This is a genomic window from Mycoplasma sp. 1232 (assembly GCF_034863345.1).
Classification (GTDB): domain Bacteria; phylum Bacillota_I; class Bacilli_A; order Mycoplasmatales; family Metamycoplasmataceae; genus Mycoplasmopsis.
In genome coordinates this window covers 1-83726 of sequence record NZ_JAYFFB010000005.1, presented here as the reverse complement: position 1 = coordinate 83726, position 83726 = coordinate 1, and the positions used below count along the sequence as shown (strand labels likewise).

General features: G+C 30.0%; 85 protein-coding genes, 4 tRNA genes, 1 other RNA gene and 1 pseudogene. 21 read left to right on the top strand and 70 right to left on the bottom strand.

Annotation, left to right across the window (positions count from 1 at the left end):
* Window positions 1-117 precede the first annotated feature (117 nt).
* Together VBM88_RS01960 and VBM88_RS01955 are read left to right on the top strand one after the other, a co-directional pair.
* Window positions 118-696, top strand: a complete 579-nt coding sequence (locus tag VBM88_RS01960) for a hypothetical protein (protein WP_323680318.1) — start codon at window positions 118-120, stop codon at window positions 694-696.
* 36 nt (window positions 697-732) lie between these two features.
* Window positions 733-1533, top strand: coding sequence for a tyrosine-type recombinase/integrase (locus VBM88_RS01955; RefSeq protein WP_323680317.1), 801 nt, complete (start codon window positions 733-735; stop codon window positions 1531-1533).
* Here the strand turns inward: VBM88_RS01955 and VBM88_RS01950 are convergent.
* Complete coding sequence (locus VBM88_RS01950; RefSeq protein ID WP_323680316.1) at window positions 1523-2059, bottom strand: hypothetical protein; 537 nt, start codon at window positions 2057-2059, stop codon at window positions 1523-1525. The genes VBM88_RS01955 and VBM88_RS01950 overlap by 11 nt on opposite strands.
* Before the next feature lie 156 nt (window positions 2060-2215).
* Between VBM88_RS01950 and VBM88_RS01945 the strand changes: the two genes are divergently transcribed.
* Window positions 2216-5323 (top strand): type I restriction endonuclease subunit R, encoded by a 3108-nt coding sequence (locus VBM88_RS01945; protein WP_323680315.1) that lies wholly within the window; start codon window positions 2216-2218, stop codon window positions 5321-5323.
* A 165-nt stretch (window positions 5324-5488) separates the two neighbouring features.
* Here VBM88_RS01945 and nusG read toward each other — a convergent pair whose 3' ends face one another.
* The 7 genes from nusG to VBM88_RS01910 all read right to left on the bottom strand — a co-directional run bounded on the left by nusG (window position 5489) and on the right by VBM88_RS01910 (window position 12287).
* Window positions 5489-6091, bottom strand: a complete 603-nt coding sequence (gene nusG / locus VBM88_RS01940) for a transcription termination/antitermination protein NusG (protein WP_323680314.1) — start codon at window positions 6089-6091, stop codon at window positions 5489-5491.
* An 11-nt stretch (window positions 6092-6102) separates the two neighbouring features.
* Window positions 6103-6360 (bottom strand): preprotein translocase subunit SecE, encoded by a 258-nt coding sequence (secE, locus tag VBM88_RS01935; RefSeq protein WP_257089435.1) that lies wholly within the window; start codon window positions 6358-6360, stop codon window positions 6103-6105.
* 2 nt (window positions 6361-6362) lie between these two features.
* Window positions 6363-6512 (bottom strand): 50S ribosomal protein L33, encoded by a 150-nt coding sequence (gene rpmG, locus VBM88_RS01930; protein WP_257089433.1) that lies wholly within the window; start codon window positions 6510-6512, stop codon window positions 6363-6365.
* 102 nt (window positions 6513-6614) lie between these two features.
* Window positions 6615-8615: a hypothetical protein gene (locus VBM88_RS01925; protein ID WP_323680313.1), complete on the bottom strand. Its 2001-nt coding sequence runs from the start codon at window positions 8613-8615 to the stop codon at window positions 6615-6617.
* A gap of 1056 nt (window positions 8616-9671) precedes the next feature.
* Window positions 9672-10244 carry a hypothetical protein gene (locus tag VBM88_RS01920; protein WP_323680312.1) on the bottom strand — a complete coding sequence of 191 codons (573 nt, stop codon included), beginning with the start codon at window positions 10242-10244 and terminating at the stop codon, window positions 9672-9674.
* A 38-nt stretch (window positions 10245-10282) separates the two neighbouring features.
* A complete protein-coding gene (gene rlmB, locus VBM88_RS01915; protein ID WP_323680311.1) occupies window positions 10283-11047 on the bottom strand; it encodes a 23S rRNA (guanosine(2251)-2'-O)-methyltransferase RlmB in 765 nt (254 codons plus the stop codon).
* A 7-nt stretch (window positions 11048-11054) separates the two neighbouring features.
* Window positions 11055-12287, bottom strand: coding sequence for a cysteine--tRNA ligase (locus VBM88_RS01910; protein ID WP_323680310.1), 1233 nt, complete (start codon window positions 12285-12287; stop codon window positions 11055-11057).
* 164 nt (window positions 12288-12451) lie between these two features.
* Between VBM88_RS01910 and argS the strand changes: the two genes are divergently transcribed.
* The 5 genes from argS (at window position 12452) to VBM88_RS01885 (ending at window position 18653) form a co-directional block, all read left to right on the top strand.
* Window positions 12452-14107 (top strand): arginine--tRNA ligase, encoded by a 1656-nt coding sequence (argS, locus tag VBM88_RS01905; RefSeq protein WP_323680309.1) that lies wholly within the window; start codon window positions 12452-12454, stop codon window positions 14105-14107.
* 17 nt (window positions 14108-14124) lie between these two features.
* On the top strand, window positions 14125-14376 hold the full coding sequence (gene rpoE / locus VBM88_RS01900; protein ID WP_323680308.1) for a DNA-directed RNA polymerase subunit delta: 252 nt from the start codon (window positions 14125-14127) through the stop codon (window positions 14374-14376).
* Window positions 14377-14389: 13 nt separating this feature from the next.
* Entirely contained in the window at window positions 14390-15256 is an 867-nt protein-coding gene (gene fba, locus VBM88_RS01895; protein ID WP_323680307.1) for a class II fructose-1,6-bisphosphate aldolase, read from the top strand.
* An 82-nt stretch (window positions 15257-15338) separates the two neighbouring features.
* Entirely contained in the window at window positions 15339-16460 is a 1122-nt protein-coding gene (locus VBM88_RS01890) for a thermonuclease family protein (RefSeq protein ID WP_323680306.1), read from the top strand.
* A 240-nt stretch (window positions 16461-16700) separates the two neighbouring features.
* Window positions 16701-18653, top strand: a complete 1953-nt coding sequence (locus VBM88_RS01885; RefSeq protein ID WP_323188650.1) for a DNA topoisomerase subunit B — start codon at window positions 16701-16703, stop codon at window positions 18651-18653.
* An 839-nt stretch (window positions 18654-19492) separates the two neighbouring features.
* On the opposite strand, the gene VBM88_RS01880 is transcribed toward VBM88_RS01885, so the two are convergent.
* Both VBM88_RS01880 and ftsY read right to left on the bottom strand, forming a co-directional pair.
* On the bottom strand, window positions 19493-19723 hold the full coding sequence (locus VBM88_RS01880) for a sigma factor-like helix-turn-helix DNA-binding protein (RefSeq protein ID WP_257089415.1): 231 nt from the start codon (window positions 19721-19723) through the stop codon (window positions 19493-19495).
* Entirely contained in the window at window positions 19713-20762 is a 1050-nt protein-coding gene (ftsY, locus tag VBM88_RS01875) for a signal recognition particle-docking protein FtsY (protein WP_323176648.1), read from the bottom strand. Before ftsY ends, VBM88_RS01880 begins: the two co-directional genes overlap by 11 nt.
* Before the next feature lie 136 nt (window positions 20763-20898).
* On the opposite strand from ftsY, the gene VBM88_RS01870 reads away from it, so the two are divergent.
* The 4 genes from VBM88_RS01870 (at window position 20899) to der (ending at window position 24161) form a co-directional block, all read left to right on the top strand.
* Window positions 20899-21678, top strand: a complete 780-nt coding sequence (locus VBM88_RS01870) for a hypothetical protein (RefSeq protein ID WP_323176649.1) — start codon at window positions 20899-20901, stop codon at window positions 21676-21678.
* Window positions 21679-21765: 87 nt separating this feature from the next.
* Window positions 21766-22161: a hypothetical protein gene (locus tag VBM88_RS01865; protein WP_323680305.1), complete on the top strand. Its 396-nt coding sequence runs from the start codon at window positions 21766-21768 to the stop codon at window positions 22159-22161.
* A gap of 10 nt (window positions 22162-22171) precedes the next feature.
* Complete coding sequence (gene cmk / locus VBM88_RS01860; RefSeq protein WP_323680304.1) at window positions 22172-22858, top strand: (d)CMP kinase; 687 nt, start codon at window positions 22172-22174, stop codon at window positions 22856-22858.
* On the top strand, window positions 22851-24161 hold the full coding sequence (gene der / locus VBM88_RS01855) for a ribosome biogenesis GTPase Der (RefSeq protein ID WP_323680303.1): 1311 nt from the start codon (window positions 22851-22853) through the stop codon (window positions 24159-24161). Before cmk ends, der begins: the two co-directional genes overlap by 8 nt.
* A gap of 722 nt (window positions 24162-24883) precedes the next feature.
* Here the strand turns inward: der and rsmG are convergent.
* A complete protein-coding gene (gene rsmG, locus VBM88_RS01850) occupies window positions 24884-25570 on the bottom strand; it encodes a 16S rRNA (guanine(527)-N(7))-methyltransferase RsmG (RefSeq protein WP_323680302.1) in 687 nt (228 codons plus the stop codon).
* On the bottom strand, window positions 25560-26546 hold the full coding sequence (locus tag VBM88_RS01845; protein WP_323680301.1) for a ribose-phosphate pyrophosphokinase: 987 nt from the start codon (window positions 26544-26546) through the stop codon (window positions 25560-25562). The genes rsmG and VBM88_RS01845 overlap by 11 nt, the downstream gene beginning before the upstream one ends.
* 111 nt (window positions 26547-26657) lie before the next feature.
* On the opposite strand from VBM88_RS01845, the gene VBM88_RS01840 reads away from it, so the two are divergent.
* Window positions 26658-26743, top strand: a tRNA-Leu gene (locus VBM88_RS01840).
* 8 nt (window positions 26744-26751) lie between these two features.
* A tRNA-Lys gene (locus VBM88_RS01835) sits at window positions 26752-26827 on the top strand.
* Window positions 26828-26999: 172 nt separating this feature from the next.
* On the opposite strand, the gene VBM88_RS01830 is transcribed toward VBM88_RS01835, so the two are convergent.
* The 13 genes from VBM88_RS01830 to alaS all read right to left on the bottom strand — a co-directional run bounded on the left by VBM88_RS01830 (window position 27000) and on the right by alaS (window position 40203).
* Window positions 27000-27076, bottom strand: a tRNA-Ile gene (locus tag VBM88_RS01830).
* A 64-nt stretch (window positions 27077-27140) separates the two neighbouring features.
* Window positions 27141-27539: a 30S ribosomal protein S9 gene (rpsI, locus tag VBM88_RS01825; RefSeq protein WP_257089391.1), complete on the bottom strand. Its 399-nt coding sequence runs from the start codon at window positions 27537-27539 to the stop codon at window positions 27141-27143.
* 2 nt (window positions 27540-27541) lie between these two features.
* Complete coding sequence (gene rplM / locus VBM88_RS01820; protein WP_257089389.1) at window positions 27542-27976, bottom strand: 50S ribosomal protein L13; 435 nt, start codon at window positions 27974-27976, stop codon at window positions 27542-27544.
* A gap of 172 nt (window positions 27977-28148) precedes the next feature.
* On the bottom strand, window positions 28149-28829 hold the full coding sequence (locus VBM88_RS01815; protein ID WP_323680300.1) for a 16S rRNA (uracil(1498)-N(3))-methyltransferase: 681 nt from the start codon (window positions 28827-28829) through the stop codon (window positions 28149-28151).
* Window positions 28830-28831: 2 nt separating this feature from the next.
* Complete coding sequence (locus VBM88_RS01810) at window positions 28832-30451, bottom strand: ABC-F family ATP-binding cassette domain-containing protein (RefSeq protein WP_323680299.1); 1620 nt, start codon at window positions 30449-30451, stop codon at window positions 28832-28834.
* 185 nt (window positions 30452-30636) lie between these two features.
* On the bottom strand, window positions 30637-31248 hold the full coding sequence (locus tag VBM88_RS01805) for a hypothetical protein (protein WP_323680298.1): 612 nt from the start codon (window positions 31246-31248) through the stop codon (window positions 30637-30639).
* Between the two features lie 61 nt (window positions 31249-31309).
* Entirely contained in the window at window positions 31310-34123 is a 2814-nt protein-coding gene (gene secA / locus VBM88_RS01800) for a preprotein translocase subunit SecA (protein WP_323680297.1), read from the bottom strand.
* 197 nt (window positions 34124-34320) lie between these two features.
* Window positions 34321-35112: a hypothetical protein gene (locus VBM88_RS01795; RefSeq protein ID WP_323680296.1), complete on the bottom strand. Its 792-nt coding sequence runs from the start codon at window positions 35110-35112 to the stop codon at window positions 34321-34323.
* Window positions 35113-35226: 114 nt separating this feature from the next.
* Window positions 35227-35913: a hypothetical protein gene (locus VBM88_RS01790; RefSeq protein ID WP_257089365.1), complete on the bottom strand. Its 687-nt coding sequence runs from the start codon at window positions 35911-35913 to the stop codon at window positions 35227-35229.
* Between the two features lie 23 nt (window positions 35914-35936).
* On the bottom strand, window positions 35937-36431 hold the full coding sequence (gene greA / locus VBM88_RS01785) for a transcription elongation factor GreA (RefSeq protein WP_257089363.1): 495 nt from the start codon (window positions 36429-36431) through the stop codon (window positions 35937-35939).
* Window positions 36432-36494: 63 nt separating this feature from the next.
* Window positions 36495-37151 carry a BC85_0335 family putative methyltransferase gene (locus tag VBM88_RS01780; RefSeq protein WP_257089361.1) on the bottom strand — a complete coding sequence of 219 codons (657 nt, stop codon included), beginning with the start codon at window positions 37149-37151 and terminating at the stop codon, window positions 36495-36497.
* On the bottom strand, window positions 37151-37591 hold the full coding sequence (ruvX, locus tag VBM88_RS01775) for a Holliday junction resolvase RuvX (RefSeq protein WP_257089359.1): 441 nt from the start codon (window positions 37589-37591) through the stop codon (window positions 37151-37153). Before ruvX ends, VBM88_RS01780 begins: the two co-directional genes overlap by 1 nt.
* On the bottom strand, window positions 37579-40203 hold the full coding sequence (gene alaS / locus VBM88_RS01770; protein ID WP_323680295.1) for an alanine--tRNA ligase: 2625 nt from the start codon (window positions 40201-40203) through the stop codon (window positions 37579-37581). The genes ruvX and alaS overlap by 13 nt, the downstream gene beginning before the upstream one ends.
* A 276-nt stretch (window positions 40204-40479) precedes the next feature.
* On the opposite strand from alaS, the gene VBM88_RS01765 reads away from it, so the two are divergent.
* On the top strand, window positions 40480-42912 hold the full coding sequence (locus VBM88_RS01765; protein WP_323680294.1) for a leucine-rich repeat protein: 2433 nt from the start codon (window positions 40480-40482) through the stop codon (window positions 42910-42912).
* A 44-nt stretch (window positions 42913-42956) separates the two neighbouring features.
* Here the strand turns inward: VBM88_RS01765 and mnmA are convergent, their stop codons facing one another.
* Window positions 42957-44072: a tRNA 2-thiouridine(34) synthase MnmA gene (mnmA, locus tag VBM88_RS01760; RefSeq protein ID WP_323680293.1), complete on the bottom strand. Its 1116-nt coding sequence runs from the start codon at window positions 44070-44072 to the stop codon at window positions 42957-42959.
* Between the two features lie 100 nt (window positions 44073-44172).
* A complete protein-coding gene (locus tag VBM88_RS01755) occupies window positions 44173-45486 on the bottom strand; it encodes a C1 family peptidase (protein ID WP_323680292.1) in 1314 nt (437 codons plus the stop codon).
* A 75-nt stretch (window positions 45487-45561) separates the two neighbouring features.
* On the opposite strand from VBM88_RS01755, the gene VBM88_RS01750 reads away from it, so the two are divergent.
* Window positions 45562-46347 carry an MAG0110 family membrane protein gene (locus VBM88_RS01750; protein WP_323680291.1) on the top strand — a complete coding sequence of 262 codons (786 nt, stop codon included), beginning with the start codon at window positions 45562-45564 and terminating at the stop codon, window positions 46345-46347.
* A gap of 111 nt (window positions 46348-46458) precedes the next feature.
* Here the strand turns inward: VBM88_RS01750 and tuf are convergent, their stop codons facing one another.
* Window positions 46459-47646 (bottom strand): elongation factor Tu, encoded by a 1188-nt coding sequence (gene tuf, locus VBM88_RS01745; protein WP_257089347.1) that lies wholly within the window; start codon window positions 47644-47646, stop codon window positions 46459-46461.
* 488 nt (window positions 47647-48134) lie between these two features.
* Between tuf and VBM88_RS01740 the strand changes: the two genes are divergently transcribed.
* On the top strand, window positions 48135-50516 hold the full coding sequence (locus tag VBM88_RS01740; protein WP_323176669.1) for a phosphoketolase family protein: 2382 nt from the start codon (window positions 48135-48137) through the stop codon (window positions 50514-50516).
* 82 nt (window positions 50517-50598) lie between these two features.
* Here VBM88_RS01740 and VBM88_RS01735 read toward each other — a convergent pair whose 3' ends face one another.
* From VBM88_RS01735 to VBM88_RS01715, 5 genes are all read right to left on the bottom strand, one after another.
* Entirely contained in the window at window positions 50599-52533 is a 1935-nt protein-coding gene (locus VBM88_RS01735; protein WP_323680290.1) for an endonuclease, read from the bottom strand.
* 93 nt (window positions 52534-52626) lie between these two features.
* Window positions 52627-54096: an endonuclease gene (locus VBM88_RS01730; RefSeq protein WP_323680289.1), complete on the bottom strand. Its 1470-nt coding sequence runs from the start codon at window positions 54094-54096 to the stop codon at window positions 52627-52629.
* A 142-nt stretch (window positions 54097-54238) separates the two neighbouring features.
* Window positions 54239-55084: an HAD-IIB family hydrolase gene (locus VBM88_RS01725; RefSeq protein ID WP_323176672.1), complete on the bottom strand. Its 846-nt coding sequence runs from the start codon at window positions 55082-55084 to the stop codon at window positions 54239-54241.
* Window positions 55085-55091: 7 nt separating this feature from the next.
* A complete protein-coding gene (locus VBM88_RS01720) occupies window positions 55092-55922 on the bottom strand; it encodes a bifunctional 5,10-methylenetetrahydrofolate dehydrogenase/5,10-methenyltetrahydrofolate cyclohydrolase (protein ID WP_257089337.1) in 831 nt (276 codons plus the stop codon).
* Complete coding sequence (locus VBM88_RS01715) at window positions 55910-58399, bottom strand: valine--tRNA ligase (RefSeq protein ID WP_323680288.1); 2490 nt, start codon at window positions 58397-58399, stop codon at window positions 55910-55912. Before VBM88_RS01715 ends, VBM88_RS01720 begins: the two co-directional genes overlap by 13 nt.
* A gap of 167 nt (window positions 58400-58566) precedes the next feature.
* Between VBM88_RS01715 and smpB the strand changes: the two genes are divergently transcribed.
* The 4 genes from smpB (at window position 58567) to VBM88_RS02930 (ending at window position 59723) form a co-directional block, all read left to right on the top strand.
* Window positions 58567-59007: an SsrA-binding protein gene (gene smpB / locus VBM88_RS01710; protein ID WP_323680287.1), complete on the top strand. Its 441-nt coding sequence runs from the start codon at window positions 58567-58569 to the stop codon at window positions 59005-59007.
* 7 nt (window positions 59008-59014) lie between these two features.
* Window positions 59015-59397, top strand: a transfer-messenger RNA (tmRNA) gene (gene ssrA / locus VBM88_RS01705).
* A 3-nt stretch (window positions 59398-59400) separates the two neighbouring features.
* A tRNA-Thr gene (locus VBM88_RS01700) sits at window positions 59401-59475 on the top strand.
* A gap of 158 nt (window positions 59476-59633) precedes the next feature.
* On the top strand, window positions 59634-59723 hold the full coding sequence (locus VBM88_RS02930; protein WP_416234936.1) for a variable surface lipoprotein: 90 nt from the start codon (window positions 59634-59636) through the stop codon (window positions 59721-59723).
* A 266-nt stretch (window positions 59724-59989) separates the two neighbouring features.
* On the opposite strand, the gene rplO is transcribed toward VBM88_RS02930, so the two are convergent.
* From rplO to secY, 37 genes and pseudogenes are all read right to left on the bottom strand, one after another.
* The gene (gene rplO / locus VBM88_RS01695; protein ID WP_257089325.1) at window positions 59990-60430 is read right to left on the bottom strand and encodes a 50S ribosomal protein L15; all 441 of its coding nucleotides are present in this window, start codon (window positions 60428-60430) and stop codon (window positions 59990-59992) included.
* 1 nt (window position 60431) lies between these two features.
* On the bottom strand, window positions 60432-61061 hold the full coding sequence (rpsE, locus tag VBM88_RS01690) for a 30S ribosomal protein S5 (protein WP_257089323.1): 630 nt from the start codon (window positions 61059-61061) through the stop codon (window positions 60432-60434).
* Entirely contained in the window at window positions 61061-61411 is a 351-nt protein-coding gene (gene rplR / locus VBM88_RS01685; RefSeq protein ID WP_257089321.1) for a 50S ribosomal protein L18, read from the bottom strand. The genes rpsE and rplR overlap by 1 nt, the downstream gene beginning before the upstream one ends.
* Window positions 61412-61435: 24 nt before the next feature.
* Window positions 61436-61975, bottom strand: a complete 540-nt coding sequence (gene rplF / locus VBM88_RS01680; protein ID WP_257089319.1) for a 50S ribosomal protein L6 — start codon at window positions 61973-61975, stop codon at window positions 61436-61438.
* Between the two features lie 5 nt (window positions 61976-61980).
* A complete protein-coding gene (gene rpsH, locus VBM88_RS01675) occupies window positions 61981-62376 on the bottom strand; it encodes a 30S ribosomal protein S8 (protein ID WP_323176675.1) in 396 nt (131 codons plus the stop codon).
* A 2-nt stretch (window positions 62377-62378) separates the two neighbouring features.
* On the bottom strand, window positions 62379-62564 hold the full coding sequence (locus VBM88_RS01670; RefSeq protein ID WP_257089315.1) for a type Z 30S ribosomal protein S14: 186 nt from the start codon (window positions 62562-62564) through the stop codon (window positions 62379-62381).
* Window positions 62565-62567: 3 nt separating this feature from the next.
* Complete coding sequence (rplE, locus tag VBM88_RS01665; protein ID WP_257089313.1) at window positions 62568-63113, bottom strand: 50S ribosomal protein L5; 546 nt, start codon at window positions 63111-63113, stop codon at window positions 62568-62570.
* 1 nt (window position 63114) lies between these two features.
* Complete coding sequence (gene rplX, locus VBM88_RS01660) at window positions 63115-63438, bottom strand: 50S ribosomal protein L24 (RefSeq protein ID WP_416099228.1); 324 nt, start codon at window positions 63436-63438, stop codon at window positions 63115-63117.
* A 31-nt stretch (window positions 63439-63469) separates the two neighbouring features.
* The gene (gene rplN / locus VBM88_RS01655) at window positions 63470-63835 is read right to left on the bottom strand and encodes a 50S ribosomal protein L14 (protein WP_257089308.1); all 366 of its coding nucleotides are present in this window, start codon (window positions 63833-63835) and stop codon (window positions 63470-63472) included.
* Entirely contained in the window at window positions 63835-64104 is a 270-nt protein-coding gene (gene rpsQ / locus VBM88_RS01650) for a 30S ribosomal protein S17 (protein WP_306428736.1), read from the bottom strand. Before rpsQ ends, rplN begins: the two co-directional genes overlap by 1 nt.
* Window positions 64105-64106: 2 nt before the next feature.
* Window positions 64107-64301, bottom strand: coding sequence for a 50S ribosomal protein L29 (rpmC, locus tag VBM88_RS01645; protein WP_323176676.1), 195 nt, complete (start codon window positions 64299-64301; stop codon window positions 64107-64109).
* Window positions 64301-64723 carry a 50S ribosomal protein L16 gene (gene rplP, locus VBM88_RS01640; protein ID WP_257089304.1) on the bottom strand — a complete coding sequence of 141 codons (423 nt, stop codon included), beginning with the start codon at window positions 64721-64723 and terminating at the stop codon, window positions 64301-64303. Before rplP ends, rpmC begins: the two co-directional genes overlap by 1 nt.
* Window positions 64723-65373 (bottom strand): 30S ribosomal protein S3, encoded by a 651-nt coding sequence (gene rpsC / locus VBM88_RS01635; protein WP_323176677.1) that lies wholly within the window; start codon window positions 65371-65373, stop codon window positions 64723-64725. Before rpsC ends, rplP begins: the two co-directional genes overlap by 1 nt.
* A gap of 1 nt (window position 65374) precedes the next feature.
* Window positions 65375-65719: a 50S ribosomal protein L22 gene (gene rplV, locus VBM88_RS01630; protein WP_257089299.1), complete on the bottom strand. Its 345-nt coding sequence runs from the start codon at window positions 65717-65719 to the stop codon at window positions 65375-65377.
* Window positions 65719-65997, bottom strand: a complete 279-nt coding sequence (gene rpsS / locus VBM88_RS01625) for a 30S ribosomal protein S19 (RefSeq protein WP_257089297.1) — start codon at window positions 65995-65997, stop codon at window positions 65719-65721. The genes rplV and rpsS overlap by 1 nt, the downstream gene beginning before the upstream one ends.
* Window positions 65997-66842: a 50S ribosomal protein L2 gene (gene rplB / locus VBM88_RS01620; RefSeq protein ID WP_323176678.1), complete on the bottom strand. Its 846-nt coding sequence runs from the start codon at window positions 66840-66842 to the stop codon at window positions 65997-65999. The genes rpsS and rplB overlap by 1 nt, the downstream gene beginning before the upstream one ends.
* Window positions 66843-66956: 114 nt before the next feature.
* Window positions 66957-67424: a 50S ribosomal protein L23 gene (gene rplW / locus VBM88_RS01615; RefSeq protein ID WP_257089292.1), complete on the bottom strand. Its 468-nt coding sequence runs from the start codon at window positions 67422-67424 to the stop codon at window positions 66957-66959.
* Complete coding sequence (gene rplD, locus VBM88_RS01610) at window positions 67424-68152, bottom strand: 50S ribosomal protein L4 (protein WP_323680286.1); 729 nt, start codon at window positions 68150-68152, stop codon at window positions 67424-67426. Before rplD ends, rplW begins: the two co-directional genes overlap by 1 nt.
* A 171-nt stretch (window positions 68153-68323) precedes the next feature.
* Window positions 68324-68947, bottom strand: a pseudogene (rplC, locus tag VBM88_RS01605) (50S ribosomal protein L3); the annotation flags it as partial.
* A 33-nt stretch (window positions 68948-68980) separates the two neighbouring features.
* The gene (gene rpsJ, locus VBM88_RS01600; protein ID WP_257089286.1) at window positions 68981-69286 is read right to left on the bottom strand and encodes a 30S ribosomal protein S10; all 306 of its coding nucleotides are present in this window, start codon (window positions 69284-69286) and stop codon (window positions 68981-68983) included.
* A gap of 201 nt (window positions 69287-69487) precedes the next feature.
* Window positions 69488-69829 carry a thioredoxin family protein gene (locus VBM88_RS01595; protein WP_257089285.1) on the bottom strand — a complete coding sequence of 114 codons (342 nt, stop codon included), beginning with the start codon at window positions 69827-69829 and terminating at the stop codon, window positions 69488-69490.
* A gap of 8 nt (window positions 69830-69837) precedes the next feature.
* Complete coding sequence (locus VBM88_RS01590; protein WP_323176681.1) at window positions 69838-71490, bottom strand: ribonuclease J; 1653 nt, start codon at window positions 71488-71490, stop codon at window positions 69838-69840.
* A gap of 154 nt (window positions 71491-71644) precedes the next feature.
* Window positions 71645-73078, bottom strand: coding sequence for a pyruvate kinase (gene pyk / locus VBM88_RS01585; RefSeq protein ID WP_323176682.1), 1434 nt, complete (start codon window positions 73076-73078; stop codon window positions 71645-71647).
* Between the two features lie 169 nt (window positions 73079-73247).
* Window positions 73248-74861 carry an MAG1430 family protein gene (locus tag VBM88_RS01580; RefSeq protein ID WP_323176683.1) on the bottom strand — a complete coding sequence of 538 codons (1614 nt, stop codon included), beginning with the start codon at window positions 74859-74861 and terminating at the stop codon, window positions 73248-73250.
* On the bottom strand, window positions 74848-75441 hold the full coding sequence (gene yihA / locus VBM88_RS01575) for a ribosome biogenesis GTP-binding protein YihA/YsxC (protein WP_323176684.1): 594 nt from the start codon (window positions 75439-75441) through the stop codon (window positions 74848-74850). The genes VBM88_RS01580 and yihA overlap by 14 nt, the downstream gene beginning before the upstream one ends.
* Before the next feature lie 4 nt (window positions 75442-75445).
* Complete coding sequence (coaD, locus tag VBM88_RS01570; protein ID WP_323176685.1) at window positions 75446-75907, bottom strand: pantetheine-phosphate adenylyltransferase; 462 nt, start codon at window positions 75905-75907, stop codon at window positions 75446-75448.
* Window positions 75894-77090, bottom strand: coding sequence for an acetate/propionate family kinase (locus VBM88_RS01565; RefSeq protein WP_323176686.1), 1197 nt, complete (start codon window positions 77088-77090; stop codon window positions 75894-75896). Before VBM88_RS01565 ends, coaD begins: the two co-directional genes overlap by 14 nt.
* Before the next feature lie 2 nt (window positions 77091-77092).
* A complete protein-coding gene (locus tag VBM88_RS01560; protein ID WP_323176687.1) occupies window positions 77093-77929 on the bottom strand; it encodes a phosphate acyltransferase in 837 nt (278 codons plus the stop codon).
* A 261-nt stretch (window positions 77930-78190) separates the two neighbouring features.
* Window positions 78191-78562, bottom strand: a complete 372-nt coding sequence (gene rplQ / locus VBM88_RS01555; protein WP_323176688.1) for a 50S ribosomal protein L17 — start codon at window positions 78560-78562, stop codon at window positions 78191-78193.
* The gene (locus VBM88_RS01550; protein WP_257089269.1) at window positions 78555-79571 is read right to left on the bottom strand and encodes a DNA-directed RNA polymerase subunit alpha; all 1017 of its coding nucleotides are present in this window, start codon (window positions 79569-79571) and stop codon (window positions 78555-78557) included. The genes rplQ and VBM88_RS01550 overlap by 8 nt, the downstream gene beginning before the upstream one ends.
* A 17-nt stretch (window positions 79572-79588) precedes the next feature.
* On the bottom strand, window positions 79589-79978 hold the full coding sequence (gene rpsK, locus VBM88_RS01545) for a 30S ribosomal protein S11 (RefSeq protein WP_257089267.1): 390 nt from the start codon (window positions 79976-79978) through the stop codon (window positions 79589-79591).
* A gap of 2 nt (window positions 79979-79980) precedes the next feature.
* Window positions 79981-80349, bottom strand: coding sequence for a 30S ribosomal protein S13 (rpsM, locus tag VBM88_RS01540; protein ID WP_257089265.1), 369 nt, complete (start codon window positions 80347-80349; stop codon window positions 79981-79983).
* Between the two features lie 19 nt (window positions 80350-80368).
* The gene (gene rpmJ / locus VBM88_RS01535) at window positions 80369-80482 is read right to left on the bottom strand and encodes a 50S ribosomal protein L36 (RefSeq protein ID WP_257089263.1); all 114 of its coding nucleotides are present in this window, start codon (window positions 80480-80482) and stop codon (window positions 80369-80371) included.
* Between the two features lie 12 nt (window positions 80483-80494).
* Window positions 80495-80710: a translation initiation factor IF-1 gene (gene infA / locus VBM88_RS01530; RefSeq protein WP_257089261.1), complete on the bottom strand. Its 216-nt coding sequence runs from the start codon at window positions 80708-80710 to the stop codon at window positions 80495-80497.
* The gene (gene map / locus VBM88_RS01525; protein ID WP_323176689.1) at window positions 80711-81457 is read right to left on the bottom strand and encodes a type I methionyl aminopeptidase; all 747 of its coding nucleotides are present in this window, start codon (window positions 81455-81457) and stop codon (window positions 80711-80713) included. It abuts the gene before it with no gap.
* A gap of 57 nt (window positions 81458-81514) precedes the next feature.
* The gene (locus VBM88_RS01520; RefSeq protein ID WP_323176690.1) at window positions 81515-82189 is read right to left on the bottom strand and encodes a nucleoside monophosphate kinase; all 675 of its coding nucleotides are present in this window, start codon (window positions 82187-82189) and stop codon (window positions 81515-81517) included.
* Window positions 82183-83577, bottom strand: coding sequence for a preprotein translocase subunit SecY (secY, locus tag VBM88_RS01515; RefSeq protein ID WP_323176691.1), 1395 nt, complete (start codon window positions 83575-83577; stop codon window positions 82183-82185). The genes VBM88_RS01520 and secY overlap by 7 nt, the downstream gene beginning before the upstream one ends.
* Between the last annotated feature and the right edge of the window lie 149 nt (window positions 83578-83726).

The window sequence follows — 83726 nt, the reverse complement described above, 5'->3', positions numbered from 1 at the left end:
AAAATTAAAGATATTTTACTCACCAAATATTTCTAAATAGTTAACACTATAGGAAGTATCGATGATCTTATTGAAAATTATGAAAATCAGATATCAAAAATATTAAACATAATTAGTATGTCGTTATCTGATAAAAATCTCATTCCTTTTGAATATTACTCGCCACAAATTATCAAATCTGGTATAAAAAAATATAATAATACCAAGAATTATTTGGACACATCGTCCGTAGAAGGTATTAACAATATTTTACAATTTGATTCATTCAACTTTGAGGACAGACCGTCTAGAGCAAACATGCAACCAGTGGTTGATTCAATATGATTCGCCAAGATGAAAGACTCAAAAAAGGTAATTATAGTGACAGAAAAAGATGATGATTTACTTAATAATTATATCTTTTCAACAGGATATTTAGGAGTCGAAGCTACAAACAAATTACCACTATCATTTCTAACAGGTATTACTTTATCACCAAACTTTTTTGTTCAAAGAGACCTTAACTCTGCAGGGACAACCATGGCTGGGATTAATAATGAAACATTTAATAAAATTCTTGTCCCTAAACTGTCTAATGAAGAGATAAACAGTTTCAACAAGGAGTTTAGTCCTTTAGTTATTCATTTAGCTTCTTATAGAAGAAAAATAAAGAAGCTTAAAGAATTGAAGAATCTACTATTGAATAAATATTTCTAGATTTTAGTACCTTCCATAAATAGGAGGTATTACAATTTGAAAGAATTTATTTCATTTTTACAACATCAAAATTTAACAAAAAATACTATTGATGCTTATGTTATTGCAGTTAAACAGTTTAGTGCAGAATTTAGTGAAATAACAAAGCAAAATTTATTAGCTTTTAAATCAATATTAGTTGATAAGTATAAGGGTAAAACTATTAATTTGAGAATTCAAGGAATCAATAAATATTTGGAATTTTTAAAGAAAGAAAAATTAAAACTAAAATACATAAAAATTCAACAAAAAAGTTTTTTAGAAAATGTTATCAGCGATGCAGATTACGAGTTCTTTAAAAACAAATTACTCAAAGACAAAAATTATGAGTGGTATTTTATTGTTAGATTTTTAGGAGCAACTGGTGCTAGGATTTCTGAGCTTATTCAATTCAAATATGAGCATTTAATAAGGGGTTATATAGACCTTTACACAAAAAGTGGCAAAATAAGAAGAATATTCATACCCGTTAGATTAAGAAAAAAAGCGATAGAATATTACGATTCTATCACTAGAACACAGGGTTATCTATTTCTTAATAAAGATGGCCATCAAATTTCAACCAGAGGCGTAGCTCATCAATTAAAATCACTAGCAAGAAAATACAATATGAATTTAAATGTGGTTTACCCTCACTCTTTTAGACATCGATTCGCAAAAAACTTTTTAGAAAAATGCAAAGATATTGCATTACTAGCAGATTTAATGGGACACGAATCTATAGAAACCACTAGAATTTATTTGAGAAAAACAAGCGAGGAGCAACAGGAAATAGTTGACAAAATAATTAATTGGTAAAATATTTATTAAGCAGTATAGATTTAATATCTAGACATTTAGATTTTAACATTTTCACTTTAACCAATAATTCATAAATATAATTGAAAAAATTAATTTCATCATTGATAGGTTCACAAGCTAATAGCATTGGTATTGCTTTGGAAGCATGCAAAATTGTTGTGCCTTGCGAATTATCTTTGATAATAGACTGATTTAAATCGCTTAATAGTCCAAAGAAAGCAAAACCTTTATTTTCAGATATTACTTTATATATTCCTGATGAGTAAGCACCTGTTAAACCGACATTTACCCTTCCAGGAGCGCCATCAAATGCTATTAAAGTATCATCTGAGTTACATGTTTTTAGGTTTTGCGCTTTTTTTATGTAACAATTTTTTAATGAATCTAAATCACCGACTCTTAAGTACGGAATAAGACCATCTCTATTTTGAGATTTTTCTATATAGTTGCTAGAACCAACCTCTATTCCTTTGTCAAATATCCCATATTTCGAGAAGGGAACGTGATTTCTAATAAAATTCAAGGAGTTTATTTTTCTTAATCCAATAGATTTAATTTTAGTCTCGATTAACTCATAATTTTCGATAAGATCATCGACGCTTCCTATAGTGTTAACTATCTGTATTAAATTTGAGAAAAATAACTGCTTTTTTATATAATAATTTCGAGGTAAAATCTTATGTTTAATGAAGCTACTATTGAGAATAGCGTTATAGAACTTTTAGAAAAAAATGGTTTTGAATTTTTAAATTTTGATGATTCATGACTAAGTGAAAGAAAGCTTGATGAATTCATTAATAATGAAGTTCTTTTAAATTCGTTAATTAAAATAAATAAATTTGATGATTTAGAAATACTTAACGAAGCAATGAATATGCTTATGAGAGTTGATAATCCTTCTTTATTCGTAAGGAATTTTTTAGTTCACAAAATCTTAGTAGAAGGTGTGACAATTGAGTCAAATAAATATCAAGTTAACCCTCTTATTAAATTCATTGATTTTGATAATGTAGATAATAACACATTTCAAGTAGTTCATCAAATTAAGTTCAACGAAGGAAGATCGACCAGAATACCAGACATAGTTGTGTACATAAATGGACTTCCTTTAATTGTAATGGAACTTAAGAGTTTAGTTGAAGATGCTACTGGAGCAACATTGGAAGACGCTTACAATCAATTAGGCGGAAGCAGCGAGTCTAATGGATACCGTTATGATATTCCAACTTTATTTAATTACTCTGCTTTTTTAGTAATTTCTGATGGAGTAAGCACTAGAATCGGAACATTGACTTCTAAATTCGATAGATACAATGAGTGAAAAAGCGTTGATGGTAAAAAAGGTTATGATGCTAATTATGCATTTAAACTAAATACCTTCATAGATGGAGTGTTTGAAAAAAGCAGATTACTAGATATTATTAAACATAATATTTTCTTTATTCAAGACAAAAATGACAAACCAGTTAAGATAATCTCGCAGTATCACCAGTATTTTGGGGTGAAAAAATCAGTTCAATCAATTTTAAATAGCATTAAGTCAAACGGAAATGGTAAAGCTGGTATTGTTTGACATACTCAAGGTAGTGGTAAATCATTTTCGATGCTAATGCTTGCACATAGATTATTGATTAACAAAGACTTAAATGTTCCAACTATAGTGGTTTTAACAGATAGAATCGACTTAGATGATCAACTTTATAAAACTTTCTTTAGTGCGCGTAATTACCTAAAATGCGAACCTCAAATAGCTACATCTAGAGAAGATTTAGTTAAGAAGCTTAAACACATTAAACAAGGTGGAATAATTTTTACTACAGTTGGTAAATTCGATAAGCATAATTTACCAAAAAATGAACGTTCAAACATTATCGTAATGACTGATGAAGCTCATAGAGGACACTATGGAATTTATGAGACTGTTCATTACGAAAGAAATAAAGAAACTGATGAATTAGAAGCAGTTTTCAAATATGGAGTAGAAAAGTATATTAGAGAAGCATTACCTAATGCTACTTTTATTGGATTTACTGGAACTCCGGTATCAGCAAAGGAAAAACAAACAACAGACATTTTCGGTGATATTATCGATGTCTACGATATGACTCAATCAGTTATCGATGGTTCAACAGTAAAACTTTTTTATGAATCTAGACTTGCAAAAGTTTGGACAGATCAATCGATATTGAATCAAATTGATAATTACTATAATGATTTAGTGAAAAATGAACAAGCAGATAATCAAGCAATAGAAAAATCAAAACGTGAAATGAGCAAAATTAAAGTCATTTTAGAAGATGATGACATGATTGATTTATTTGCTAGAGATATTATGGCTCATTATTCTGAGAGAAAGGGTACTTTAAACGGAAAAGCCATGATTGTTTGTCAAACTCGTCATGCAGCTTTAAAACTATATAAGAAAATAGTTGATGAGATTGCACCTGAAATGAAAGAACAAGTAATTTTAGTTGTTACTGAATCTAATAAAGACACAGAAGAAATGCGTAATCTATTTAAAGATTCTGCATATAGAAAAGAGTTAGGTGAAGAATTTAAAAAAGATACATCAAAATATAAAATCGCAATTGTAGTTGATATGTGATTAACCGGTTTTGATGTACCCGACTTAGACGTAATATATTTTATTAAGAGACTCAAATCTTATAATTTAATGCAAGCTATTGCTCGTGTTAATCGTGTTTATCCAGGTAAGTATTATGGTTTAATTGTCGATTACATAGGTCTAAATGAAGCATTGAATGAAGCATTGACAGAATATACAGATAGAGACAGACAAGAAAATGTTCAAGATGTAAAGAAAGAAATTTATGTCATCTTGAAAGAAAAATTAAGTGTACTTAATGAATGATTTTACAAAATTGATAAAAGCAAATTCTATAGCTCTAATGATCACGAAAGATTTGAAGCTGTACAAATCGGAACAGAATTTGTGTTGCAAGATGCTAAAAGAGAAGATGCATTTATGAGTGATCTTTCCTTTTCTGTAAAGCAAGCCTTTGTCGTTTGTGCTGGTATTTTAACTGAAGAAGAGAAAAATGATGTTTATTATTACTTAGCTATTAGAAGTTTTATTCTAAAGCTTAGAGCAAAAACTCCAACTGTTTCTATAAAAGAAATGAACGAATATGTTTCTAATCTTCTAGCTGATGCTATTAAAGGTGATGAAGTAAAAGTATTAACTCAAACAAAAGAAGATTCAAGTAAAGTTATTGAATTGTTGAGTGAGAAAAACATAGAAGAGTTAAGAGTAAAAAATCCTCCTCATGTGTTTGTTCAAATTGTCAAGAAGTTACTTGAAAGAGCAATAGCTGAATCTAGAAAAAATAATTATTTTAAATCTCAAGAATACAGTAAAAGATTAAGAAAAATCTTAGAAAAATATAATGATAGAGATGCTATTTTTTCACCAGAACAAACCATTGTTGATTTAGTTGGATTCGCTAGTGAAATGGTAAGGGACGAACAAACAGCTAGAGACCTTGGTGTATTCGGAAGAGAAAAAGCGTTCTATGATGCTTTAATTAGAGATAAATCAGCTAAAGAATTACTAAACGATGAAACGCTTAAACTTATTGCTAGGGAATTAAAATCAGTAGTTGAAGAATACGCATCAACAGACTGAACCCATAAAGAATCCACAAGAGCAAGAATGAGAACAAAAATAAAAGAATGTTTGAAGAAGTATAATTATCCTCCAGAATATCAAAAACAAACTGTAGATGATGTTATTAAACAAGCTGAATATATAATGAGTGAAGATTAATCTTCAACTTATTTAGGATATCAAATTCGACTTAAAAGAAATATTACAATTAGACTTTATTACTTATTAAACGATTGTTTTAGTAGGTAATAAAGTCATTTTTTATTCTTTTGATAAATTTTCAATAAAAAAAGAACAGCTAACGCTGTTCAATTTATCTAATAATTAGTATTCTGTTGAATGCTCTAATGAATCGATGCTTAATTCAACAGAAGTTCTTTTTCCAAATGATTCAATTTGAATTGTAGCGATATTTGAGTCTAAGTTTAATGATTTAATTGGGCCAATTTCACCTTTAAATGGACCATCTAAAACTACAACTAAATCATTAAGTTTAAGTCCTTGTAAGTTTTTACCTAAGTTAAATAAGTGTGTAGCTTCTTCAGCGGCTTTTTCCATTTTTCTAATTTCTCTAGAAGAAACAGGTGTAGGCTTTGCTCCTTTACCAGATGATCCGATGATACCTGTAACATTTTGTGTGTTACGTACAACGTATCAAGCTTCATCAGTCATATCCATATTTGCAAAAATGTATCCAGGGTAAAGATTTGTATATTTAACCTTGTATTCTTGACCTAAACGTCTTTTTTCTAATTCTTTAGCTGTTAAGATAGGTTTTTTAAAGATTTTAAAAGCGCCATCTTGTGTCGCATATTGATTAAATGATTCTGCAACATTTTCAGCAATAATACGGTTATTTAAAGCTTCGATAACTTGTTCTTCTTTTCCTCTAACAGTAGAGATCATGTATCATTTAAAATTATTCATAATTCACCTTTCTAAACTGAACCAATTACTTCTCATAATTTTGTAAATCCAATTGTTACTGCATAAACAAATAAAGCAAATATAGCTGTAAAAACAAGAATTTTAACAAGGTTTATTCAATTTTCTCTTGGAGTTGCTCAACGAACACGTTTAATTTCTTTAACAGTCTTTCTAAAGAAATAAATTTTATTTCTGCTTTCAAATCTGTCTTTTAAAGACATTTTTGCTGTTTCGACTTTTTCAGTTTTTGCTTTCTTATTTTTTCTCATAATTAAACTTCTTCTTTGTGAATTGAGTGTTGTTTGCAATGAGGACAATATTTTTTAATCGCTAAACGTTCTGCATTTCCAGCACTTTTAATTGTCACGTAATTTTTCTTTCTGCATAATTCGCATGCAATCGATACCTTGTTACTTTTCATAGTGTTTTAATTTTACCACAACATTACAATATACATTAAGTAAATGAATGCTATGTAATAGGTTTAATTGAAATTATTTACATGTGCAAAAAACATAACACATTACTTTCTTCATCTAAATATTGATCTCACTTTTGCAAATGCTAAACGCACTCCTAAATTAACTGTTGGGACTAAATTACCTCTAACTAAGCTTAAAAATAATCTATTTCTAAATTGATTCTTAATAATAAGGCCAATAAGCATAATGTTGTTAGAACTAATAAGCTTCATTTTAGGTGTTTTTAGTATAAAGTTGATTGTTTCATTAATGATTTTATTTTGCATTTTAGTCATATTTAAGTTGTTCAATAACTTATCTACATATTTATCAAGAACTTCAAAATCTCTTCTTGAGAGATATTTATAATCAATCTTGCAATAGGCTAAAATGAATTGAATTAATTTATCCTTATCAGTGAACAATTGTTCTAAAACAATGTTTAGAAACTTCGATGATATTTGTTTAATTAGCTCTTTGTTTTGGATAACAAAACTATTAAAGTAAGTTTCGAAGCTAACAAAATGTGAACTTGATAAAAAGTAATCTTTAAAAATAATCATAAATTCGTCTAAATCATTTTTTACTAATGAAAAATCTAAATTAAACTCATAATCAATCTTTCTAATATCGATTGGAATCTTAATAAATTTTCTTTTATTTAACTCTCCAAGGATAAAATGAATTAAATCAATTATCTCTTCTTTGAAATTAGGGTACTTTTCAAAGAATTTTTTTGTTATATCAAACAATGTTTTTTCATTTGAAACTAAAAAGAATTGTCAAAACTTATTAAGCGAAATGTTTTTGTTTCTAGTAAAGAATTTTTCAACATTATCAATCAATGTAACAAACTCTTGATTATTAGCTAAAAAGTCAATTAATGTGTCTGTGAATTTTAGTGAACTGAATTTATTTTCAATATATTCAAGTACGTTTTCGTCATGGAAAATCTTACCAATGAGTGACATAACATTCTCATTTAGAAGTGCGCTGAAATTAAGAGTGATATCTAAACCTTTAGTTAATTTCTCAGTAATCAATGAATTGCTAATTGTGCTTATATAAATTCTAATTAGCGAACCTTCTAGAACACCTAATTCTTTGTATCAAGTTTGAACAAGATCAATAATTTTGTTATCCGGGTATATTGGAATACTTCTAAATTTAGTTCAAGTAAATTTATTTAAATGATGCTCTTTAGCAAAATTTAGATAAAGCTTCTTTCCAATGTATTTATAACATTTCTTACTGCAATGAATATCTAAAAACAGCTGATATCATTTGCGTTCATTTCTTAAGCATTGTTCAAAGTCAAATATTTCAACATATTTAGTATTTGTTGCTGTAGAAACTTCTACAAAAATATTCTGAAATACCTTGTATATAGATTTAAAAATAGAATAACTTTTGTTTAAAAGATTATTTTTGTTTTTAAGAATCAACTTGTTAAGCACAGGTAATGAAGCGATAGGATAATCGACTAAATAGATTTTGCAATTTGTATTAACTTCTTTAATTTTGTTAACTAAAACAATATATTCATTAATGATTTGCTGTGTTGTACGTTTAATATTTTTCAATAAATCATCAATTTGTTTATTTTGAAGGTAGTAATCTTTTTGAGACATTACTTCAACTAAGTCTACATAGGAAATACTGAATAAAAATTCAATTCCACTAGAGTTTATAAATAAGTAATCTGCTTCCTTAATTTCTTTTAAATATGAATCAAAATCATAATTAAAACAAGTGTGATTAAATTTTTGAGCTAGAACTTTATTTATGTGCATTAGCTCTCTTGTTTCATCCGTGAACTCTTCTCCAGAAACGATATTAATTCAAGTGCTAATCTTGCTTGCTGATAGGCCTAAATTGCTATATTTAATGTCTAAATTTCTACCAACATTCTCCTGAATTAACTCAATGAAATAGTCTGAATAAGCATAACCTAACTCATCTAAATTTCCATATGTTCCAGTTCCTTGAGATAAATCAAAACCTTGCGCTATTGAGTCGCCAATAAATACAAATTTTTTATTTCTAAAATTGCGATTATTCATATTACTAAAATATTAGCACATAATATAAAAAGAGAAAATTTACAGACAGAGGATATAAAAACCACTTAACTTAAGAAAGTTAAGTGGAAATCTAATAGACATTGTAAAAAATTAAATAATAAAATTAAAGAAAGGTGTTTGACATTTAACAGAAAATGTCTAACTGATGAGAGAAGAAAAAATAATGAATTTCGGTTCATTTAGAACCAATTTTGTATTTGCATATAATAATAAGGTCTTATATTGAATAAAAGTCAATAAATGGAGAAATATAAGAAATTAAAATACTTTTCAAATGTTTAGAAAGGAATAATCCAACAAATGAACTAAAACCATATTAAATTTTGTTTTAGAAACCATAAAAATAAACTATAAAAATTTAATAAAAAACCAAAGTGAGTAATGAAGAACATAAACTGGAAAGTGAAAAAGAGTTTAGTCCCCACAACATACAAGAAGATAACCGTAATTTTGAGAAGTACCTCAAAAATTTACACTAATAAAATAAAAAGCAACAAGAGAAAACATATTAATTAAACTTACGAATTTTCCTTAACCCTTAAAACTTAAATTCAAGTTTAATTAATTTTGACCATCCCACACACTCCCCCAAGCAACTGAGATGATACGTTTTCATAACCTAACACTTACCCAATGTTATTAATATGCAAGAATGAATAATTATTGGAAATAAAATCCAAGTAAGTTGACCTAAATACGGAAAAAACATAGATAGAATCAAAAAAGGTCTATACATGCATATTTTGTAAGTGAAAAAATAAAAGAAATATAGAGGGGACAAAATCGTCAGAGAATAAAAACGATTTGTCTCAAAAAATATAAATATAAAAAATAATGGAGCAACAAGCAAAATATAGCTTGTTTACAAAAAATGTTACAAATTAAAGAGATTTTTAAAATCAACACAAAATAATTTGAAAAATCTACTGCGTTTTATACCATAAAAAAATTATCTAAACTTATGTAAATATACGATAAATATATATGAGAAAGAAGAATTAAAAATTTGGACATATAAGTTAACATAAGCTCTATTTAACTTGATATCAATGTAGTAATAAGGTTGTTCGAACAAATAATGTCAATATCAATTGATGAACCAACATTTAAATCTGTCGCTTTCATAACTGAGTGTTTCTTTTTATAACTACTATTTAAAAAATTATTTCTTGAGTGTATTTTTTGAGTTTTAATTTGATAATCAAGTTGTTTTGGACTATGTGAGTTATCAACTACACTATTTCCCATGTCTATTAGAATTTTTTGTAAATTTATCCTTTTGTTAGCAATACCATCATCAAAAATATATTGAGAGTTAATTTCTGAGTGGAAGAAATTCAGAGTCTTTAACTTTAATTTATTTCAAATGAATGATTCAAAATGAGAATAGGATTTAAAATCCATACAAAAAACTTCTGAAGAAACTTCTAGAAAAATTTCTAAAAATTCATGAGGTATAACATTTTTAATTTCTGCTAGCTCAATAGATACCTTGCCAAAGACTCAACTAACTTTTCTAGACAAAACATCTATTGACTTACTGTGCTGTATACTGAAAGCAGAAATGATTTTTGAAACTGAATAATACTTGTCATTTTCGAGTTTCAAAAATTCAGAGAGAAACTTATCGTTCAAATGATATTTTCTTATCATTTAGTTAATGCATCGAACACAATAATACCTGTTGCTACTGATACATTTAAAGATTGCACATTCCCCCTTTGTGGAATATAGATTGTTTGATCTGTGACTGAAAGCACACTTTTTGATACTCCATCACCTTCGTTACCTACAACTAAAATTGTAGGTCTGTCATATTCCACCGTTGTGTATGGGAGAGCTTTTTCATCTAATACAGTTGAATAAACTCAATAACCTCTTTTTTTGAGTTGAGTTAAGGCTGCATTAAGACTATTAACTCTGTAAAAATTCATATTTACAAATCCACCTGATGAAACCTTTAATACAGTTGAATTAATTACAGCTGCATTATCTTTAGGGAAAATAATATGCTTAATTCCCCCAGCATTTGCTGTTCTTATAATTGCTCCAAAGTTATGTGGATCTTGAATTTTATCCAACACAAGAATTGGCGAATTATCCTTATGCAATCTTTCTAAATCGTCAAGTCCCTTGTAATTAACAGATTTTAAGATTGCTTTAAAACCTTGATGGTTTTCTTTTGTTTCTTCATCTAAAGTTCTCTTATTAGTGATAACAATTTTTATACCCCTTAAAGTGTTATCGTCTTTAAAGTACTTTAAACTTCCTTCATCAGTTATGTGTATTTCAGAAATATCTAATTTATTATTGACACAGTCAATAACAGAATTTTTCCCATACACAATTAATTCTCCCACTTTTTTAGTGGTCATATCATATTTTTTTTGTTTTTCGTGTAATTTTTTCATATTTACCCTATATTAAATTATTTTCAATCAATTCGTTTCTTAATTTGTCGGCATTTTGATAATCTTTTTGAGCTAAAAACTCTTGTCATTTTTGATAAATTGGAACATATTTTTTGTAATCGAATTTATTAAATTCAAAACCTAACTTATCAAAAATATATACTAATGTAGCTATGTCCAAGGTGTTTTTGTCTTTATTAATATTTTTAATTAGATCATTAATAAGTTTATTAAAGTCAGAAAATCTCTGCTCAAAAATATATGTGAATGCTTCTTTAGCTAATTCATTGTTAATTTGTGAATCGTTTTGTTTGTTTAATAGTGCATTTAAGAAGTAAATTTTGCTAATTTTCTTGAAAATCACTTCAACATTATTAATTAAATTCTCTTCAATATTAATCAAACCTGTAAATGAGTTTAATAATAAAATCATTTTAAAATAGTCAGCTGAATAATTTTTAAGAAAGTCAGAAGCTAAAATTACGTTTTGTAATGACTTAGACATCTTAATTCCATTTAAATTAATTTGACCTGTTCTTAATCATTTATTTGAAAGCTGTTTTTGATTTAAAGCATAGAATTGAATATTTTCATTTTCATGGTGTGGGAATGTTAAGTCCATCCCTCCTCCGTGAATATCTAAACCAGAATCTCCAAAATGTTTTTCAATTAAGGCAACACATTCTGTGTGTCATCCTGGTCTACCTTCACCAAAAGAAACATTGTATTTAACACCCTCAGTTGTGTTTTTTCATAAAGCAAAATCAGCAGGTGATTTTTTATTTGAAGAAAGTTCACTATCTTCAAATTTCATGTTTTCAATTTTTTGATTTGAAACAATACCATAGTCATTTTGGTTTTTTATGACATCAAATCAAACATTACCTTCATTATCTAAATATGCATTATTCGATTTGATTAATCTTTGAATAAAGTTATCAATTAAATCAATGTTTTTGGTTATGTATTCAATGTCAGTTATAGTGTCAACACTGAATTGTTTAAGTAAATATAAATATAAATTACCATACTTTTCCGATACTTGAGTTTCTAAAACACCTTGCTCTTGGGCTTTTTTGATAATCTTGTCATCAATATCAGTAATATTATGAACAAATTTATATTCAATTCCTAGTTGCTTCGCAGCTTTTAAAATTAAGTCCATAGTTACAATCGGTCTCATATTTCCTATATGAACATCATTGTAAACTGTGGGTCCACATACATATATTTTTAACATATTGTTATTATAATAAAAAATAATATTTAATTACCATTTTATATAAGCAAAATTAACTTTTATAACTATGTATAAGGTACATAAAACTAGTTGTTTCCTAGCTATATAAAAAATATTTTTTAATATAATAGATATATAAAATATATCTATAAATAAGGAGGATTATGACACTAAAAGAACAGTTAAAACAAAACATCATTGACGCAGTTATAGAGTTGCAAAATGAAGATTTTGTTAATAAGGATCTTATTGTTAAAGATTTAGTTTTTAATATCACTCAACCTAATGTTCCTGACAATATTAACATCGACCAAGTTGTTTATGACTTTAGTACAAATATTGCATTTATTTTAAAAAATCATTGTGCTGTTAAAAATCCAATTGAAGTAGCAAATAAATTGGTTGCTAAAATGTCAAATTCAAATATCTACCAAAAAATAGACATTGCTGTACCTGGATTTATCAATATTGTTTTAAGCAATCAATTATTTTTATCAACAATACAAAACATTAACTTAAATCCTGCAAAATATGGAGCTGACTTTATTAATAAAGAACATGTTAATGTTGAATTTGTTTCAGCTAACCCAACGGGATTTTTACATGTTGGTCATGCTAGAGGTGCTGCTTATGGAGATTCTTTAATTAGAATTTTAAGACATGCTGGTTACGATGTTGAAGCCGAATATTATGTAAATGATGCAGGTAATCAAATTAATGTACTTACAAATTCAGTTTATGTAAGATATCAAAACTTATTTGGTATTGATGCACAATTACCTGAAGATTGCTATAGAGGTCAAGATATAGTTTGATGTGCTACAAAAATTAAAGAAAAATATGGTGATTATTTCTTAAATGCTGATGAAGCTAAATTAAGTGAATTATCAACTGTAGCCAAAGATATTATGCTTGATAAAATCAGAGAAGATCTTGGTAGATTAAATGTTTCATTTGATACATTTGCTTCTGAAAAAGAAATTAAAGAAGATGGTTTAATTGAACCAGTTCTTAAAAAATTAAGCAAATACACATACACAGAAGATGGTGCATTATTCTTAAAAACCAAAGAATTTGGCGATGATAAGGACCGTGTGCTTATCAAAGCTGATGGAAATTACACTTATTTCTTACCTGATATTGCTTATCACGAACTTAAGTTCCAAAAGTCACCTAAACTTATTAATATCTGAGGAGCAGACCATTCAGGATACATTCAAAGAATGAAAATTGCAATGCAATGTTTAGGTTACAATCCAGACAATTTAGATATATTAACTATTCAATTAGTAAGATTAATCAAAGATGGAGAAGAATTTAAAATGTCTAAAAGAGCTGGTACAGCAGTTACTTTACAAGATCTTTTAGATTACTCTTCAGCTGATGCAGTTAGATTTATGATGCTCACTAGGGAAATCAATAATAAATTTGATTTTGATATTGATGCAGCTAACTCAACTGATGTTAATAACCCTGTATTTATAGTTCAATACGCTCACTCAAGAGCTGTATCGTTATTAAATAGATTAAAACAAGAAGAAGTTAATAATCAAATTAACTTTACAAACAAAGCTAAAAAACTTATTATTGAATTAGACTCATTCCCTGAATTAATTAAAACAATTGTGTCAACTTCAAAAGTAAACTTATTAACACAATACTTAATTAATTTAGCTAAATCATTTAACAGTTTTTATGCTGAAACTAAATTATTAGGTCACGAAGATGAAGCAACATATGCTCACCTTATCAAATCAGTTCAAGCAATTTTAGCTCTTGGACTTAACTTAATTGGTGTTTCTGCACCTTTATCAATGTAATTAAAGGAGAATTTATTATGTACAAAACAATGTTAGAAATCGCATACGAATTAGTATCATCACGTCCAACAGACGAATTTGCATTCATGGAAATCTTTGACAATGTTGAAGACGAGTTAAGATATGACTGAGAAGACAGATTCGTTACAATGAACACACCATATGAAAAAGTTAGAGAAAGAAAAATTGGTGAGTTATACCGTTTATTAACAGTTGATAAAAGATTCAATAGACTTGCAAACGGAAACTGAGAATTAAGAAATATCTAATAAGTAGGTTTTTATGTCATTAGTTAATGCAAAAGATATGCTCAAGAGAGCTAAAAAAGGTAAGTACGCAGTTCCTCATTTTAATATTAATAACTTAGAATGAACAAAAGCAATTCTTATAACATGTCAAGAAATGAATTCACCTGTTATTTTAGGAGTTTCTGAAGGAGCACTTAAATATATAGGTGGATATGAAACTGTAACAAGTTTAGTTTCAGGTCTTATTAAGGACTTAAAAATTTCAATTCCTGTAGCTCTTCATTTAGATCACGGTTCATTTGATGCTTGTGTTAAAGCTATTGAGTCGGATGGTTTCACTTCAATTATGTTCGATGGTTCACACCTCCCATTTGCTGAAAATAAAGAATTAACTCAAAAACTTGTTTACTTTGCTCAAAGCAAAAATATGACTGTTGAAGCTGAGGTTGGTTCAATCGGTGGTGAAGAAGATGGTGTTATTGGAAACGGTGAAATTGCAGATATTGAAGAAGCTAAACAATTAGCTGCTGAAAAAATCACAGTTCTAGCAGCAGGAATCGGAAACATCCACGGTAAATATCCAAAAAACTGACAAGGTCTTAATTTTGAAGTTCTTGAAAAATTATCAAGTGAAACTGGTTTAGGAATTGTTCTTCACGGTGGTAGCGAAATTCCACTTGACCAAATCCAAAAAGCAATAAGTTTAGGTGTTACAAAAATTAACATCAACACTGATTTACAATTAGCAAACCACGCTGCAATTAGAGAATTTATTATTAGCAACAAAGATCTTGAAGATAAAAATTATGATCCTAGAAAACTTTACAAACCTGGTTATGAAGCTATGTGTAAGGTAATTAAACAAAAAATATTAGAGTTCGGATCAAATGATAAAGCTTAGCATCATCTTGATGCTTTTTTTATACACATTATTTCTAAATAGGAATAAAATTATATTTATATACAAATAGAAAAGAGACAAGATGAAATTTAAAAAATTATCTTTATTCAGTTCACTTGCAATTTTACCAGTTGCTACTACATTATCTATTTCATGTGGTAATAAAAACGATGTTCCAAAAGAACCATCAAATCCTATTAATAATGCAAATAGTGAACTTATCCAAAAACTAGAAACAGTTAAAACTAATTATTCAACTGACAATAATTTGGTCGAATTAGTTGACGGCTACAAAAATAAAATAAACTCAAACAGTACTAATCAAGATTTATTAACTCAAGCAGGAAATGTTGTAAAAGTTTTTGATAGTGCTAATGAAATGACTGCTGAAATTAGACACCAATGATTTTTAGGTTCAAAAACATATAACAATTTAACTGAAACATCAAGATTTTTAAGACAAACTTATGCAAATGAGCAAAACTTAATTGAATCACTTAATAAAATTGATGCGAATTTAGAAATTTATAAAAGTAAATTATTTTTAGCTTTTGCTAGTCAGCAAGAGATGGATTACTTATCATCATTAAATTTACAAACAAGTTTAGGTTTTAGCACAACAATTAAAAAATCATTACCACAAAACTATGCTGTTGTTGATATGACAGGAATTGTTGATGGTGACACATTATATGGTCCATATATGAATTTAGTTAGTGGTATTCAACCAGGAACTCAATCAACTAATCGTAATGGTAGAAGTCTAGGATTAAGATCTAGAGGAATCGATACTCCTGAAACAGATAAAGGTTCAAATTCAGATGAATTAGCTTCAAAAGAAAATTATTGGGCTCAAATTTCTAAAAAATACTACGTAGAACAAGTTCAATCACATGGTTTCTTCTTCTACTTTAATAAGTTCAAAGAAGATAAATATGGAAGATGAGTTGTATCATTATATCCAGATGAAAGAAAAAATCCTGATTTAGAGTTTGGGAACCAGCTTATTAGAGCAGGTTTAGCTAGAGTTGCTTACATTACATTAGACTCTTCAGATAAAGATTTCTACGCAAAAACTGAAGAAGAACAAACAATGTATCACACAATTAAGAATTCTCAAAATTATGCAAAAGAAAATAGATTAGGTTTCTGAATTGACCCAATCGAAGATGTATTTTATAAGAACCCTAGAAAGAACTGATAATTTGATCAAGCGAATGCTTGATTTTTTTATCTAGTTTGATTAGCTTAAATTATGCATATTAGATATGCATATATCAGTTAGTAAAAATAGACATTTTTTTACTTTTATCATATTGTACAAGCTTTAAAAGTAAAAATGAACTTGTACAAATATAACAATCTATTTTTCTGAAAAATCTATATAATATTTTAATAAATATGTAATATTTATTAAAATTTACATTCACACATGGAGGTATAGATGTCTGAAGTTAAAAAAGAGCATAACTATGACGCAAGTAATATTCAGTTTTTAGAAGGATTAGAACACGTTAGAAAAAGACCTGGTATGTACATTGGGTCAACATCTAAATCAGGTTTACACCACTTAATTTGAGAGATTGTAGATAACTCTGTCGATGAAGCTATGGCTGGTTTTGCCAATAGAATTGATATTATCATTACACAAGATAACTCAATTATTGTTGAAGATAATGGTCGTGGAATTCCTGTCGATACACACGCAAGATTTGGAATTAGTGCACTTGAAGTTGTTTTAACAAAACTTAATGCTGGTGGTAAATTCGAATCTAATGCATATAAAGTTTCTGGTGGACTTCACGGGGTTGGAGCTAGTGTTGTTAATGCTTTATCAGACTCATTTAAAGCTTGAGTTAAAAGAAACGGGAACTTATACTATGCAGAGTTTGCTAATGGTGGAAAAACTATTAAGTCAACAGAAGTTATTGAAAAACTTGCTAACCCAAATGAAACAGGAACAAAAATTCAATTCCATCCTGACTATTCAGTTATGGAAGAATTGCCATTTGATAAAGAAATTATTTTAGACCACGCGAAGCAAATTGCACACCTTAACAAAGGTTTATATGTTTCAGTATCTGACTACAGAGATAACACACACTATGAATTCTTATATGAAAATGGAATTATTGACTACGTACACGAATTAAGCGACGGTTACAAACCAGTTACACCTGTTATTTATGCAGATGGAGAATTTGCTGTTAAAAATAATAAAGATGAGGATGTTGTTATTGGTGTTGAAGTTGGTATGCAATACTTATCTGATTTATATCGTGGAAACATTATTTCATATACAAACAACATTTCAACACATGAAGGTGGTTCTCACGTTTCTGGTTTCTATGATGCTTTAATGCGTTTAATTAATAACTACGCAATCGAAAAAGGTGTTATTAAATCTGAAAGTGACAAATTTACTCGTGACGATTTAATTGAAGGTGTTACAGCAGTTATCTCAATCAAACACCCTGATCCAGAATTTGAAGGACAAACAAAAGGGAAATTAGGTTCAAAAGATGCTCGTCAAGCTGTTAACAGAGTGTTTAGTCCAATTTTAGAAAGATTCTTAAACGAAAACCCTGCTGATGCTAAGAAAATTATTGAAATTGCATCTATGGCTAAAAAAGGGCGTTTAGCTTCTAATGCAGCTAGAGAAAATGCAAGAAGAAAAAATGTTTTCGAATCAGGTGGATTACCAGGTAAATTAGCTGACTGTACATCTAAAAATCCTGAAATTTCTGAATTATATATTGTCGAAGGGAACTCAGCTGGTGGTTCAGCTAAAATGGGTAGAGATAGAAAAACTCAAGCTATCTTACCATTAAGAGGGAAAATTATTAACGTTGAAAAATCTCGTCAAGAAAAAGTTCTTTCTTCAGAAGAAATTTCATCATTAATGACAGCTATTGGTACAGGCTGAGGAGAAACATTCAACATCAACAAATTAAGATACCATAAGATCGTTATTATGACCGACGCCGACGTCGATGGTGCTCACATTAGAACTTTATTATTAACATTCTTCTACAGATACTTTAGACCTTTAATCGAGTATGGATTTATTTACATAGCTCAACCTCCTTTATACAAAATTCAACAAAATAAATTTGTTGAATACGCTTTCAACGATAATCAAAAAGATGAAATAATCGCAACATTAAACCCAAGTCAAAAAATTACAATTCAACGTTACAAAGGGCTTGGAGAAATGGATCCTGAACAACTATGAGAAACAACTATGGATCCTGAACGTAGAAAAATGCTTCAAGTGCAAATTGAAGACATTTACAAATCAGATTCAATTTTTGAAACCTTAATGGGTGAAAGAGTTGAACCGAGAAGAGAATTCATTCAAAAGAATGCAAAATACGTAAAAAATATTGATTTATAATGTAAAAAATGCACATCCAAAAATGAACTGGATGTGCTTTTTCTTCACTAAAATTTAGGCTTAGATTTAAAACTTTATTGCAACTAATTTTTAACAAAAATTACAAAATCCTAAAATTACATTAACGGAATATATAAAATTTTTTGAACCTCAAAAATAAGGAAAAACTTTTATCACTTACACACTATTCTAAAAGTCAAAAATTATTTTAAAAAAATATTTTTATGCTCATAATTTTATTTACTAAAAAGGAATATGATATAAGTGCGACAATATATTGTCGCAACAAAAGGAAAATTCTTTTATATATCAAAAAAATATTCTATTATTTTAAAATTTAATTTATTCAGTCACAAAATAGACAGACATTTATTAATATCATTTATTATTAATTATTAAAATTATTAGGTTTTTTATACAAGTTTATTATTATCAATAAAGATATTCACTATATTTTTGTTATATATTATATTTAGTTGTTTTAACTTTTTATTTTTATCATTATTTTATAGAGTAAATTTTGCATTTACACTTCTTTAAAATAAAGAAATTTTAATCATATTTATTCGAGTAATTTTGTAAATTTAAACACACAGTTTGTCATATATAAATTTTAAATTTTCAAAATATTAACTATCTTTATTAATTAGTAGATATTAATATTCTTTGGTAATTCCATAGATTGCTCCTTTATTAAAATTTATTTTTTCAATTAAATAATTTGGTTCAAGAGTCGTCGCTTGAACCAATTAGAAAATATACATATAATATCCTATTAGCACATCCAATTTAATGGTAGTTGGATGTGTTTTTTGTACAAAAAAAGATGCAAAAAGCATCTACATTTTGTTCATTTTTTCCTCAATTTTAAGCAAATTATGAATTGCTTTATTAACTGCATCAGTTGCAGCTTGTCTACTTGTAGCCATGACTTCAGCAACTTCTGCATATGATAAATCTTGTTCATAATATAACTTAAAAACTTGCTGTTGATTTTGAGTTAATAAATTACCATATTTATCAAATAACTCTGTGTATTTAATTACGTTTTCTAATGACTTATTGTTCATTATCGATTAATGCTTTTGTCATTTGATAAATAAATAATTCAAGATCAAATTCTTGTAAGTCATCTAGTTTTTCACCTAAACCAACATATTTAACATCAAGGTCATATTCATCTTTAATTGATAAAACAATTCCACCTTTTGATGTTCCATCCATTTTGGTAAGAATAATCCCAGTTAAGTTAGCAATTTCTTTGAAGTTTCTTGCTTGAGATAATCCATTTTGACCTGTAGTTGCATCAAGAACTAATAATGATTCATGTGGTGCTGAAGGTTCAAATTTTCTAATAACACCAATCATTTTTTCAAGCTCTTTCATAAGGTTAACTTTATTTTGCAATCTACCGGCAGTGTCGATGATTAATAAATCATAATTTTCTTCTTTAGCTTTAGAAACAGCTTGATAAACAACACTAGAAGGATCAGCCCCTTCGTGAGCAGGTTTAACAATTTCTGCACCAATTCTTTGTGCTCAAACACCTAATTGATCAACAGCACCGGCCCTGAAAGTATCAGCAGCAGCAATTAAAACTTTTTTGCCTTCTTTAACATATTTGTTTGCTATTTTAGCAATAGAAGTTGTTTTACCTGATCCATTAACACCAACAAAAACAAAAACATTTAATCTACCAACTTCATAGTTTAGATTTGTGTTAACAACTGAGTTGTTTGTGTAAATTGTAAACATTTGATCAGCAACAATTTCTCCAATCATTTTTGGATCGTCAATGTTGTTTAATCTAATTTCTTGTTTAATTCTTTCTACCATAACATCAACTAATGAAGCATTAATATCAGACATAATCAATAGCTCTTCAAACTCATCAAAAAAGTCTTCATCAAGTTTTACGTGTCTATTTTGTAGCTCTAAAAGTTTTTTTCCAAATGATGCAGAAGAATTTAAACCTTGTTCATATTTTTTAAATTTCTCACTTGTGATTATTTTCTTATGCTCTTTTTTGTCTAATTCTTCTTGAACTTGTTCAACATCTTTAGGTTTTCTATTGAAAACCTTATTTACTAAATTTTTAAAAAATCCCATATCTATATTTTACTTTATAAATCAAAATATCACATCAGCTAAATAAAACAAAAACCATAGTGTGCAAGTCGTAAAAATAAAAATATATTTGTGCTTTATATTGAGTATAGGTATTTAAATATAGTAAAATAATTTTATGAGTAGTTTAGTAATGGTAGCTATGCAAGTAATATTTACTTTAATCATTTATTACTGTGCATATAGATTAATCAATTACCTTAAATTAATTAAGGGTAGATTCGCATACAAAGATATGCAAATGAAATCAATTTATTCAGCATTAGCTGGATTTGGTTTCTTTGCAATTAGCTTAATTTTATTTGTTTTAAATGCTACAGAAGTAATTAAATTAATTGGTTCACAAGTTAATGAAAAAACAAAAACAACCGAAACAGTAACACTTTCATTCAGTGCAATTTCAGTTTCATCAATAGTATTCTATTTATCTTGTGTTATGCTCGCAGTTTTAATTTCATTTATGATTATTGTGATTGTATTTGTTCAAAAATCAAGAATTCAAATTTCTAAGAAAGAATTTGATGAATTTGATATCGAAAAATATGACATTAACATTCTTGGTTCATTCACAAGAGCAAACAAATATTCAAGAAACATACCTGTAACATTCAAGGATCAAGTTGGGAATATGTTGTTTTTTAAGAAATTTGGAACAAAAATGTTTTTAAGCAAAATTGTAGATCAATCAATTTTCTTTATTTCACAATCACCATATGTTAATAAAGTTTATGAACAAAATGAAGTGACTTTTACAGAAGATACATTGTTAGCCTCACATTTTAGCAACAACAAAGAATATATCCTTTTTGTGCTTAAATCAGCACAAAAAGAAGTGTCAGTTATTAACAAAATTGATGAAAAATTATTTGAGGAAATAGTACTTAAAAAGTTTGCATAAAGAGCTTAAATGCTCTTTTTTTGTAATAAATTAATATAATTAATTTATTATGCTAAAATAAAAAGGAATTTAAAGAGGTACGTAAAAATGAGTGTTGATAGAGAAACTAAATTATTTAAAAGAATGAAAATTCTTGCAATAAATGATGATGAAGAATTGAAAAAAGAATACGAATGGTTGTATAAAACATTTTCAAACACTTCTGTTTTCATCCCGAAATACATCAACACCATTTCAAACACTAAAACAATACCTAAATCAGATTTGTATAAACCTCATGAACAAATCTTAAAAATCAAAGAGCAATTAAATAAGCTTGAATTAAATCTTGAAATCAATTCAATTGACTTCATGGATGATTATGTAATTTTCGATAATAATCTACCTGAATTAAAATATGTCCTAAATTCTCTTTATCCAGAGAACAATAAACAGGCAGATACAAAAAGTACAAAAATCAATAAAAATAAAATAAAACTTTAAAGAGGTAAATATGAGAAAAGTTAATATAGCTATTGATGGTCCGAACGGTGTTGGTAAATCAACTGTTTCAAAAAATCTTGCTCAAAGATTACATTACACTTTTATTAACAGTGGTTCAGTTTATAGAGCGATCACATTAAATGCTCTTGAACACAATATTTTAACAACTGATACAGCAGGTGTAATTAAATCTCTTGAAACAATCAACATTGAGTTATTGCCTAACGATATAACTTTATTAGATGGAAATGATATCTCACTCAAAATTAGAGCTGACTATATTTCAAAAGTTACTCCTACTGTGGCTAAAATACCTGAAGTTAGAGCATTTGTTGTTAAATTTATTCAACATATGACTTTAAGACATAAGGGTTATATCATTGATGGAAGAGACACAACTTTCAGAATTCTACCTCATGCTGAAGTTAAAATTTTCTTATGAGCTACACCAGAAGTGAGAGCGCAAAGAAGATATGAACAAAACAAAATATTAGGTTACAACACAAACTACCAAGAGGTTTTAAAAGAAGTTGAATTGCGTGATCAACAAGATATCTATAGAGAAGTTGATCCATTACACAAAACAGAAGATGCTATTTATATTGATTGTACTGAACTAACAACTGAAGAAGTTGAAAACAAAATTATTGATATTGTTAACCAAAAATTAAAAGCAAAGAAGGAACAAAATGCGTAATACAGTTGCAATTGTAGGAAAACCAAATGTAGGGAAAAGTACTTTTTTCAATAAGCTTGTAGGAAGAAAAGTTTCTATTGTGCACGATGAACCTGGTGTCACACGTGACAGACTTTACGAACGTATTGTTTGAACTGGTCACGAAATTAAAATCATTGACACTGGTGGAATTGAAATTGAAAACAGACCATTCCAAGAACAAATTCAAATCCAAGCTAAAATCGCTATTGAAGAAGCTGATGCAATCATCTTCTTATTTGATGGAACTAGTGAAATTACAAATGATGACTTATTCATTATGAACATTTTACGTAGATCTAAAAAACCAATCATTGCTGTAGCTAACAAACTTGAAGACACTCAACAATTCGATTACTCTTGATATAGTTTAGGAGTTGATCACATTTATCCAATTTCAGCTCTTCACGGAGAAGGAATCGGGGATGTTTTAACTAAATGTATTGAAGTTTTAGATTATTCAGACCCTGAAGAAATCGATGCATTTAATTTAGCTATTATCGGAAAACCTAACGCAGGTAAATCTTCACTTTTAAACAATTTAGCTAAAGAGGAACGTTCAATTGTTTCAGATATTGCCGGTACAACTCGTGATTCAGTTACATCATTAATTGATATTGATGGAAAAACATACAATGTTATTGATACTGCTGGTATAACTAAGAAGTCAAAATTAGTTGAATCAGTTGATCACTATGCACTTATGCGTGCTATGAACTCACTTTCAGAAGCTGATTTATCACTTATCGTTATTGATGCTTCACAAGAAGAAGTTTCACACTTTGATTCAAGAATTATCGGTTATGCATTAGATAATGAAAAACCAGTTATCATTGTAATCAACAAGTGAGACTTAATCGAAAAAGAAACAAATACAATGACTGAATATGAAAAAAGACTTAGAAACAAATTCCACTTTGTTCCATGAGTTCCATTTGTATTTATTTCAGCTAAATACAATCAAAGATTAAACAAACTTTATGACACAATTAACTTAGTTAGAACAAACTTAGAACGTCAAATCAAACCATCATTATTATCAAACTTGATCTTAGAAACTCAAATTATTCAACCTGCTATTCCATTCAATGGTGGTAGATTAAATATCTACTTTGCAAGACAAGAAAAAGCAAAAATTCCTACATTCACTTTCTTTGTTAACAATAAAAAATACTTGCACTTCTCATACCAAAGATTCCTTGAAAATCAATTGCGTCAAACATTTGATTTTAGAGGTTGCCCTATTAAAATGAACTTCAAAAACAAGAAAGATGCTATTGAATAGTTAAATCTTGTTAAACTATGCATATGATTTCGATCATATGCATTTTTTACACATTTTGTGAAAAAATAGAATATTTTTAACTTTTTTCTTTGCTTTTTTTGAATAGCAATTAGAAGATTGAATGCTAATTTAGTTTTATTAGTCCTTAAATCTTCTCTTATAAGTTATTTCAGTAATTTTGTTTTGAAATCACTGACTTAAAAGTATTATTTTTACTTGCAACAAGTAAAAATAGATATTAAATTTTAATATCTTGAAAGGAAATTTAAGAAATGCGAAAGCATTATTTTTTATCAGTGCCTATATTGGTATTATGAATTTTAATTAGATTTTTAATTATTACTCTAATTTTATCACTACTCTTGTCAGCTAATGGAGGATATGCTGCTGGTGTGAGCCCTGTTGTGATTCTTGTTTTACTTTTAATTAGTGGAATTAGTATAGCTTATTTGTTATGCAAATCATTGGTACAATTAGAATTTGAAATACCAACATAACTGTCGTAATTTTATACATAGTAGGATTTTTCTTCTCGATTTGTACAATTGTTGTAGTATCAATAGCTATTCATAAAAAACTATTCTAGTAATTATTAGATAAGATGAATTTAATGGATGATCAAATGACAGTCATCCATTTTTTATCGACACATAAAACTCTCTTAACAACATGAAAAATAAACTTAAAATAAAAAAGATAGCTTAACGCTATCTTTGAATAAATTAATTAACCTTCTTAATATCTTTTCATAAATAAGGAAATCTTTTTGGTGTATTTTCTAATTTCTTAATTGAGACAATGTAATTTTCTCTATCAATATTCTCATCAATGAAAGGCCTTATTGAACATTGAACTTTAACATCTTTTAAAATGCTCTTTGCATCATTAAGTTCTTCATTAGCTTTTTTACCTTTTAATAAAGATAATGAACCATTAACTTTAACTAAGTGTAAAGCAGCCATACTTAAAGCTTTTACAGTCGCTACAGCTCTTGCTGTAACAACATCGAATTGATTAGTTTCCTTTACATCTTCAGCTCTATATTTGTAAACAGTTACATAATCTGATAAGTTTAACTTCTCAATAACTTCGTTTAAGAAGTTAACTCTTTTTAAAAGTGGTTCATATATAACCACTTTGTTTTTAGGCTTTGTTAACACATATGGAATTGATGGGAAACCTGCTCCAGCTCCAATGTCTAAAATAGTTCCACTTTGTAAGTCTTTAGTGATTTCAATCATAAATACTAAAGATTCGTAAATACCTTCATTTCAAAGTCTTTCATCTGAAAAACCAGTTAAATTCATAACTTTGTTTTTCTCTTCAATTAGATTAACATAAGCTTCAAATAAACTAAAATCTCAGTTATTTTCAATGCATAATTCTCTAACAAGTTCTTTACTTCTCATAATTGTAATTATTTATTTGTTCCTTTATTTCTGCATATACATTTGTAATGCTTCCACCATTTAGAGATGCATTAATCACTTTTCCTATAAATTCACCTAATGAAACAATTTGTAATTTTGAGTATTTTTCTAGTAATTCATTGTTATCAATACTGTCTGTAACAATAACTTTTTCAATGTTAGGGTCATTTTCGAAAATATCAAACCCTTTTGAAAACACACCGTGTGTTGCAACAACAATAATTTTATTAGCACCATTATCTTTTAATGTTTGTGCCGCTTTTTTAATTGTTCCACCTGTATCAATAATATCGTCCACAATAACTGCATTTTGACCTTTGATATCACCAATAATACCCATTACTTCAGTTTGATTATCAGCATTTCTTCTCTTGTCGATAATTGTAATTTTAATTGTGTTTGCTATTAATTCAGCAAGTTTTCTAGCTCTTACAGTTCCACCGTGGTCTGGAGATACAACTGTGAATGATGTATTAAGTTTTCTTAATGCTAATGCAAGTGGATATTGTGCTCTTAAATCATCGACAGGAATATCAAAGAACCCTTGAATTGAAGGGTTATGTAAGTCAACACAAATCATTCTAGTAGCACCTGCTACTTGAAGTAAATTAGCAACTAATTTAGCTCCAATCGGTTGTCTTCCTGATGCTTTTCTATCTTGACGAGCATAGCCATAGTAACTTAAGCATACATTAATTGAACCTGCGCTTGCCCTTTTAAGTGAGTCAATAAATAACAATAATTCCATTAAATTATCATTTACAGGTTTTGACGTTGAAGCAATGATGTAAACATCTTTGTTTCTAACAGTTTCTTCAGCTACTCACATGGATTCACCATCAGTATAAACTGTTCTTGTCGCTTTTGAAAGTGGTATATTAACAAGTTCAGAAATCTTTTTAGCTAATTTTTCTGAATTATGCATACCAAAAATAACTGTTTGATCTTTATTCATTTTTCCTCATTTATATTTTACCCTTTTTGTTGCTTTATTATTTAAATAAAAATATTAAAAAAATACTTTGTTTTATTTTTTCTGTGTTATAATATTCAAGCAAAAAGAAATGCCCAGGTGGTGGAATGGTAGACACAAGGGACTTAAAATCCCTCGGTAGCAATACCGTGCTGGTTCAAGTCCAGTCCTGGGCACCAAAAAATGTGCGTCCTTAGCTCAGCAGGTAGAGCAAATGGCTTTTAACCATTGGGTCAGAGGTTCGAATCCTCTAGGACGTACCATTTCAAGAAATTGACCGAGGAACCTTGAAAGGTTCTTTTTTTATTCCTTTTTTTACTTTTACAGTAGTGAGCTAGCCAGATAAGTAAAAAAAACAATTTCTTTAATTTATAAAAAAGAGCAAGAAAAAAACCAACTATTTCTAGTTGGTAAAATAAGGTCATCTTTATGAAATGGTGCGAACGAATGGACTTGAACCATCGACCTCACGATTATCAGTCGTGTGCTCTAACCAGCTGAGCTACGCTCGCATAAATGTACTTCTATTATAGCATAAAACTATAAAAACAGAAGTACAAAATATTATTAATTTTATTAACGTTTTGAGAATTGTCTTGCACGACGTGCTGCACGTAAACCTGGTTTTTTACGTTCTTTAGCACGAGCATCTCTTGTAAGCATTCCAGCTACTTTTAAAGCTGAACGATATTCAGGGTTAGCTTCTAATAAAGCACGTGCAATACCTAATCTAATAGCACCTGCTTGACCACTAAGACCACCACCACTTACGTTTACACTAACATCAAATGTTCCAAATGTATCTGTTAAAACAAAAGGTTGGTTAGCATCTTTTAAGTAAATGTCAGATGTTAAGTATTCTCTAGCTTCACGGTTGTTAATAACAAATTTACCTTTACCTGGTGTTAATCTAACACGAGCAACTGAAGATTTTCTTCTTCCTAATCCACGGTACATAACTGTTTCTTTAGCCATAATTATTTAACCTCTAATCTTTCTGGTTGTTGAGCTTCGTGTTTGTGGTTTGGTCCAGCATACACAAATAAACTACGACGTTGTTTGTTTCCTAATTTTGTGTGAGGAATCATTCCACTTACTGCTTTTTCAATTAAAGCTGTAGGTCTTTTAACTCTTAATTTTGCTGCTGTAATGCTTTTTAATCCACCTGGGTATCCTGAGTGTGAGTAGTAAATTTTGTTTTCTTCTTTTTTAGCTGTTAAAACTACTTTTTCTGCATTTACGATGATAACAAAGTCACCCATATCTGCGTTAGGTGTAAATGTAGGTTTGTTTTTCCCTCTTAAAATTGATGCAACTTGAGCAGCTAAACGCCCTAATACTTGTCCTTCAGCATCAATAACATATCATTTTTTGTTAGCTTGTTGAGTATTAACTATTGTTGTTTGTCTCACGCTATCCTCCTATATACGTTAATAATAAAAAATTTATCTCGGTTTATAAATTTATAAATTGCTTATTTATTATACCACATAAGTTTTTTTATACTCATTTTTTTACATATGGTTTATTATGTTTTTTAGACCTATAGTCTAGGTATTTTATATATTTTCTTAATTAATTTTATTAATCAATTTTCATTTGCGATAACATGAAAATTGCTGCTGTTTCTGCTCTTAAAATTCTTGAACCTAATGAAACAACTTTTACATTATTTTTTGCAGCTAAATTGATTTCTTCATCTGAAAAACCACCTTCAGGTCCAACTAAGAAAATAACATCACTATCAATTGGTTGTGGTAAATTTGATGAAATATCAATTTTTTCATGCGCTATATATTTATTTTGAATTGGCAGATTTAACACTTGTTTTAATGTCATTAATTCAGTTAAAACTGGAATTTTATTTCTGAATGATTGCTCAGCTGCATTTTGCAAAATAGTTTTAAATCTTTCATATTTTGAGCTAAATTTATTAAATTTAAGTAAGTCGTGATTTGTGTATTGAGTTTTTAGTGGAATTATTTTTGTAACTCCAAGTTCTGTAGCTTTTTGTAGCGCTCATTCAAAACGATCCAACTTAATTACAGCCATTGCAAGAACAACTTCGTATTTATGTTCGTGATTTTGTTCTATTTTTTTAATTATTTTCGCTGCATTATTATCTAATACACATTCATAAAATTCTTCATTATAAACACAAATAAAAGGTTTTGTGTCTATTCTGATAACTTGAAGATGTTTTAATGTTTCTTTTGATAAAACAAAAGAGTCATTGTTTTTCTCTGTTACAAAAAATCTATTCATAATTAGTTATCTTGCATAATTTCTTCATATTCTTCAAGAGAACCTCTGAATAAGAAGCTCTTTGTAGGTGATTGAAGTTCTAAAATAACATCGGCACACTGGTTAACAAATGCTCTGTTATATGTTGTGAAAATTGCTCCACCCTTGAAGTTTTTAACACCTTCAATAACTGAGTCAATACTTTCAGCATCTAAGTGATCTAATGGTTGGTCTAAGATGATAAAGTTAGATTCGAGAAGCATCATTCTTGAGAACATTAATCTAGCTTTTTCTCCCCCACTAGTTACTTTAACTTTTTTGAATACTGAATCATTGCTAAATAACATACGACCTAAGAACCCACGCATTCTAGCATCATCATTTTCTCTGTTTTCTTTTTCTTTATTTTCAAGTGGTCACTTAGAAATTCATTCAAGAATGTTTTCATCTGTATCAAAGTATTTACTATTTTCATTAGGGAAGTATGAAGGTGTAATTGTTTGCCCTCATTCAACTGATCCTGAAGTTGGTTTGTTAATGCCAAGTAAACATTCTAATAATTTTGTTTTAGCAATGTCATCTTCTCCAACAATAACCATTTTTTCACCTGGTTTCAGTGAGAATGATACGTTTTCAAATAAAGTTTCACCTTTATCATTTTTGTATGTTAAACCTTCAACATTTAAAATTTGTTTACCGTGATCACGGTTCATTTCTCAACGAACGAATGGATATTTTCTATTTGAAGGTTTAATTTCATCAAGTGAAATTTTTTCAAGAGCTTTTTTACGTGATGTAGCTTGTCTTGATTTAGATGCATTAGCACTGAAACGTGCGATGAATTCTTTAAGTTTTTCGATTTGTGCTTCTTTTTTAAGATTTGATTGCTTCATCATTTCTCTAGCTAACTCTGAACTTTGTTTTCAGAATGAATAGTTACCTGTGTAAATTTTTGCTTCATTGTAATCAATGTCAACAATATGTGTACAGATAGCATCTAAGAAGTCACTGTCGTGGCTAACTACAATAACGACGTTAGGGTAGTCGATCAAGAAGTTTTCAAGTCATCTAATACTTCTAAGGTCTAAGTGGTTAGTTGGTTCATCCATAATTAAAATATCAGGATTTCCAAATAATGCTTTAGCTAAAAGAACCTTTATTTTTTGATTAGCTGTAAGCTCTCTCATTGGAGCTTCTCATTTTTCTTTAGGTATATGTAAGTTACTTAAAAGTTCTTGCGCATCATTTTCTGCTGTTCATCCACCTAACATACCATATTTTTCTTCTAAATCAGCTGCTCTTTCATAATCTTTATCAGTTGCATCAGGGTTCATATAAATTGCATCTTTCTCTTCTTTGATTTTGTATAAATCAGTGTTCCCCATAATTACAACTTCAGTAACATTGTAATCATCATATGCATTATGATCCTGACTTAAGACAGAAATACGTTTGTTTTTCTCGATAACAATATTTCCACCTGATGGTTCAATGTCACCTGCAACTATTTTTAAAAATGTTGACTTACCAGCACCATTAGCACCGATAATTCCATAAGTGTTACCTTCTGTAAATTTTAAGTTTACGTTTTCAAATAATTTTTTATCACTAAAAATCTTGCTTAAATTTTGAACTTCAATCATATTTAGCTCCTTTTTTTTAATTAACAATATATAAATTAATGATTTATATATTTTATATTATTTTGAATAAAAAAACCTTCAAATTGAAGGCAGTACACATCTAAGTTTTCACTTCGATGTCGGCTCCTAAAAATAATACCATAAAAATAAAAATCACATAGCAAATTTGCTATGTGAAAGATAAATTATTTTTTGAATTCTGTAATAACTTCTTCGCTGTATTCTCTGAATTTGTTTGCAACTGGATGTAATGTGTAATAGTTTTGAACAATAACTTCTTCAACTACTTGTTCTGTAACTTCTCTAACTGCTACTTCTACTCTTTCTTCAACTTGTTCACAGTTACATTCACCTTCACAGCATGTTTGTTTTTCTTCTTCACATCCACATTCTTCTTTAGCTAATGCTGATGAGCTGTAAACAACTTCTGCTTCTCTTTTAACCATATTAGCGTTTCTGTTTGCTAAGCAGTGTCCACCACAACTGTGTCCACCAACAGGTTCGATAATATTTTCTTCACGTGTTAAGTCTGATTCAACATAAACGTATTCTTCTTTAGGTTCTTCTTTTACTTCTGAATATACAACTGTTTCTTTTTCTTCAACTGGTTGTTCATCTTCGACTACAGTTTCTTCTACTAATACATCATCATTTTTAACTTCTTCAACAATTGTCATTTGTTCAACGTGGTATTTTCCACCTAAACAAGGACATGATAAACAAACACATTGAATTCTTGGTGATTTACATACTTTACAATTTCCATCTAATTTAACTTCTAATTCTACTTGTGCCATAAGGATCTCCTTTTATTTTCAAACTATTTAGATTTAATAAATTTATGATTTTGAACAATTTTTATTTATGTTTTACATAAACATTGATATTTAGCCTTGGTCTTTGTGGTTGTCTTCTTTTTGGTGCAAGAGCTACTGAACGACTAATTTTATGTTCATTATCTTTAATATAAGCAATATTACTACAATTATAAAGTTTATTATCAAGATTTATAGCAATATTTTTATTAGTTTTATTACTTTGTTTTTTAACTTTTTTTGGTTTTTCATCTAATCTAACTACTTCTTGATTTTGTAGTTGATTTTCAACCGGAACTTCAATTGGTCCATTAGCTGCTTGAGCTAATTTTTCTTGCTCAGCTTTCTTTTGTTGCTCTAGGTCTTCCATTCTTTTCTTAATTAACTCGTAAGTTTCAACAACAACTCTTTCTTGCTCTTCAATTGATTTGTATGGATCAATTCTGAATGATGAAAGAATTTGTTGGAATATCGGGTCAGCTTTCATTTGTTTTGTGAATAATGTCTTCATTCCAATTCTGTCTGAGAAGACTTTTAAAAGCACTCCATAAGCAATATCATCAATCATTTTGTAGAAAGCTTTTGTCCCTTCCTCTGTATAAATTTGGTAAGGGTTCTTTTGTGAATATTGAGCTAAGTTAACGTTTGAACGTAATTTGTCCATTAAGTTGATATGACTTTGTCATTTTTCATCTAATGTACCTAAAATAAGTGCTCTTAAGTGTCTTATTAACTCTTCTTCTGAAGTGTTTTCTATTGCATTCTTTTCTCAATCTTGATAAATTGAAAGAATAATGTTAGCAATATATTCTGGTAAATCTGTTTCGTGAACTTTTGAAATGTCATTAATATCAAAGTGGAATTTAATGAATTTACCAATGTTTTCATTTAAAAATTCTACAAGAGCTTCATAATGATAAACGTTATTATGCAATCTATATTCACCACTTCTAACAATCGTTCTAGCAGCAGATGCTATCATTCTTTGAACGATAAACACTATGTCACTGCTGTATAAGATTAAATCACGTTGAGCATAAATTAAGTCACGTTGTTGTCTAATAACGTCGTCATAATTTAAAACTGATTTACGTGAGTCATAGTTGAAACCTTCAATTTTCTTTTGAGCGTGATTGAAAGCAAATCTAAGTTGTTTATTAGTAACTTCTTTGTCACCATCTTTTGAGTAAGCTTCTCTGAAACTTTCATAGTTCGCAAAACGCTGCATTAATTGATCATCAATAGAAATAAAGAATTTACTTGTACCAACATCTCCTTGACGTCCTGAACGCCCTCTTAGCTGGTTATCGATTCTTCTTGATTCAGCTTTATCTGTTCCTAAAACGTATAATCCACCAAGTTCTAAAGCTTCAGCTGTAGGCTTAATGTCAGTTCCACGACCGGCCATATTTGTGGCAATAGTAACTGATTTAACTTCACCAGCATGCGAAATAATTTCAGCTTCAGATGCATTTTGTTTAGCATTTAAAACTCTATGAGGAATTGCTCTATGTGTTAAAAGTCTATGAATAACTTCTGAATCTTCAATTTGAGCAGTACCAACTAAAACTGGCTGACCTTTTTTGTAAAGTTCTTCAATTTTGTCAGCAACTGCATTTCATTTTGCTTTAGCAGTTGCAAAAATTGAATCAGGTTCATCTACACGAACAATTGGTTTATTTGTAGGAACAACATTAACTCTCATATTGTAGATATCAATGAATTCTTGCTCTTCAGTTTTTCCTGTACCGGTCATTCCACAAAGCTTTTTGAACATTCTGAAAAAGTTTTGATAAGTAATGGTTGCTAAAGTTTTTGTTTCAGGTTCAACTTCAACCATTTCTTTGGCTTGGATAGCTTGTTGAAGCCCTTCTGAATAGCTACGTCCATCCATTATACGACCAGTGAATGCATCAACTAATTCGATTTTTCCTTCACGGACAATGTACTCAACATCAATACGCATAATTTTATGTGCTCTTAACGCGTTTTGGATTAAGTGAACATTTTCAGAGTTTTCAATTTTATAAAGTCCATCAGTTTTGTAAAACTCATTAGCTTTAGCTATCCCTGAGTGTGTTAGTGCTACAGCTTTTGACTCTTCATCAATTATGTAATCTTCAGGACCAAGAGTTCTAACGAATTGGTCAGCAGCAAAGTAAGCTGCTGTATCATCTTTTTCTCCACCTGAAATGATAAGAGGTGTTTTAGCTTCATCGATTAAGATTGAGTCAACCTCATCGATTAAACAGAACTGAAGTCCTCTTTGTACTTTGTTATTCTTATTTGAGACCATATTATCTCTTAAGTAATCGAACCCAAGTTCAGAGTGAACTGAATAAGTAATATCAGCTGCATAAGCTTTTCTTTTATCATCCTCATTCATTTGTGCTTTATTAATCCCTACAGTAAGTCCTAAGAAATTAAACACAGCACCCATTTCGGTTGCATCACGTTCAGTTAAGTATTCGTTAACTGTAGATACAATCGCACCTTTACCTAAAAGAGCATTCAAGTAAACCGGAGCAATAGATGTAATTGTTTTACCTTCACCAGTTTTCATTTCAGCTACTGAACCTAAATCTAAAAGTAATCCACCTAATATTTGAACGTCATAAGGTCTTTTACCTAAAACTCTCTTTGTTGCTTCTCTAGCTACTGCAAAAGCATCATTACGAATGTCTTCTAATGAATAACCTTTTTCTAATAGCTTTTTAAAGTATTCTGTTTTAGATTTAAGTTCTTCATCTGTAAACTTAGAAACTATGCTTTCAAGCTGATTAATTTTCTTTAAAGCTTTCTCAGCAATACGCATTTCTGATGTTTTGAAGTCTAATAATTGTTTTCAACTTTTCATAAGTTTAATTATACTTTTTTATTTATAAAATAAAAAAGACCTATTAACTTTTATGAGTTGAATGGGTCTTTTTGACTTTTAACACTATGTGTGTATTGAAAAAGTAATTTTCAGGTTAATAATTATTGTATGAATATTTAGTTAAAAATAAAGTTTTACACCATTTATTTTTAACGATTTTTAGATATAAAATTGAACTAAAAATCATAATCTTGTTTGTAGTTATTTGCTAATGTAAATTTTCGTTTTGGCAGTTTAATTTTCTCACCAAGCACAGATCTCCTATACTCATAATGGAACATCTCGGGTTTTAATTTAATATTACTAAGTTTTCACATACCATCACCACATAATAACATTGCTAAATAAACATCTATTTTCTTAGTTTTTGATTTCTTTAAAAATTTAATTTTAATATGCATTCAAGGAAATAACACTGAAGATATGTCTACTCTAACTGAAGGCCACACTGTTTTAAATTTTGTCTTTTCATTTATTAAAAAATGAACTTCGGAATGAGCATTTAGGATTAAATTATCATATAAATTTTCATTGGATAATTTTGCATTCTTACTTGAATATTCTGGTATTAAGTAATTTATATAATCATCCAAATATGATTTTAGATTATCTCATATTCAAAGACCCAAAAGCCAAGAACCCTCACATACTAAAATAATAGAAGCAGGTAATCCTGTGTAGAAACAGAAACTAGTGATAGTATTTATTTTAGCAAAATAAATGCATGCCAAAATTATCGAAATAATTGTGTGTATAGCCGATATTGTGATGATTACAAGAAAAACGATTAATAATATCTGTTCGAATTTGAATCTTTTAAGAAATTTTTCTTTTAAGTAATCAAAAATTTCAGGACGTATTTTCGTGCCTAAATCAATTAATTGTATAATGTCAAACAGTTTATGTCATATAAATCTCATTTTTCCATCTATCAGTCAGGATAGATAATAAATAATCATTAATATCATTCTTGATTCCTTTTCTTAATATTTAAATAATATCAACTATTACATAAAATAATTAAAAATAAATAGTTATTGAATGTTAAGTAAAAAGAGAGCTCGTCGAGCTCTCAAAGTTATCTAATATCCTAACGAAACTTTATTAATCACATTTTGTCTATAAACTCATTTTAAAAATGGATAAATTGCTATTGAAATTATTACTAAAACACATCATTCAACTAGCATATTTACTCAAATTAATGTTAATCATACTGATGGTGATGATACTTCTTTTATGCCTATGAATTGAATTCCGATAAAAATAAAAATTGAAACAAATAATGTATTGGCAGCAAAAATTAAGAAAGCAAAGATTGTACTTGTGAATATATTGAATTTACCTATTTTAAAGCATAAATAATATGCTCCTACTAAAAATAAAGATAAAGCGATTCTTGGTACAAATGAATATAAGATGTTATTGAAAATTGGATACCCTAAAACAATCGAACCTATTCAAGATCAAAATCCAAATGACAGCGTGCTTCATAAAGTTCCGATCATACCTAAATGAATTGAAGCAATTAAAATAACAATTGGAACAGTTGTTATTGATATAACACCAATCGTAATATATCCTGTGTAGGGTGTAAAAGTTAAAATTACAATAATTGCCATATACATAGCTAAGTAAGCTATGTTTTTTATTGTGAAAAGATTTTGTTTGTGTTTATGTCTAGTTTGTTGTTGTTTATTTGAATTTGCAATTCATATTAATTCTTTATTAGAGCAAGAATTATGATTTTGTGAATTATGTAGTTCCATAAATTAGAAAAGAAAAATTCAGCTTAATTACTGAATTTAACACTTAAAATTTCAATCATGTATTTTGTTTGTGCATCAACTTCAACAACATCACCAGCTACATGTCCCATCATTGCTACTGCAAGTGGACTTTTGTTTGAAATTTTATTTTCAAATGGGTTTGTATCGTGTGTACCCATAATCGTAACTTCTTTAACTTGATTTGTGTCTTTTTTAACAAATTGAACTGTTGTACCAATTCCAACTGTGTTTTGTGTTGACTCATCTTTAGCTTCAATAATTTTTGCATTATCTAAAATTTGTTCTAATTCGCTAATTCTACCTTCAACAGCACCTTGTCTATCTCTAGCTGCATCATACTCAGCGTTTTCTGATAAGTCCCCTTGTGCTCTAGCTTCTTTTAAGGCAGCTTGAACAGCAGGTCTTTCAACATTAACTAAATGTTCATATTCTTTTTTATATCTATCGTAAGTTTCTTGCGATAGGTAAACAACACCTTTTAATTCTTCATTGTTCATAATCATTCTCCTTATGTTATTTTGAGAAAAGTTAATTTAATTATATTTTATTTTAGTCTGATTTTATCTTTTTACTATAAAAAGAAATTTAGAACTTAAAAATGATACTTCATATGGGATTGAAGACATTCTAAGTAATGAAATTAATCTTTTAATTTCAGATCTTTTTGCATTATCAAAACTAATAATACACATACCTTTTTGCATCTTGTGAACATACTTATCATATAAGTCATTTATGTCTTGCTCAGTACGTAAAATCGCAACAAAATCTAATTCTTGATCTTTATATTCTATTATTCCTTTACCAGCTTCATCACCAAAATTCTCTTTAACTTTATCATATAAGTCTTTATTTAAACTTGAGTTTAAATAATAAATATTTGATTTTGTTTTTGAGTCAATTGCAACTATTGGGAACATATCTTTTTCATCGATAATTAAACAATTTTGATAATGATTTTGATAAATTGTATTAATAATACCTTCAATGTCTAAATCGTTTGCTTTTGATTTTAGGAAGTCTTTAATATCAAAAGGTAATACACCAAGTTCACTACGTAAAGATTCAATTTGAACAAGTGCTTCAGCTTGCGCTTTTGCTAAATATTTTTTACGAATCTTTCTTGAGTAAATATTTAACCAAATGTAAATACCAATACCTAAAACAAACACAACTATTGCAGATACCATTAAAATCGTTCTTGTTGTATCACTCATTATTTACCTCATTTATGTTTATAGTAATCTAAATAATCATTAAGTATGATTTGTGCTGCAAGCTTATCTTTATGATCTTTTCTTTTCTTTCTAGTTAAACCGGCTTCAATCATAGTCTCATGGGCTTTTTTAGTTGAATATTGTTCATTAACCAATAAAACAGGTAAGTTAAAATTTTCTTCAAGTTGCTTTTTGAAATCTTCAACCATTAAAGTTCTATCACTCTTATCTCCACTAATTTTAAGTGGGTAACCAAGCACTATTCCATCGATTTTGTTTTTATAAACTTCATTAATGTAGTAGCTAATTCTGTCAAGAGCTTGGGTAAATTTATATTCTTCGAATTTAAAGTTTTCTATTCCTGATGCAATGATTTCACTTTCATCAGTGATTGCAATTCCACAACTTTTAGTCCCTAAATCTAGACCTATTTTTCTCATGTAATCTCTTCTAATGCTGCAATTAAGTTATTAGCAGTTGCGACTTTACCCATAGATAAGATAGCGTTTCCTCCACCACGTCCATTAAGTTTTGCAAATAATTGTTGTGCAATAGCATTTGAATTGTATTCTTTTGAAGCTACAACAATCATTGGATTGGTTTCATCATTTGATGTAAGCACAACTAAAATGTCGTTGTATTTTTCTCTTAATGTAGAAGCTACTGTTTTAATGTTTGATTTATCAACTGTTTGATTTACGTAAACTTTGTTTCCATTTATTGTTAAAACTTCAATTGAGTCATAATCAAATTCAAATGAATTTTGTAAATCTTTTTGAATTTGCTTATTGTCTTCTTTAAGTTTTTCAATTGTTTCTTCTAAGTAGTCAATTGCTTCTTCTTTTGCAGTAGGAATATTTAAATCAAAGTTGTATGAAGCTTGTAGCTTAGTGTTTTTGTCAATTAATTTTTCTGCTTCAATAATTAATTTATCAATTTCTTGATCTAAAAACTCATCAACTAAAGCATTTGATGAAATAGCTCTAATTCTATATACACCAGCAGCTTTCTTATCAACGTTTGTAATTTTGAAGTTTTCCAATTTAGCTGTATTTGATAAGTGAGTACCTCCACATAAGTCAGCTGTAATATTGTCAAATTTAACAATTCTTACATTTAATGGGTTCATATATTCTTGTTCTTCAAGAGTCATAATTGCACCCATTTCTTTAGCTTGGTCTGTAGTCATATTCAAGTAATGTCTTACAGCGTCCATCTTAATGTACTCACGAACTAAGTTTTCGATTGCTCTAATTTCTTCTTTTGTAGGTCTTGTATCAGCTGGTAAATCAAATGTTAAACGTTCTTCATTGTTATTTGAACCTAATTGTTTAATTTGATTTCCTAAAACACTTCTAAGTGCACTGAACAATAAGTGTGTTCCAGAGTGGTTTCTTTCAAGACCTAGTCTAATTGTTTCGTCAACAAAGCACTCTACAGATAAGTTTTTAACAATTTTTCCTTCAACTTTGTGAATGTGGTTTCCAAATTTATCTTTGAAAACATCTAAGATTAAAATTGTATTTGTACCTTGTTTTATGTAACCACGGTCGTGTTTTTGACCACCACTAGTTGCATAAAAAGGAGTTCTATCAAGCACGACATATGAAATTCCGTTAGCTTGCTCAATTTCTTTTTCAGTATCTAGTAAGTATAAAATGTTTGAAACTGATTTTGTGTATTCATAACCAATAAATTCATCAACTTTTGATTTGATTAAAGTTAATGAGTTGATCACTTTATCCATTCCTGAAACTTTTATTCCTTTACTCATTTCAGCGTGTTTTTGTTTTGCTGCTTCAAAAGCTTCATAATCAATTTGGATATTTTGTTGAGCTAAAATTTCTGCAGTTAATTCAACAGGGAAACCATATGTTTCGAATAATTTAAATGCAATGTCTCCTGGGAAAACTTTTAAATCTTCAACAATAAAGTCAGATAGAATTTGTTTTCCATTTTCAATAGTTTTAGCAAAAGTTAATTCTTCATCTTCAATAACTTTTTTAATTGGATTTACATCATATTCAAAAGGTAATGTTTCTTTAATCACATCAACAAGTTTGTATAAGAAAGGTTCGTGAATATTTAATTGCATAGCTTTATAAACACTGCGTCTAATTAATCTTCTTAAAATGTAACCTCTACCAACATTAGATGGTTTAGCTCCATCAGCAATAGCATTAGTTACTGTTCTCATGTGATCGGCGATAACTTTAAAATATGAGTTCATTAAAGTTTGATCTTTATCATTTACAAAGTAATTGTTTGTATCATATCTATAATTTGTGAATTTCTCGATTTTGTGAATAATAGGTAAAAATAAGTCAGTATCAAAGTTTGTAGGTGCATCTTGCATAATTGAGACAATTCTTTCTAATCCAGCACCAGTATCAATATTTTTTTGCTTTAATTCTGTATATTCACCTTCACCATTTGAGTTATATGTTGAAAACACAATATTTCAGATTTCAATGTATCTGTCATTTTCAATGTCTTCTTTAAGTAACTCGATTCCTCTTGAATCATACTTCTCACCACGATCATAGAAAATTTCTGTGTTAGGACCACAAGGACCTGAACCAACTTCTCAGAAGTTAGTATCTTTGCCACCTGGTATCATGTGTGATTCGTCAAAACCGTGAGCCATTCAGTAATTTTTAGTTTCTAAATCTTCATAGTAGTATGTGAAATATAATCTGTCTTTATCAAGTTTTAGAACATCTAATAGAAACTCAACAGCAAAATCAATAGCTTCTTTTTTAAAGTAATCTCCAATTGAGAAGTTTCCTAACATTTCAAAGAATGTATGATGTCTAGCTGTAATACCAACATTTTCGATGTCATTTGTTCTAATTGCTTTTTGTGAGTTAGTTAATCTTTTTGCAGGAGCTTCTTTTTTACCTGAAAAGTAATCTTTCAAAGTTGCAACACCACTATTGATTCAAAGTAATGATGGGTCATTTTGAGGAACTAAACTTTTTGAAGGAACAACAAAGTGTCCTTTAGATTCGAAAAACTTTAATCATGATTCTCTAATTTGTTTTGAATTCATACTTACCTTCCTTATGTTCTTTTATTTCTTTGAAATAAAAGTAAAAATATTACTAAATTATATTAAAAAGATTTTTAAACAGTTTAAATTTTCAATTTGTTTTAATGAATATACTTATTTTCATTTTTATTACTAAAAAATCTTGTACACTAGGTTAAAAGTTTTAATTGCAGATTTGAATTCAAAATAATTAGCACAAAATTTTGTTAATTTAAGTTAATTAAAATAACCAAGTTAAATTCTATAAAGTGTAAAATTATATTAATTGGGAGAAATATGAAATTAAAAACAAAAACTATTTTTAAATTATTAACATTAACTGGTGCGATTTCATCAGTAACAGGAACTATTGCATGTTCTCAAGAAACACCAAAAGAACCTAAACCAGGCAATCCGATTGCAAACCCAGGTGACACATCTCAAACAATTGCTAAAAAAGAGGAATTATTTGATTTCTCAAAATCACTCACCGATACCACAATGGCGCTTACACCAAATCTTTTCAATAACTATGCCAATTTAGTCAAATCGCTAACAAATGCAGATATTAATGATAATTCTGAGAATTACGTGGAAGCTCTAAAAATTAAAGACCAAATAGCAAAAAACTTACAAGATATCAAATCATTAGAAGAAGGTAAAAAAGAGGTTGAAGGAATCATCTTTTCAAATATCCCTCTAACAAATGAAGTTATCTTATTAATTGAAAAGACAAAAAAATATGTGACTTCAAAATATCAATCTTCAATCGAAAAGCTAAATAGTGTCAACATAAAAGAATTAGACGATTTTGAACTAGATAAGCTGATTGCTTTAACTTCTTATGCGTTGAAATTGACTAGCTCATCATTTGATAACATGTACCCGATAGTTATGAAGGTTATTAGAGATAAATATATCTTACTTAATAGAATGGATATAAATTCTTTAAATGATCTATTTACAAATTTAAAGGATCAGGAGCAAGTTAAACAATTCTTTCTTGCTTCAATCACGGAATTATATGAATCTTTTGATGATACTGATAAAACTGTTAAAGCATCACAGAATAATTCTCTTCTTTTTCCGTTTTTGAATTATTCTAATCCGGAATCTGATATTCAAACTGAAAGAAACTTGCATATCGAAACCTATGGAATGGCAGAAACAATTGTTGATATTTCTGAATTAGTAAATTCTGTAATAAATAATCCTGAAATGCTTGATTCATTAGGAACTGAGAAAAAAGATGAAATCTTAACTTTCTTAAAAGAAATAAATAATAAACATAAGGGTAATACCAATCTGAACTTATATACAATCGGCCAAATGCTTAATAACGATGCTATAAAGATTGAAAAAAACATAATAGTTAACATTGTATGAGCTATGTTTCTTCAAAAAGATGAAACTACAACAATGTTGAAGTCAATCATTAATGAATTTACCGATTTCTTTTTAAAGAAACAAAACAATACTGTTTTAGGGCTTAAATACGAAATTCCAGAAAAACAAATACCTATTTTCTTGAATGAAAATTACACTGCAATTATGGAGGAAGCATTTAAAGATAAAAAAGTTTCATATGTTTATGCTCCATATGTTGAAAAAATTGGGAAAGATTCATTAAATACAGAAGATATTAGAAATGTATTTTTACCAAAAGTGACTTATTTAGGGCAAAATGCAATTAGACATCAATTGTTAGCAGAATTTGCAAATACAGTTCCAGAAAGCTTTAAAAAACAAATTAAACTTAATGAGAATACTTATGTATCTGTGGATAGTGAAGCTACTGATGTGCAAATAACTTCAGATAAGCCGCTTTATTTTGTAAATGGTTTATTCAAGAGCAATGAAAATATCAATACAGTTACAATTACTTCGACACAACCAGTTTATATTTCAGAAGAAATGTTTAAACACAGTACACTTAGATCAATAACAATTCAAGCACCTGAAGTTTATATTGCAAATGAAGCATTTGCAGATACTCCAGCACTTGAAACATTTGATGTTCAAAACGTTCAAAACATAGGTGAGTATGCGTTATTCGGTTCAAAATGATACTATGACCACATTTCAAACTCAAATGAAGAGCAAATTAAATTAGGTTCAGTTTTAATTGGTTACAAAAATATCAATAATAAAGCTGAAATCACTTTAGATCCATCAATTACTCAAATATACAACTCTGCATTTTCATTTGACAATAAAATTCCAGAAGCAGCAACTGCTAATGAGGTTATTACAAGTATAACAGCAGAAAATGTTAAATTAGTAAATCAAGGAACATTTGGGTCATTATCAAACTTAACAAGTTTAAACTTACCTAACTTAACTTATCTAGGTACTACAGCACTTCAAGGGACACCATATTACTATAACATCTTAAACGATCAAGAAAACACAAAAGCGATGTTAGGGAAAGTTTTAATTAAACTTAAATCCGATAACCCTTATGTTACATTGTCTGATGAAGTTGAATTTATTTACACAACTGCATTCAAGAACTCAAACCAAATAAACTCAATTCAAGGAAAAAATGTTAAGGGTATTGCTTCAAATACATTTGCAAATGGGTTTGGAACAATTTCTGCACTTAACTTCCCTAACTTGGAAAGTGTCGGTTCATCTTGAGCAACATCAATTTCTCCACAAAGTGAAACTCCAGTTCTAGTTGCACCTAAATTAAATGTAGTTAATAAGAAACAATTAATTGGGAATTAAGATAAGAAAAATCATATGGGTGTTAAATTAACCCATATGATTTTTTATATGTATCATTTTTTAGTTTCATCATCATAAACTTCATCAATTGTTGCTCCACCAATACATTTGTCTCCATCATATAAAACAACTTGTTGACCTGGTGTAACAGCTGATGAACCCTCAGGGTAGAAAACTCTGATTTTATCGTCGCCTAAAAATTCAACGGACACTTTAATATCTTTTTGTCTATATCTAAATTTAGCAGTTAAATTATCAGGATTAAAATCTTTGTTATTTAAGGTTAATCCTGAAGCGATTAAATTGTTTGAAATTAAATATTCAGGTTTTGAGTTAGGTGCAACATATAAAATGTTTTTTTGCACATCGTGACCACAAACATAATATGGTTCAGTCATACCACCTAAATTTAAACCTTTTCTTTGTCCAATTGTGTAATAGAAACATCCAACATGTCTTCCAACGACTTTATTTGTTGTAATATCTACAATATCTCCATCTTGTGCTGGTATATAGTTTTGTAAGAATTGCCCAAAGTTTCTTTCTCCAATGAAACAAATTCCTGTTGAATCTTTTTTAGTTGCAGTAATTAAACCTAACTCAGAAGCAATTTGTCTAATTTCAGGTTTAGTTAATGCAGCAAGTGGCATAATAACTTTTTTAAGTTGATCATGACTTAATTGAGCTAAAAAGTAAGTTTGATCTTTATCTTCATCTTTTGCTCTGTATAAGTGGCCATCAATTACATTTGCATAATGCCCCATAGCAATATAGTCTGCTTTAAGTTCATTAAATGCATAGTTAGCAAAAGCATTGAATTTTATGTACTTGTTACACAAAATGTCCGGATTAGGTGTTCTACCTTTTTTGAATTCTTCAATAAAGTTTTCAAAAACATTATCTCAATATTCTTTAACAAAGTCAACTCTTTCAAGTTTGATGCTTAATGAATTTGCAACTGATTGAGCATCCATATAATCTCTTTCCTGTGGACACATATCTTGTTTAAGATCATTGTTTCCAAGAAAATCATTATTAACAATACTGTCTCAGTTACGCATAAATAATCCCACTACTTCGTAACCTTGCTTTTGTAATAAATAAGTAGCAACTGATGAATCAACACCACCACTCATACCTATAACAACTCTTTTAGACATATTTCTCCTTTATATACTTAAATAAGTATATAAATTGTAATATAAAAACCAAAAAAGCGAAATTTTTTGGTTTTTAATGTAAAAATTTAACTTTTTGCTATTAAGCAAATGGTTCTCATAACTCAAGAACAACTGATTTATCAGCTTTAAGATATTCTTCTGGAACATATTTAGGATCTACAATAACTGAGAAGTTGTACTCATCAAATCATTCATCAGACATTGAGTAAACACCTTTTTTACCAGAATCATCACCTCAACTGTTTTCGACTTTTCAAGCAATCGGTTTACCGTTTTCTGTCTTAACACCTACAAAAGCCATCGCGTGGTTTAACATTGAGTTAAAGTAGATAATTCTATCTTCTTTATTAAAGTCACTAATTGGTTCAAAAACTGAATCAAAATCATAAAGTTTTGGGTCAAAAATTCCTGATTTATTATCTTTGAAAGGATCAACATCACAAGCAAATCAAACTGGTAAGTTATCTTTTAATGAAGCAATTACAGCGCTCTTAATTACATCTAATGGAACGTTAATCATTTCAACATCTTGATCTTCATAAACTGATTTTTGATATTTAAGAACATATTTAGTTCCATAGTGATAAAGATTTCTTGGGTCGTGCACTAAATTAACTTTTTTATCAAAATCTTTTCCTACATATTTTGCGAAAAACTCTACAGGAGTTATGTTTTCAATTTTGTGATACTTATTATCTTTATCTTTGTATTCATAAGTGAACTCAGTAACTGGTGTTCCTAAACATTTAGAAACGATGTCATAAACTCTGTAAAGTGCATCTTCTTTAACTACTTGAATTTGTGTCTTATCAGCGCCTTGCGCAACAAGTGCTCTAATTTTCTTCATTCCGTTTTTAAGATGCTTATCAATTTGTTCATTCATATCTGTTGTATTTCCTGAATGGAATGTTTCAGGCATAATTGATTTTGGAACTGCACCATATTTTTTAAGTAAGTTAGCAAAATATTCTCAGTATCCACCATCTGAAGCGACATTCTTATTAATTAAGTGATAAACTTCTCTATTTTCTAATGGTAAGTTCGCTGTTTGGATTGCATAATTTAAAAATGTATTTGCTTTTTCAATTTTGTCATAGAAAGCAAAGTAGTTTTGTGAAAACTCAAAGCTACTTACATTTAAATTTTTAGCAGCTTTAACTCTAGCCATATTTAACGAAGCGAAAATTCAACATCTTCCGCTATTTTTTTGTGATGTTATATCGCCTAATGTTGTTTCTATATCAAAAACGTGATCGTGTTTGATAAATGTTTGATGGTCAAAAACTGTATTTTTAATACCATTTTTAATGATTGAGTTTTGAATCATTTTATTGTTTGATTTTGATTCAAATTTTGACTTAAATTCATCTAATAAGTTTTTAGTTACATTCATTTTTACTCCTATATACCTTGTACATTAGTTATTAATATAGTTTATTTTAATTCATAATGTATTACAATTTAAATTATGAATAATCAAGAAACTATTAAAGCAGTTCCTGATGTTAAATCAGGTTCTGTAAAATTATTTTATGGAATTATACTATTAACAAGCACTGGTGGATTGCTTTTATTATCATTATTATCAATCTTCTTTGTGTGAATTGATTTATTAATACTAAATTCAATCTCAAAATCGTTTTATCAACTTTTATTTTTAATAATGATGATAATAGTCCCTTTTATTGGAATTATGATTCTGAGTTTTATAAAACCGAAAAATGAATCTCAAAATGTAATACTCTTGAGCATCAAGTTCTTCTTCTATGCATTATTCTATGGAATTGTAATCGGGACAGCTTTATTATTAATTAGTTTTGGAACATATACATATGATAACTCTGCATTAGAAATTATCAAGTATGCATCATTGCAACTATCATCAGTTATTTTAATACCAGTAGGAATATTATTCTTGACCGGAATATTAGGAATGTTAAAAATTATTAATGTAAGATCACTAATAGTAATGATTTCAGTTCTATCATTTGCAATATTAGTTACATTCTTAATTTCATTCTTTGCTTTTAGACAAAGAGATAACATTAACTGATGAATCGGAATTTTAATGGTTGCATTAATCTCATTATTTATGATTCTTCAATGATATTCAATTAGAAAAACTGCTGATTATGTCGAGTATATGAGTAGAAAATCATTAATCACTTTAGGAATTCAACATGGATTTCAGTTATTTATTTCATTAGCTCAACTACTTTATTTCGTTATTGTTATATTAGTTAAAAGAAGATAAAACAATTTACTCTCAACACTACGGTGTTGATTTTTTTGTTAAAAACGCAAAGAAAATACACAGACCTAAATCTGTGTATTTAAAATTATTTGTGAAAAACAATTAGTCAAATTATTTAACAATTTTTGTAACTGTTCCTGCACCAACTGTACGTCCACCTTCACGGATTGAGAATTTTGTTCCTTCTTCAACAGCGATAGGTGCGATTAATTTAACTTTTAAGTTAACGTTTTCCCCTGGCATAACCATTTCACGTCCTGGTTCGAATTCAATTCCCCCTGTAACGTCTGTTGTACGGAAGTAGAATTGAGGTTTGTAGTTTTTAAGGAATGGAGTGTGACGTCCTCCTTCTTCTTTTTTAAGAACGTAAATAGCAGCTTCGAATTCTGTATGAGGAACGATTGAACCTGGTTTAGCTAAAACTTGTCCACGTTCAACTTCATCACGGTTAACTCCACGAAGTAATAATCCAGCGTTATCTCCAGCTTGTGCTTCTTTAAGGTTTTTACGGAACATTTCGATTCCTGTAACAACTGTTTTCTTAGTAGGTTTTAATCCAACGATTTCAACTTCGTCGTTTAATTTAAGTGTTCCACGTTCTACACGTCCTGTAGCAACTGTTCCACGTCCTGTAATTGTGAAAACGTCTTCAACAGCCATTAAGAATGGTTTGTCAAATTCTTTAACAGGTGTTTGGATGTATGAATCAACTGAATCCATAAGTTCCATAATTTTTTCTTCGTATTTTGCATCACCTTCTAATGCTTTAAGAGCTGATCCACGAATGATTGGAGCATTGTCTCCATCAAATCCGTATTCTGAAAGAAGTCCACGGATTTCCATTTCAACAAGTTCGATCATTTCTTCTTCACCTTCAAGCATATCTACTTTGTTTAAGAATACAACGATACGAGGAACCCCAACTTGTTTAGATAAAAGAATGTGTTCACGTGTTTGAGGCATTGGTCCATCTGTTGCAGCAACAACTAAGATAGCTCCATCCATTTGAGCTGCCCCTGTAATCATGTTTTTAACATAGTCAGCGTGACCAGGACAGTCAACGTGTGCATAGTGACGTTTTTCTGTTTGGTATTCGATGTGTGATGTGTTAATTGTAATTCCACGTGCTCTTTCTTCTGGTGCGTTATCGATAGAAGCGTAATCACGAGCTTCTGATAATCCTTTTTTAGCTAAAACTGTAGCAATAGCAGCAGTTAAAGTTGTTTTACCATGGTCAACGTGTCCGATTGTTCCAACGTTAACGTGTTCTTTACTACGATCAAAATCTAATTTTGCCATGTAATTTCCTTTCTATTTTATATATATAAAATTGTTTAATAAATGTATTGTGTTTTAGCGCCAAAACCAACCTATGCCTAGCCTTTCATCTAGGTCCTGTCCATTTGTTAAATTAGCACATTAATTTTATCAAAAATAATTTTTGAAAACATTATTTCCAATAACATTTAAATTAGTTTTTATATTGTACCACAAAATGCAATTTCTATTATTTCTGTCTAATAACGAAACTAATTGGAGATGCAGTTTTATATAAAATCATCAAATAAATTTAACAAAAATATATGCGATAAATAATACTAAAAATTTCTAAAAATTAATTATATAAATGTACAAAATTCAAGCAGTTTGATGGTACAAAATATTGGTTATTTTCGGTTTTGTTTAAAAAATAAATAAAGTAAAATAATGATACATTAAGTTACAAAACGTTTTAACTTGATGTTTAAATTTATTTCGAAATAAAATCAAACAAAAAAGGAAACAAGATGAAAAAAACTTTATTTGATAGTAAAAATTATTTAGATAAAGTGCATGCTTGATGACGTGCTGCTAACTATCTTTCAGTTGGGCAAATGTTTTTAAGAAACAACCCTTTACTTAGAGAAGAGTTAAAAGCCGAAGATGTTAAGATGTACCCAATCGGTCACTGAGGAACAATCCCAGGACAAAACTTAATCTATGCTCACTTAAACCGTGTTATTAACAAATACGACTTAGAAATGTTCTACATTGAAGGTCCAGGACACGGTGGTCAAGTTATGATTTCTAACTCATACTTAGATGGAAGCTACACAGAATTATTCCCAGAAATCTCACAAGATGAAGAGGGATTAAAAAGAATGTTCAAGAGATTCTCATTCCCTGGTGGAACTGCATCTCACGCCGCTCCTGAAACACCTGGTTCAATTCACGAAGGTGGAGAGTTAGGATACGCATTATCACACGCAACAGGTGCTATTTTAGATAACCCACAAATCATTGCTGCTACAGTAATCGGTGATGGGGAAGCTGAAACAGGACCACTTACAGCAGGATGATTCTCATCATCATTCATTAACCCAGTTAATGATGGAGCTGTATTACCAATCATCCACATCAATGGTGGAAAAATTGCAAACCCAACAATCTTAGCTAGAAAATCAGATAAAGAAATCAGAGATATGTTAGCTGGATTTGGATGAGAAGCTATCTTTGTTGAAGCTGATGTTTTTGACCAAAGAGGAATTCACAAACCAATGGCAAAAGCATTTGACAAAGCTATTGAAAAAATCCAAAAGATTCAAGCAAAAGCAAGACAAAAATCAGCTGAAGAAGCTACAAGACCTATTTGACCAGCTCTTGTTGTTAGAACACCAAAAGGTTGAACAGGACCTCACACATACAATGGTTTAACATATGAAGGAAGCTTTAGATCACACCAAGTTCCACTTCCTGTTACATCAGAAAAACCAGCTACATTAGACTTATTAAAAGAATGATTAACTTCATATCATCCAGAAGAATTATTTGATGAGAATGCTAAATTCAAAGCTGAATATGCTGAAATTGCTCCTAAAGGTGCAAAAAGAATGGCAATGCACCCTATTACAAATGGTGGTGTAAACCCTAGAGCATTAAACTTACCAGACTGAACACAATTTGCATTAGACATCAAAAAACCTGGTTCAGTTCAAGACCAAGATATGGTTAACGCAGGAAAATGATTTGCTGAAGTAATCAAAATGAACCCAGATAACTTCCGTGTATTCGGACCAGATGAAACTAAATCTAACAGACTTTACGATGTTCTTAAAGTTACAAACAGACAATGATTAGAAAGAGTAAATCCTGAATTAGATGAAGCTATCGGACCAGTTGGAAGAGTTATCGATTCACAATTATCAGAACACCAAGCTGAAGGATTCTTAGAAGGATACGTATTAACAGGACGTCACGGAATGTTTGCTTCATACGAATCATTCTTAAGAGTTGTTGACTCAATGCTTACACAACACATGAAATGAGTTGCTAAAGCAAGAAAAGTTCACTGAAGAAAAGATTACCCATCTCTTAACGTTATTGCTACATCAACAGCATTCCAACAAGACCACAACGGTTACACACACCAAGATCCAGGTATTTTAGGTCACTTAGCTGACAAAAAACCTGAATTAATTCGTGAATACTTACCAGCTGACTCTAACACATTATTAGCTGTATTAGACAAAGCTTACAGAGAAAGAGATGTAATTAACCTTATCGTTGCTTCTAAACAACCAAGAGACCAATTCTACAATGTAGAAGAAGCTAAAGAATTAGTTGAAAAAGGTCTTAAAGTTATTGATTGAGCTTCTACAACAAAACCAGGTGAAGAACCAGACTTAGTTGTTGTTGCATCAGGTACAGAACCAAACTTAGAAGCATTAGCATCATTAGAATACATCAACAAAGCATTCCCTTCACTTAAAATTAGATTCGTTAACGTAGTTGATTTATTAAAATTACGTCACCCAAGCATTGACCCACGTGGATTATCAGACGCTGAATTCAACGCAATCTTTACAAAGAACAAACCAGTTGTATTCGCATTCCACGGATACGAAGGTCTTATTAGAGATATCTTCTTCTCACGTCAAAACCACAACTTATTTGTTCACGGTTACAGAGAAAACGGAGACATTACAACATCATTTGACATTAGACAAATGAGCCACATGGATAGATTCCACATCTCAATCACAGCTGCTAAAGCAGTTTACGGTGATAAAGCAGCTGACTTCGTAAAACAAATGGAAGAAAAAGTTGCATACCACAACAGATACATTAAAGAAGTTGGAATTGACATTGACGAAGTTAGATTCTGAAAATGATCAGGTCTTAAAAAATAAGACAAACACTTTATAAGTGTTAAAAGATAATCAAAAACACCTTAGTAATTCAAACTAGGGTGTTTTCATTTTGCTTTTTTAATTAACTATTTTCTAAACCTACTAAAATACCTCTATTAACAAATGGTTTTCTACCTTCAAGACTATCAATAAGGTCTGGATAATCGATAAATGGATTTCTTAATCCACCTTGGTATCTAGCTGTTTCGTTGTTTCTATCAATATCAAATTGTGAAATTGAATCTGTTGAAACTCAGTTTTTGTATGTTTGATAGTAGTGGTCTTTAATATATGGTTTAGTGCTTGAGAATATTGAATTTGATTTTTGATTTAAGTTTCTATTTCTATATGTAACTGTAAAGTATAGATATGCTCTAGCAATATCTCCCTTGAATGCATCTATTGGTTCAAATGTTGTTTCACCAATTGAGTTTCTTCCTAATTTCCCACCATTTCTTGATGTTTTAGTTGCATCACTTACATTGTCGTGAGGGAAATTACCTCTGTTTGCATTAACTTTAATATCTGTAGGTCAAACGTGGTGCGCGTCTGAAACCATTGGTGATTCTTTGTTGAATCAAGATTGTGGAATTAAGTGTTCCTTGTTTGTCCCTTCCCCTTCATCTCTTGCAGATGATCTTTTTCCTCATTGAAAATCAGGGAATGTATATGGATCTCTTCCGTTTGGATTTTCTGAATAAATATCTAACAATGTATTATCTTTTTCAAAATATTTATCTTTAAATGCATTATATTGATCATAGAATGTTCCTAAAGCACCATATGAGCGAACTCCTCCAAAGTGACTGCTTTGAATTGCTAATAATACATCATATAACTCATTACCCATTTTACCATCAGCTTGTGCATAGTAATTATTACTTGCATCATATCTTAAACCGTTAGTCGTAACCGGTTGAGTTGGTTCTGAAAGTTCTGGATTTGGATTTGATGGCGTTCCACCATTTCCTGATGAAGGTAGTGTTGATGGATTATCACTTCCATTATCTGATTCTTCTGTAGATGACTCCTCAACAATGTTAAGTTTTACAACAGATGTGTATAAATTGTCATTTGAGTAGTCAAATGTCTTATCTTCATTTCTAACTGTTAATTTATATTTAACTGTTAGCGTTTGTGTTTGTGCATTATATTCGTAATTTAAGAAACTATTTGGATATTTCTTATTTTTGTATGTAAATTCTTTTTCTACATCATTTACTAATTGGAACTCATCGTTTTCAAATTCTGATTTGAATTTAAGAAATGCTGGTCCTTTTTTCTTATCTAATCCGACCGTTCTGTCTGTGTACATATAAGCAATATTTTCATGAGCATTTAACTTAGCTAAAACTTGTGTTTTTAAGTCTCCTGAAAGTGGTAATGAAACTAAAATATTGTTATATAAAGTTGTTATATCCTTTTCAACTGGTTGAACCACGTTACCTGAAAAATCAAGTATAAATGTTGAAGTATACACATCGCTTCCAACTGCAATATAACCATCAGCTGGTTGTGTAACTTTATAACTAATTACAACTGTGTTTGTTTGTGCATCAAATGAATCAACATCTATTAATTTGTTGCTTGTAATTTCTTCATTAGTGATTTCGTTTCCTGCGAATGCTTTATTAATAAGTTGAAACTCTTGAAAAATACCGTCATCATTTAACAACGCAACAAATGTATTATTCGTATCATTCAAACGAAGTGTGTTATCAGCAGCATTGAAGACAAGTTTTGCATTTTGTGCACTTAATCCTGAAACAATTGCTTGTTTGTTTTCTTCTGTTAAAGACATTGGGTTAGTAACTATGTTTGAAGCATCAGGAATTTCATATTCATTTGTAGGTTGTCCTGGGTTTGGTTCAGGGTTTGGATTTGAAACAGGTGTAGTTATTGGATCTGTAACTGGTTTCTTAGGTTCTGCATTTTTTTGCGAACATTGAGTTGATAATACTGATGTAGATGTAACAAATAATGATAATACTAATAATGGTTTTAAAAACTTTTTCATACCCTTACTATTATCACTTTTTTAAAAAAGTGATAGAAAATAGCCTTAATTTTCACAAAATGTGAAAAAAATAAGCCATTTTGGCTTATTTGATTAATTCTTTGGTGTAGCTGAAACAAGTACCCCTAAGTTTGTGAATGGTTTAGGATTTGATCCAACTAAGTTTTCTAATAAGTTAGGGTAGTCGATGAATGGGTTTCTTAATCCACCTTCAAATGCAGCAATTTTATTATTTCTTGCAACGTCAAATGGAGAAACTGGATCAGTTGCTGTTCAGTTTGCAAAAGTATTAAAGTAGTGTTCTTTAATGTAAGGCACTGTTCTTGTGAAGATTGATTGGGATGTAGCTGCTAAGTTTCTGTCATTGTAAGTTACAGTGAAGTAAAGGTATGATCTAGCAATGTCACCTTTGAATTCATTGATTGGTTCAAATGATGTCATACCAATTGAGTTTGTCCCTAATTTTCCACCGTTCATTGATGTTCAACTAGCAGAAGCATTTGCAACTAAATCGTGAGGATAGTTACTTCTTACTCCGTTTACTTTAATATCTGTTGGATAAATGTGGTGAATGTCTGAAACCATTGGTGATAGTTTACTGAATCAAGATTGAGGAATAACGTGTTCTCTGTTCATTCCATCACTCTCACCAGAAGCTTTATTACTTGTTGGGTAAGATCTATATGTGTATGGATCTGTACCTGTTGGGTTTTCAGAATAAATATCTAACATTGTGTTATCTTTTTCGAAGTAAATATCTCTGAATGGCGAGTTGCTTGATTGGTAGAAACCTGGAATATCTCCATATCCTCTAACACCTGATAAATGTGCTTTTTGAATCTTTAATAATGCAGCATATAATTCTGCACCGCTTTTTCCGTTAGCTGATGCATAGTAATTATTACTTGAATCATAGTTGTATGAGTAGTTTGAATTTACTGGTGTAATAGTTATATTTGAACTTCCTGTGTTTCCACCTGTTGTTGGTGGAGTTGTTGTAGTTTGTGCTTCCTTAAAGAAAACAGTAAATTTTGATGTGAATGTTTTAGTTGAAAATTCATATCCACTATTATCAGCAGAACCTGTGTTAATTGCAGCTTTGTATGTTAAAGTTAATTCATTTGTACTTGCATTAAATTGGAAGTTAATATCACCATTTGGTCTATCTGTGTCTTTGTATGTAAAAATTGGTTCTTCAAAGTTTGCTGGATGGAATTTAGCATTAATAGCTTCTTCAAATAATGCTCCAACAGCTGGTCCTGTTTTTCTGTTTAAACCAATTTCATTTGTATTTCTCATGAAGTATAAGAATTTGTTATTTCCATCTTTTAAATAAGTTAAGATTTGATCTTTTAAAGTAGCTGGAATTTCGATAGGTTTAAATACATTGCTTGCATTTTCTAATGAAACTTCAGCTGGTGCAGCAGGAATAACTGGTTTTGGTGTAACAATTTCTTTTCTTCCATTATCACTTGTTTTATTACATGAAAGTGAAACCATCGGTAAAATAGCACTAGCTGCTAAACTTGATGTTAAAAATAATTTTTTAAAAATTTTCTTCATTTTTCCTCCTTAAAATAAGGTTAAAAATTTCTATTATTTTAGTTGTATTATGTATCAATATAATTAAAAATTATATTACTTATAATTTTATACAAATAAAAAATAAAAATATGGAAAATTTATTCCATATTTTGTGAAAAATTTACTTGTCTAAAAATTGAGATAAATACTTTGCAAGTCCAGATTGATTGCATGGGAATTCAGTAATTTCATCAGCAATTTTCTTTAGTTCAGGAACTGAATTTTGCATTGCAATTAATGTTCCAACTTTACCTTTTGTAGTTGAATCATTCATTGAATCACCAATGTGCATAGCATCTTCAGGATCAATTCCTTTAAGTTTGCAATATGCAACTTCAGCTTCACCTTTTGATGAACCAATCTTAGTAATTTCTAAGGTTTTATTTTTTTCTCCAACAAATGCTATTTCAAACATGTCTCCATATTTTTCTTTTCATCTTTTAGCAAATTTAGCAGCCTTTCTAGCTGATAAACTAGATAAAAGAGCCTTGTGTATAGGATAATCGTTTTTAAAGTCTTTGTATGGTTTTGCATTTGTAATTCATCTGAATTTCTTAGAAAAGTTTTTGTAAATTTTATTTACAAATTTAATAATGTAATATAAGTAGTTTTTTACATATACGTGTCTTGAATCAATCGTTACAAAAGCAAATTTTTTAGAGATTAAATCAAATAATAACTGTGCTTTTTCAGGTTCAATTATTTCCTCTGAAATAATTTTTCCATTCTCAACTGTAACAGCTCCATTTCAAGCTATATATGTAATTTCTCCTGTTAAACCTTTAACAATATCAGAAGTTTTTGCACTTAAACCACGACCAGTTGCAACTACAACTGGAATTTGTTTATTTAACTCTGTAAGTGTTTTTTTAGTAAATTCTGTTGCACTACGCATTCAGAATTTTTCTTCCGGTCCATCTAATGTGGTTCCATCTAGATCGATAAAGATAATTTTAGGTTTCTGCATTAATCTCCTATTTAACAATGTCAACTAAGTTTTTCATTAATGCAACTACAGTCATAGGTCCAACTCCACCAGGAACTGGTGTAATTGCAGCTACTTTATCTTTAACATCTTCAAAGTCAACATCACCTGATAATTCTGCTGAAAGTTTGTCATCCAAGTTAGTTCCAACATCGATAACAATAGCTCCTTCTTTAACATTGTGAGCTTTAATGTATTTTGCAACACCTATTGCAACGATTAAGATGTCTGCATTTTCAATACCCTTAATTCCTGTTTCTTCATTATATGTAGAAACGTTAGCATTTTTTCTTTTAATAATGTGTGCAAGAGGTTTTCCTACAACATGTGATCTTCCAACAACACATACTCTTTTGTTTTCTACATCAATTCCATAGTGTTCCATTAATTCTAAAACACCACGTGCTGTAGCTGGAATAAAGTGTTTGTCAGCTGTATCGTTATATAATCTGAATTCATTTTTTGTTGTAAGTCCATCAATGTCTTTATCGTATGGAACTGCATCTAAAATAACTTGAGTTGGTAAATGAGAAGGTAATGGCAACTGAACAATGATTCCATCGAATTTTTCATTGATTCTGTCCATTTTCTTAAGTAATCTGTCTTGAGAAATATCCTCATCAAACTTGAATAATTCAGCTTCAATCCCTAAATCTTCAGCTACTCTTAATTTGTGAGCTATGTATTTGTTTGAAGCAGCATTATCTCCTACTTGGATAATTGCCATTCTTAATTTTCTTTCTAAATCAAGATCAATTATCTCTTGTTTCAATTTAGCTAATTCTTGTTTAGCTAACTCTTTACCGCTTAATATTTGCATGATAATTCCTCCTCATATTTTTTAAGTTCATCTGTATATTTTTCTAATTTTGCTTTTTCAACAGCAACTTTATCAGCAGGAGCTTTTGAAACGAATCTTTCATTATTTAAAAGTTGCTCTGCTCTAGCTATTTCTGCTTTAACAAAATTAATTTTTTCTAAAAGGAGCTCTTTATTTCTTTGTTTTGTTTCATCTGATTGTTTTATGAATAAAACATTGTCATTTAGTGCTATTAAGCAATCGTTATTATCTTCGTATAAAGCAAATACCATTTTGTTAATTGTCTCAATAGCAACTTGTGGAACATCGTTTTTAAGTGAATAAATAAGAAGTTCTTTTTTAGAAATTTGATTATTTTCACGATATTTTCTAAGTTCAGTTACAACTTCAATAACTGTGTTTATATAATCGGTCGAATGATCATCTTCAAATGTAGGTCATAATTGTTCTAATAATTCTGCATTAAAGATTTCTGAATATAACCTGTCTGTTATGAATGGTAAGAATGGATGAAGCACAATTAAAGTTTTTCTTAATACTTCAAGAGCTGATTTTTTAGAATATGAACTCTTTAAGAATTCAACGTATCATCCACTAAGATCTGTGAAAATAAATTTGTAGATTTCTGAACCAATGATTGAAAACTCATAGTTATCAATAAGTGAATCGATCTTAACTGATAAGTTTTTAAGTTGATTTAATATTCACTTATCTGCATCAGTAGCTTCATTGTTATTATCTTCTAGTTCATTAATATATCTAGCAATGTTTCATAACTTGTTATTAACTCTTCAAGCAGCTTCAACTTTATCGTCTGAGAATTTAATATCTAAACCTGGTGTTGTGTTTGTGATTAAGAATCATCTTAAAGCATCTGAACCATATTTATCAACCATATCCATAGGGTCAACACCATTGTTTAATGATTTAGACATTTTTCTACCTTGTGCATCTCTAATAAGGCCGTGAAGTAGTAATCTATCAAATGGTTTTTGACCTGTAAATTCAAGTCCAAAGAAGTACATTCTAGCTACTCAGAAGAAAATAATGTCATAACCTGTAACTAAAAGAGATGTTGGATAATATCTTTTTAGTTTTTCATCGGTTTGAGGTCATCCTAAGAACACAAATGGAGCAAGTCCTGATGAGAATCAAGTATCTAGAACATCTGGATCTTGAACTCATCCTTCACCTGGTGAATCAACTTGAACTTTCATATTACCATCTTGGTCATATCAAGCAGGAATTCTGTGTCCTCATCAAAGCTGTCTAGAAATTGTTCAATCATAAACATTTTCCATTCATTGACGCATAGTTAATTCAAAACGTTTTGGATAGAACTTAACAGCTTCTGGAGAATCTAAATCTTTTAAGATTAAATCTCTGAAGTGTTCCATTTTAACAAATCATTGTGGTAGCACTAAAATTTCAACTGGTGTTTTAGATCTATCTGAAATACCAACATTTGAAATTGTTGTTTCAACTTTTTGAATATAACCATTATCTTGTAAGAATTGAGCAATCTTCTCTCTTGCAACAAATCTTTCTAAACCGTGGAATTCAGGTAATGCAGGATAGTTAATTAAACCATCTTTTGAAATTGTTTCATTAATTTCAAGATTGTGTTTTTTTATAATATCAATATCAACTTCAGCGTGTGCACTAAGTTTCATTAATCCTGAACCAAAGTCAATATCAACATATTCATCAGGTATGATTGGTAATTCTTTTTTAGTAATTGGGTGAATTACAACTTTTCCTTCTAAATCTTTGTATCTTGAGTCATTTGGATTAAATACAACAGCAACGTCGCTTAATAAAGTTTCAGTTCTAACAGTAGCAATTGTCAACACATTGCTTGAACCCTTAATTGGATAATTGATGTAGTACATTTTTTGCTCTGTAGGTTCATTATTAACTTCAATGTTTGATAAAGCAGTTTGTAACTTAACATCTCAGTTAATTGCTTTAACACCTTTGTAAATGAAACCTTTGTTGTATAAGTCGATGAAAACTTTTGAAACAGCTTCATTAGCTTCTGCATCAAGTGTGAATCTTTCAGCTGAATAATCAAGTGCTAGACCAATTTTTGATCATTGTTGTTTAAATAAGTTTGCATATTCATCTTTTCATTCTCAAATCTTATCAACGAAAGCTTCTCTGCCTAAATCGTGACGAGTTTGACCTGTTGATTGGAATAAAACATCCTCAACTTTTGATTGTGTAGCAATTCCAGCGTGATCCATACCTGGAACTCACATAACATCAAAACTATTAAGTTTCTTATATCTTATAATTGTGTCAGGTATATAAACATCAAGTGCATGACCTAAATGTAGCTTACCAGTTACGTTTGGTGGTGGTAACAAAATAGTGAAAGGTTTTTTATCTAAATCATGAGTTTGAAAATATTTCTTAGCTTGTCATTTTTTATCAATGTCTTTTTCAACTAGCGTGTGATTATATATTTTGTCCATTAATACCTCCGTTAAATAATTTCAAGGTATTTTTACTTAAAAAAATATCTATATAAATAATTATTAAAATTATAATAAATTTTGCTAAAATTCCTTGCCCCTTTTACTGTTAGCACATAAGTGAAAAAATAAAATGTTTATAAAACAATATAGTAAAATTTAATTGTATGAAGATAATTAGCACAAATAAAAAAGCTCATCACAACTATGAAATTATTGATAAATATGAAGCAGGAATTGAATTACTTGGTTGAGAAGTAAAATCAGCTAGAGCTAATTCAATTGACATTTCAAATGCATTTTGTTCAATTTACAAAGGTGAAATGTATCTTAAAGGAGCTTACTTCAAGCAATATATGCACGTAAAAGCTGATGAGTTTAGAGATAGAAAATTACTTCTTCATAAAAATGAGATTCGTAAGATTAAATTTGCTACAGAATCACAAAGTCTTACTATCATACCTTTAAAAATGTACTTTAATTCTTCATCAAGAATTAAAGTAGAAATAGCTTTAGCTAAAGGTCTTAAAAAGTATGATAAAAGACAACAAATCATTAAAGACGAAGTTAATAAAAAACTCAATAAGCTAATTAATTCATATAAATAATCATTATGGGGATATAATGGTTTCGACATACTTTGGGGTGTTGTTGTTGCAGTAGTGTGGTAGACTATAATTACTTCTAGACTTTCTTAAATGGAAACGCTAAAAAAGAAAACAAAGTTTCAAACTTTGCAATGTTCTCAATGAACAACTTAAACCCAGTTTTTGCTTAATTAAATGTAATCTGGTGACTTTAATGTAGCTCCTTTCTATATTAAAGTCGGTCTTAAGAGGATAGCATTAGCTTTGGCAAACTAATGTGAAATTCAGCCAAACTGTTTAATATTTTTCGAATACTTTATCATTAAAACAGTTGTCAAAAGTATTCTAAACTGTAGGCGCAGCAACATGCTCAATTTGTGGACAGGGGTTCGATTCCCCTTATCTCCACCATTAGCCGCTTTAGTTCTAGTGGTAAAACAGTTGACTCGTAACCAACCATCATGAGTTCGATTCTCATAAGCGGCACCATTAGATTAATCTATTTAAACATCATGACTATTGAAGTTGTGATTTTTTTAATGTCTTTTTTTAAAACAATCAATAAGTACCTACCTTTTTCGGAATTTACTTACATTTTTTAGAATAAGGATAGATAGCAAAGTTATTTACTGTAATTATTAAAAGGAATGTATGAAAATATAACTAAAATATTAATTACATTTGGTGCAATATCATCTATTGTTGCTGCAACAACAATTTCGATATCTTGTGGTTAAAGATACCAACAAGTTGGCTAATAGCTAAAACAAAGACAAGGTCGTAAAAGAGTTCAATGAGTGCGACCTTTTTAGCTATTTGCTTGATTTTGTTCATATTCCTTCTTTTGTGTAAATTACATTGTTTAAATAGTTTATATATTTTGCAAAAAGTTAAAATTTAGCAGTTATTTTAATCAAATTTTAATGTTTTGATAAAGAAGGCTAAAATATAAAACACCTTAGCAATAGCTAAAGTGCTTTATATGTTTAATTGAATTTAGAAATTATAATTCGTTAATTGTTCCACCTAATTTAGCAAAAGCTTCTTTAGCTGATGCTGATGCTTTGTGTACATCGATTGTTAATTTCTTTGTTAATGTACCATTTCCTAATAATTTAACAGGCATATTTCTTTTAATTAAGTTTACACTGAATAAAGCTTCGATTGTGATTACATCACCGTCGTTAAATCTTGTTTCTAAATCAGCAAGGTTGATTACTTGGTATTCAACGTGGTTAACATTGTTAAATCCACGTTTTCCGATTCTACGGAATCATGGTGTTTGACCCCCTTCGAATCCTAATCTGTGACCTTTACGTTTGTTTTGACCTGATTGTCCTTTACCAGCTTGTTTACCTTTTCCGGCAGCGTGTCCTCTACCTTTACGGTGTTTTTCTGGTCTTGAACCTTCTGTGAATTTTAAAGTATTTAATTTAATTGCCATATTATAAATCCTTAACTTCTTTGTCTCTGATTTCAGCGATTTCTTCAACAGTTCTCATGTTTAATAATGCTTTAACTGTAGCTTTAACAACGTTTGCTTTTGAACGAGATCCATATGTTTTTGTAACGATATCTGTGTATCCAGCTAATTCAACAACAGCACGAACTGTTCCTGAAGCAATAAGTCCTTTTCCTTTTGGAGCAGGTTTTAAAATTACTTTAGATGCTAAGAATTTAGCAGTAATTTCATGTGGAACTGTACCATTAACTACTGGTACTGAAACAAGGTTGTTTTGTGCATCTTTAACAGCTTTCTTGATAGCATCTGGAACTTCGTTTGCCTTACCGTGTCCAAATCCTACAAGACCTTTTTTGTTTCCAACTACAACAAAAGCTGAGAAGCTGAATCTTCTTCCACCTTTAACAACTTTTGTAACACGAGCAATGTCAACTACTTTTTCTGAGAATTCTGATTCGAATTTAGGAGCTGCTTGACGTGGTCTTCTGTTCATTGGTTTTCTGTTTGCACGTTCTTGTTTGTTTTCTGTAGCTTCTGATTTAACTGTTCTTGGTCTTCTTGCTGTAACTTCTTTTGTTCCAGCTTCTAATTTAACTTCTTTTTTGTTTTCCATTAGAATTTAACTCCTTGTTCTCTTACTGCTTCTGCGAATGCTTTAACACGTCCATGGTAGATGTATCCACCACGGTCAAAAACGATTTCTGTAATACCTAATTTGTTAATTTTTTCACCCATTAATTTACCTAATTCTGATGCTGCAGCAATGTTTCCTGAGTATTTTTCATTTTTAAGTGTTGAAACACTTGCTAATGTAACACCTTTTGTGTCGTCGATTAATTGAGCATAGAAGTTTTGGTGTGATTTGAATACATTTAAACGAGGTTTTGTAGCTGTACCGCTAATGTGTTGACGTAAACGAACATGTTTAACTTTTCTAGCTGCGTTTCTTGATTTTGCTTTCATTTTATTCACCTAGCAACTCCTAAATTATTTAGAAGCTGTTTTCCCTTCTTTACGTCTAATTTTTTCACCTTTGTAAGAAATACCTTTACCTGAGTACACGTTAGGTTTTCTGATTGCTCTAACTACTGAAGCAAATTGTCCAACTTGCTCTTTGCTAATTCCAAATACTGAAATTTCTGTAGGTTTAGCAACTGTAACTTTTAATTCTGATGGAACTTGTTTTGAAACTGGGTGTGAGTATCCAGCGTTAACTACAAGTTCATTTCCTCTAAGTTCAGCTTTGTACCCAACCCCTTTGATTTCTAAATCAATTTGGAACCCTTCTGAAACTCCCTTGATCATGTTTGCGATAAGAGCGTTTGTTGTTCCATGTAATTGTTTTGTTTGTTTGTTTTCATTTGCACGTACTGTTGTAACTTGGTTGTTTTCTACTTGTACTTTGATTAATGGACTAAATGTTCTTTCTAATTTTCCGTGTTTTCCTGAAACTGTAACTGTGTTACCGTTAACTGAAACTTCTGTTCCAGCAGGAATAACTAAAACTCTATTTCCAACACGAGACATACTAATTATCAAATGTAAGCGATGATTTCACCACCAACATTAGCCTCCTTAGCTTGTTTTCCTGTCATTAATCCTTTTGAAGTAGAGATGATTACTGTACCGTAACCTGATAAAACACTAGGAATTTCATCTGCTTTAACGTAAGTTCTAAGACCTGGCTTAGAAACTCTTTTAAAGTCAACGATAGCTTGTTTGTTTTTCTTGTATTTTAATGTAACTACTAATTCTTTGTTTACACCTTCACCTGAAACTATGTAAGATGCAATGTACCCTTCTTCTAAAATTAACTTAACAATAGCTTCTTTTTTAGTTGAATATGGAATTGAAACAGTTTTATGTTTTCTAATGTTAGCGTTTTTGATTCTAACAACTAAATCTGAAATTGGATCTGTAATAAACATAATTATCAACTCGCTTTCTTCATACCTGGAATTTTACCTTCGTGTGCAAGGTTTCTAAAGCAGATACGACATACTTTGTATTTTCTTAAAACTGAGTGTGGACGTCCACATAATTCACAACGTGTGTAAGCACGTGTTGAGAATTTAGGGTGACGTTTAGCTTTTGCGATTAATGCTTTTCTTGCCATAAACTATTTAGCTCCTTTTTTTTCGAATGGTACACCAAGTGCTTCTAATAATGTTTTAGCTTCTTGGTCAGATTTAGCTGAAGTTACAATAATAACGTCAAGCCCTTTGATTTTACGGATTTTGTCAAATTCGATTTCTGGGAAGATGATTTCTTCTTTAATTCCTAAGTTGTAGTTACCTCTTCCATCGAAAGCTTTTGGATTAGCTCCACGGAAGTCACGAATACGTGGCATTGCAACATTGATTAATTTATCTAAAAAGTCTCACATTCTTTCTCTACGAAGTGTAACTTTTCCACCCATAGGCATACCTTCACGAAGTTTTCATGAAGCGTTTGATTTTTTAGCTGTTGTTTGGTATGGTTTTTGAGAAGAGATTAATGTTAACTCATTTAAAACTTCTTCAATAGCTTTTGAGTTGTTGATTTCTTTTCCAGCTGTCATGTTTAATACAACTTTTTCGATTCTTGGAACTTCCATTGATGATTTGTATTGGTATTTTTCTTTTAAAGCAGGAACTGCTTTTTCTAAATAAACATTTTTTAACATACTAGATTTCCTTTTGTGTTCTTTTTGCGATTCTTACTTTTTTACCTTTGTCATCAATTTTGTATCCGATTTTTGAGATTTGTGCTGGTTTATCTTTTGTAGCTTTTTTAACTAAATATGCAACATTTGAAACGTGGATTGGAGCTTCTTTTTCTGAAATTGAACCATCTTGGTTTTGGTGTGAAGGTTTGTTGTGTTTTTTAACAATATTTACACCTTTAACGATAACTTTGTTTTCTGAACGTAAGATTTTTTCGATTTGACCTGTTTTTCCTTTATCTTTACCGGCAATAACCATAACTTCATCATTAACTTTGAATTTGATTTTGTTCATAACTTATCTCCTTATAAATAAATTAAAGTACTTCAGGTGCAAGTGAAACGATTTTTGGGTATTTTTCTCTAATTTCACGAGCAACAGGTCCGAACACACGTGTTCCACGTGGTGTTCCATCTTCTTTTAAAATTACAACTGCGTTATCATCAAAACGAATGTATGTACCATTGTCACGGTGAATTCCGTAAGCTGAACGTACAACTACTGCTTTAACAACTTGCCCTTCTTTAACCATACCGTTTGGAATAGCTTTTTTAACTGAACATACAATAACATCACCAATGTTTGCTGTTTTTTTCTTTGACCCACCTAAAACACGAATAACACCGATTTCTTTAGCACCTGAGTTATCAGCAACGTTTGCTCTAGATAATTCGTGAATCATTAGTTATTTCCTTCGATTGCAGTTTGTTTAACTTCTACTAATCTGAAGTGTTTTGTTTTTGATAATGGTCTTGTTTCCATAATAACAACGATGTCACCTAATTTAGCAACATGGTTTTCATCATGAACAGCAAATCTTTTTGTTGATTTGTAACGTTTTGAATATAATGGGTGTTTTTTGTATGTGTCAACTGCTACGATGATTGTTTTTGCTGTCTTACCAGCAGAAACAACTGTTCCAACTAAAGTTTTTCTTGAGTTTCTTTCCATAATTATTTAGCTCCTTTTTTTTCATTTAAAGCTGTTTTAACTTTAGCAATGTCTTTTCTAATGTTTGCAATTTTGTGTGTTTCTTTTAAATCACCTGTAACGTTTTGATATCTTAAAGTAAATAATTCTGCTTTAAGTTGTTCAACTAATGTGTTTAATTCATCAACTGATTTGTTTTTTAATTCTTTGTAAAGCATTATTTATCTCCTTCTTCTCTTTTGATAATTTTTCATTTAACAGGTAATTTGTGACCAGCTAATCTTAAAGCGTCTCTTGCTACATCTTCTGCAACACCTGACACTTCGAACATAACTGTATTAACTTTAACTGCTGTATATCATAATTCAGGAGTACCTTTTCCTGATCCCATACGTACACCAATTGGTTTAGATGTTTTAGCAAAGTGAGGGAAAATACGGATAATAACTTCCCCTTCACGTCCCATTCTACGTGTAGCAGCAATACGAGCTGATTCAATTTGACGAGCTGTTACTCAAGCAGATGTTACAGCTTGTAAACCAAATTCTCCAAAAGAAACTTTGTTTCCTTTTGTTGCTTTACGTTTGTCGTGTCTTTGAATGAATGGTTTTCTGTATTTGGTTCTTTTTGGTTGAAGCATTATTTATCCCCTTCCAATTTTTCACCTAATGATACTCAAACTTTAACACCAATTGCACCGTATGTTGTTCTAGCAGTAGCTGTAGCGTAATCAACATCTTGTCTTAATGTGTGAAGTTTCATTTCTCCTTCTGAGTACCCTTCTGTTCTAGCCATATCAACTCCGTTTAAACGTCCTGAAACAGCTGTTTTGATACCTTTAGCACCAGCACGCATTGCATTTCTAATAGCAATTTTTTGTGCTGAACGGAAACTTTCACGGTTTTCTAATTTTGTTGCAATCATTTCTGCAAGTAATTTTGCATTTAAATCTGGATTTTTAAGTTCTAAAACTTGAACATTTAAGTTTAAGTTTTTGTTTTTAATAAATTTTGATAATGCTAATGTTAAGTCTTGAATATTTTTACCTTCAGCACCTAACATAGCAGCTGGTTTAGCTGTGTGAACTAAAACTGTAACTTTGTTGTTTGCGTTACGTTTTACTTCAACTTTACCAATTTGGTATTGACGTACTAATTTATCAAAGAATTTGTAGATTTTAGCATCTTCAACTAAGAATGAACCAAAGTTAGCTTTTTCTGCAAATCATTGTGAGTTGTGAGCTTTTGAAATTCCGTAACGGAAACCATTTGGATTAACCTTTTGTCCCATATTAATTTCTCTCCTCTAATGTGATTGATAAATTTGATGTACGTTTTAAGATAGAGTAAGCTCTACCTTGGCTTCTTGGTTGGAATCTTTTAAGAGTCGGACCTTCATTTACATAAACTTCTTTTACGAATAATTTTGTAGCATCTAAACCATGGTTGTGTGTTGCGTTAGCAACAGCTGAGTTTAATAACTTGATGAAAATAGGAGCTGATTTTTTGTTTGTGTTGTGTAATAACCCTAAAGCAACAGTTACATCTTTACCTCTAAATAAGTTTGCAACTAATTTAGCTTTAGATACACTAACTCTTTGCAATTTAACGTGAGCTTTTGCTTGTTGTTTTTGCATTATTTCTTCTTCCCTTTATCTGCACCGTGACCAGAGAATGTTCTAGTTGGTGAGAATTCTCCTAATTTGTGACCTACCATGTCATCTGTAACGTAAACTTCAACAAATTGTTTTCCGTTGTGAACTGCAAATGTTAATCCAACGAAGTTAGGGAAAATTGTTGAACGTCTTGATCAAGTTTTAATTGGTTTTTTAGGCGCTTTTCCCTCAACGATAGCATCTACTTTTTTAAGTAAATGGTCATCTGCGAATGGACCTTTTTTAAGACTACGTGCCATTATTTAGCATCCTTTCTTCTTCTTAAAATAAGTTTATTTGAAGATTTCTTAGTTTTTCTTGTTTTAACTCCAAGAGCTTTTTTACCTCATGGTGTAAGAGGAGCTTTACGACCAACTGGTTGTTTACCTTCCCCTCCTCCATGTGGGTGATCTACTGGGTTCATTACTGATCCACGTACTGTAGGTCTAATACCTTTGTGTCTGTTAATTCCAGCTTTACCAATATTTACTAATAAGTGTTCTTCGTTTCCTACAACACCAATTGTTGCACGGCAACGAGCTAAGATACGACGTGTTTCACCAGATTTTAATCTTAACACTACGTATTTTCCATTGTCATCTTTACCAAGGATTTGAGCTGATGTACCTGCACTACGTGCAATTTGTCCTCCAGCACCTGGTTGCATTTCAATATTGTGTACAAATGTACCTTCAGGAATGTTTGAAAGTGGTAATGTGTTACCAACAATAATATCTACGTTGTCTCCTGAAACAACTTTTTGTCCTAATTTAATACCTTTAGGAGCTAAAATGTATCTTTTTTCTCCATCTGCATATACAACTAAACTAATGTTTGCTGATCTGTTTGGATCATATTCAATAGTTTTTACTGTAGCAGGGATGTTATCTTTATTACGTTTAAAGTCTACAAGTCTGTAGAATCTTTTAACACGTCCTCCATGATGTCTAACAGTAATTTTACCTTGGTTGTTACGTCCAGCATGATTTTTTAAATTCACTAAAAGTGATTTTTCTGGAGCGTGACCTGATAAGTTTTGTCTGTAATCAAGAGTAGACATGTTTCTACGACCATTTGTAGTTGGCTTAAAATGTTTAATAGCCATTTGTCTTCTCCTTTGCTTAAAAATATTTGGGGATTTGCAAGATTATCTTTTAAGCAACTATCTAAAACCCCTTAACTAATTGTTTGATTTGAACATAAAGTTCATCGGATTTAATTATTCTCCACCAACTTTACGTTTTGTAGTAGTTTTCTTAACTGCTGTGTTTGCTTTTTTAGCTGTTGTTTTTTTAGCAGCTAATTTAGCAGCGGCTTTTTTCTCAACTTCTGAAGCTTTAGAAGCTTTTGCTTTTTTAGCTTCATCTGCTTTAGCTTTAGTTTCAGCTAAAACTGCTTCTTCAGCGTCTGATGGAACATAGTTTAATGTTGAACCTTCTTTTAAAGTAACCATAGCTTTTTTGTAACGGTTTGTAAATCCGTGGAAACGTCCTACGTTTTTAGCTTTTTTATCAACTTTGATTGTTCTAACTTTGTCAACTTTAACTTGGAAAATTGTTTCAACAGCTTGTGCAATTTGGAATTTGTTTGCGTGGAAGTCTACTTTGAATGTGTAAACACCTTTAGCTCTTTGAATGTCTGATTTTTCAGTTAAAACTGGAGCTTTAATGATTCTTGTTAATTCCATTATTTAATTCTCCCTTTTAATAATTCAAGACTTTCGTTTGAAACAATCATAACGTCAGCAGCAATAGCAGCTTCAACTGTTAATGAGTTAGCTTTAACAACTGTAACGTTTGGTAAGTTTCTAACTGATTTGTAAACCATTGTGTTTTGTGTAACAACTAAAACATGTTTTAAGTTTGCTACTTGTAATTCAGCTAATTTAGCAGCAACTGTTTTTGTTGAGATTGTGTCTAATGCTAAATCATCAACGATAACAGCTTGATCTTGTGCTAATAATGTTAAAGCTGAAATAAATGCACGGAATTTAACTTTCTTATTAACTTTAAGTGAGTAGTTTCTGTTTGGTTTAGGTCCGAATGCTCTTCCCCCTCCAACTCAGATTGGTGAACGCATAGAACTGTGACGTGCTCTACCTGTTCCTTTTTGTCTTCAAGGTTTTTTACCTGAACCACTTACTTCTGAACGGTTTTTAACTTTGTGTGTCCCTTGTCTTCTTGATGCTCTCTCTGATAAGATTGAGTCAAATACTGCTTGTTCATAAATTTTTTCACTAGCAAATAATTGTGCTGGTAAATCTGCTTTATGAGCAACTTTAGCAACGTTTTTGTCTTTTTGAACTGTAACTTTAGCTGATTTTGTAGCAGCTGGTTTTGTTGAAGCTTTTTTAGCTGGAGCTGATTTAGGAGCAGCTTTTTTAGCTGTTGTAGATTTTTTAACTGTTTCTGCCATAAATTATTCTCCTTTGTTTGCTTCTGCAGCATCAATTAATTCTTGTAATTGTTGTGCGTTCATTCCAACTGTAACTTCAATGTTGAATTTTTTAGCTTTTTCAATAAGTTCGTTCATTAACATAGCTTCTTTAACGTTTACTAATTTAATTTCTTCACGGCTTGGTAATCCTTTAACCGCTTCTTTTACTACTACGAATGATTTTTTAGGTCCTGGAATTGAACCTTTGATTAATAATAAGTTGTTTTCTACATCTACTTTAACAACTTCTAAGTTTTGAACTGTTGTTTTAACATGTCCAAGGTGTCCTGGCATTGTCATACCTTTGTAAACACGGTTACCTGAGATATCCCCAAGTGATCCTGTTTGTCTAATAGGTTGAGATCCTCCACCTCCACCGTGAGATTTAGGTCCGATGTGTTGGTTATGTCTTTTGATTGTACCAGCGAACCCTTTCCCTTTTGATGTACCTGTAACGTCTACAAGTTCACCTGCTTTAAAAATGTCAGCTTTAATTAAATCTCCAAGTTCGTATCCTGACATATCACGAACTTCTTTAACGAAGCGCTTAGGTGTTGTTGAAGCTTTAGCAAAGTGACCGATTTCAGGTTTGTTTGCTCTACTTGCTTTTTTATCAGCTGTAGCAAGTTGTGTCGCAACGTAACCATCTTTGTCGTTTGTTAAAACTTTTGAAACAACATTTGGTTGTACTTCGATTACTGTAACAGGAACACTTTTTCCTGATTCAGTAAAGATTTGAGTCATACCAACTTTACGTCCTAAGATTCCTTTCATATTGTCTCCTTAAAAATTGGGTATTAAATTTGATTATTTAACTTTAACTTGAATATCCACACCAGCTGGTAATTCAAGTCTTTGTAATTGATCTTGAGTTTTAGCAGAAGGATCGGTAATTACAACTAATCTTTGGTGTGTTCTGCTTTCGAATTGTTCACGGCTTTTCTTGTTAACGTGAACAGATCTTAAGATAGTAATTTCATCTCTTTTTGTAGGTAAAGGAATTGGTCCACTTACTTTAGCATCTGTTGCTTTTGCAATTTCGTAAATTCTTTTTGCAGCAGCATCAACTAATGCATGGTCAAACCCTTTAACTTTGATGTTTAACTTACTCATTGTTGTCTCCTTTGTTCTTGATTTTGAACATAGCTCCTTTTAAAAACCCAACGTGTCCTCAACAACATTTTGGCACGTTGGCAACCTTAAAATTCATAGCTATAGTTGCTTATTGATTATATAGTAAAAATTAAAAAACAGAAACCGAAATTTCTGTTTTTATTTCTAGCAACTCCTCTCCGTGTATCAAGGAGCTTTTTCTTATGAAATTTTCTTTAAAATTCAGTTATTTAAAATCTGAAATGGAACGTATTCATAAGCTTTTTCTTGGATAGTTTGACCTTGTAATAACATCATTGTGGGAACCTTTAAAACTTGTCATTTTGTATTAGGAACTCTGAATAATTGAGCTTCTTCAGCATCCACATTAATGAAACGAATTCTATGATTTCCTTCATATTCTTTCGCAATTTCCTCTACAATAGGTCTCATCATTTTACAATCACCACATCATTGAGTAGTGAAATTTAAGAATATTAATTCGTTATCTTTATTAGCTTCAATTATTTTTTTAGCTTCTTCTCATTTTAAATTTTCAAACATATTCACCTCTAAACAGCTAAAAGTGATAAAGCAATCATAGGGTCTTTATCAGTTGCTTTAAATATTTTCTTTCTAATTGTTTTACGTAATTTTTCATTTAAATCATACATACGTTTGCAGCTATTTGATTTAACTACATCTATAACGATTTGTTTAATTAAGTTAGTCATTTGCTCTTGCTCAGAAATATCGATAACACCAACATAATTAATGTGTAATTGTCCTGTTAAGTTACGTGTTTTCGAATCGTACATAATATTGATTACAATAACACCTTCTCTACCTAAAAATTCTCTTTCAGAAATAACTTCAGATGAAATATCTCCAACTCCAAAACCATCAATAATAGTAGTTCCGACTTCTTTAACTTTTCCATTGTGACTAAATAATTTACCATCAATAAAGTGAGCTATTTTTCCATTCATTAAGACAAGTGTATTGATGTCTTGAACATTCTTAAGTTCATCATTAATGCAATCACTAGCTGAAACTAAATATCTGTATAAACCTTGAGCAGGCATGAATACATCTGGTTTAAGAACTTTTACAAGTGAAACTAAATCATCTCTTGTAGGCCTTACGTAGAAGAACATTTTTTCACTAATATCAAATAGGTTGTGCGTGATTTTAGCTATTTCATCCATTGTCTGTGCATAATCAGACTCAAGACCATTAACTGGTGGAGCCAACATAATTACAGTGTCACTAGGTTTAATTTTTAAATAAACGTCATTATTTTCTGTAATTCTATTGAAACGTGAATAAAGTCTTTCAGTTGATGCAGTAATTAAAACAATAGCATTTGAATGCTTATTAATTTGTCTGTGGTCAATTAATTTTGGTAATGGCACTACTGTTGAGAATTTAGAAATTAAATCTAATAAATCAGCATATGTTTTTCCGTATGGAACTACTGGCCTATTGTATTTGATTGCTAAATCTAAAACTTGTTGCAATGTAACCATTTCTTCACCATAGGCACCAATAATTATTTTTTCATCAGGATTTGCTTTCTTGAAAATATTATCAAGTTCGGTATATGCATTATATTTTTCAATTCCTCTACCTGAAACATTTGATTTACCAGCATCTGAAACGATAGCTACAATTTTTCTACCTTCAAAGTATTTTGCAAGTAATGGGAAGTAAACTTTTCCATAAATTCCTAAGTTACCTTCAACATAGTTAAACATAAATAAGTAGTCACCTGTTTTGGTTTGGAAGTTAAACCCAATGTTTCCAGGCATTGAACCTGTTAGTCCAAAAGGAACGATTGTTAAATCACCAAATTGAAGTTTTTGTCTAATAACTTGAACTTGTCCTTTTTTAAGTTGAATATCGTATTTTGTAATTCTGTCAATAACTAAAACTTGATTAAATGCAGAAGTATAGATTTTAAGGTTAGGAATTTTCATTAATAATCAAGGGATTGCACTGAATGTTTCATTCTTAATGTCTGTGATGAATAAACCTTTAATTCTGTCTTTGTTTTTGATTAAATAATCGAAATTTGGAATAAGTGTATTAACACCATTTGACATATTTAAAGGCACCTTAGCACCTGCATTAACTATAAAAATGTCATCATTATATTCAAAAACATAACAGTTTTTACCGTTTTCGTCTTGTCCTCCAAGAGCGAAAATATTTACATTTTCCATATTTTTCTCTCTTTCATTATGTATTATGTGTTTTAAAAGTAAGGAATAATTAGTTTGCTAATTAATTTTTTAATTATAGCAAATTGATTTTTTGAGGGTAAAAATAAAAACACCTAATACATAGGTGTTTTAGTAATTAATTACTTAATGCAAATTACTTAACAACGTGTTCTGTAATTTGATCGTTTTCAACAACTAAGAAAGCATCTCCTTGTTGAATTCCGTATGGTTCTAATGCTGAAACAGCATTTTCGTGATCTTGTTTTACAAGTGGGAATAATGATTCTGAATCAACTGAGTTTCATACTGATGAATATGAACCGAATGCATTGATTAATAATGGATCATTTACAATACCAATAACTGTTGAGTTAGGTCTGAATTTAGCAACTTCTTTTAATAAAGCTCCTGTTCTTGATAAAACAACAACATATTTGTATTTTCCTTCTTGTGCTTTTTGAGCTATTGAGTAAGCAATTTGTGAACGTTTGTTTGATTGATCTGAATTTTTTCAAACTTTTTCTAATTGAATTTCGTAGTAGTTTCTTGAGTAGAATTCTTTTTCTGCTCTTCTTGAAATAGCTGACATTGTTTTAACAGCTTCTAATGGGAATGAACCGTTTGCACTTTCTCCTGAAAGCATTGTTGAGTCAGCTCCTAATTCAACTGCGTAGTAAACGTCTGTAACTTCAGCACGTGTTGGGTGTGGTGAGTTTTCCATTGAGTCTAACATTTGTGTTGCAACGATAACTGGTTTACCAGCTTCACGACATTTTCTAATGAACATTTTTTCATAGTATGGAACATCGTAGTAAGGAATTTCTAATCCTAAGTCTCCACGAGCAACCATAATACCGTCTGATGCTTCAATAATTTCATCAATGTTTACACATCCTAAGTGTGATTCAATTTTTGAGAAGATTTGAATGTGTTTTCCACCGTTGTCATCTAATAATTTTCTTAATTCTTTAACATTTTTGGCTGAGTTAACGAATGAAGCAGCAACATAGTTAATTCCACTTTTAATTCCGAATTTAACGTCGTTGATGTCTTTTTCAGCTAAGAATGGTAATGAGAAGTCAACACCTGGTAAGTTAACACGTTTGTTTGTTTTTAATTTGTGTGTGTTTTCAGCTTTAACTTTTACGTAACCATTTCCAACTTCTGTAACTACTGTTGATAATTTACCATCATCAATTAAAACTTGGTTTCCAACAGATAAGTCTTGTGCCATATCATATGCAACTGTAATTTCTGTTGATGTACCTTCGTGTGAAAGATATTTATCTTGTGTTGTGTAGATGATCATTTCTGTACCTGATTGCACAACTTGAGCTCCATCTTTCATTTTTCCAATACGAATTTCAGGTCCTTTAGTATCTAACATAAGAGAAACTGGAACTTTTAATTCTTGTGAAACTCTTTTTCCTAATGTAAATTTATTTAATTGTTCTTCGTGTGAACCGTGGCTAAAGTTTGCTCTAATTGTTGTTACACCATTTTGAACTAATGATAATAACATATCATAGTTATCACTTGATGGACCAATTGTAGCAACTAATTTAGTTCTTTTATCAGTAATTTTCATATTGCTCCTAGTAATTAAATATATATTTAAAATATAAACATATTTTACAACATTTTTCAAGTTTTACCTTATGGTAGTTTGTAATTAGTTCTATATTTTTATTCCTATGCACAAGGAATAAAAAACACAATGTCCTAATTGTTAGAACATTGTGTACACAAATAATTTATTAAGCTTGTTGATTTAAAAATGAAACATCTTGACTAAGTTCAATTGTATTATCACTTGTTAATGCAAATATAGATTTAGCAGTTAAATCATCTTTTGTAGCTTTTAAAATGTTTTGATTGAATACTAAATGAACATTTAATGTGTTATCTGCCATTGTAATTGTTGATTGCGCTCAATCAATTGCAACTAAATCATTGACTTGTAAATCAAAGTTAGCTTTGATAAATTCAGGTTTAGTTTCTTCATTTAAAGTAGTTAGATAATCGTTTAATGTCTGAATAGATGAGTAGTTAGCTTTTAATTTTTCTTCATTTAATGTAAGTGATTTAGCAATTAATGTTGAATATTTATTATCTGCAGCAACTGTTGCAAATCCTGTTAACTCATAAACATATTGTTCAGTAGCTTCATTTTCACTATTTAGTTTCTTAAATTGTAAATATAAAGTTCCTGTTTCATCATTTGCATATGATGTAAATTCGATGTTTGACATAGTGTAGAAGATATTTTCAGTTGTTGCATCATCATTATAAACAAATGTAAATGATTTACCTGTGTCAGTTTTAGCAGCTTGTTCTGAAGTCATTACATTTTGAGTTTTAAGTTCTGATAATCATTTATCTTTGTTTCAATTTGTATCACCGATTTGAAGAATTGGAGAACTAGCAAATTCTGAAGCTAAATGAGTTGATTTATCTAATGAACCTGTTGAAACTAATGAATAATTTTCAATTGTCGGTCTAACAGCATCTAAGAATGATAAATCAACATTAGCATCAACTTTATTATTCTCTTCTAAATTAAACACTGATTGTGCACTTAAATTTTCTTTTGTAGCAGCTAATACATTTAAGTTGTATGAAATACTTAATTTCATTATTTTGTCCTCAAATGTAACTTGCAGACTGCTTCAATTAAAATCAGTCAATTTAGATGATTCTTTTGTTGAGAAATGATTTTTAATAAATTCAACTTTTTTATCTTGCTCTAAGGCTTCAAAGTGTGTTTTTAATGCGTCTGAAGATTTGAATTCTTTAAATAATTTTTCAGTATCAGCAGTTAATGTAGCAATCGTTAAATTAGCATATGGATTTTTAGTAGTCAATGTTGCAAAACCAGTTAATTCAAAAATGTGAGTTTTAACTGTATTTGCATTTTTATCTTTAACTAACATTTTAAGCAATAATGTACCTGTTAAATCGTTTGCATATGAAACAAACTCAATTCTATAACCTTGATCTCTAGCTTCTTGAGCAATCGCATTAAATACCATTCCATTGCTTGCTGTTAATTCAAATGACTTAATATTATCAACTTGATTTTTATCACTTTCAGTTTGGATTTTAGCAGCTGTAAGTTCTTTAATTCAAGCTGAATTATCTCATCTTGTTCCACTAATAGGAACTAATGGATTTGTTGCATATTCAGAAGCTAAATGTTTATCTTTAGTTAATGAGCCAGTAACATTTAGATTAAAATCTGCATAATCTATATTAGTTTTTTTCTTTGATTGTTTAATCAATAATGCTGATGTAGCTGCTATTCCACCAAGAACAACAACTGAACCACCTAAAAGTAATAATGGTTTTAATGTTTGTTTAGTCAATTTCATTTTCATCTCCTGAAAGAGTTTGTGTTAAATCATCACTAAGTTGCTCAATTCCGACTTTTTTTTCTGAAGAAACTAAGAAATACTCAAAGTTTCCAAGTTCATTACGTAAGCTTTTAATGTGATTTAATAGTTGGTTTTTGTCTTTTTGTTTAAGTTTGTCAGTTTTTGTGAAAACTAACTTAAAGTTTATATTATTTGATATTAAAAAATTTAATTCAGGAACGTCTGTATTAGTAATTCCGTGTCTAGAATCAATTAATAAGTAAACACATCTAAGGTTTTTTCTTTCAATTAAATATTCATAAATCATCTTAATCATTTTATCTTTTTGAGTTTGCGAAATTTTTGCGTAACCATAACCTGGTAAGTCAACTAAAACTGCTCCAAATTCATTTTCAAAATAGTTAATTAATTGTGTACGACCTGGTGTCTTAGATGTTTTTGCTAATTTCTTATTTTCAACAATTGCGTTGATTAATGAACTTTTTCCAACGTTTGAGCGACCTCAAAAAGCAACTTCATAATTTGGATGTTCGTATCAATTTGTCCTGTTTGTAGATGATTTAATAAATTTAAACATTGTCCTAAATTCCTTTTTTGTTTTGTTTTGCTTTTTCTATTTGTTCTTTATGCCGTTGTCTGATTTGAGTTGAAGAAATATTTGAGTTTTCATAATCAGGCATTATTATGATTGTTTCAAGATTATTATTTAAAGCATTATTTGCTGTAGCTAATTTTAGTTCATAATTAAAGTCGATTTGATTTCTAGCACTACGTACAAGTCATTTTGCATTTAATTGATGAGCTAAATCAGCTGTTAAATCAAAGTAGTTTTTTAAGACAACAACTTTATCGTTTTCTTGATATTTATTTTTAATTGCTTCAAAATTTTCTTCAATTCTTTCAATATTATCTTTATCAGGATTGTAAGTTACAACAACATAAAGTTTGTCAAAAAGCTCGGTAGCTTTTTGCACTATTGATTCGTGACCTTTATGAAATGGATCGAATGATCCAGGAAATAAAGCTATTTTAGTTTTGTTCATAAATTTTAATTGCGTTTCTTGCAATAACTAATTCTTCATTTGTTCTAATTACATAAACTGGAACTTCTGAATCAGGTGCAGAAATTAAAGCGAATTCACCAATTGGTCCATGGTTAACTTCTGAGTTTAATTTAATGTTTTTGAAGAATAATTTATCTGCAATCATTTGTCTAATAATAGGTGTGTTTTCTCCAATTCCAGCTGTGAAAACAAGCGCATCTGGTTTACCACCAATTTTGTTTGCATAAACTGCTACATAGTCAGCAATTTTTTGTGAGTAAAGTTCAAGTGCAAATTGTGCATCTACATTTCCATTGTTTGCTGCAGCGCAAATATCTCTCATATCTGAAGAAATTGTAGAAACACCTAAAAGACCACTTTGTTTATTTAAAATATCAGTGAATTGATTGATATCTAAACCTGATTGGTTCATAACAAATTGATGAATTGAAGGGTCAATGTCACCACTTCTTGTTCCCATCATTATTCCAGCTAATGGTGTAAGTCCCATTGATGTGTCAAATGATTTTGAATCCTTAACAGCACATAATGAACCACCGTTTCCTAAGTGCATATTAACAAATGTTACAGTTTCTTTGTCTAAGATTTGACCGAGTTTTTCTGTAATGTATTGGTGTGAAATTCCGTGAGCACCATATCTTTTGATTTCGTATTTTTCTACTAATTCTTTTGGTAATGCATATGAGCTATTTACTTTGTTAATTGTTGTATGGAATGCTGTATCGAAGTCACCTGATAATTTAGCGTGTGGGAAAACTTTTCTAAATCCGTAAATTGATTGGACTGCTCCTGGGTTATGTAATGGCGCATAAATTGCAACTTTATCTACAATGTTAATTACTTCATCTGTGATTTTTGCTGTATTGTTAAAGTATGTACCACCTTGAACAATTCTAAATCCAATGTATTCAATTTCTTCTGGTTGGTGGATTAAGTTAATTTCTTCCATTAATTCATATAATTTGTTAACAGCGACTTCGTGATTTGGCATTGCTACTGTTTTTTCAAATTTTTGACCATTGAATTTAATTGAAATAGCTCCCTCAGGTAATGTAATTCTTTCAGCAATACCACTAGCTATTAATTCTAATGATTCTTTATTAAATAAACTTAATTTAATTGAGCTACTTCCTGCATTGATTACTAAAACTTTTTTATTCATTATTACTCCTTGTTTGTGATTAAAATCGAAATAAGAATTGTTCCTATTATATCTTTTGTTGTTGCTCCCCTTGATAAGTCTGCAACGGTTTGATTAAATCCTAAAACAAAAGGACCATACGCATTGAATTTACCTAACTGCTGAATAAATTTGTAAGATATATTAGCTGAATTTAAATCAGGAAATACAAATACATTAGCATCTTGGTAATTGAATAAATCTTTTTTCTCTCTTATTTTGTTATTTAACGCTGCATCAACTTGAACTTCACTTGCATACACATTTTCGTGTGGATATTTTTCTGAAAACAATTTTGCTGCATTTGACATTTTTAAAGCTTGTGCACTTGAGTTTGAACCATTTGTTGAAAAGGCCATAAATGCACCAGTTGGTTTATCAAGAACTTTTTTGCTAAAGTCCATAGCATTTTTAGTTATATCAACTAATTGTTCTTCAGTTGGTTCAATAATAAAAGAAGGATCAGAAACTACATAAGTTTGTGATTTTTTATTAAGCACCATTGCTGATGAAATTGTGCTTGTTGTTTTATCTAAAACCCTTAGAGCACTACGATAAAATGATTTTGAAGTTGTGTTATATCCTCCAACGACAACGTCATATTTTTGTGTTTTAGCAATGTACATACCAACGATGTTTCTAGTGTTTGAATCAAACTCAAGGTCAAGTTGATTTAAATCTAAATTAGGTTGTTTTTTTAATCTAGATTGTATGTAGTTTTGCTTAACTTTTTGGATTTCGTCAAATGAGACAAAAACATCGTGTTTATCATTTGAGTTTTTAAATGATAAGTAGTTGATTATGATGTTTTTATTGAGCATTAATTTGTTTATTCAGAACCTTTGAGAAGGTGAATAAGTATCTAGTAAAAGCACTGTGTATTGGTGCTTTTTGTGTTTAATTTTTCAAAATATTGAGTGTAAAAGCATAGTATCCTTTTTAGTTTGTTATATTATACCAATAGTTTAGTTTTATGTTAATTGTATATAACTAAGTTATTTAGTGTTAAATAAAAAAATATCAGTTTGAATGTAAACTGATATCTATATATAAAACTCATATTTATTATTAAAAAGTAAAGATTAAACTAATTCAATAATTGCCATACGTGTTGAATCACCTTGACGACGAGGTAATTTAATAATTCTTGTGTATCCACCGTTTCTTTGTGAGTATTTTGGTGCAATATCATCAAATAAGTATGATAATACAGCTTTACCATCTTTAGTTTTAATTGGACGTAAGAAACCTGCAACAGCACGTCTGTTTGCTAATGTAGGGTTTTTAGCTTTTTGAATCATTTTTTCAGCGTGTCTTCTTAATTCTTTTGCTCTTGTTAAAGTTGTAACAATTCTTCCGTTTACGTATAATTCACTAACAAGTGAACGCATCACACCGTTTCTTCATTTAGTGTCACGTGAATAGATTTGTGTTGGGTTTGCCATATTACTCATCTCCTTCTCTTAATTCAAAACCGTAATCTTTAACTTTATCAATGATTTCTTGAATTGATTTTCTACCTAAGTTCTTTGTTTGCTCTAATTGTGAAACTGTAAGTTCTCTAATTTGTGATAATTTAGTTTTCTTAATTTTTCTAAGTGCATTAGCTGAACGAACTGATAAGTTCATTTGTGAAATATCGATGTCATCTTCTTGTTTTTCTTCTGGTTTTTCAACGATTTCTTCAAAGATATCAACTTTCATTTTATCTGTGTCTCCGATTACTTCAAGAAGACCAATTAAAATGTCAGCCGCTTGTCTAAGAGCATCTTTTGCATCTACTGTTCCATCTGTTTCAATGTTAAACTCAAGTTCTTCTTCAATTCTGTTTGAAGCTGAGTTCATTTCTTTGATGTTGTAGTAAACTTTTTTGATTGGTGAGAAGTTTGAATCAACTGCGATAAATTCACCTTTTTTAATGTCACTCATTGGAGCTAAATCATCTTTTTTACGTTTAGAAATGTAAGCTTTGTTTTCATCAAATGAAACAAATCCACGTCCTGAACGTAAGTAAATTTCAACATTAAGAGCCTTAGCATTCATAACTGTAGCTAACTTAATGTTTGTATCAATAACTTGAACACCTGGGTGTGAAACTACTTTAAGTGATCTTGAAGTAACTTCTCCAGGAGCTTCTGATTGTAATGTAACTTTTACAATTTCGTTGTCTTTAACAACGTTAGGGTTGTAAGCAAAACGAACTTTACGTAAATTCATTAATAAAGTAATAACATCTTCTGTAACATCTTTGATTGTTTGGAATTCATGATCAACACCTTCGATTTTAACTGCAAATGGTGCTAATGATGAAATTGTTGATAATAATGTTCTTCTTAAAGGAACAGCTAATGTATTACCAAAACCTCTTTCAAGACCTCTTAATACAAAAGTTGTTTCAGCAACATCATCTCTTTTGTGGATTACAGGTTTATCTAAGTAAACCAATTTTTTCATTTTTTCCATTGTTTACCTCTTTTGAATTATTTTTTCATACGTTCACGTTTTAAGATACGTTTTGGTGGTCTTGTTCCGTTGTGTGGAACTGGTGTAACATCTTTGATTTCTGTTACTGTAATACCGCTAACTTCGATTTGTTTTCTAGCAGCATCTTTTCCAGCTCCAAGACCTTTTAATTCAACTTTAACTGTTTTGATTCCGTGTTCTTTAGCAGCTTCAGCAGCAGCTTGTGCAGCTAAACCGGCAGCATATGGAGTTTTCTTTTTAGTACCTTTGTATCCAATTGCTCCTGCTGAACTTCAAGCAATAACATTCCCGTTTTCATCAGCAAAAGTAACAATTGTGTTTTGGTTTGTTGAGTGGATGTGTGCTACACCACTTGTAATGTTCTTTTTCTTAGTTTTACGAGCCATTATTATTTACCTTTCTTTCCTGCTACAGTTTTTCTTGGACCCTTACGTGTACGAGCATTCTTTTGAGTACTTTGTCCACGAACTGGTAATCCTTTACGGTGTCTCATTCCACGGTAGCATTTGATTTCCATTAAACGTTTGATGTTTAATGAAACTTCTCTACGTAAGTCACCTTCTGTTGTGTAAACTTTAGCTGCTTCACGAATTCTTGATAATTCTTCTTCTGATAAATCTTTTACACGAGCATCTTCGCTAATGTTTGCTACTTTACAAATTTCTTTTGCTAATGTTCTTCCAATTCCATAAATGTATGTTAATGAAATAACAACACGTTTATTGTTTGGGATTTCGACGTTTAAAATTCTAGCCATTTAAAATCCTTTCTAACAATTACCCTTGTCTTTGTTTGTGTTTTGGTTGAACACAAATAACACGGATAATTCCTCTACGTTTAATGATTTTACAGTCTTTACACATTTTTTTAACACTTGCTCTAACTTTCATTAGTTCTCCTTATTACTTGTGTCTGTAAGTAATACGTCCTTGTGTTGTATCATAAGGACTTACTTCGACATCAACTGAATCACCTGGTAAGATACGAATGTGGTTAATTCTCATCTTTCCAGAAATATGAGCTTTAATTGTGATGCCATTTTCAAGTTCTACTGAATAATCATCAATTGTAAAAACTTCTTTGACAACACCTTTTATTTTAATAGCATCTTTTGCCAATTAGATTCCTTTCGTTAACACGATTCCTTTTCCATTTTTGATGAGTACAGTGTGTTCATAATGAGCTGTTCTTGTATTATTGGCGCTAACTATTGTTCACCCATCTCTAAGTTGAATAAATTTATTAGTTTGGGCAATCATTGGCTCAATACAAATTACCATACCATCTTTAAGCAATGGACCAGTTCCTTTTTTACCTTCATTGAAAATATTAGGATCTTCATGTAATCTTCTTCCGATTCCATGACCACAAAAGTCTCTTGGTGTAAATAAACCGTGCTTATGGATATATTCACCTATTGCATAAGATATATCACCTGTTCTAGCACCTTTTTTAATCGCTTTTAATCCAGCTTCAAAAGCTCCTTTAGCTACATCAATAAGTTTCTGATCTAGAGGCGAAACTTTTCCAACTGGTTTAGTGAAGGCACTATCACTATAAAAACCTTCTCAGATGCATCCTAAGTCAACACTAACAATGTCGCCTTCTTCTACGATACGATCCGTAGGTATTCCATGGATCAATTGTTCATTAACTGATATACATGCTGTACTTGGAAAACCTTGATAACCTTTAAATGCAGGTTTGGCTCCACGTTTGATTATTTCTTTAAAAGCCAATTGATCAATATCTTTTAAAGAAACCCCTGGTCTTACAAAGTCTCAAACTATTTGCTTGACTTCTGCCAAGATTTGACAAGATTTGGTAATCTTTTGAATTTCTTCTTCTGTTTTTACTCAAGACATAATTAGATCACCTTTCTCTGTAAAAAATAAAATAATCTAACATATATGTTAGATATTTTAAAGTTTATTTATTTTATCACTTTTTTGCAAAATTTCAAGTACCTGTTTTGCAACTTCTTCAGGTGTAGCTGAAGCATCTACAACTCTTAATTCATCCAGCGATTTGTAGTAGTCAATCAATGGTTTTGTTTGTTCTTCATAGATTTTTAATCTGTGTTCAATACGTTCAGGTGTGTCGTCTGCACGTTGAATAATTTGATTAGAACAAACATCACAAACACCTTCTACTTTAGGTGGTTGGAATTCTACATGGTAGCCTGCACCACAATTTACACATGTTCTTCTTCCACTTAAACGCTTAATGATTTCTTCATTATTTACTTGAAGCTCAATAACCACAAATTCAAAGTCTTTAAGCGAATTTAAGAACTCAGCTTGAGCTTTAGTTCTAGGAAAACCATCTAGGATAAAAAATTGGTTATTTTCTTTTAATTTTAAGATTGCATTTTCAACAATTTTATTTGTGATTTCATCGGGTACATATCCACCTGTTGTCACAATGTTTTGAACTTTAAGACCAAGTTCTGTTTTTTGTGCTATTTCGTTTCTAAAAATGTTACCTGTTGATAAATGAATTAAATTGCTTGTTTTTGACAATAAAGAAGCAACAGTACCTTTTCCTGCTCCTGGTTGTCCCATAAAAATCACATTTTTATTTATTTTATTTATCATAATAAACCTTCTACGTTTTCTGCTGAGTTGCTTTCAATATTTTTAATTGATTCTCTTTTTGCTTTTGATAAATTATTTGATTTAATTCTTGCTTGTAATTGCCCTACTGTTTCAAGTGCAACACTTACTAAAATCATAAGACCTGTACCACCGAATGAAATTACACTAGGTAAAATACCAGCCATAATTTCAACAAATTGCATACTTCCTAACGCTAATAAATAGAATGATGAAAACACACTTAATCTAAATACAATCCCAATTAAGTAATCTTGTGTTTCTTCTCCTGGTCTTACGCCTGGAATAAATGTTGAATTTTTAGCGAAATCTTCAGCTATCTTATCAACTTTTGATTGTTGAATTCCCATAACTAATGAGAATGCAAAAATAACAACTATAAGTAATGTAAATCCAATTGGTTGGGTAAATTGCATATTTTGGTTAATTCATTGTTTTGATGCATTATCATCTGGTAGTATGTTTGCAATCATTGTCGGGAATGATAAAACCATCATAGCAAAGATAATAGGCATAATTCCGGCTGGATTTAGTTTAATAGGTAAGAAACCAATGTCTTTTTTAGATTTAGATCTACCTGCTCCTATTTGTTGGATAGGTATATGTCTTTCTGCTACATAAACAATAGCTATAATCATTAAAACAAGTAAGTAAACAAGTATATATGTAAAGAAATTGACTATACCAACAAGTGCCCCACTTGAACCAGATAAATCAACACCTATGTAATGTAAGAATGCTTCTTTAAATTGGAATGGTAACCTAGCAGCAATACCTGTGAAAATAATTAAACTTGTTCCATTTCCAATTCCTTTATTTGTGATTTGTTCTGAAATAAATAAAGCAAATAATGAAGCAGAAGTTAAAACCATCGGAATCATAAAGAATGTTAAAAATTCTTTTGATACAATTCCGTATCCATCCAACTCAATGAATTGACTATTTCCATTACCAAGCGTTTTAATTAAGAAAACAGCTTGTGGATAAGCAATAACAATTGTTAACAATCTAGTAATAATATTTATTTTTCTTCTACCTTGCGGCCCACTCTGACTTAATTTATAGATTGGAGGGAATATTTTTGATTGTAAAATCATCATTATAAGAGAAGCATTAATAAATGGACTAATGCCTAAAGCAAATAGTGAGAACTGTCTAAGTCCTCCACCACCAATTAAGTTTAATGTATTTAAAAAAGAGTTACTACTAATTGCATCTTCATTTTTAATCTTTACAAATGGTAATGTTATAGTTGTTCCTAAAATATAGATAGCCAACATGAGTAAAGTAAAAATAGCCTTCTTCGTTAAATCCTTATTTGTGAAGAATGCTCTTAATCTATTTTTTGTTTTATAGATTAAATTACCCAATGTGCTCGCCCCTTTTTTAAAATATATTGGTATTATATAACAAAATATTTTTTTTCATAGTTTGAGTTAATAAAAAAACACCATTAAAGGTGTGAAATATTCTTTGAAAACTGAATAGTTATTTTAATAATTCATTAAAATGTCTGAAT